At 58.4% G+C, this 113,370-nt stretch carries 110 protein-coding genes and 4 pseudogenes (2 of these 114 cut by a window edge); 35 read left to right on the forward strand and 79 right to left on the reverse strand.

Going from position 1 to position 113,370, the window contains the following annotated elements; all coding sequences use genetic code 11:
* The 7 genes in view from paaG to paaA are tightly spaced (at most 15 nt apart) and all read right to left on the reverse strand, a layout consistent with a single transcriptional unit that may run on beyond the window.
* On the reverse strand, positions 1-213 hold the start of the coding sequence (gene paaG, locus FO014_RS18775; RefSeq protein ID WP_105231739.1) for a 2-(1,2-epoxy-1,2-dihydrophenyl)acetyl-CoA isomerase PaaG. Its footprint begins 579 nt before the window's first position; only the first 213 of its 792 coding nucleotides appear in the window; its start codon is at positions 211-213; the stop codon falls past the left edge of the window.
* Between the two features lie 3 nt (positions 214-216).
* Positions 217-990 (reverse strand): 2,3-dehydroadipyl-CoA hydratase PaaF, encoded by a 774-nt coding sequence (gene paaF / locus FO014_RS18780; protein WP_160030614.1) that lies wholly within the window; start codon positions 988-990, stop codon positions 217-219.
* A gap of 9 nt (positions 991-999) precedes the next feature.
* A complete protein-coding gene (gene paaE, locus FO014_RS18785) occupies positions 1,000-2,058 on the reverse strand; it encodes a 1,2-phenylacetyl-CoA epoxidase subunit PaaE (RefSeq protein WP_105231737.1) in 1,059 nt (352 codons plus the stop codon).
* 14 nt (positions 2,059-2,072) lie between these two features.
* Positions 2,073-2,570, reverse strand: a complete 498-nt coding sequence (gene paaD, locus FO014_RS18790) for a 1,2-phenylacetyl-CoA epoxidase subunit PaaD (RefSeq protein ID WP_105231736.1) — start codon at positions 2,568-2,570, stop codon at positions 2,073-2,075.
* A gap of 11 nt (positions 2,571-2,581) precedes the next feature.
* Positions 2,582-3,340 carry a 1,2-phenylacetyl-CoA epoxidase subunit PaaC gene (paaC, locus tag FO014_RS18795; RefSeq protein ID WP_105231735.1) on the reverse strand — a complete coding sequence of 253 codons (759 nt, stop codon included), beginning with the start codon at positions 3,338-3,340 and terminating at the stop codon, positions 2,582-2,584.
* Between the two features lie 7 nt (positions 3,341-3,347).
* Positions 3,348-3,635: a 1,2-phenylacetyl-CoA epoxidase subunit PaaB gene (gene paaB, locus FO014_RS18800; protein ID WP_160030615.1), complete on the reverse strand. Its 288-nt coding sequence runs from the start codon at positions 3,633-3,635 to the stop codon at positions 3,348-3,350.
* 15 nt (positions 3,636-3,650) lie between these two features.
* Positions 3,651-4,589, reverse strand: coding sequence for a 1,2-phenylacetyl-CoA epoxidase subunit PaaA (gene paaA, locus FO014_RS18805; protein WP_160030616.1), 939 nt, complete (start codon positions 4,587-4,589; stop codon positions 3,651-3,653).
* Between the two features lie 320 nt (positions 4,590-4,909).
* Between paaA and paaZ the strand changes: the two genes are divergently transcribed.
* Positions 4,910-6,988, forward strand: coding sequence for a phenylacetic acid degradation bifunctional protein PaaZ (gene paaZ, locus FO014_RS18810; protein WP_160030617.1), 2,079 nt, complete (start codon positions 4,910-4,912; stop codon positions 6,986-6,988).
* A 53-nt stretch (positions 6,989-7,041) separates the two neighbouring features.
* On the opposite strand, the gene FO014_RS18815 is transcribed toward paaZ, so the two are convergent.
* Positions 7,042-8,580 (reverse strand): sensor domain-containing diguanylate cyclase, encoded by a 1,539-nt coding sequence (locus tag FO014_RS18815; protein ID WP_160030618.1) that lies wholly within the window; start codon positions 8,578-8,580, stop codon positions 7,042-7,044.
* A gap of 133 nt (positions 8,581-8,713) precedes the next feature.
* Here FO014_RS18815 and FO014_RS18820 point away from each other — a divergent pair, with 133 nt between their 5' ends.
* The gene (locus FO014_RS18820; RefSeq protein ID WP_160030619.1) at positions 8,714-8,908 is read left to right on the forward strand and encodes a hypothetical protein; all 195 of its coding nucleotides are present in this window, start codon (positions 8,714-8,716) and stop codon (positions 8,906-8,908) included.
* Between the two features lie 22 nt (positions 8,909-8,930).
* Here FO014_RS18820 and FO014_RS18825 read toward each other — a convergent pair whose 3' ends face one another.
* A complete protein-coding gene (locus FO014_RS18825; protein WP_160030620.1) occupies positions 8,931-9,350 on the reverse strand; it encodes a VOC family protein in 420 nt (139 codons plus the stop codon).
* 260 nt (positions 9,351-9,610) lie between these two features.
* On the opposite strand from FO014_RS18825, the gene FO014_RS18830 reads away from it, so the two are divergent.
* Complete coding sequence (locus FO014_RS18830; RefSeq protein ID WP_160030621.1) at positions 9,611-10,384, forward strand: SDR family oxidoreductase; 774 nt, start codon at positions 9,611-9,613, stop codon at positions 10,382-10,384.
* A gap of 59 nt (positions 10,385-10,443) precedes the next feature.
* Entirely contained in the window at positions 10,444-11,361 is a 918-nt protein-coding gene (locus FO014_RS18835) for a LysR family transcriptional regulator (protein ID WP_160030622.1), read from the forward strand.
* On the opposite strand, the gene lpxL is transcribed toward FO014_RS18835, so the two are convergent.
* Positions 11,358-12,278, reverse strand: coding sequence for an LpxL/LpxP family Kdo(2)-lipid IV(A) lauroyl/palmitoleoyl acyltransferase (gene lpxL, locus FO014_RS18840; RefSeq protein WP_160030623.1), 921 nt, complete (start codon positions 12,276-12,278; stop codon positions 11,358-11,360). The two genes, FO014_RS18835 and lpxL, sit on opposite strands and share 4 nt — an antisense overlap.
* A 340-nt stretch (positions 12,279-12,618) precedes the next feature.
* On the opposite strand from lpxL, the gene FO014_RS18845 reads away from it, so the two are divergent.
* The 4 genes from FO014_RS18845 to FO014_RS18860 all read left to right on the forward strand — a co-directional run bounded on the left by FO014_RS18845 (position 12,619) and on the right by FO014_RS18860 (position 14,893).
* Positions 12,619-12,816: a glycine zipper domain-containing protein gene (locus FO014_RS18845; protein ID WP_105231726.1), complete on the forward strand. Its 198-nt coding sequence runs from the start codon at positions 12,619-12,621 to the stop codon at positions 12,814-12,816.
* Positions 12,817-12,831: 15 nt separating this feature from the next.
* Positions 12,832-13,080 carry a GlsB/YeaQ/YmgE family stress response membrane protein gene (locus tag FO014_RS18850; protein ID WP_054307869.1) on the forward strand — a complete coding sequence of 83 codons (249 nt, stop codon included), beginning with the start codon at positions 12,832-12,834 and terminating at the stop codon, positions 13,078-13,080.
* Positions 13,081-13,182: 102 nt separating this feature from the next.
* The gene (locus FO014_RS18855) at positions 13,183-13,587 is read left to right on the forward strand and encodes a YidB family protein (protein ID WP_160030624.1); all 405 of its coding nucleotides are present in this window, start codon (positions 13,183-13,185) and stop codon (positions 13,585-13,587) included.
* Positions 13,588-13,810: 223 nt separating this feature from the next.
* The gene (locus FO014_RS18860) at positions 13,811-14,893 is read left to right on the forward strand and encodes an endonuclease/exonuclease/phosphatase family protein (protein ID WP_160030625.1); all 1,083 of its coding nucleotides are present in this window, start codon (positions 13,811-13,813) and stop codon (positions 14,891-14,893) included.
* Between the two features lie 31 nt (positions 14,894-14,924).
* Here the strand turns inward: FO014_RS18860 and FO014_RS18865 are convergent, their stop codons facing one another.
* Together FO014_RS18865 and FO014_RS18870 are read right to left on the reverse strand one after the other, a co-directional pair.
* Positions 14,925-15,929, reverse strand: a complete 1,005-nt coding sequence (locus tag FO014_RS18865; protein WP_160030626.1) for an NAD(P)H-quinone oxidoreductase — start codon at positions 15,927-15,929, stop codon at positions 14,925-14,927.
* 159 nt (positions 15,930-16,088) lie between these two features.
* On the reverse strand, positions 16,089-16,298 hold the full coding sequence (locus FO014_RS18870; protein WP_105231722.1) for a hypothetical protein: 210 nt from the start codon (positions 16,296-16,298) through the stop codon (positions 16,089-16,091).
* A gap of 809 nt (positions 16,299-17,107) precedes the next feature.
* Here FO014_RS18870 and cspE point away from each other — a divergent pair.
* Positions 17,108-17,320 (forward strand): transcription antiterminator/RNA stability regulator CspE, encoded by a 213-nt coding sequence (gene cspE, locus FO014_RS18875; RefSeq protein ID WP_015672942.1) that lies wholly within the window; start codon positions 17,108-17,110, stop codon positions 17,318-17,320.
* 178 nt (positions 17,321-17,498) lie between these two features.
* Here the strand turns inward: cspE and FO014_RS18880 are convergent, their stop codons facing one another.
* Positions 17,499-17,930 (reverse strand): hypothetical protein, encoded by a 432-nt coding sequence (locus FO014_RS18880; protein ID WP_105231721.1) that lies wholly within the window; start codon positions 17,928-17,930, stop codon positions 17,499-17,501.
* The gene (locus tag FO014_RS18885) at positions 17,927-18,631 is read right to left on the reverse strand and encodes a hypothetical protein (RefSeq protein WP_105231720.1); all 705 of its coding nucleotides are present in this window, start codon (positions 18,629-18,631) and stop codon (positions 17,927-17,929) included. Before FO014_RS18885 ends, FO014_RS18880 begins: the two co-directional genes overlap by 4 nt.
* Positions 18,632-19,116: 485 nt before the next feature.
* Between FO014_RS18885 and dsrB the strand changes: the two genes are divergently transcribed.
* Entirely contained in the window at positions 19,117-19,317 is a 201-nt protein-coding gene (dsrB, locus tag FO014_RS18890; RefSeq protein ID WP_160030627.1) for a protein DsrB, read from the forward strand.
* A 236-nt stretch (positions 19,318-19,553) separates the two neighbouring features.
* Here dsrB and rcsA read toward each other — a convergent pair whose 3' ends face one another.
* Positions 19,554-20,186 carry a transcriptional regulator RcsA gene (gene rcsA, locus FO014_RS18895; RefSeq protein WP_015672938.1) on the reverse strand — a complete coding sequence of 211 codons (633 nt, stop codon included), beginning with the start codon at positions 20,184-20,186 and terminating at the stop codon, positions 19,554-19,556.
* 715 nt (positions 20,187-20,901) lie between these two features.
* On the opposite strand from rcsA, the gene FO014_RS18900 reads away from it, so the two are divergent.
* Entirely contained in the window at positions 20,902-21,639 is a 738-nt protein-coding gene (locus FO014_RS18900; protein WP_160030628.1) for a GNAT family N-acetyltransferase, read from the forward strand.
* Here FO014_RS18900 and FO014_RS18905 read toward each other — a convergent pair.
* Positions 21,626-23,041, reverse strand: a complete 1,416-nt coding sequence (locus FO014_RS18905) for a pyridoxal phosphate-dependent decarboxylase family protein (protein WP_160031443.1) — start codon at positions 23,039-23,041, stop codon at positions 21,626-21,628. The two genes, FO014_RS18900 and FO014_RS18905, sit on opposite strands and share 14 nt — an antisense overlap.
* A 104-nt stretch (positions 23,042-23,145) precedes the next feature.
* Here FO014_RS18905 and FO014_RS18910 point away from each other — a divergent pair, with 104 nt between their 5' ends.
* Positions 23,146-24,012, forward strand: a complete 867-nt coding sequence (locus FO014_RS18910; protein WP_160030629.1) for a LysR substrate-binding domain-containing protein — start codon at positions 23,146-23,148, stop codon at positions 24,010-24,012.
* A gap of 613 nt (positions 24,013-24,625) precedes the next feature.
* Complete coding sequence (gene mgtA, locus FO014_RS18915; RefSeq protein WP_160030630.1) at positions 24,626-27,325, forward strand: magnesium-translocating P-type ATPase; 2,700 nt, start codon at positions 24,626-24,628, stop codon at positions 27,323-27,325.
* 14 nt (positions 27,326-27,339) lie between these two features.
* On the opposite strand, the gene FO014_RS18920 is transcribed toward mgtA, so the two are convergent.
* The 3 genes from FO014_RS18920 to FO014_RS18930 form a co-directional block, all read right to left on the reverse strand.
* Complete coding sequence (locus tag FO014_RS18920) at positions 27,340-28,113, reverse strand: DUF3307 domain-containing protein (RefSeq protein WP_160030631.1); 774 nt, start codon at positions 28,111-28,113, stop codon at positions 27,340-27,342.
* A 2-nt stretch (positions 28,114-28,115) separates the two neighbouring features.
* A complete protein-coding gene (locus FO014_RS18925) occupies positions 28,116-28,715 on the reverse strand; it encodes a hypothetical protein (RefSeq protein WP_160030632.1) in 600 nt (199 codons plus the stop codon).
* A 153-nt stretch (positions 28,716-28,868) separates the two neighbouring features.
* Complete coding sequence (locus FO014_RS18930) at positions 28,869-29,048, reverse strand: hypothetical protein (RefSeq protein WP_160030633.1); 180 nt, start codon at positions 29,046-29,048, stop codon at positions 28,869-28,871.
* 213 nt (positions 29,049-29,261) lie between these two features.
* On the opposite strand from FO014_RS18930, the gene FO014_RS18935 reads away from it, so the two are divergent.
* The 3 genes from FO014_RS18935 (at position 29,262) to arsC (ending at position 31,390) form a co-directional block, all read left to right on the forward strand.
* A complete protein-coding gene (locus tag FO014_RS18935; RefSeq protein WP_160030634.1) occupies positions 29,262-29,597 on the forward strand; it encodes a metalloregulator ArsR/SmtB family transcription factor in 336 nt (111 codons plus the stop codon).
* A gap of 65 nt (positions 29,598-29,662) precedes the next feature.
* Positions 29,663-30,952: an arsenic transporter gene (locus tag FO014_RS18940; protein ID WP_160030635.1), complete on the forward strand. Its 1,290-nt coding sequence runs from the start codon at positions 29,663-29,665 to the stop codon at positions 30,950-30,952.
* 12 nt (positions 30,953-30,964) lie between these two features.
* Positions 30,965-31,390 (forward strand): glutaredoxin-dependent arsenate reductase, encoded by a 426-nt coding sequence (gene arsC, locus FO014_RS18945; RefSeq protein ID WP_111736836.1) that lies wholly within the window; start codon positions 30,965-30,967, stop codon positions 31,388-31,390.
* Positions 31,391-31,429: 39 nt separating this feature from the next.
* Here the strand turns inward: arsC and benD are convergent, their stop codons facing one another.
* The 11 genes from benD to FO014_RS19000 form a co-directional block, all read right to left on the reverse strand.
* Positions 31,430-32,212: a benzoate diol dehydrogenase BenD gene (benD, locus tag FO014_RS18950; RefSeq protein WP_160030636.1), complete on the reverse strand. Its 783-nt coding sequence runs from the start codon at positions 32,210-32,212 to the stop codon at positions 31,430-31,432.
* A 10-nt stretch (positions 32,213-32,222) separates the two neighbouring features.
* Positions 32,223-33,242, reverse strand: a complete 1,020-nt coding sequence (gene benC / locus FO014_RS18955; RefSeq protein ID WP_160031444.1) for a benzoate 1,2-dioxygenase electron transfer component BenC — start codon at positions 33,240-33,242, stop codon at positions 32,223-32,225.
* A 12-nt stretch (positions 33,243-33,254) separates the two neighbouring features.
* Complete coding sequence (gene benB, locus FO014_RS18960) at positions 33,255-33,740, reverse strand: benzoate 1,2-dioxygenase small subunit (RefSeq protein WP_160030637.1); 486 nt, start codon at positions 33,738-33,740, stop codon at positions 33,255-33,257.
* Positions 33,737-35,101 carry a Rieske 2Fe-2S domain-containing protein gene (locus tag FO014_RS18965; protein WP_160030638.1) on the reverse strand — a complete coding sequence of 455 codons (1,365 nt, stop codon included), beginning with the start codon at positions 35,099-35,101 and terminating at the stop codon, positions 33,737-33,739. Before FO014_RS18965 ends, benB begins: the two co-directional genes overlap by 4 nt.
* Positions 35,102-35,190: 89 nt before the next feature.
* Positions 35,191-36,120: a catechol 1,2-dioxygenase gene (gene catA, locus FO014_RS18970; protein ID WP_160030639.1), complete on the reverse strand. Its 930-nt coding sequence runs from the start codon at positions 36,118-36,120 to the stop codon at positions 35,191-35,193.
* A 135-nt stretch (positions 36,121-36,255) separates the two neighbouring features.
* Positions 36,256-36,546: a muconolactone Delta-isomerase gene (gene catC, locus FO014_RS18975; RefSeq protein ID WP_105231665.1), complete on the reverse strand. Its 291-nt coding sequence runs from the start codon at positions 36,544-36,546 to the stop codon at positions 36,256-36,258.
* Positions 36,547-36,559: 13 nt separating this feature from the next.
* On the reverse strand, positions 36,560-37,675 hold the full coding sequence (locus FO014_RS18980) for a muconate cycloisomerase family protein (protein WP_160030640.1): 1,116 nt from the start codon (positions 37,673-37,675) through the stop codon (positions 36,560-36,562).
* Positions 37,676-37,678: 3 nt separating this feature from the next.
* A complete protein-coding gene (pcaD, locus tag FO014_RS18985) occupies positions 37,679-38,437 on the reverse strand; it encodes a 3-oxoadipate enol-lactonase (protein WP_160030641.1) in 759 nt (252 codons plus the stop codon).
* Positions 38,437-39,639, reverse strand: a complete 1,203-nt coding sequence (gene pcaF / locus FO014_RS18990) for a 3-oxoadipyl-CoA thiolase (RefSeq protein ID WP_160030642.1) — start codon at positions 39,637-39,639, stop codon at positions 38,437-38,439. Before pcaF ends, pcaD begins: the two co-directional genes overlap by 1 nt.
* Positions 39,617-40,297, reverse strand: a complete 681-nt coding sequence (locus tag FO014_RS18995) for a 3-oxoacid CoA-transferase subunit B (RefSeq protein WP_111736841.1) — start codon at positions 40,295-40,297, stop codon at positions 39,617-39,619. The genes pcaF and FO014_RS18995 overlap by 23 nt, the downstream gene beginning before the upstream one ends.
* Before the next feature lie 9 nt (positions 40,298-40,306).
* Complete coding sequence (locus FO014_RS19000) at positions 40,307-40,993, reverse strand: 3-oxoacid CoA-transferase subunit A (RefSeq protein ID WP_160030643.1); 687 nt, start codon at positions 40,991-40,993, stop codon at positions 40,307-40,309.
* 241 nt (positions 40,994-41,234) lie between these two features.
* On the opposite strand from FO014_RS19000, the gene FO014_RS19005 reads away from it, so the two are divergent.
* Positions 41,235-42,068 carry an IclR family transcriptional regulator domain-containing protein gene (locus tag FO014_RS19005; RefSeq protein ID WP_160030644.1) on the forward strand — a complete coding sequence of 278 codons (834 nt, stop codon included), beginning with the start codon at positions 41,235-41,237 and terminating at the stop codon, positions 42,066-42,068.
* Positions 42,069-42,103: 35 nt separating this feature from the next.
* On the opposite strand, the gene FO014_RS19010 is transcribed toward FO014_RS19005, so the two are convergent.
* On the reverse strand, positions 42,104-43,069 hold the full coding sequence (locus FO014_RS19010; RefSeq protein ID WP_160030645.1) for a Dyp-type peroxidase: 966 nt from the start codon (positions 43,067-43,069) through the stop codon (positions 42,104-42,106).
* A 310-nt stretch (positions 43,070-43,379) separates the two neighbouring features.
* Between FO014_RS19010 and FO014_RS19015 the strand changes: the two genes are divergently transcribed.
* Positions 43,380-45,695, forward strand: a complete 2,316-nt coding sequence (locus FO014_RS19015; protein WP_160030646.1) for an FdhF/YdeP family oxidoreductase — start codon at positions 43,380-43,382, stop codon at positions 45,693-45,695.
* 69 nt (positions 45,696-45,764) lie between these two features.
* On the opposite strand, the gene FO014_RS19020 is transcribed toward FO014_RS19015, so the two are convergent.
* A complete protein-coding gene (locus tag FO014_RS19020) occupies positions 45,765-46,682 on the reverse strand; it encodes a bestrophin family protein (protein WP_160030647.1) in 918 nt (305 codons plus the stop codon).
* Between the two features lie 225 nt (positions 46,683-46,907).
* Positions 46,908-47,696: a formate dehydrogenase accessory sulfurtransferase FdhD gene (gene fdhD, locus FO014_RS19025; protein ID WP_246167995.1), complete on the reverse strand. Its 789-nt coding sequence runs from the start codon at positions 47,694-47,696 to the stop codon at positions 46,908-46,910.
* Positions 47,697-48,126: 430 nt separating this feature from the next.
* Between fdhD and FO014_RS19030 the strand changes: the two genes are divergently transcribed.
* The 3 genes from FO014_RS19030 to FO014_RS19040 are packed head-to-tail and all read left to right on the forward strand — an operon-like array spanning position 48,127 to position 51,439.
* The gene (locus FO014_RS19030; protein WP_160030648.1) at positions 48,127-49,398 is read left to right on the forward strand and encodes an MASE1 domain-containing protein; all 1,272 of its coding nucleotides are present in this window, start codon (positions 48,127-48,129) and stop codon (positions 49,396-49,398) included.
* A 2-nt stretch (positions 49,399-49,400) separates the two neighbouring features.
* The gene (locus FO014_RS19035) at positions 49,401-50,684 is read left to right on the forward strand and encodes an MFS transporter (RefSeq protein WP_105231653.1); all 1,284 of its coding nucleotides are present in this window, start codon (positions 49,401-49,403) and stop codon (positions 50,682-50,684) included.
* Positions 50,684-51,439: an Lnb N-terminal periplasmic domain-containing protein gene (locus FO014_RS19040; RefSeq protein WP_105231652.1), complete on the forward strand. Its 756-nt coding sequence runs from the start codon at positions 50,684-50,686 to the stop codon at positions 51,437-51,439. The genes FO014_RS19035 and FO014_RS19040 overlap by 1 nt, the downstream gene beginning before the upstream one ends.
* On the opposite strand, the gene FO014_RS19045 is transcribed toward FO014_RS19040, so the two are convergent.
* From FO014_RS19045 to FO014_RS19060, 4 genes are all read right to left on the reverse strand, one after another.
* Positions 51,431-52,561 (reverse strand): MFS transporter, encoded by a 1,131-nt coding sequence (locus tag FO014_RS19045; RefSeq protein ID WP_160030649.1) that lies wholly within the window; start codon positions 52,559-52,561, stop codon positions 51,431-51,433. The two genes, FO014_RS19040 and FO014_RS19045, sit on opposite strands and share 9 nt — an antisense overlap.
* A 110-nt stretch (positions 52,562-52,671) precedes the next feature.
* Positions 52,672-53,100 (reverse strand): universal stress protein, encoded by a 429-nt coding sequence (locus FO014_RS19050; protein ID WP_105231650.1) that lies wholly within the window; start codon positions 53,098-53,100, stop codon positions 52,672-52,674.
* Positions 53,097-53,540 (reverse strand): universal stress protein, encoded by a 444-nt coding sequence (locus FO014_RS19055; RefSeq protein WP_105231649.1) that lies wholly within the window; start codon positions 53,538-53,540, stop codon positions 53,097-53,099. Before FO014_RS19055 ends, FO014_RS19050 begins: the two co-directional genes overlap by 4 nt.
* A gap of 126 nt (positions 53,541-53,666) precedes the next feature.
* Positions 53,667-54,581: a LysR family transcriptional regulator gene (locus tag FO014_RS19060; protein WP_160030650.1), complete on the reverse strand. Its 915-nt coding sequence runs from the start codon at positions 54,579-54,581 to the stop codon at positions 53,667-53,669.
* Positions 54,582-54,706: 125 nt separating this feature from the next.
* Here FO014_RS19060 and FO014_RS19065 point away from each other — a divergent pair, with 125 nt between their 5' ends.
* The 3 genes from FO014_RS19065 (at position 54,707) to kynA (ending at position 57,548) form a co-directional block, all read left to right on the forward strand.
* Complete coding sequence (locus tag FO014_RS19065; RefSeq protein WP_160030651.1) at positions 54,707-56,086, forward strand: MFS transporter; 1,380 nt, start codon at positions 54,707-54,709, stop codon at positions 56,084-56,086.
* Positions 56,086-56,478: a DUF4440 domain-containing protein gene (locus FO014_RS19070; protein ID WP_160031446.1), complete on the forward strand. Its 393-nt coding sequence runs from the start codon at positions 56,086-56,088 to the stop codon at positions 56,476-56,478. The genes FO014_RS19065 and FO014_RS19070 overlap by 1 nt, the downstream gene beginning before the upstream one ends.
* A 227-nt stretch (positions 56,479-56,705) precedes the next feature.
* Positions 56,706-57,548: a tryptophan 2,3-dioxygenase gene (gene kynA / locus FO014_RS19075; RefSeq protein WP_105231645.1), complete on the forward strand. Its 843-nt coding sequence runs from the start codon at positions 56,706-56,708 to the stop codon at positions 57,546-57,548.
* 20 nt (positions 57,549-57,568) lie between these two features.
* On the opposite strand, the gene FO014_RS19080 is transcribed toward kynA, so the two are convergent.
* Positions 57,569-57,946 carry a DUF6508 domain-containing protein gene (locus FO014_RS19080; RefSeq protein WP_160030652.1) on the reverse strand — a complete coding sequence of 126 codons (378 nt, stop codon included), beginning with the start codon at positions 57,944-57,946 and terminating at the stop codon, positions 57,569-57,571.
* A gap of 269 nt (positions 57,947-58,215) precedes the next feature.
* Here FO014_RS19080 and FO014_RS19085 point away from each other — a divergent pair.
* Positions 58,216-59,285, forward strand: a pseudogene (locus FO014_RS19085) (IS3 family transposase); the annotation flags it as partial.
* Between the two features lie 58 nt (positions 59,286-59,343).
* Here FO014_RS19085 and FO014_RS24020 read toward each other — a convergent pair.
* From FO014_RS24020 to FO014_RS19125, 11 genes and pseudogenes are all read right to left on the reverse strand, one after another.
* Positions 59,344-59,489, reverse strand: a pseudogene (locus FO014_RS24020) (integrase); the annotation flags it as partial.
* Between the two features lie 467 nt (positions 59,490-59,956).
* Positions 59,957-60,319: pseudogene (locus FO014_RS24025) on the reverse strand (class I SAM-dependent methyltransferase); the annotation flags it as partial.
* Positions 60,320-60,373: 54 nt separating this feature from the next.
* A complete protein-coding gene (locus tag FO014_RS19095) occupies positions 60,374-60,547 on the reverse strand; it encodes a hypothetical protein (protein ID WP_160030655.1) in 174 nt (57 codons plus the stop codon).
* 228 nt (positions 60,548-60,775) lie between these two features.
* Positions 60,776-61,384, reverse strand: a complete 609-nt coding sequence (locus FO014_RS19100; RefSeq protein WP_160030656.1) for a DUF6707 family protein — start codon at positions 61,382-61,384, stop codon at positions 60,776-60,778.
* A 14-nt stretch (positions 61,385-61,398) separates the two neighbouring features.
* Entirely contained in the window at positions 61,399-61,734 is a 336-nt protein-coding gene (locus FO014_RS24180; protein ID WP_160030657.1) for a NucA/NucB deoxyribonuclease domain-containing protein, read from the reverse strand.
* A 182-nt stretch (positions 61,735-61,916) separates the two neighbouring features.
* Positions 61,917-62,315, reverse strand: coding sequence for a hypothetical protein (locus FO014_RS19110; RefSeq protein ID WP_160030658.1), 399 nt, complete (start codon positions 62,313-62,315; stop codon positions 61,917-61,919).
* 14 nt (positions 62,316-62,329) lie between these two features.
* On the reverse strand, positions 62,330-62,782 hold the full coding sequence (locus FO014_RS24035; RefSeq protein WP_246167998.1) for an RHS repeat-associated core domain-containing protein: 453 nt from the start codon (positions 62,780-62,782) through the stop codon (positions 62,330-62,332).
* A 3-nt stretch (positions 62,783-62,785) separates the two neighbouring features.
* A pseudogene (locus FO014_RS24040) lies at positions 62,786-62,851 on the reverse strand (hypothetical protein); the annotation flags it as partial.
* A gap of 77 nt (positions 62,852-62,928) precedes the next feature.
* Positions 62,929-63,711, reverse strand: coding sequence for an RHS repeat domain-containing protein (locus tag FO014_RS24045; protein WP_246167999.1), 783 nt, complete (start codon positions 63,709-63,711; stop codon positions 62,929-62,931).
* Positions 63,712-63,768: 57 nt separating this feature from the next.
* A complete protein-coding gene (locus tag FO014_RS19120) occupies positions 63,769-64,095 on the reverse strand; it encodes a YacL family protein (RefSeq protein ID WP_160030659.1) in 327 nt (108 codons plus the stop codon).
* 13 nt (positions 64,096-64,108) lie between these two features.
* Positions 64,109-65,644: an RHS repeat-associated core domain-containing protein gene (locus FO014_RS19125; RefSeq protein WP_160030660.1), complete on the reverse strand. Its 1,536-nt coding sequence runs from the start codon at positions 65,642-65,644 to the stop codon at positions 64,109-64,111.
* 30 nt (positions 65,645-65,674) lie between these two features.
* On the opposite strand from FO014_RS19125, the gene FO014_RS24050 reads away from it, so the two are divergent.
* Positions 65,675-66,148: a hypothetical protein gene (locus FO014_RS24050; RefSeq protein ID WP_246168001.1), complete on the forward strand. Its 474-nt coding sequence runs from the start codon at positions 65,675-65,677 to the stop codon at positions 66,146-66,148.
* 154 nt (positions 66,149-66,302) lie between these two features.
* Here the strand turns inward: FO014_RS24050 and FO014_RS19135 are convergent, their stop codons facing one another.
* The 30 genes from FO014_RS19135 to ydgT form a co-directional block, all read right to left on the reverse strand.
* Positions 66,303-66,803: a hypothetical protein gene (locus FO014_RS19135; protein WP_158684817.1), complete on the reverse strand. Its 501-nt coding sequence runs from the start codon at positions 66,801-66,803 to the stop codon at positions 66,303-66,305.
* Between the two features lie 14 nt (positions 66,804-66,817).
* On the reverse strand, positions 66,818-71,422 hold the full coding sequence (locus FO014_RS19140; RefSeq protein ID WP_160030661.1) for an RHS repeat-associated core domain-containing protein: 4,605 nt from the start codon (positions 71,420-71,422) through the stop codon (positions 66,818-66,820).
* Between the two features lie 3 nt (positions 71,423-71,425).
* Positions 71,426-71,863 (reverse strand): DcrB-related protein, encoded by a 438-nt coding sequence (locus FO014_RS19145; protein ID WP_105231637.1) that lies wholly within the window; start codon positions 71,861-71,863, stop codon positions 71,426-71,428.
* On the reverse strand, positions 71,860-73,797 hold the full coding sequence (locus FO014_RS19150) for a type VI secretion system Vgr family protein (protein WP_160030662.1): 1,938 nt from the start codon (positions 73,795-73,797) through the stop codon (positions 71,860-71,862). Before FO014_RS19150 ends, FO014_RS19145 begins: the two co-directional genes overlap by 4 nt.
* Before the next feature lie 119 nt (positions 73,798-73,916).
* Positions 73,917-75,353 (reverse strand): serine/threonine protein kinase, encoded by a 1,437-nt coding sequence (locus tag FO014_RS19155; protein ID WP_160030663.1) that lies wholly within the window; start codon positions 75,351-75,353, stop codon positions 73,917-73,919.
* 46 nt (positions 75,354-75,399) lie between these two features.
* On the reverse strand, positions 75,400-78,108 hold the full coding sequence (gene tssH, locus FO014_RS19160) for a type VI secretion system ATPase TssH (RefSeq protein ID WP_160030664.1): 2,709 nt from the start codon (positions 78,106-78,108) through the stop codon (positions 75,400-75,402).
* Between the two features lie 84 nt (positions 78,109-78,192).
* The gene (gene tssG, locus FO014_RS19165; RefSeq protein ID WP_160030665.1) at positions 78,193-79,263 is read right to left on the reverse strand and encodes a type VI secretion system baseplate subunit TssG; all 1,071 of its coding nucleotides are present in this window, start codon (positions 79,261-79,263) and stop codon (positions 78,193-78,195) included.
* Positions 79,260-81,146 carry a type VI secretion system baseplate subunit TssF gene (gene tssF / locus FO014_RS19170; RefSeq protein ID WP_105231632.1) on the reverse strand — a complete coding sequence of 629 codons (1,887 nt, stop codon included), beginning with the start codon at positions 81,144-81,146 and terminating at the stop codon, positions 79,260-79,262. The genes tssG and tssF overlap by 4 nt, the downstream gene beginning before the upstream one ends.
* Before the next feature lie 4 nt (positions 81,147-81,150).
* Positions 81,151-81,729, reverse strand: coding sequence for a type VI secretion system baseplate subunit TssE (locus FO014_RS19175; protein ID WP_160030666.1), 579 nt, complete (start codon positions 81,727-81,729; stop codon positions 81,151-81,153).
* A 1-nt stretch (position 81,730) separates the two neighbouring features.
* Entirely contained in the window at positions 81,731-82,552 is an 822-nt protein-coding gene (locus FO014_RS19180) for a type VI secretion system accessory protein TagJ (RefSeq protein WP_160030667.1), read from the reverse strand.
* A gap of 17 nt (positions 82,553-82,569) precedes the next feature.
* Complete coding sequence (locus FO014_RS19185; protein ID WP_160030668.1) at positions 82,570-83,571, reverse strand: type VI secretion system-associated protein; 1,002 nt, start codon at positions 83,569-83,571, stop codon at positions 82,570-82,572.
* Between the two features lie 26 nt (positions 83,572-83,597).
* The gene (locus FO014_RS19190) at positions 83,598-84,371 is read right to left on the reverse strand and encodes a PP2C family protein-serine/threonine phosphatase (protein ID WP_105231628.1); all 774 of its coding nucleotides are present in this window, start codon (positions 84,369-84,371) and stop codon (positions 83,598-83,600) included.
* Positions 84,371-86,212 carry a type VI secretion system-associated FHA domain protein TagH gene (gene tagH, locus FO014_RS19195; RefSeq protein WP_160030669.1) on the reverse strand — a complete coding sequence of 614 codons (1,842 nt, stop codon included), beginning with the start codon at positions 86,210-86,212 and terminating at the stop codon, positions 84,371-84,373. The genes FO014_RS19190 and tagH overlap by 1 nt, the downstream gene beginning before the upstream one ends.
* A gap of 78 nt (positions 86,213-86,290) precedes the next feature.
* Positions 86,291-86,644: a hypothetical protein gene (locus FO014_RS19200; protein WP_160030670.1), complete on the reverse strand. Its 354-nt coding sequence runs from the start codon at positions 86,642-86,644 to the stop codon at positions 86,291-86,293.
* A 390-nt stretch (positions 86,645-87,034) separates the two neighbouring features.
* A complete protein-coding gene (locus tag FO014_RS19205; RefSeq protein ID WP_160030671.1) occupies positions 87,035-87,415 on the reverse strand; it encodes a T6SS amidase immunity protein Tai4 family protein in 381 nt (126 codons plus the stop codon).
* Between the two features lie 63 nt (positions 87,416-87,478).
* Positions 87,479-87,859 carry a T6SS amidase immunity protein Tai4 family protein gene (locus FO014_RS19210; protein WP_160030672.1) on the reverse strand — a complete coding sequence of 127 codons (381 nt, stop codon included), beginning with the start codon at positions 87,857-87,859 and terminating at the stop codon, positions 87,479-87,481.
* On the reverse strand, positions 87,844-88,329 hold the full coding sequence (locus FO014_RS19215) for a type VI secretion system amidase effector protein Tae4 (protein WP_072186146.1): 486 nt from the start codon (positions 88,327-88,329) through the stop codon (positions 87,844-87,846). The genes FO014_RS19210 and FO014_RS19215 overlap by 16 nt, the downstream gene beginning before the upstream one ends.
* A 55-nt stretch (positions 88,330-88,384) precedes the next feature.
* Positions 88,385-88,867 carry an Hcp family type VI secretion system effector gene (locus FO014_RS19220; RefSeq protein WP_015672867.1) on the reverse strand — a complete coding sequence of 161 codons (483 nt, stop codon included), beginning with the start codon at positions 88,865-88,867 and terminating at the stop codon, positions 88,385-88,387.
* A 509-nt stretch (positions 88,868-89,376) separates the two neighbouring features.
* Positions 89,377-90,882 carry a type VI secretion system contractile sheath large subunit gene (gene tssC, locus FO014_RS19225; protein WP_015672864.1) on the reverse strand — a complete coding sequence of 502 codons (1,506 nt, stop codon included), beginning with the start codon at positions 90,880-90,882 and terminating at the stop codon, positions 89,377-89,379.
* Between the two features lie 3 nt (positions 90,883-90,885).
* Complete coding sequence (tssB, locus tag FO014_RS19230; protein WP_160030673.1) at positions 90,886-91,425, reverse strand: type VI secretion system contractile sheath small subunit; 540 nt, start codon at positions 91,423-91,425, stop codon at positions 90,886-90,888.
* 130 nt (positions 91,426-91,555) lie between these two features.
* A complete protein-coding gene (gene tssA / locus FO014_RS19235) occupies positions 91,556-92,581 on the reverse strand; it encodes a type VI secretion system protein TssA (protein WP_160030674.1) in 1,026 nt (341 codons plus the stop codon).
* A 29-nt stretch (positions 92,582-92,610) separates the two neighbouring features.
* The gene (tagF, locus tag FO014_RS19240; RefSeq protein ID WP_160030675.1) at positions 92,611-93,330 is read right to left on the reverse strand and encodes a type VI secretion system-associated protein TagF; all 720 of its coding nucleotides are present in this window, start codon (positions 93,328-93,330) and stop codon (positions 92,611-92,613) included.
* A gap of 22 nt (positions 93,331-93,352) precedes the next feature.
* A complete protein-coding gene (gene tssM, locus FO014_RS19245) occupies positions 93,353-96,997 on the reverse strand; it encodes a type VI secretion system membrane subunit TssM (RefSeq protein WP_160030676.1) in 3,645 nt (1,214 codons plus the stop codon).
* A complete protein-coding gene (locus tag FO014_RS19250; RefSeq protein ID WP_015672859.1) occupies positions 96,997-98,220 on the reverse strand; it encodes a DotU family type VI secretion system protein in 1,224 nt (407 codons plus the stop codon). Before FO014_RS19250 ends, tssM begins: the two co-directional genes overlap by 1 nt.
* A gap of 3 nt (positions 98,221-98,223) precedes the next feature.
* The gene (tssK, locus tag FO014_RS19255) at positions 98,224-99,570 is read right to left on the reverse strand and encodes a type VI secretion system baseplate subunit TssK (RefSeq protein ID WP_160031447.1); all 1,347 of its coding nucleotides are present in this window, start codon (positions 99,568-99,570) and stop codon (positions 98,224-98,226) included.
* A gap of 42 nt (positions 99,571-99,612) precedes the next feature.
* Complete coding sequence (gene tssJ, locus FO014_RS19260; RefSeq protein ID WP_160030677.1) at positions 99,613-100,140, reverse strand: type VI secretion system lipoprotein TssJ; 528 nt, start codon at positions 100,138-100,140, stop codon at positions 99,613-99,615.
* A 26-nt stretch (positions 100,141-100,166) separates the two neighbouring features.
* Positions 100,167-100,670, reverse strand: coding sequence for a type VI secretion system accessory protein TagV (gene tagV, locus FO014_RS19265; RefSeq protein ID WP_160030678.1), 504 nt, complete (start codon positions 100,668-100,670; stop codon positions 100,167-100,169).
* A gap of 1,406 nt (positions 100,671-102,076) precedes the next feature.
* The gene (locus FO014_RS19270) at positions 102,077-103,111 is read right to left on the reverse strand and encodes an NADP-dependent oxidoreductase (RefSeq protein ID WP_160030679.1); all 1,035 of its coding nucleotides are present in this window, start codon (positions 103,109-103,111) and stop codon (positions 102,077-102,079) included.
* Between the two features lie 90 nt (positions 103,112-103,201).
* Positions 103,202-103,621 (reverse strand): universal stress protein UspC, encoded by a 420-nt coding sequence (gene uspC, locus FO014_RS19275; RefSeq protein ID WP_160030680.1) that lies wholly within the window; start codon positions 103,619-103,621, stop codon positions 103,202-103,204.
* Between the two features lie 157 nt (positions 103,622-103,778).
* On the reverse strand, positions 103,779-103,994 hold the full coding sequence (gene ydgT, locus FO014_RS19280) for a transcription modulator YdgT (RefSeq protein ID WP_160030681.1): 216 nt from the start codon (positions 103,992-103,994) through the stop codon (positions 103,779-103,781).
* Between the two features lie 513 nt (positions 103,995-104,507).
* Between ydgT and FO014_RS19285 the strand changes: the two genes are divergently transcribed.
* The 9 genes from FO014_RS19285 to FO014_RS19325 form a co-directional block, all read left to right on the forward strand.
* Positions 104,508-104,756 carry a hypothetical protein gene (locus tag FO014_RS19285; RefSeq protein WP_160030682.1) on the forward strand — a complete coding sequence of 83 codons (249 nt, stop codon included), beginning with the start codon at positions 104,508-104,510 and terminating at the stop codon, positions 104,754-104,756.
* A 649-nt stretch (positions 104,757-105,405) separates the two neighbouring features.
* Positions 105,406-105,756, forward strand: a complete 351-nt coding sequence (gene flhD / locus FO014_RS19290) for a flagellar transcriptional regulator FlhD (protein WP_201282883.1) — start codon at positions 105,406-105,408, stop codon at positions 105,754-105,756.
* Positions 105,757-105,758: 2 nt separating this feature from the next.
* On the forward strand, positions 105,759-106,340 hold the full coding sequence (gene flhC / locus FO014_RS19295; RefSeq protein ID WP_015672850.1) for a flagellar transcriptional regulator FlhC: 582 nt from the start codon (positions 105,759-105,761) through the stop codon (positions 106,338-106,340).
* A gap of 149 nt (positions 106,341-106,489) precedes the next feature.
* The gene (motA, locus tag FO014_RS19300; protein ID WP_160030684.1) at positions 106,490-107,380 is read left to right on the forward strand and encodes a flagellar motor stator protein MotA; all 891 of its coding nucleotides are present in this window, start codon (positions 106,490-106,492) and stop codon (positions 107,378-107,380) included.
* Positions 107,377-108,435: a flagellar motor protein MotB gene (motB, locus tag FO014_RS19305; RefSeq protein ID WP_160030685.1), complete on the forward strand. Its 1,059-nt coding sequence runs from the start codon at positions 107,377-107,379 to the stop codon at positions 108,433-108,435. The genes motA and motB overlap by 4 nt, the downstream gene beginning before the upstream one ends.
* Entirely contained in the window at positions 108,432-110,396 is a 1,965-nt protein-coding gene (gene cheA / locus FO014_RS19310) for a chemotaxis protein CheA (protein ID WP_160030686.1), read from the forward strand. Before motB ends, cheA begins: the two co-directional genes overlap by 4 nt.
* 31 nt (positions 110,397-110,427) lie before the next feature.
* Positions 110,428-110,928 carry a chemotaxis protein CheW gene (cheW, locus tag FO014_RS19315; RefSeq protein ID WP_041412142.1) on the forward strand — a complete coding sequence of 167 codons (501 nt, stop codon included), beginning with the start codon at positions 110,428-110,430 and terminating at the stop codon, positions 110,926-110,928.
* A gap of 169 nt (positions 110,929-111,097) precedes the next feature.
* Complete coding sequence (locus FO014_RS19320; RefSeq protein WP_160030687.1) at positions 111,098-112,765, forward strand: methyl-accepting chemotaxis protein; 1,668 nt, start codon at positions 111,098-111,100, stop codon at positions 112,763-112,765.
* Between the two features lie 93 nt (positions 112,766-112,858).
* On the forward strand, positions 112,859-113,370 hold the 5' portion of the coding sequence (locus tag FO014_RS19325; protein WP_160030688.1) for a methyl-accepting chemotaxis protein. Its footprint extends 1,093 nt past the window's final position; the window shows 512 of its 1,605 coding nt (coding positions 1-512); its start codon is at positions 112,859-112,861; the stop codon falls past the right edge of the window.

Raw genomic sequence — 113,370 nt, forward strand, 5'->3', positions numbered from 1 at the left:
GGTGCGATCGTTCAGATCCTGCCCGGCGCAGAAGCCGCGTCCGGCGCCGGTCAGCAGGACGCAGCGCACCGCCTCGTCGCGTTCGGCGAGGGTCAGCGCTTCCGCCAACTGGTGGTGCATCTCATCGTTAAAGCTGTTCAACCGGTCGGGGCGGTTCAGCGTGATGGTCAGTACGCCGGCGTCGAGGTGAGTGAGAATCAGGTTGTTGTCCATGGATCAGCGCCCTTTATAGTGTGGGGTACGTTTTTCGAAGAAGGCGGCAATGCCTTCACGGCGGTCTTCGGTGGCGGCCAGCGCGGCAAACTGCTGGCGCTCCATGGCCAGCCCCTGCGTCAGCCCGGTTTCCTCCGCCTGGCGCAGCGCCTGTTTGGCGGCGCGCAACGCCAGCGGCGCCTGTTGCGCGATACGCGCGGCCACCTGCTGCGTGCGCTCCAGCGTCAGCGCGTCGACGCATACCTCGCTCGCCAGTCCGCTCTGCAGCGCCAGGCGGGCGTCAATGGCCTCGCCGCTCAGCACCATCTGGCTGGCGCGGGATTTGCCGACGCAGCGAATCAGCCGCTGAGTGCCGCCGGCGCCCGGCATCAGGCCGAGGGTGATTTCCGGCAGGCCGAAGCGGGCGCTTTCGCCGCAGATGACGATGTCGCAGGCCAGCGCCAGCTCGCAGCCGGCGCCGAGCGCATAGCCGTTGACCGCCGCCAGCAGCGGCTTGCTGAACTGGCCCAGCCGCTGCCACAGCAGCGGGCGCGGGTCACGCAGGGTGGCGGGCAGATCTTGCTGCTGCAGTTCACGCAGGTCGGCGCCGGCGGCAAAAAAACGCGCGCCGCCGGCGATCACCACCGCGCCGGTGTCGTCGTCGGCCTCGGCCTGTTCCAGCCGTTCGATCAGCTGTTGCAGGCAGGGGGTGCTGAGCGCGTTACGCGCCTGCGGTCGGTGCAGCGTCAGGGTAAGAACGCGGCCCTGCCGCTCGTGCAATATCCAGGGGGTAGTCATCGGCGGCTCCTAAACGTCGAAATCCAGCGTCACGCCGTCGCCTTTCGGCCACGACTGACAGCTGAGGATGTAACCGGCGGCCAGCTGGTCCGGCTCGAGGCTGTAGTTGACGCCCATCTCGACTTCGCCGGCGGTAAGCTTGCATTTGCAGGTGGCGCAGACCCCGCCTTTACAGGCGTAGGGCAGGTCCGCCCCCTGACGCAGCGCGGCGTCGAGAATGCTGTCGTCCTGCGCCGTGACGTCGATCTCCTGCCGGCGACCGTCGAGCTGAATCGCCACCCGGGTGGCGTTGCGGCTGGCGGCATCGGCCGGTCTGGCGCTGACGCCGCTGGTGTTGAAGCGTTCGCTGTGGATGCGCCCGGCCGGCATGCCGGCCTGTTCCAGTACGCTGTGGGCATCGTCCATCATCGCTTCCGGGCCGCAGATAAACGCATGTTGATAGTCGCGGTAGTCGAGCAGCGTGGCGCCGATGGCCTGCAGGCGTTCGCGGTCAATGCGGCCGCTGAGCAGCGGGCTGTCCAGACTCTCCTGGCTGAACAGGTACAGCGGCTGGAAGCGTTGCGGGTAGCGGTTTTTCAGATCGGACAGCGCTTCTTTGAACATCACCGAGCGACTGCTGCGGTTGCCGTAGATCAGCGTGAACTGGCTGTCCGGTTCCAGCAGCAGCGTGGCTTTGATAATCGACAGCATCGGCGTGATGCCGGAGCCGGCGGCGATGGCCAGATAGTTGCCGTGGCGCTCCGCCTGCGGCTGGTAGCCGAAGCGCCCCTGCGGCACCATCACCTCCAGCGCGTCGCCGACCTTGAGCCGTTGATTGACAAATGAGGAAAAACGCCCCTGATGAATGGCCTTGACGCCGATTTGCAGCAGCCCGTCCTGCGGCGCGCTGCAGATCGAGTAGCAGCGGCGCAGCTCTTCGCCGTCGAGGCTGGCTTTCAGCGTCAGGTGCTGGCCGGGGGTATAGCGGTAGGCGCTTTTCAGTTCGTCGGGCACGCGCAGGGTAATGGCGACGGCGTCCGGCGTTTCGCGTTCAATAGCGGCGACATTCAGGCGATGAAAAACCGTCATGATGTTCTGCGCTCCTAGATGCATTTGAAATAATCGAACGGCTCGCGGCAGGCACAGCAGCGGTAGAGCGCTTTGCAGGCGGTGGAGCCGAACTCGCTGATTTTCTCGGTATTGTCACTGCCGCAGCGCGGGCACTGCACCGGGCCGTGGCTGTCCGGCCTATCGCAGGTATGGCCCTGCGGCGGCGCGACGCCGTAGGCGCGCAGCCTGGCGCGCGCGTCGGCGTTCATCCAGTCGGTGGTCCAGGCGGGATCGAGCCGGATAGCGACCGTCACCGGGCTGAAACCGGCGGCGGCCAGCCGCTGTTTGATCGCGTCCTGCAAAAATTCGCTGGCGGGGCAGCCGGAATAGGTTGGCGTAAAGATAATGCGCCAGCCGTCGCCGTCACGTTCCACCTTGCGCACCATGCCCAGATCGGTAATCGACAGCGCCGGCAGTTCCGGGTCGCTGATCTGCTGTAGGCAGTGCCAGATCTGCGGGATCTCGGCGGGTTCCAAGTGGGGGAGGATCATCAGTCACCTCGCTACCAGTTGCAGTTGGGGTAGGCGCGCTGCAGGAACTGCATCTCGGCGAGGATAAAACCGAGGTGCTCGCTGTGCTGGCCCTGTTTGCCGCCGAGGCGGAACGCCGGCTGCTCCGGCAGCGTCAGCGTCGCCTGGCGCAGCGTATCGTTCACCAGTTCCTGCCACGGCGCCTGCAGCTGACGCGGGTCGGCGGCGATGCCCTGTTCGGCCAGCATCAGCTCGGTGTCATCGGCGTGGAACAGTTCGGCGGTAAAGCGCCACAGCGCATCCAGCGACTGCTGAATTTTTTGATGGCTGGTTTCGCTGCCGTCGCCGAGGCGGATCATCCAGCCCTGGCTGAAGCGCAGATGGTATTCCGCTTCTTTCAGCGATTTGGCGGCGATGGCCGCCAGCTGCGGATCGCGGCTGCGGCTGAGTTCGCGCTGCAGCAGCAGGTGGTAGGCATCCAGCAGGAACTGGCGCACCAGCGTATCGTTGAAGCCGCCGTTTGGCTGTTCGGCCAGCAGCAGGTTATGGAATTCGCGCTCGTCGCGGCCGAAGGCCAGCTGGTCTTCACTGCATTCGGGGCCGATCAGCGTCGCGGCGTAGCTGAGAATATTGCGCGCCTGGCCGAGCAGATCGAGGCCGATATTCGCCAGCGCCAGATCGATCTCCAGCTCCGGCGCGTGGCCGCACCAGGCGCACAGGCGCTGCGCCAGAATCAGCGGCGTATCGCCCTGACGCAAAAGATAGGTAATACGGGGATCGCGTTGCGTCATGGCCGCCTCACATGTTCTTGATGCCGTCGGGAATGGTGTAAAACGTCGGGTGACGGTAGATTTTGTCCTCCGACGGATCGAAAAAGGCGTCGCGATCTTCGGCCTGCGAGGCGATCAGGTGGCAGGACTGCACCACCCAGATGGAACAGCCTTCGTTACGCCGGGTGTAGGCGTCGCGGGCATTTTCCAGCGCCATCCGGTCGTCGGCGGCGTGCAGGCTGCCGACGTGACGATGCGCCAGTCCTTGTTTGCTGCGGATAAATACTTCATACAGCGGCCATTCGACGTGAGTCATGGAAGAATCCTCTTGTTAAGCCGCTCGCGTGCGGTTTTTTTCGGCGTGCGCCATGGCGCCTTCGCGCACCCAGGCGCCGTTTTCCCAGGCCTGACGTTTGGCCTGCAGGCGTTCGTGGTTGCACTGGCCCTGGCCCTTGATCACCTGGTACAGCTCGCTCCAGTCGATGTCGCCGAAGCGGTAGTGGCCGCTGGCTTCATCCCAGGTCAGATCCGCATCGGGGGCGGTCATGCCCAGCGCTTCCAGCTGTGGAACGGTGTTGTCGACAAACTTCTGCCGCAGCTCGTCGTTGCTGTGGCGTTTGATTTTCCACGCCATGCTCTGCGCGCTGTGCGGTGAGTCGTTGTCGCTGGGGCCGAACATCATCAGCACCGGCCACCAGAAGCGGTTAATGGCGTCTTGCAGCATGGCCTTTTGCTGTTCGCTGCCGTGCGCCAGCGCCATCACCGCCTCATAGCCCTGACGCTGGTGGAAGCTCTCCTCTTTACAGATTTTCACCATTGAACGGGCATACGGGCCGTAAGAGGCGCGGCACAGCGCCACCTGATTGACGATGGCCGCGCCGTCGACCAGCCAGCCGATCACGCCGACGTCGGCCCAGTTCAGCGTCGGGTAGTTAAAAATGGAGGAGTATTTCATCTTGCCGTCGAGCATCTTTTGGTAGATGTCCTGACGCGAACAGCCCAGCGTTTCGGCGGCGCTGTACAGGTAGAGGCCGTGGCCGGCTTCGTCTTGCACCTTGGCCAGCAGCACCGCTTTGCGCCGCAGGGTCGGGGCGCGGGTCAGCCAGTTGGCTTCCGGCAGCATGCCGATCACTTCCGAATGCGCGTGCTGGCCGATCTGACGGATCAGGTTTTGCCGGTAGGCGTCCGGCATCCAGTCTTTGGCCTCGATGGAGATATCGGCGGCCAGCTTGGCGTCGAAATGCTGCTGATGTTGTGCGTCGGTGGTCATGGTTACCTCATTGATGATTCGTATTTTTAAAGTGAATAATAAAAATGTGAATCACTTTAATAACCATAAAGCTACAAGTTGATAACCTAAAGATCAAACAAGGTTCTTAGGGTTTTGCGACGGCCCTCACAACTAACTTTCTTATTTTATTGATTTGTATTTACTTTTTTGTGCCTTAAATTCGCACGGCTGCTGACGTACGGCCAGCTTTACACTCCCGTTGTTTGTTTTTTGTTAAATTTTAACTTGGCGATGACTGGAAAATATGTGATACGTAATTACGCTTTATGACGTCACTTTATGAATTCAGGAGAAGCCGCATGCAGCAGTTGAACAGTTACCTCTCGGGGCGTTGGCTATACGGCCAGGGGCCGGCTCGCGAGATCCGTCACGCGCTCACCGGCGAGCCGTTGTATCAGGTTTGCTCTGAGGGGCTGCCGCTGGCTGACAGCCTGAACTATGCGCGGGAGCAGGGCGGCCGCGCGCTGGCGGCGATGACCTTCCAGCAGCGCGCGCAGATGATGAAGGCGGTGGCGAAGTATCTGCTGGCGCATAAAGAGACGCTGTATGAGATCTCCTACCAGACCGGCGCGACGCGCAGCGACGGCTGGGTGGATATTGAAGGCGGCATCGCCACGCTGTTTGCCTACGCCGGCCTGGCCGGGCGCGAGCTGCCGGACGACACGTTGTGGCCGGAAGACGAGCCGATTCCGTTATCGAAACAGGGCCAGTTTATGGCGCGTCACGTGTTGACCTCGCGCCCCGGCGTGGCGCTGCATATTAACGCCTTCAACTTCCCCTGCTGGGGCATGCTGGAAAAACTGGCGCCGACCTGGCTGGCCGGTATGCCGGCGGTTGTGAAGCCCGCCACCGCCAGCGCGCAGCTGACGCAGGCGATGGTGCAGCTGATTATCGACAGCGGTCTGGTGCCGGACGGGGCGCTGCAGCTGATTTGCGGCGGCGTCGGCGATCTGTTTGACCATCTGGACTATCAGGATGCGGTGACCTTTACCGGCTCGGCGCAGACCGGCCGGCAGCTGCGCGCCCACCCGCGGCTGCTGGAAAAATCGATTTCGTTCACCATGGAGGCCGACTCGCTGAACTGCTGCGTGCTGGGAGAGGATGTGACGCCGGAGATGCCGGAGTTTGCGCTGTTTATTAAAGAAGTCTGCCGTGAGATGACCAGCAAGGCGGGGCAGAAATGTACCGCCATCCGCCGGGTGATGGTGCCGGCGACGCAGGTTGAGGCGGTGAAACAGGCGCTGTTGCAGCGCCTGGCCGCGGTGAAGGTCGGCGACCCGCGGCTGGAGCAGGTCAGGATGGGGGCGCTGGTCAGCCTGGAGCAGCGGGATGATGTGCAGCAGAAAGTTGAACTGCTGCTGCACAACGGTTGTGAACCGCTATGCGGCGCCAGCCTGCAGTCATTCAGCGCGCAGGGCGATGACGATCGCCAGGGCGCGTTCTACCCGCCAACTCTGTTGTACTGCGCCGAGCCGCTGCGTAACGGCGCGGTGCACGATATTGAGGCCTTTGGCCCGGTCGCTACGCTGATGCCGTACGACAGCGGCGAGCAGGCGATTGAGCTGGCGCTGCTGGGGCAAGGCAGCCTGGCCGGCTCGCTGGTCACCGCCGATGCCGCCGTGGCGACGCGCTTTATCCGCGCCGCCGCCTGCGCCCATGGCCGGATGCTGGTGCTGGACCGTGCGGCGGCGGAAGAGTCCACCGGCCACGGTTCGCCGTTGCCGATGCTGATGCACGGCGGGCCGGGACGCGCCGGCGGCGGCGAGGAGCTGGGCGGCCTGCGGGCGGTGAAACACTATATGCAGCGTACCGCGCTGCAGGGCAGCCCGAGCATGCTGGCGGCGATTGGCAAGGAGTGGGTGCGCGGCGCCGAGGCGCTGGAATCGCCGGTTCATCCGTTCCGCAAGTATTTTGAACAGCTGCCGATCGGCGAAAGCCTGCTGACCGCGCGCCGCACGGTCACCGAGGCGGATATTGTCAACTTCGCCTGCCTGAGCGGCGACCATTTCTATGCCCATATGGATAAGCTCGGCGCGGCGGAGTCGCTGTTCGGCGAGCGCGTGGCCCATGGCTACTTTGTGGTTTCCGCCGCGGCGGGGCTGTTTGTCGACCCGGGCGTCGGGCCGGTGATCGCCAACTACGGCATGGAAAATCTGCGTTTCATCGAACCGGTGAAGATCGGCGACACCATTCAGGTGCGGCTGACCTGCAAGAAAAAGATCCGCAAGCCACAGAAAAATGCGGAGGATAGGCCGCACGGCGTGGTGGTGTGGGATGTGCAGGTGCTGAACCAGCATCAGCAGGCGGTGGCGCTGTACAGTATTTTAACGCTGGTGGCGCGGCAGCAGGGAGATTTTCCGTCAGCCGAGGCGCAATAAGCCGTTTCTCTTTATCCGGGGCCGTTGCGGCCCCGTTTTTATTGGCGTTGTCGTCAGGCGTGGCAGACCTGGTTCTTACCGTTTTTCTTGGCCTGATAGAGCGCCGCATCCGCCTGTTTAATCAGTGCGACCGGCGTGCTGCCGGCATCGCCAGGCGTTTGAACGGCAACGCCGATGCTGACGGTAATCAGGCCCAGCGGGCTGCCTTCGTGGGGGACCTGCAGCTGTCGTACGTGCTCCAGCACCCGCTTGGCGCAGCCCATCGCGCCCGCCAGGTCGGTATCCGGCAGGATGATTGTCAGCTCTTCACCGCCATAGCGTGCGACCAGGTCGCCGACGCGATTGGGCATGGCGTTCAGCAGCCGGCCGATCTGCTGCAGGCAGCGGTCGCCGGCGACGTGGCCGTAGATATCGTTGTACTGTTTGAAATAGTCGATATCCAGGATCAGCAGCGCCAGATTGCGCGCATAGCGTGCGGCATGGTTGCTGTGATTGGCCAGCGCCATATCGAAGCGGCGGCGATTGGCCAGCCCGGTCAGGCCGTCCAGCAGCGCCAGCTCTTCCAGCGTCTGATTCATCTGCGTCAGTTGATCGCGGGTGCGCACCAGTTCTGCTTCCGTCTGCAGGCTGTGATTGATTTGCCGGATCAGCGTAATACCCAGCGCCAGCAAGATCGCCAGCAGTATACCGCCGCCGAGGGCGAACAGGCCGGTGTCCTTGCGCCAGCTGCTCAGCACATCGTGCTTCGACAGCCCGGCGGCGATCACCAGCGGGTAATGCGGTACGCGGGAGTAGCCGTAAATACGCTCCACGCCGTCGAACTGCGACACCAGCGTGGCGTTGCCGAATGCCGAATACGGCAGAATCTGCCGGAACAGTACGCCGAGGGCCACGTTTTTGCCGATACTTTCCGGCGCGTAAGGGCGGCGGTATAAAATGGTGCCGTCCGCCAGCAGCAGGCTGAGCGTATCCTGGCTCTGAAGGGTGAAATCATCGTAAAAGTTGCGGAAATAATCGACATACAGCGTGGCCAGCACCACGCCGGCGAAACTGCCGTCCGGGTTATTGAGCCGGCGTGAGATGGGGATCACCAGATCGTCGGTGGAGCGGCTGCGGATCACTTTACCGATATAGAAATTATTATCATTGTGGTGTTTATGATATTGGAAATAGGCGCGGTCGCCGTTATTGGCGTGGGCGCCGGTCCGGCCGAACGAGGTCACCACCCAGCGCCCCTGTGCGTCAAAGATAAAGCTGCCGTGCAGCTGCGGCGAATTATTGACCTGATCGCGCATCACTTTTTGCAGGCGCCGTTGCTGCGCGGCGCTGAGGCCGTCATGTTCGGCGCGCTCTTTCAGTTCCAGCAGGCCGTTATCCACCTGTTTGAAAGTGTCGTAGGCATGCTGCGCCAGCGAGCGCGCCAGGTTGGAGGCGCCGTTATCCGCGCTTTGCAGGTCGAGCTTGCGGGCATGCCAGCCTTGCCAGATGTTAAATACCAGCAGCGTAACGACGACGATAACTACGAACACGGCGGCCTGAAACAGTAACGGCGAGGTGCTGGATTTCGCTGACTCTGAAGGCGGTTGCGTCATATCATCCTGATTATCGGGTAGTGATTAATACGAGTAAGGCGTTGGGTGACGCTGCGTAGGCACCCACCGGCCAGGCGGGCGCGGAAGAGATAAATTTAGTACAAGTTAACTGATTAATACAGGAAGGGGAGCGGTGTCGGACTACATTATCATTACGCTGTTGACGCTGACGGTTTATTATCCGCTGACGCTGGGGGGACTGGCCGTGATAATGGCAATCGCCGTGCGGCGTCGGCGGTCACCCTATTGGCGGCTGGCGCTGCTGCTGCTGACGCTGCTGTTTGTGCTGTTCGCCATGGCGGCCTACAGCTGGCATCACTCGCGCTGACGCCCGCTGCAGGCCTATGGGCTTATTCCACGTTAATCATCCAGTTGACGCCGAACTGGTCGGTCAGCATGCCGAAACCTTTGGCCCAGAACGTAGGCTGAAAAGGCATGGTGACCGTGCCGCCCTGCGCCAGTTTGTTAAAAATTTCTTTACCTTGCTCCACGCTGCTGGGGTTTAGCGACAGCGAGTAGCCCCGGTGGGCGCTGTTGTCGCCGTCTTCCTGCGGGCAGCCGTCGGAGGCCATCAGCGCGCCGTCGCCGATCAACAGGTGCGCGTGCATCACCGCTTCCGGATTGACCTCCGGCATGTCGTCCTGTTTCGCTTCGGCGGGCAGATCTTTATAGCGCATCAGCATTTCCAGTTTGGCGCCCAGTTGCTCGACGTAAAAATTAATCGCCTGTTCGCAGTTACCGTTAAAGAACAGATAGGGTTGAATCTGCATGGTATGCCCCTCGGATTAGTTCCAGCGTCCACCGCCTGAGGGCGCTGAAAAATGGTTACGCCCGGCAACTGTTGCCGGACGTGATTGATCAGTGTAGCGCCTGGCGACAGGAAGACCGCGCGGGGGATCACGCTCTGCGTATGTGACGTGATTAAACGAAAAAGCGGGACAGTGCATCCCGGTTTTTGCCGATTATCTGCACGAAAAGCCTTCCTATACTCAACGACTCAACAGCACCTTCATTCAAGGAGTTTATGGTTATGGGAAGTCAATCTCTTGATGGCAAAGTAGTACTGATCGCCGGCGGCGCGAAAAACCTGGGCGGGCTGGTGGCGCGCGATCTGGCGCAAAACGGCGCGGCGGCGGTCGTGGTGCATTATAACAGCGACGGCAGCCGCCCGGCGGCGGAAGAGACGCTGGCGGCGGTTAAGGCCGCAGGCGCGCAGGCGATCGCCGTACAGGGCGACCTTTCACGGCCGGCCAACGTCGCCCGGCTGTTTGAAGAGGCGGTCAACGCTTTCGGCAAGGTGGATATTGCGATCAACACCGCCGGGCTGGTGATTAAAAAGCCGATCGCCGAGGTGACCGAGGCGGATTACGACACCAGCTTTGACGTGAATGCCAAAGCGGCGTTCTTCTTTATTCAGCAGGCGGGGAAACACCTGGCGGACAACGGTCGGATTGTCACCATTGTCAGTTCGCTGCTGGCGGCCTATACGCCGTTTTATGCGGTTTATCCCGGCAGTAAGGCGCCGGTAGAGCACTTCACCCGCGCCGCGTCGAAAGAGTTTGGCGAACGGGGAATCAGCGTCAATGCCATCGGGCCGGGTCCTATGGATACGCCGTTCTTCTACGGGCAGGAAAGTGAGGAAGCGGTAGCCTATCACCGCAGCGCGGCGGCATTGAGCAAGTTCTCTAAAACCGGCCTGACCGATATTGAAGATATTGCGCCGATTGTGAAATTCCTGGTGACTGACGGCTGGTGGATCACCGGGCAAACGCTGTTTGCCAACGGCGGCTATACTACCCGGTAATTGACAATATCGTTCAACCTGGTCGCGGCGTCACGCTGCGGCCACAGCATGAGGCGCCGGTGGATAAAATAGGGAGACTGCGGGTATTTATCCAGGTCGCCGAAGTGGGCAGTTTTGTGCGTGCCTCGGAAATAATGCTGATGCCGAAAACCACGGCGTCATCGGCGATCCAGCAGCTGGAACACGAGATGGGCGCCCGGCTGTTCCACCGCACGACGCGGCGGGTGCAGCTGACCAGCGACGGCGAGCGCCTGTTGGAGCGCGCGCGCATCCTGCTCGATGAGATGGCGGCGCTGGATCGGTTGTTCTTGCCGTCGGATGCCTCGATCGGCGGCCGTCTGACGGTGGATGTGCCCAGCCGCATTGCGCGGCGCATTATCGTGCCGGCGCTGCCGGATTTCTTTACCCGCTACCCCGATATCCAACTGTTCCTCAGCGCCAGCGATCGCCATATCGATCTGGTGCAGGAAGGGGTGGACTGCGTGGTGCGGGTGGGGGAACTGCATGACAGCAGTCTGGTCAGCCAGAGCCTGGGGCGGTTGGGCATGATCAACTGTGCCAGCCCGGCATACCTGCAGCAGCAGGGCGTACCGCTGCATACCGATCAGCTGACGGCGCATTGGGCGGTGGGCTATGCCCAGCCGAGCCTGATGACGGCTAGCGTCTGGCAGTGGTGGCAGCATGGGGAACGGATGGAAAAGGCGATCCCCAGCCGGGTGACGGTGAATAATGCGGAGAACTATATCGGCTGCTGTCTGGCAGGGATGGGGCTGATTCAAATCCCGCGTTTTGACGTACAGCACTATCTGGATGACGGACAGTTGGTGGAAGTCTTGCCGCAGGCGCGTGCGCCGGCGATGAACCTTGCGCTGCTGTATCCGCACCGTCGCCAGCGCACGGCGCGTTTCAGCGCCTTTGCCGACTGGTTCGGCCGGCTGATTGCGCCGTTTTGCGAAACGGCGCAATCGGACAACTAGTAGAGGGACGCTTCGCCTGCGGGACGCGTCTTGAAACGGCGATGCAGCCACATATACTGGTCAGGGGCGAGTAAAACCTGCTCCTCTACCACTTTATTCATGTAGGCGGCCGCTTTGGTGTCGTCATCCAGCGGAAAATCGTCCAGCGGCCGCTGAATGATCAGTTCGTAGCCTTTGGCGTGCGGCAGACGGCGCGGCACGAAAGGTACGATGGCCGGCCGGCCCATGCGCGCCAGCAGATAGGTGCCGGTGGTGGTGGCGGCGTTCGGCACCGCGAAAAACGGCACAAACACGCTGCTCTTCCGGCCGTAGTCATGGTCCGGCGCGTACCAGATGATTTCGCCCTGTTTCAGACAGCGAATCATGCCTTTTACGTCCTTGCGGTCGATCATGTATTTGTTGGCGCGCAGGCGGCCCCAGGTCTGTACATACTCCATCAGCTTGTTGTTATGCGGGCGATGCACGCCGATGCCCGGGTTCTGCATGCCGAAAATGCGCGCCCCCAGCTCCAGCGTCAGGAAATGCATGCCGATCAGCAGGACGCCTCTGCCGCCTTCGCGCGCTTTTTGCATATTTTCCATGCCGCTGACGGTAAACCAGCGGGAAATCCGCCAGTCGGGCCAGAACCAGGCCATGCCGACCTCAAACAGGCCCATGCCGACCGACTCAAAGTTGCGGGTCACCAAGGCTTCGCGTTCCGCGGCGGGCATATCGGGGAAACACAGTTCCAGATTACGTCGGGCTATTTTTACCCGGCACGGCATAAAGCGTTTGGCGACTCTGCCGAGCAGATGGCCGAGGCGATAAATAAGCGGGTAGGGGAGAAGAACTAACAGATAGAGTATGCCGAGACCGATCCAAAGCAGCCAGTATCGAGGGCGCAAGAAAGAGCGCTCAAAAGTTGGGCTTAATAACATTTGCTTTCAACTTCCTGCTGTTACGTTTTTTTCTCAAAGATGGATTTGGTGAATGATAATAATATAATTTGAATCAACCGATCGACTTTTTCCCTTTAATGCCATTTCACACCCGGTGTCGGCGTATGTGAAAGTGGCCTGATGATTCAGACGACGTGAAATAGGTAACGCGCTGATTTTTGACTATAGTAATAGAGTGCAAACGCGTCGTTTCGTTGGGCACCCTGTCGCTGCCGGCGGCGTATGCGGGCGGCGGAGCAGGTGAAACATAAGGCGGAAAGACGCGCTCACACGCGGTGTGATGCGGGGCTTCCAGATTATGTTATGCTAAGGAATTGAAATGTTTGTTAAAAATGACAGTAAAGATCGTGTAGAATCGGCATGCGGCAGCGCCAGAGGGTGCGCATGTGAAGTGCGCGCCTGTGTGAAGGACGCTGTCGATTGTTCTTGTCGTTATGTCAAAGACAACCCGTGGGCTGGGGTTGGCGCCGGCGCCGTTGTTGGACTGGTCGTCGGTTTCCTTTTAGGCAAAAAGTAAATAGGGAGAGTACAAATGGGCATCATTTCTTGGATTATTTTTGGTTTAATCGCCGGTATTCTGGCTAAGTGGATTATGCCGGGCAAAGATGGCGGCGGCTTTATCATGACCATCATCCTGGGTATTATCGGTGCAGTTGTCGGCGGTTGGATCAGTACCTTCTTCGGTATGGGCCGCGTCGATGGCTTTAACCTGGGCAGCTTTGTGGTTGCCGTGATCGGTGCCCTGGTGGTGCTTTTTGTCTACAGAAAGATCAGAAGCTAATCCGGTGCTGATCAATGAGGGTCGCCCACGGCGGCCCTTTTTCGTTTTATTACAGGTGACGATCGCCCGGCGCATGGCCGGCGATCTGAGAAGGGGAATACTATGGGTTTGTTAGATGGCGCATTAGGCAATGTTTTAGGCAACGTGCTGGGTAATGCATTGGGTAATGGCGGTAAAGGCGGGATTGATATCGCGGCCATTCTGCAGTGGGTTGAGCAGCAGGGTGGTTTGCAGGCAATCCTGAACAAACTGCAGCAGGGACAGCTGGGCGATATCGTCGGCTCCTGGCTGGGCAACGGTGAAAACCAGTCCATCAGCGGCGATCACGTTCAGCAGGCGTTGGGCAGTGACGCCATTGCGCAACTGGCCGCCAAACTGGGCGTTGACAGCCACCAGGCGTCTGAAACCGTGGCGCAGCTGTTGCCGACGCTGGCGGATAAAGCCTCGCCAAACGGTGAAGTGAAACAGGACGAACTGGCCAACTACGTCGGTAAACTGTTCAGCTAAGCCTCGATGCCCCGGCTTGCCGGGGCATGTTTATCTCCTGCCATCTGCGTCTGCGCCGCAGACGACTTACAGAATTTCCTCGCTTTATACGCAAAATATTCCTTTCACCGCCGCTGGCGGAACCCTGGTGGTTTGTGGCAACCTTTTGGCTGCCGCATAGATGTGTGCGGCAGGTCGGCGCGTAAACCCGCCGACGATTAACTAAAAAGAAGAGGAACGTAGCGTGACAGGGATTATCTCAATACTGACGTGTTTATTGGCCTTGGTGACCATTGCGCCGATTTCAACGCATCCGGCCTGGTGGGTTCGCGTATGGGATTTCCCCCGTTTGCAGATACTGGCGCTGGCGTTATTGACGCTGTTGCTGAATGTGACGCTGCTGCCCTGGTCATCGCCGTGGGTCTGGGGCCTGGCGGTAGTCAATCTGGCCTGTGTGATTTATCAGGCGCGCTGGATTTATCCTTATACGGCGCTGAGCAAGCCGCAGGTGCTGGATTTTACCGGTTATGAGAAAAAGCCGCGCGTGCGCATACTGGTCGCCAATGTGCTGACGCCGAACCGCCATGCGGAAAAGCTGCTGGCGCTGGCGGCGGCGGAGCGGCCGGACGTGCTGGTGGCGGTGGAAACCGACGGCTGGTGGGAGCAACAGCTGGCGCCGCTGGAACAGGATTACCCCTATACGCTGAAATGCCCGCAGGACAACCTGTACGGCATGCACGTCTATTCGCGTCTGCCGCTGAGCGACGCGGAGATTCAGTATCTGGTGGATAAGGAGATTCCGTCGATGCATATGCTGGTGCAGTTGGACAACGGGCCGCAGGTGCGCTTGCACTGCGTACACCCGATGCCGCCCAGCCCGACGGAGAATGATGAATCGGAAGACCGCGATGCAGAACTGGTGCTGGTGGGAAAAAGCGTGGTCGATGCCAAAACGCCGGTGATCGTCACCGGCGATCTGAACGATGTCGCCTGGTCCACCACCACGCGGTTATTCCTGAAAATCAGCGGGCTGCTTGATCCGCGCCGCGGTCGCGGCATGTACAGCACCTTCCATGCCGGCTATCCGTTTTTACGCTGGCCGCTGGACCACGTTTTTCACAGCGATGATTTTGTGCTGGGCAGCCTGCGCCGCCTGCCCTCGATTGGCTCTGACCACTTCCCGATCATGGCCGAACTGGTGTACTCGCCGAAGAAGGGCGCACAGCAAGAGAGCCTGCAGCGGGAGAGCGAGGATGAGGCGCTGGCTCAGGAGAAACTGGCCAGCACCGACGCCACGCCGGCGGACGTCCACGCCCCCGGCGCCTGATGCCTTGCCCCACCGCAGGGTGGGGCAAGGGTTATAGGGTGAGCATAATCTTGCCGATGTGCGCGCTGGATTCCATCAGCCGGTGCGCTTCGTCCGCCTGCGCCAGCGGGAAGGTCTGAAAGATTTGCGGTTTGATGGCGCCGCGCTCCAGCAGCGGCCAGACTTTTTGCTGCAGGTCGGCGGCGATTTGTGCTTTATCCTGCACGCTGCGCGCGCGTAAGGTGGAGCCGGTATGCGTCAGGCGCTTCAGCAGCAGCGGCATCAGGTTGAGCTCTTTCACCACGCCGTTTTGGGTGCCGATTTGCACAATGCGCCCCTCCATCGCCGCTGCCTGATAGTTTTTCGCCAGGTACTCTCCGGCGATCAGATCGACAATCACATTGGCGCCCTTACCGTTGGTCGCTTTCATCGTCTGTTCGACGAAGTCTTCCGTGCGGTAGTTGATCGCCGCATCGGCGCCGAGCGCCAGGCTGGCGGCGCGTTTTTCTTCTGAACCGACGGTGGTGATCACATGGGCGCAAAACGCCTTGGCCAGCAGGGTGGCGACCGTGCCGATCCCGGAAGTGCCGCCGTGGATCAGAACGGTTTCACCGGCCTGCAGGTGACCGCGCTGAAAGACGTTCACCCAGACGGTGAAGAAGGTTTCCGGAATGGCGGCGGCTTCTGTCATGCTGAAGCCTTTGGGAACCGGCAGTGTGTTGCTTTCATGCACCTTGCAGTATTCGGCGTAGCCGCCGCCGGCGATCAGGGCACAAACGCTGTCACCGACGTGATAGTGCTGGACGCCTGTGCCGACGGCGACCACCTCCCCGGCGATCTCCAGCCCCGGGATATCGGATGCGCCCGGCGGTGGCGCATAGTGTCCGCGCCGCTGCAGTACGTCCGGACGGTTAACCCCTGCGGCGGCGACCTTGACCAAAATTTCTCCCTGCGCCAGTTCTGGCAGCGGGCGCACGGCGGGCTGCAGCATTTCCGGGCCGCCGGCGGCGGTAATCTCAATAACGCGCATCTGCTCGGGCAGGTGTGTGACGGTCATGCGGTTCTCCTTATTGAATGAGGCGATGCTACTCTCAGTGTAGATAAGCGTTGCGGGACAGCATGATGAGAATGTTACAGCAAGCCGATGCGGAGGATGTAGAAGAAAGGGCGCTTGACGGTCAGAAAGCAGTAAAGCGCCGCCGGAAGCGGCGTAGGATTAATCATTAGGAGGAATGCGAAATCCTTTCAATGAAACAACGAAGTGCTCTTTTCCCTTGGTAATTTTGGCGCCGCGATCGCACCATAAACTGGCGAGCTGAAAGAAATCATCGCTGCCGATATCGTACGCCAGCTCAATTTTTTTCGCCGTGCCGGAACGGATAAGTGTTTCCGCCTGCTGATGGTTAACTGCTTTTATTGTAGCCATAGACGATCCCTGGAATAAACCGATAAGGATAGGGCGCTTATTATCATATGGCTTTATTGTGACGGCAGTGTGACGTTAATGTTACGGCATGGCGGAAGGACAAGCCGGGCCTTTCCCCGGCAAGGTATCGCTTAGCGGTCGTTTGGACGCACCAAACTGCTTTTTTTGACGCCTTTGAAGTGTTTATACATCGCAAAACCTGCGATGCCGGCCAAACCGGCCAAAAGTAATAAGTATTCAGTCGCCATAACATGACCTCGGTAAAATGCCCTGGAAGGGGCATATTTGTGACGGAAGTCACGTTGAACGGCAATGAGAAGATTCCTGAAGCGCGGATCCGGAACGCAGAGATAAAAAAAGCGCCTATAGGGAGGCGCATAAAAATTTACAACACAGCTTGTAGTGTCCATCACCAGGAGGCGTGGTGAACATACCGGTATCTTATGGCCTTGGACAGTAAGAGGATATAGGGATAACTCCGAAAGCCGTCGCGGGGAGGAGATAGGTAAAAATAACGCGCTGTGAGCTAAAAACACGCATAAGGCGTAAAAACTGAACAAATGACGGACTTTAACGCCGCCGATGACGAAAAGGGTTGCTATTAAACGCCCGTCGTGCGTTAATGCAGGCGGCCTGTTGGTACAGACCTATTTATGCACGACATTTTGAGTAAAGTAGTTCAAATCTAGAGCGTTATCCCTGATAACCTTCTTTGACGAATTTCCTTTCCGGTGCCTCCATAAGTAACTGATAACCGGCTATTTAACGCTGCCGATGGCGGCTAACATATTTTATTAAAGGAAATCGACATGTCCAACATGATCAAAGGTCAAGTGAAGTGGTTCAACGAGTCTAAAGGTTTTGGTTTCATCACTCCTGCAGACGGCAGCAAAGACGTGTTCGTACACTTCTCTGCAATCCAGGGTAACGGCTTCAAAACTCTGGCTGAAGGCCAGGACGTTCAGTTCTCTATCGAGAACGGCGCTAAAGGTCCATCTGCGGCTAACGTTACCGCTATCTAATCGGCATCCACGCTGATTAACTAAAAACCCGCCAAGGCGGGTTTTTTTGTGTCTGGTGGAAAAGATTTTTTGTTGGATGAAGAGCACTTCTCTAGTGGCGCTTCGCATAACCAATCGATCGCCTACAGGCCAGGCCTGTAAACCAGGGAAGGCGAATCCAACCCCTGTTTCACCGTGGTTACTCGGTATACTCACTGCGATAAATTTCGACACTCACTAAATTTAATTCCGTTGATTGATAAAAAGATACGACATCTTTGCTGTGTGGAGAGCGCCAGCATTCAGCTTCTGTCTGGCATTGCTTCTGTGGTTCATAACCTTCAGAAGTCAGGTAGTCGCGAATCTTGCTGGTATCGGTTGTGCCGTTGAACTGTATACCGAATACAAACGCCTGCGGACCACTGATATTGCTATAATTAAACTCATAATCTTTTGAAATTTTTGGTATTTTTTTTAACAGGTCCGGTGTGTAATATTCATACTCCCGCGTATCTTGTTCGGTATAGTGGGCGCTGCTGGCAAATTCCATCTTCACGTATGGCAAGACCGCTGTCAGTACCATACCGGCGGCTAATATTACGCCCATCGCTACAGCTACACTTTTTCTCACAGACCACTCCTGTTGTTGTCGGCACCTAAAACTATAAAGGTTTTATCATGCTGGGGAAGCATCACGTTCCCAGACTGAAAATCGCTATAAGGAACGACCGTACGCATAAACGAGGGAAGAACGCTTTTATACGGTTTAGCGTTAGGGAATTTTTCTGGATCGGGGAACAGGAGGGGCAGAAACGTCTTGTTTTTCCAATTGCCGATTTTGCCATAATGATCCCAGCGCCTTAGGGCTTTTGCTTTACTGACTGGACGTAACAGGTGGAAAGGGTTATGGACAGATACTACGCGATAAAACCCTAACAGGTCAGAGACCAGATCTTCACCACTGAATCCGCTGTCGGTCACCAGATTATTAGGAAATGAGCTTTGGAACGACTCAAATCTTAATGCCATCGACATCATCATCGCCAGAGCGATGCTTTTCTGTTCATAATCGTGGCGGCCATGTTTGACCTGCCACGTCATTACCTTCCCTGAGCGAACAAGGCCCCATCGTGATGTCATGCCCTGAGAATACGTGACATCGTAAAACTCTTTCCCCGATGCTTCTCCTTGCGCAATTTTATTCAGGAGATAACGAATATCTGTACCTTGTGCATGTCCAAGATCCACCCATCCAAGTACTTCCGTATAAACTAAGCCTCTATTTTGGAAAGGGGCTTGCGAACCATCAATGATGTCTGACCTTTTGCTCATCCTTGGCATCCTTTTATTCCATTGTACGTTCAATGTAACCGGATGGAATGGTGCTTATCAATTCCCTCACATCTCAATTTTATACGACGACATCACAATTTTTTGACTGCACCGTAGCAACATATCTGCTGCCTGTATATCTGCACCAGTATGTATCCGTTGCGCTACGATAATCATTTAAGGTGTTGTGGAACTATTTGTTTTTATTATGATTAATGTGGGCGTTGCCGGGTTTGAAAATGAGATTTGCCGATGAAAAAAAGCCCGCCGATTCTGGCGGGCAAAAGTTCCTTGTTACTTCTTCATTTGCAGGCACCTCTCTGGGGGGAGACACCGTGATACAGACTACCCGTAGGCGGTGTAAGATTCTGCCGGCAGAGTGTTAAGAATGCGAAAAGTCGCGGCGGCAGATAAAATAGTAGCCGGATGCCAGTCAGTGGCGCACGGTGTTATACACTGAGAGCAACGAATGAGGAGAGGTAGCGATGAAAGTCAACGATCCGGTAACGGTGAAGACCGACGGCGGTCCGCGGCGTCAGGGGACTATTCTGGCGGTGGAAGTCTTTAATGAGGGCACGATGTATCTGGTGGCCCTGGAGGATTATCCGGCCGGCGTATGGTTCTTCAATGAGATAGACAGCCGCGACGGCACCTTTGTCGAACCGCGCAATGCGCGGAAAGATTAGCTGAGCTGACCAGTTTCTGCGTTCAGAAAGTAGTTTTTCCGGTTATTTTCACCCTACGTAATGATAACGTCATGCCGGTATACTGGCGCTGGTCATCATTAATATGAATAACCCGCTGCGGCAAAAAAATGTCGCAGTCAGGCGCTTCATGTTTAATGACAAAATACGTAGTCATACGTAATTTTGTGGTTATTCGAACCAGGCTATAGCCGATTATTGCGGTGATATTCCCGTCATTAACGACTATTGACAAATATTCCGCTGGTCAGCGTATCGGTTAACCGCACCACGTGATAGATGATCTGTTTATTATGCGTTTTAATCTTGCGTTTGATATTCCCTTTATGGGAGGAGACCGTCTTTGCTTTAATTTGCATCTGGTCGGAGATCTGGATGGTGCCCTGTCCGGACATCCACATACGCAGCATATTTGATTCGGTTTGGCTTAGCGTGACGGGCGTTTGGTCCAGAGTGGTCTTCTCTGAGCGGGTGGCCGGCTTGCGTTCCAGGTAGTGGCTCAGCAGCTGGTTCATCGTCTCCGGCTTGATCGATTTCGACGAGATGATGACATTTTTACGTACATATAAGTAATCGTCAAAATGCACATTGGTGATGGCCATAAAGATGAAGAACAGCGTATCCGGATGCAGCGAGATCACCCGTTTAATGCGTTCCGTTGCGTTGCTTTCATGGATGAAGCAGTCTTCGTTAATAAATACCAGACTGGGTTTCAAACGCGTGCACTTCTCGTGCAGATTATCAATGTCGGTCGCGGCGTTTATTTGCCGTTTTTTCACACCGTTTGATGTCAGGTAATCCGTTAGACCCAATCGCGTATAGCTGCATGAGTCCATAATGATCGTTGGCATATTGCACCCCCACTTAAATCCGTTTTACCGCGGTAATAATGAGAAAAAGCCTGAAAGCCAAAAGGCAAAAAAATCAAAATATCACTAATTAAGAATGTTCTACCAACAAACGCGAAGCGGCTCAATGATATTTTCTGACTAACCTTATCAAACCGATGAATTCATAAGTTTGACTTAAGTTAGCATAACGCTTCGTCAGCGTCCCCAGATCACAACATCCGTCCTGTAGCCTAAGACAGCTAAGCCTCGCTCGCCTGTTCATCGAGTCTGTTTATCATGTCACGATTTTAAATTTTAGATTGCTAGGAAAATTCTTAAAAAAAATTCATGTGTTGTTTTTTTGATTGTTATCGGCCTGTTTTTTGTACGTATTTTTTCTTTCCAGACGCCATTGGTAGCAGAAAATTCCTATAATTCACTGGGTTAGGTGCGTTATCGATTTTGTTGAGAATAGTAATCTTTTCATTTTGTATCATTATAGCCCTTTGATTGTCACATTCCCTTAATATTTCCGGCGTATTTTTTGCCCATCAAAACAATACGGAACAAACAATTAGCTTTTTGTTGATGATTCGTTAATGAAAATGTGACAGAGGAGCACCTACCCATTGGTTTTCCTGAACTATTGCCGCCGAAATTTTCTGTGTGACGCTTGCGTCCTGCGAACGTTCCGCTTAATTTGCTTGGGCTAACCCATTCTATGAAGAGGTCGACGGTGAGGAATAATCCGTTTGGTCAATGTATCGGCGATGCGTTGCCTGAGTGGCAAACCGCAGATGAGCCGGGGCTACAGGCGTTATGCGGGCGATTCTGTCGCCTGGAGCCGCTGGATGTCCAGCGTGATGCCGCGGCGCTGTTTCACGCCTACCAGTTGGCTAATAACGACCGCGACTGGACTTACCTTCCTAATGAACGTCCGCAAACGCCGGATGAATTTACCCGTTATCTGCAGGGCCAGGCTCAGGCCGTCGACCGGAAAACCATGACGGTGATCGATCAGCGCAGCGGCAGAGCGATTGGCCACTGTGCTTTTTGGCGTATTGACCGGGCCAATGGCGTCGTTGAGCTGGGCATGATCAACTGGTCGCCGCTGATGCAGCGCCAGGCAAGCGGTAGCGAAGCGATTTTTCTGATGCTGCGTCATGTTTTTGACGATCTGGGCTATCGGCGCTGCGAGTGGAAATGCGACCACCTTAACGCGCCGTCGCGTGCGGCGGCGCTGCGCTTTGGCTTCAGTTTTGAAGGCACCTTCCGTCAGGCCGTGGTGGTCAAAGGGCGCAACCGGGATACCGACTGGCTGTCAATGCTGGACCATGAGTGGCCGCAGCGCCGTGCGGCATTCACTGCCTGGCTTGCTGTCGACAACATTGACGACGATGGCCGGCAAAGGCAGCGGCTGCAGGCGTTTGCCACGTGGCATGCAGACCATTCTGCCGCAGTTAGTTCGCTGTAAACCGGCAGACCCGTAACGAATCCAGCGCCAGCGCGATATCGCTTTCTTCAGTCATCCAGTTAACCAGCGCGGCGCGGATCGCCGGCTGGCCCTGATAGTAGGTGGCGGTACAGCGTATGATGCCGTGCCGGTCGAGCCGTGCTAAAAAGTTATCGCGCTCTGCCTCAGCATCGTCGGTGATGTCCGTCAGTGCGAAACACACCACGTTAAGATTGACCGGCGCCAGCAGGTAGAATCCCTCACTGGCCGTCAGGCCATCGCCCAACTGTTTAGCCAGCAGGATATTGCGTTCAACCATATCGCGTATACCGTCACGGCCATAGGCTTTCAGCGCCATCCACAGCGGCAGCGCGCGAAAGCGCCTTGAATTTTCGGGCGTCAGGTGCAGGTAATGATCCGGGCGCAGAGCCGGCGCTTCCATATAGGCTGACACATTCTGGAACACCTGCATCTGCAACGCCAAATGGCGGGTAAACTGGATGGCGCTGTCATAGGGCACGTTCAGCCATTTATGTGCATCGACGGTGATGGAGTCTGCCTGCTGCCAGCCTTCCAGCAATGGGGCGCAAGCGGGCGAGCAGGCGGCGACGCCGCCGAATGCCGCATCGACGTGCAACCAGAATCCATAGCGTTCGCGCAGCGCCAGCAGGCGGGAAATATTGTCGAACGCCGTGGTATTCACCGTTCCGGCGCTGGCCAGTACGATGGTCGGCGTGGCGGGGTGTGCGGCCAGATGGCGCTCCAGCGCATCGGGGTCGATGGCTTCCGAATCCGGCAGGGTGGCAATAGGCGTCAGAGCATCGCGGCCGATGCCCAGCATGCCGAGCGCTTTCTCACTGCTGGAGTGCGGGCAGGCGGCGAGTACGTGCACCATGCCCAGCGCCGCCACGCCCTGCTGCGCCACGTTGACGCCGCGCTGGGCGCCCAGCCATTGGCGGCCAATCGCCAGTCCGCAAAAATTGGCCATCGTTGCGCCGCTGACCAGGCTGCCGCTGAATGCCGCCGGCAGACCAAGCAAACTTTTTAGCTGTTCAATCGTTGCCAGTTCGATGGCGGCGGCGATGGTGTCATGACTGAGCAGGCTGTTTTGGTCAAAAACGCTGACCAGCCAGTCGCCGGCCAGTGAGGCGGGCGTGGCGCCGCCGGTGACAAAACCAAAGTAACGTGGGCCGGCGCTGGCGGAAAGCCCGTCGGCGTAATGTTGCCAAAAGTGGTCCAGCGCAGCCTGTGCGCCCACACCCTCTGCAGATAAGCGATCGTCGCCGGGCCTGAGCTGTTGCGCCGCTGCCGGTGGGCAGACCGGGCGTTCATTCAGGCCGGCCAGAAAGGTTTCGGCCAGACGGCGGGTATGATCAAGGATCAGCGGAAAGCGGGTTAAATCCTGTTGCAGGGTTGGATGCATCATCGGCTCCGGGTCAGAGTAGGGAGTGTTAAGCGTAGAGTAAACGGGTTGTCAGCCGGTGAAAATCGAGAAAGAATGACGCTTTTGGATAGAAAGGCTAACCAGTGAAATTTGACCGTTTGCCTCTGCAGTGTTTACCGACCTTTATTATTGCCGCGCGGTTGGAAAATTTGCGCGCTGCGGCGCTACAGGTTCATTTGACGCATGGGGCCGTCAGCCAGCAGATTCGGCAGCTGGAGCAGGCTCTGGGATACCGGCTATTTGAACGGCGCGGCCGCGGTGTGCGTTTAAACAGCGCCGGACGCGAACTGCTGGCGGCCGCAGAGCCGGCGATGCAAGCGCTGGAGCAAGGGGTGCTGCGGGCTCGCGCTGTCGCCGCCGGCCGGGGGCTGCGCATCAGCGTATTGCCGTCATTTGCCCATTATTGGCTGTTGCCGCGTCTGCCCGCGTTTCAGGCGGCGCATCCGGATATTGTGTTGGATATTGACGCCTCCCTGACGGTGCAGGATTTGGCCCACCAAGGATTTGACGCAGCGGTTCGCATCGGCGCTGGCGAATGGCGCGGCGTGCAGGCGCAGCGGATTGCTGACGGTGACGTTATCCCGGTTGCGGCACCTGACCTGGCGCAGCGCTGGCAAGCGGCGCTGTTGCAAGGTGACGAGGAACTGCCGTTACTGGAGCATGATGTGACGCCGTGGCGCACATGGTTTCAGGCGCGGGGAATAGGGGAGTGCGGACAAACGCTGGCGTTGTTCAATGATGCGGGGCTGCTGCTGCGCGCCGCAGAACAGGGGTTTGGTATTGCGTTGGTGAAGACCCTGCTGGCCAAAGATATGCTTGCCGCCGGCAGGCTGGTTGCGCTGGCCGATGCCTGGCGGCCGGAAGGCGTCGATTACTACCTGGTCTGGCCGCAGGCCAATGATCACCCTGCCGTGCAACGGCTGCTGACGTGGCTGCAACAGCAGCTGTGATGGTCGCTTCCGGCAGATTACCGGCGGCGGTAATTATTTTGCCGCCAGGTTGACGCTTCGTTTAATAAAAGCTGCTTTACTTAATAATCCCGCATTATTATACTTCGTGAAAAATCTATCAGGAGAAATTAATTGGACAGTTTTAGTTGCGATGAAATAAATAAGGCAAGCTGAACTATCTCCTTCTGATATGTTGCTTGCCGATTCTGGCGGGCAGCACCTTCCCAGTATTTCTGTGTTGTGCATCCCCGAATAATAACGCCGTATCCACCGCCTGTGCGTTGTGGATGATTAAATTCGGATATCGATATGGCACTTTTCCGCTTTAGCCTGTTCCCTCCAGGCCTCCCTTTGCACGCGCGCTGAGCCAGGCTCGGCGCGCGTTCGACCATGCTCTGCGCAGCCTGGTCAACTGATTCTGATTAACGTGCTTCACCCGCTGGGTGATAAGGAGGCGTCATGGACGATCATCCCGGATTTTTATTGTCTGCGTTACCGGCGGAATAATATTCCCTGTCGGTAGGTGTGATTAAATAAATGACTTCTGCGCGACGCCATTATTTTATCGGCGGGGGTGCCCTTGTGCGCAGAATAAATATAAGAGTATAGCGTTATGACTTTCTTCAACAATAAATCTCATCGCCCTTCACAGGGCCATGAGACGTATGCCATCGCGCAAGAGGCAAAAAACAGCATTGACCAGACGCTGGCGCAGCTAAACTGCAACCGTCTTGGCCTGACACAGGATGATGCGCAGGAACGGCTTGCCTATTACGGTGAGAATCAGGTCGCCCATGAAAAAGCGCCCCATGCGCTGTTGCAGCTGTTCGGCGCTTTCAACAATCCGTTTATTTTCGTTCTGATAGTGCTGGCGGCGATCAGTTTCTTTACCGACTACTGGTTGCCGGCGCAGCACGGTGAAGAAACCGATCTCACCGGCGTTATCATTATCTTGATTATGGTGGCGCTGAGCGGTTTGCTGCGCTTCTGGCAGGAATACCGCACCAATAAAGCGGCGGAAGCGCTGAAAAGCATGGTGCGCACCACCGCAACGGTTTTGCGCCGCAGCAGCTTCAGTGAGCAGTCGCTGGTGGTGGAAATCCCACTGCGTGAGCTGGTGCCGGGGGATATTATTCAGCTGTCGGCCGGCGATATGGTGCCGGCCGACGTGCGGCTGCTCAGCTCGCGCGATCTGTTTATCAGCCAGGCCATTCTGACCGGCGAAGCCATCCCGATTGAAAAATATGACACGTTGGGGAGTGTCAGTCAGAAGTCCTGTGACGCCGAGGCTGCCAGCGAAAGCGAGCTGCTTGAGATGGCCAATATTTGCCTGATGGGCACCAACGTCGCCAGCGGCTCCGCCAGCGCGGTGGTGGTGGCCACCGGCGGGCAGACCTATTTTGGTTCGCTGGCGAAATCGATCGTCGGTAACCGGGCGCAAACGGCATTTGACCGTGGGGTCAACAGCGTCAGCTGGCTGTTGATTCGCTTTATGCTGGTGATGGTGCCGGTGGTGCTGCTGATTAACGGCTTTACCAAAGGCGACTGGGGCGAAGCGGCGCTGTTTGCGCTGGCGGTCGCCGTCGGCCTGACGCCGGAAATGTTGCCGCTGATTGTCAGTTCCAATCTGGCGAAGGGCGCAATCGCCATGTCGCGGCGCAAAGTGGTGGTGAAACGGCTGAACGCCATCCAGAACTTTGGCGCGATGGACGTGCTGTGTACCGATAAAACCGGCACTTTGACGCAGGACCGCATCATTCTGGAGCACCATCTGGACGCCAGCGGAGCTTCGGATCGCCAGGTGCTGCATCTGGCCTGGCTGAACAGCTTTCACCAGAGCGGTATGAAGAATCTGATGGATCAGGCGATCGTGCGTTTCGGTCGCGGCAAGCCGGAGATAGAGGCGCTGGGGCGTTACAGTAAGGTGGACGAACTGCCGTTTGATTTTATCCGCCGTCGCCTGTCGATCGTGGTGCAGGACGAGCGGCAGCAACAGCTGTTGATCTGTAAAGGCGCGGTGGAGGAGATGCTCGCCATCGCCAGCCATGTGCAAGAGGGGGATTGCCGGGTGGCGCTGGATGAGACACGTCGCGCGGCGCTGATGGCGCTGGCCAATCAATATAATGAGGACGGCTTCCGCGTGCTGCTGCTGGCGACGCGCGAACTGGGCGTACAGGGCTGCACGCTGCCGCTCAGCGTGGAGGATGAGCGCGATCTGGTGATCCGGGGGCTGCTGACATTCCTGGATCCGCCGAAAGAAAGCGCGCAAGCGGCGATCGGTGCGCTGCAGGAACATGGCGTGGCGGTGAAGGTGCTGACCGGCGACAACCCGGTGATTACCTGCAAAATTTGTCGCGATGTCGGGCTGGAGCCGGGGGTGCCGCTGTCCGGGCCGCAAATTGAGCTGATGGACGATCGTCAGCTGGCGCAGGAGGTGGAGCTGCGCACCGTGTTCACCAAGCTGACGCCGCTGCAAAAGTCCCGAGTACTGAAAATGCTGCAGACGAATGGTCATACCGTCGGTTTTCTCGGCGACGGCATCAATGACGCCCCGGCGCTGCGCGATGCCGACGTGGGTATTTCGGTGGACAGCGGCACCGATATTGCCAAGGAATCGGCGGATATCATCCTATTGGAAAAAGACCTGATGGTGTTGGAGGAAGGGGTAATCAAGGGGCGTGAGACTTTTGGCAATATCATCAAGTATCTGAATATGACCGCCAGTTCCAACTTCGGCAATGTGTTCTCGGTGCTGGTTGCCAGCGCATTTATCCCGTTCCTGCCGATGCTGGCGATTCACCTGCTGATTCAGAACCTGATGTATGACATCTCACAGCTGTCGCTGCCGTGGGACAAAATGGATAAGGAGTTTCTGCGTAAGCCGCGCAAATGGGACGCCAAAAATATCGGGCGCTTTATGATCTGGATTGGCCCGACGTCGTCGATTTTTGATATTACCACCTATGCGCTGATGTGGTTTGTGTTTGCCGCCAACAGCGTTGAGCACCAGGCGCTGTTCCAGTCGGGCTGGTTTATTGAAGGGCTGCTGTCGCAAACGCTGGTGGTGCATATGCTGCGTACCCAGAAGATTCCGTTTATCCAAAGCACGGCGGCGCTGCCGGTGCTGTTGATGACCGGGCTGATCATGGCGATTGGCATTTATATTCCGTTTTCACCGCTCGGCACCTGGGTGGGGTTGCAGCCGTTACCGTGGGAGTACTTCCCGTGGCTGGCCGCGACGCTGGTCAGCTACTGCGTGGTCGCGCAGCTGATGAAGCGCTTCTATATCCGCCGCTTCGGCGCCTGGCTGTAAGCGGCGACTGCCGGTTACCATAACAGGGTAATCAGCAGCCCCAGCATAATCGTCAGGGTGAAAGAAAACAGCGTACCGAGCATCACATACTCGGTACGCATTTTATCGTCGCTCTGTCGCAGGTCGCCAAAGCGGAAAATTGACTTGGCCGCCAGCAGAAAGCCAATGGCCGGAATATGCCCCAGCAGCACAAAGGTCAGGATCAGCGTTCTTTCCAGATAGCCGATCTGTTTGCCGGCGCGCAGCAGTGAATCGGTGTCCGTCTTGGCGTTCGGCTGCATCTGCGGCGTCCAGCTGGCCAGCAACTGCCCGATCAGCAGCCCCATCGGCATATAAATCAGTCCGTATCCCAGCGCCGTCAGGCCGACGCGCCAGCCGTCGAAACGCTGCCATAACGCCTCGAGCAGCGTCGTTACGTGCGGCACGATTGCCAGCCACAGCAGAATAATCACCAGCAGATGCAGGCCCTGATCCAGCAGGAAGCTTGCCGCCGGTTTCATCGGCGCCATCAGCGTCACCTTGGCCAAATCAATCACGTAGTGGCTGATGCCGACCACCAGCAGCGCCAGCAGCACATCCGCCGACGAGACGCCGCCGTGCAGCAGACCGAAGCCGGCGACGGCCCAGGCCGCCACGACGCCGTGCAGCAGGGCGTGCAACAGTAAAAAACGCGACCGGTGGCGGTATTGGGCCTTATCCTGCACCCAGGCGCGCGGTTGCAGAGGGAAATCCGCCAGCAGATGGAGCACCAGCAGCCAGATCAACAGTGGCGCATAGGTTAAAGCCATACTTAAATGATCCTGTTAATTGCATCAATGAACCGGATAATTTCATCATAGGCCGCGCGTTTGAGCGTTGCGGAGACGGTTGATGCTGCCTTGCGCACCGCGGCGGCCGCCTGCGCGTTGGTTGTTGTCAGCATACGCGCCTGGACGACCTGCGCTTCTGCCTGTGACAAACGGCTAAGGGTATGATCTAGCATCGGCAGCAGATCGCTGACAATGGCATTGGCGCGTTCATTGTCAATTTTCAGAGCCAGCCTGCAATTTTTTGTCATCAGGTCCAGCGCGTTGCCGGAATTGAGGAAGGCGCTGCCGTAACCGTCGCCCCGGCCCCGGCGTTTGCCCAGGCCGACGGCGATGCGCGCGTCCCAGAGCGCGGCATGATGTTGCGCTTTTAAGGCGGTACGCAGGTAGACGGCCAGCCACAGGCCGTGCTCGGGCTGTCCCACGGCCTGAAAGGCGTCGCCGCGAAAAATTTCAAACTGCGTCAGCAGGCCGGCCTGTTGAAGCGCCGTGAGTTCGGTGTGTAACTGTGCGATGTAACGTGGGGTGTCAACACGTCGTGAGTTGACGAGGTCGCCGGTGATAACGCTGATTTGCGCTTTCATAGTAGGCTGTCCAGAAAACGAATGGACATTTAAATTCGCATCTGAAGACGAATTTGTCAATTATTCGTACTCAGATACGAATTGTGATGATATTCGTATCCAGAGACGAATTTTATGTATGGAGAATATGAGTAAAACCAGGCGTACCAAGGTTCAGAAGCTTTTCATCATCACTTCACGCGGCTGTTCTGCGCCATACTTGATCAGATGTTCGAATGACTTTTCCGTCTGCTTAAGTTGCTGCAGGAATGCCTGCGGCGAGAGATCGTGCTGTTTGCCGCTCATATAGGCTAATGCCAATTCTTTGGCCTGATAACGTGAAAAATTGTACATGGCGCCCCCCTTGGCGATGTCTGGTTGTCAGTGCGGCGATTGTAGAGTGCTGCTTAGAGCATGAACAGTGGCTTTACCGTATCGATTCGATAGCTGAAACTTTAACGATGTGCGGCGCGGCCGCTCAATAACATATGAATTTCCATATGTGTTATTGACAGCGCGTCGTGCAGGGTTAAGATTGGCCGGGCAATAGGATAAGGAGCCTGCAGAATGATGCTGACGCCGTTACAACTGTTTAAAAACCTGTCGGACGAAACCCGACTGACTATGGTGCTGCTGTTGCGGCAGGCTGAAGAGCTGTGCGTGTGTGAACTGGCGGCGATTTTAACGCTGCCGCAGCCTAAAATCTCCCGTCATCTGGCGATGCTGCGCGCAAGCGGCCTGCTGCTGGACCGCCGTGAGGGCAAGTGGGTCTATTACCGGCTTTCGCCGCATATGCCGGCCTGGGCGGCGGGCATTATCGAGCAGGCTTACCTTAGTCAGCGGGAGCAGGTGAGCAATCTGGCAAAACGCGCCGCCGCGGACGGGCGGACGGTGTGCCGCTAACGTAAAAATTTTAACTTTTCATATTTGAAATTTCGAATGTGAAACCAAAAAGACAAGGAGCACGTATGTGGCTGGCGGGCGCGATTTTTATCCTGACCATCGTATTGGTTATCTGGCAGCCGCGGGGGCTGGGCATCGGCTGGAGCGCTTCGTTGGGCGCCGTTCTGGCGCTGCTGAGCGGGGTGGTGCAGCTTGGCGATATTCCGGTGGTGTGGCACATCGTCTGGAATGCTACCGCCACCTTTATCGCGGTGATTATCATCAGCCTGCTGCTGGATGAGTCCGGCTTTTTTGAGTGGGCGGCGCTGCACGTTGCGCGTTGGGGTAAAGGACAAGGGCGGCGGCTGTTCAGCTATATCGTGCTGCTGGGGGCCACGGTGGCGGCGCTGTTCGCCAATGACGGCGCGGCGCTGATCCTGACGCCGATAGTGATTGCCATGCTGCTGGCGCTGGGGTTTGGTCCGGCGGCGACACTGGCGTTTGTCATGGCCGCCGGTTTTATTGCCGACACGGCCAGCCTGCCGCTGGTGGTTTCCAATCTGGTGAACATCGTCTCGGCAGACTTCTTCCAGCTTGGCTTTAATGACTATGCGGCGGTGATGGTGCCGGTGAATATCGCCGCCATTATCGCCACGCTGGCGATGCTGCACCTGTTTTTCCGCAAGGATATTCCGGCCCGTTACGATGTGGCGCTGCTGAAGGCGCCGCATGAGGCTATTCGCGATGTGTCGACCTTCCGAGCCGGCTGGGGCGTATTGCTGCTGTTGCTGGTCGGCTTTTTTGTGCTGGAGCCGCTGGGCGTGCCGGTCAGTCTGGTGGCGGCGGTGAGCGCGCTGGTGCTGTTGCTGGTGGCGAAAAGCGGCCGGACGATCGCTATCGGCAAGGTGCTGCGTGGCGCGCCGTGGCAGATTGTGATTTTCTCGCTGGGGATGTATCTGGTGGTATACGGCTTGCGCAACGCCGGGCTGACCGATCTGCTGTCGGTAGTGCTGAACCGCCTGGCGGAGCAGGGGCTGTGGGCGGCGACGTTGGGCACCGGTTTTATCACCGCTTTCCTGTCTTCGGTGATGAACAATATGCCGACGGTGCTGATCGGCGCGCTGTCGATTGACGGCAGCAGCGCTGGCGGCGTGATTAAAGAGGCGATGATCTACGCCAACGTGATCGGCAGCGATCTGGGGCCGAAGATTACGCCGATTGGCAGCCTGGCGACGCTGCTCTGGCTGCATGTGCTGGCGCGCAAGAATATCAATATCACCTGGGGTTACTATTTCCGTGTAGGTATTGTCATGACGCTGCCGGTGTTGTTCGTGACGTTAGCCGCCCTGGCGCTGCGTTTGTCAGTCTCACCGTAAAAAGGGGCAACCATGAAAACGATCACCATCTACCATAATCCGGCCTGCGGCACGTCGCGCAATACGCTGGCGCTGATCCGCAACAGCGGCGTCGAACCGACGATCGTACTGTATCTGGAAACGCCGCCGAGCCGTGACGAACTGTGCCGGCTGATTGCCGATATGGGCATCCCGGTGCGGGCATTGCTGCGCAAGAACGTCGAGCCGTATGAACGGCTGCAACTGGCGCAGACGCACTGGCGTGATGAACAGCTGATCGATGTTATGCTGCAGCAGCCGATACTGATTAACCGGCCGATCGTGGTGACGCCGCTCGGCACCCGGCTGTGCCGGCCGTCGGAGGTGGTGCTGGATATCTTACCGGACGCGCAGCAAGGCGAGTTTATCAAGGAAGACGGAGAAAGGGTGGTTGATGAGCACGGGCGGCGGCGGCGTTAGGACTGGACGGCAGAGCTGAGGCCCGCTCTGCCGGGTCTGTCAGCCTAAATCGCCGCCGGCCACCGGCAGCACGGTGCCGTTAATATAGCTGGCCGCGTCGCTGGCAAGGAATAAAATGGCGTCGGCCTGTTCGTTTACCGTGCCGTAGCGGTGCATCAGGCTGCTGTTTAAGGTCTGATCGACCACCTGCTGATACCACGCCTCCTCCTGCGGTGTCGGCGTTTCCCGGTTGCGCGGCGTCAGACGCGGCGGCGCTTCGGTGCCGCCCGGCGCGGTGGCGTTGATGCGGATGCCGGCGTCGGCGTACTCAAACGCCAGCGACCGGGTGAGCGCGTTCACCCCGCCTTTGGCGGCCGAATAGGGCGCGCGGTTGACGCCGCGGGTGGCGACCGAAGAGACATTGACGATCGCGCCGCCGCCCTGCGCCAGCATGTGCGGCAGCACGGCGCGGCAGCCCCACAGCGTCGGGAACAGCGAACGCCGGATCTCCGCCTCAATCTGCGCCGGCGCATACTCGGCGAACGGCCGCGCCCAGATGGTGCCGCCGACGTTGTTCACCAGTATATCCAGCCGGCCGAAGCGTCGCTGCGCCTCATCGATGGCCGCCTGCGTCTCCTCCCAGCGTTCCAGATCGGCATGAATCGCCAGCGCGTCGCAGCCCAGCTCCCGCAGCGCCGCAGCCGCCTCCTGCAGATAGGGCGCGCGGTCGATCAGCGCCAACTTCGCGCCTTCCCGCGCGGCCTGTTCAGCGACCGCTTTGCCGATCCCCTGTGCCGCGCCGGTGATGACCATTACCTTGTTGCTAAAACGTTGCTGTTGCATCAGCGACTCCTTACGCCGTCTGGCTGGGGGCGAATTTTTCATAGTGGAAACTGGCCGGCGTGAAGGCGCGTCGGCGGAAATCGTGCAGCACCGCCTCGACCATCGGCGGCGGGCCGCACAGGTAGACGTCCACGTCGCCGTCGTGCAGCTGGCTGTCATCGAGATGCTGGGTCACGTAGCCTTTGCGCACCGCCTGTGAAGCGTCGCTGGCGACGCAGGTCAGATAGCTGAAATCGCTCAGCCGTGCGCGGTAACTGTCCAGCTGTTCCAGCTTCACCAGATCGCAGTCGTGGGTGACGCCGTAGATCAGCCGCACCGGCAGCCGGACGTCGTCCTGCGCCAGCTGCTCCAGCATCGACAAAAAGGGCGCCAGCCCGGTGCCGCCGGCGAGAAACAGCAGCGGCCGCGTCACGCTGCGCAGATAAAAACTGCCCTGCGGGCCGTGCAGACGCACGCTATCACCGGGGCGTGCCCGGTCGCTCAGGTAGCTGCTCATCATGCCGCCCGGCACATTGCGCAGCAGGAACGACAGCCGGCGCGCATTGGGCAGAGAACTGAACGAATAGGCACGGCGGGCGTCGCGGCCCGGCACCTCGATATTGACGTACTGGCCGGGCAGAAAGGCGACGCCGCCGTGGGCGTTATCCAACTGCAGAGTCAACTCAAGCGCGCTGTCCGACAGCGCGGCGACGCTCTCCACGCTGGCGGCGAAGGTTTCGCAGCCGGTTTTACACTGCGTGGAGGCCATCGGCACGTCGATCACGCAGTCGGACTGCGGCACCATCTGGCAGGTCAGCACCTGGCGTTGTGCGGCTTCCTCTGCGGAGAGGGCGTCATCCAGATAGTCATCGCCCAACTGGTAGTCGCCCTGTTCGCAATGGCATTTACAGCTGCCGCAGACGCCGTCAGCGCAGTCCATCGGCAGATTGACCTGCTGGCGATAGGCGGCGTCTAGCACGGTTTCATCGGGATTGCATTGAATAAAGCGGCTGACGCCGTCTTCAAAGTTAAGCGCAACGGTATAGCTCATCATCGCCTCCCATTAAATATGATAAATATCAATCACATGACTGATATAGTCGTTATTGAGACGGATCGTTTTGCTCAGGATCTGCGGCTGTTCGCCGCCAAGCGCGATGCGGCAGCGGCAACTGCCGAAAAACAGATCGGTTTTCTGATAGCGGTGGCTGTAGGTGCTCCAGTTGTAGCGCACGTCCACTGCGTCCGCCGTTTCGCCGATCAACTCCACGTTGCTGATATGGTGGGTGGTGCGCGGTTCCGGCGTGCTGGCCGCTGAACGCTCGGTCTTGATGCGGTAGACGCGGTCTTCCAGCCCTTCGCGGTTCGGGTAGTAAATCAGCGATACTTCGCGCTGCGGATCGCGGGTGAGCCGGTCATCCTCGCCCCAGGAGGGCATCCAGTACTCGACCTGCGGGCTGTAGCACGCCAGCCACTCATCCCACTGGCGGTCATCCAGCAGCCGCGCCTCGCGGTATAAAAACTGCTCAATACGTTGTTGCTGGCTCATGACTGCACCTCGGTGTCGTTCAGGCTGCGCAGCAGGGTCTGCTGCCAGTGATGGTGGTGGGGGACATACAGCGCTTCATCCTCGGCGCGCACGCCGCTCATCAGCGGCCGGATCGCCATCGCCTGCGCGTTGTCGTCGGGGCCTTCCAGCCAGCGCGTGGCCCCGCGGCTGATATCGCTCCAGGGCATGTTGCCGGCGAGATAGCCCTGCTGGCAGGCGCGGAACTCTTCCAGATCGTCCGGCGTGCCCATGCCGCTGACGTTAAAGAAGTCCTCATACTGGCGGATGCGCAGGGCGCGGTCCTCGGCGCTTTCTCCCTTCGGCGCGAAGCAGAAGGTGGTGACCTCGGTTTTATCCACCGCGATGGGGCGCATCACGCGAAGCTGGGTGGAGAACTGATCCATCAGGTAGAGGTTGGGGTAGATGCACAGGTTGCGGGTATGGTTGACCATAAAATCGGCGCGCGTCTCGCCGAAGCGGTCGCTCAGGCGGCGGAAGTGTTTGAATACCGGCCGCACCTCCGGGTTCAGCGCCCGGGTCCACAGCAGCATATGGCCATGTTCGAAGCCGTAGACGCCGCCGGTGCTTTTCGACCAGCAGGTGGCGTCCAGCGTCTGGGTACTGCTGGCGTCGTGGCTGCGGCGCGACATGGTCGAGACATAGTTCCAGTGCACCACGCTGACGTGATAGCCGTCGACGCCGTTTTCCATCTGCAGCTTCCAGTTGCCGTCATAGGTATACGAGGAGGCGCCGGTCAGCAGTTCGATGCCGTCTTCCGCCTGATCGACAATCAGGTCCAACACCTGCCGGGTATCGCCCAGGTATTCCTCCAGCGGCAGCACCTTGTCGCTCAGGCTGCCGAATAGAAACCCGCGGTAAGAGGCAAAGCGCGGCAGGTGTTTGAGATCGTGAGAGCCGGCCTGTTTGAAGCACGGGGGATAGCCGCCGCTCTTTTCGTCTTTGGCCTTGAGCAGATTGCCGGCGTTGTTAAACGTCCAGCCGTGAAACGGACAGGTAAAGGTGGCTTTGTTGCCCTTTTTGCGGCTGGCCAGCATCGCACCACGGTGCGAGCAGCTGTTGATCATCGCATGCAGTTCTCCCTGCTTGTCGCGGGTAATGATCACCGGCTGGCGGCCCATCGTCAGGGTATAATAGTCGCCCGGCTCGGCGACCTGGCTTTCGTGCGCCATATATACCCAGTTGCCTTCAAAAATTGCCTTCATTTCCAGTTCAAATATCGCCGGGTCGGTAAATATGCCGCGGTGACACTGGTAGACGCCTTGCTCTTTATCTACCCGCAATGCATTTTTTATTTTCTGTTCCAGCGTGGAATAAATAGCAGCAGTTGTTGATGAGTTCATACTAATGACCTCGTTAATCACGTTGCGTAGGGTGCCCTGGGGAAATTTATTCCCCATGGCGCAGGTATTATTGTTGTTCTTTTTCCGGTTTAACTTTCCAGCGCGCGCGGGCGTTTAATTCGCTGTTCCTCTGCGCTGTCGCCGGCGGCGTAAATCATGAAATCAAAGCGGATTTCGGTATGTTCGCCGGGCAGATCGCGCTGTGCGGCCAGCGCCGGATCACTGATTTTGATCGGATCGGCGATCAGTTCATCGCGGGTAGCGAAGGCAAAATCGTCCCACAGGTAGCGGTCGCCGTTCAGGTTGATCTGAGTGGTGAGGTGCTTGTGGCCGGGAGCGGAAACAAAAAAGTGGATATGCGCCGGCCGGTTGCCGTGGCGGCCAAGGCGATCGAGCCAGGCCTGCGTCGGGCCGTCCGGCGGGCAGCCGTAACCGGAGGGCAAAATACTGCGCACCGCGTAGCGGCCGTCGGCGTCGGTTTTCACCCGGCGACGCAGGTTGTAATTGCTCTGCGACTTATCGAAGAACGAATAGTTGCCCAGCGTATTGGCGTGCCAGATATCGACGATGGCGCCGGCCAGCGGGCGGCCGTGCTGGTCGCTGACCTGGCCGTGCAGCCACATGACTTCGCCGCTGTCCGTACCGTCGTCCATCCGTGCGTAGCCGTCGCTCAGCGGCGCATTGGCGACATACAGCGGCCCTTCGATGGTGCGCGGCGTGCCGCCGTTCAGACCCTGCTGGCGTTCTCGCGCGTCCTCACGCATATCCAGATAGTGCTCCAGCCCCAGGCCGGCCGCCAGCAGCGCCGCTTCCTGACGGCCGCCGAGCTGATGCAGATAGTTAATCGCCCGCCAAAACTCTTCGGCGCTAATATCAAAGTCGTCGATCAACTGACAGATATTACCCAGCAGCTGGCGGGTGATGGCTTTAAAACGCGGATCGCCGTCGTTTCCGGTTAAACCGCTGCTGATATCCAGCAGCTTGCTGACGTCTTCAGACTGATTGAAGGATACGGACATTGCAGACTCCTCATTATAATAGAGCCGTAAATAACGGCGATGGCCGGCAGCGGCGCATCGCAATTATTCGGGCTGAGCTCGGGTTTACGGCGCCGAAAATAACCGGCTAACCCGTGGAGATGAATTATTTCTGCTTTATTTATCGTCGTCGTAAATGGATGACGGATGTCGGCACAAGGCCTCAATATGCATTTCCATATACGGGAACAGCGGCAGCGCCGATAAGATATCGTGCAGTTCGCTATTACTTTCCACGTCAAAGATACTGACGTTGGCGTATTTTCCCGCCACGCGCCAAAGGTGGCGCCATTTTCCCTGCGTCTGCAGCTCTTGCGCATAGCGCTTTTCACGCAGTTTGATCTCATCGGCGACGGCGGCCGGCATATCGGACGGCAGTTGCACGGACATTTCAACTTTGAACAACATCAGGCAGGCTCCTCTAGGTGCGCTGATAAAAACGCAGTTTGTCTTCATCGACCTCAATGCCGAGGCCCGGGCCGTCCGGCAGCGTGACCTGTCCGTCGGCGAAACTCAGCGGTTCGGCGATGATGTCGTCTTTTAGCAGCAGCGGACCGAACATTTCCGTTCCCCAGGCCAGCTTCAGCGTTGACCAGGCGTGCAGCGACGCCACGCTGCCGATGCTGCCTTCCAGCATGGTGCCGCCGTACAGCGCGATGCCGGCCGCATCGGCGACGTGCGCCAGTTTCAGCGCCTGCGCCGGGCCGCCGGCCTTGGCGATTTTCAGCGCATAGGCGCCGCGGAAACCGCCGGCGGCCAGCGCGTAGCCGTCATGGGCGTCGGCTACCGCTTCATCGGCCAGAATCGGCAGGGTGAACCGTTGACTCAGCTGCGTCAGCGCGGCGCGGTCCCACAGCGCCACCGGCTGCTCCACCAGATCGATGCCGATCTCCTGCAGCGCAGCCATGCCGCGCACCGCGCTGGCGGCGTCCCAGGCCTGATTGACGTCAACCCGGATACTGGCGTCGGCCCCCAGCGCCCGGACGATCGCCGCGGTGTGGCGCAGGTCGTCGGCCAGCGGTCTGGCGCCGATCTTGAGTTTAAAGGCGTTATGGCGGCCTTCCGCCAGCAGGCGCTGCCCCTCGGCGATATCGCGCTCGGTGTCGCCGCTGGCCAGCGTCCACAACACCGGCAGTTGCCGGCTCTGCGCGCCGCCGAGCAGGGTGCTGAGCGGCTGACGCAGCGCTTTGCCCTGCGCGTCGAGAAACGCGGTCTCCAGCGCCGATTTGGCAAAGGTATTGCCTTTGACGCTGGCGTTCATCAGATTGACCAGCGGCGTCAGGCCGTCAAACTGCTGGCCGGTCAGCAGCGGCGCCAGATAGGTATCGATGGCGGACTTGATCCCTTCCGGGCTTTCCGGGCCGTAGCTCAGGCCGCCGATGGTGGTGGCTTCGCCCCAGCCGACCAGGCCGCCCGCACAGGTGAGACGAACGATGGTCAGCGTCTGGCAGCCCATGGTCGCCATCGACAGTTTGTGCGGCCGGATGGTGGGAATATCCAGCAGCCAGCTTTCAATGCGTTCAATACACAGCGTCATGGGTTATACCTCTGTCAGAAAGTCGAGTACGCGGTGGGCGAACAGTGCCGGACACGCAATATTGCTGATGTGCGAGGCGGGCAGGGTCGCCAGTTCCGCCTGCGGCGCGTTCGCCAACAGGAAGCGTGCGTCGTCCGGCGTGGTGACCGGATCCAGCTCGCCGGCGATCGCCAGCATCGGCTGCGGCATGTGGCGGACTTCGGCCCGCAGATCCGCCTGCGCCAGCGCGTCGCAGCAGGCGGCATAACCGGCGGCGTTGCCCTGTGCCAGCTGCGCGGCCAGTGCCGCCACCTGCTGCGGTTCGCGGCGTTGGAATTCCTCGCTGAACCAGCGCGCCGGCGACGCGGCGGCAATCTCCGCCAGGCCGTCACGGCGCACCGTCTGCGCGCGCTGATGCCAGCCTTCGGCGCTGCCGATGCGCGCGGCGCTGTTGGCCACCACCAGCCGCTGCAGGCGCTGCGGCTGATAGCGGTTGAGCCACAGGCCGGTCAGTCCGCCCATCGAAATGCCGCAGAAATGGGCGCGTTCAACGTCCAGGCTGTCGAGCAGGGCGACGACATCGCGGCCAAGGATCTCCAGCGTCAGCGGGGCGGCGGGCAGCGGCGTTCCGCCGTGGCCGCGCTGGTTATAGCGCAGCACGCGGAAATGGGCGGTAAAGAGCGCCATCTGCGACTGCCACAAATCCAATGTAGTACCCAGCGAATTGGACAGCACCAGCAGCGGCGCGCCGGCCGGGCCGTCAAGGCGGTATTCAATCTCCATCACACCCTCTCGATAATCATGGCGATACCCTGACCGACGCCGATGCACATGGTGCACAATCCGTAGCGTCCGCCGCTTTGCTGCAACTGATAGGCGGCATTCATCACCAGCCGGCCGCCGGAGGCACCCAGCGGGTGGCCGAGTGCGATAGCGCCGCCGTGCGGGTTAACCTGCGGCGCATCGTCCGGCAGCGACAGGGCGCGGGTCACCGCCAGCGCCTGCGCGGCGAAGGCCTCATTCAGCTCAATCACGTCCATCTGTTTGAGGCGCAGGCCGGCGCTTGCCAGCACTTTACGCACCGCCTGCGCCGGGCCGAAACCCATAATCGACGGCTCGATGCCGGTGACCGCGCTGGCGACGATGCGCGCCAGCGGCTGCAGGCCGTGCCGGCGCATACCGCGTTCGCTGGCCAGCAGCAGGGCGCAGGCGCCGTCGTTCAGCCCGGAGGCGTTACCGGCGGTGACGCTGCCTTGCGGATGCACCACCGGCTTGAGTTTTTCCAGCGCCGCACGGCTGGTGGCGCGCGGGTGTTCATCGCGGCTGAAGCTCAGCGCCTCGCCTTTTTTCTGCGGAATGGTTACCGCGATCAACTGGCTGGCGAAGAAGCCGCTTTCCTGCGCGGCGGCGGCGCGCTGCTGGCTGCGCAGGGCGAAGGCGTCCTGATCCTGCCGGCTGATGCGGAACTGCTCCGCCACGTTTTCGGCGGTTTGCGGCATGGAGTCGACGCCGTACAGCGCTTTCATCTGCGGGTTGATAAAGCGCCAGCCCATGGTGGTGTCTTCCAGCCGCATGGTGCGGCTGAAGGCGCTTTCCGCTTTGCCCATGACGAACGGCGCGCGCGACATGCTCTCGACGCCGCCGGCGATCAGCAGGTCGCCTTCACCGCTTTTAATCACGCGCGCCGCCATTGCCGTCGCATCCAGGCTGGAGCCGCACAGACGGTTGACGGTGCAGCCGGGTACGGAAACCGGCAGCCCGGCCAGCAGCAGCGCCATGCGCGCCACGTTGCGGTTGTCCTCGCCGGCCTGATTGGCGCAGCCGAGCAGCACATCGTCCAGCGCGCTCCAGTCCAGCTGCGGGTGGCGTTGCTGCAGCGCCTGCAGCGGCAGCGCCGCCAGATCGTCGGCGCGGATCCCGGCCAGGCTGCCGTTCAGCTTGCCGAACGGGGTGCGCACCGCGTCACACAGATAAGCGTGAGTCATCGTGTTGTTCTCCGTGTTGCAGGGCAAAAGTCAGCTCAACCGGGGTGACCTCCTGGAGCTGGCGCGGCGTCAGGCCGGCAAAAATCTCGCGCACCACCAGCCCGTGGTCGGTGACGTCGATCACCGCCAGGTCGCTGTAGATGCGGGTAATGCAGCCGACGCCGGTCAGCGGATAGCTGCACTCTCTGACGATTTTGCACTCGCCTTTTTTGGTCAGGTGCTCGGTCATCACATACACCTGACGCGCACCGATCGCCAAATCCATCGCGCCGCCGACCGCCGGGATTGCCCCCGGCGCGCCGGTGCTCCAGTTGGCCAGATCGCCCCGTTCCGACACCTGATAGGCCCCCAGCACGCAGATATCCAGATGGCCGCCGCGCATCATGGCGAAGGAGTCGCCGTGGTGGAAAAAACAGCCGCCCGGCAGCAGCGTCACCGGCTGCTTGCCGGCGTTAATCAGTTCGGGGTCTTCTTCTCCGGCCGCCGGCGCCGGCCCCATGCCGAGGATGCCGTTTTCACTGTGTAAAAAGATCTCTTTATCGGCGGGCAGATAGTTGGCGATCTGGGTCGGCATGCCGATGCCCAGATTGACGTAGGCCCCTTCCGGAATATCACGCGCGATACGTTCGGCCAGCTGTTGATGCGTCAGTTTTGACATGATGGATCCTCAGGCCGAAAGCCGTTGTGGGGTGGACGGTGCGCTGACCACGCGCTGCACGAAAATCCCCGGCGTGATCACCGCTTCGGCATCCAGTTCACCCAGGGGCACCAGATGATTGACCTCGGCAATGGTGCAGCCGGCGGCCATCGCCATGATCGGGCCGAAGTTGCGGCCGGTCTGGTTATAGACCAGATTGCCCCAGCGGTCGGCGCGCTCGGCCCGGATCAGGGCAAAATCGGCCTTCAGCGGCAGTTCGAACACATAGTGCCGGCCGTCTATTTCGCGCACCTCTTTATCTGCCGCCAGCTGGGTGCCGTAGCCGGTCGGGGTATAGATACCGCCGAGGCCGGCGCCGCCTGCCTGAATGCGCGCCGCCAGGTTGCCCTGCGGGATCAGCTCCAGCTCCAGCTCCCCGCGCCGGTAGAGGTCGTCAAACACCCAGGAGTCGGACTGGCGCGGGAATGAGCAGACGATTTTGCGTACGCAGCCGGCTTTCAGCAGCGCCGCCAGCCCGAAATCGCCGTTGCCGGCATTGTTGCTGATCACCGTCAGGTTGCGCGGGCGGCGGCGGATCAGGGCGTCCAGCAGGGCATAAGGCTGGCCTGCCGGACCGAAGCCGCCCACCATCACGCTGGCGCCGTCGGGAATATCGGCAACGGCGGCGTCGGTGGACTGCACGCTTTTATTAATCATTTCTTCTCCTTGGTAGGCTGATTCTTTAACGCCATATGGCCTGGCTTGAATTCAACTTAGGGGAGGAAAAAATCACCAGCAAGTGCGAATATCAGATCTTTGTGCGATTATCGGACGGTTTGTTATTTTGATGTTAATTTTGTGATGCAGCTAACTAATTCACCCATTTGCTGTAGCAGACGGTTGCACTCGCCGGCGTAAGACGCTATTTGCATGATTATTAACGGAAAGGAGAGGCGGAATGAGCGATATGCCGGAATTAGGCGACGGCGAACTGCAGCGGCTGCAGGAGATCGGCGAGCTGAGCAATGATAAATATAAGGGCGACCCCAACTTTATGGCGTCGCTGGCGCGCGGGCTGGAAGTGCTGCAGGCTTTCAAGCCGCAGTATTCGCAGATGTCGGTGTCGGAAATCAGCCAGATTACCGGCATTCCGCGCGCGGCGGTGCGGCGCTGCCTGTACACGCTGAAGGCGCTGGGGTTTGTGCACTGCCCCGACGGCCGCCACTACCGGCTGCTGCCGCGGGTGTTGACCCTGGGGCACGCCTATCTGTCCTCTTCGGAGCTGGCGAAGGCGGCGCAGAATTCACTGGATTACCTGAGCAAGCAGCTTAATCAGTCCTGTTCGGTGGCGACGCTGGACGGCGACAATATCCTGTATATCGCCCGCGCCTCGGTAAAGCGCATTATGACCATCGATCTCGGGCGCGGCAGCCGCCCGCCGGCCTATGCCACGTCGATGGGGCTGGTGCTGCTCAGCGCGCTGGATGAAGCGCAGCTGGAGGCGTATTTGTCGCGGGTGACGCTGGAGCCGCTGACGCCGCATACCGTCGTCAGCGAGGCGCAGCTGCGCGAACAGCTGGCCCGGGTGCGGCGCCAGGGCTATGCGATTAACGACCAGCAGCTGGAGATTGGCCTGCGTTCCATCGCGGTGCCGATGCACTCGCGCAAAGGCGGCGTGGTGGCGGCGATGAACGTCGGCGTCAATGCCTCGCAGGTGTCGGCGCAGGAACTGCGCGAACGGGTGTTGCCGCTGCTGCAGCGCACGGCGATGGAGCTGGCGCTGCTGCTGTAGAGGTTAACTTTTTATGGCGTACGCCGTTACCGGAATCAGTGCAGGTTGACGGGGAGCGTGCGCGTTGATAACTGCTCCAACAGCGTCGCCGACGGAATAAAGAACAGGCTGCCGGTCACCGCGTGGCTGAAGTCGAGCAGCCGGTCGTAATTGCCCTCCGGCCGGCCGATAAACATGTTTTCCAGCATCTGTTCAATCGGTTCCGGCGAGCGCGCATAGCCGATAAAATAGGTGCCGAACTCACGCATGCCCGGGCGGCCGAACGGCATGTTATCACGCAGGATCTTTACCTCATTGCCGTACTCGTCTTCAAGGGTGGTGAGTGAGCTGTGGGAGGAGGAGGGCTTCACATCGTCGTCCAGTTCAATATTGGACTGCTTATGGCGGCCGATAATACCTTCCTGCTGCTCCACGCTCAGGGCGTTCCAGCCCGTCATATCGTGCAGATACTTTTGCACCAGCGCGTAACTGCCGCCGCTAAACTCGGCGTCTTCTTCGCCAATCACCGTAAAATCAACGGCTTCTCGGCCTTCCGGGTTTTCCGTACCGTCGACGAAGCCGATCATCGCGCGCTGGTCGAAATAGCGGAAGCCGTGCACTTCATCAATCACGCTGACGGCGTCGCCCAGTTTGTCCAGCAGCTGGGTCGCCAGTTCAAAACAGAGATCCATATCATCGGCGCGAATATGCAGCAGAATATCCCCCGGCGTGGCGACGGCGACGCGTCCGCCGGCGCCTATTTCGCGAAACGGGTGCAGCTGCGCGGGGCGCGGCTGGCCGAACAGCGTATTCCAGGCGCCGGAGCCGAAGCCGCAGACGCAGGATAATTTTCCGGCCGGCGCTCTTTTCCCGACCGAGCGAACCAGCGCGGCGACGTCGGCGCACCAGTCGCGTACCGTGTCGTAGTGTTCAGGGGCGGGGTTAAGGGTGGCGACAATAAAAATGGCGCTGCGCGTTATCGGGCTAAAAACTGCTTGTGAATCATAATTATGGTTGTTCATGAGTCCTTTGCCGTAAAAGTGAGAATGCCACTGATATTTTAGAAGTAAAAAGTAGCGAGCGCCAAAATCGTCACGATATCGATTGGATATTTCCTCCACATCATGAATGTCATGTTATTTCATTTAAATACAGTGAGATAGGTCGATATCGTGAGTGATAGACCGTATCTATTGCGCCATAAAGTTAACCAATTTGACGGTATGTTATCCGAAGGTAAAATGATTTTACATCGCAGAAAATAGCCGGGCGCAAATAAAAACATTGATGAGTCAGTGTCCGGTTGTTGATTAAAAAGACATCGAGACAATTATGAAATTCAAGTCAAAAATAAAGCCGTATAAAGCGGCCGCGGGCGGTTGGGGCTCATTGGAAGCCACCACGCGGTTTGTTTTTGATAGCAAACAAGCGTTGAAGAACATGGTCAATCTGATGCGGATGAATAAATCCAAAGGGTTTGACTGCCCGGGCTGCGCCTGGGGTGACGATAATAAAAGCACCTTCAGCTTCTGTGAGAACGGCGCCAAGGCGGTGACCTGGGAAGCGACGCGGCGTCACGTCGATCGCGAATTTTTCGCCGCGCACCGCGTCAGCCGCCTTTATCTGGAAAGCGATTATTTTCTGGAGTATCAGGGCCGGGTGACCGAGCCGATGCGCTATAACGTCGCCACCGATCATTATGAACCCATCAGCTGGGATGACGCCTTTGCCCTGATTGGCAAACACATCAAGGGGATGGAGAATCCGAACCAGCTGGAGCTGTACACCTCCGGACGCGCCAGCAATGAAGCCTCGTGGCTGTATCAACTGTTCGGCCGGGTGCTGGGCACCAATAATTTCCCCGACTGCTCCAACATGTGCCACGAAGCCAGCGGCTTCGGCATGCGGCAAAGCCTGGGCGTTGGCAAGGGCACCATCCGCCTGGAGGATTTCGACCAGGCGGACGGCATCTTTGTCTTCGGCCAAAACCCCGGCACAAACCACCCGCGCATGCTGCACAGCCTGCGCCATGCCGCAGAACACGGCGCGCGCATCGTCACCTTCAATACGCTGCGCGAGCGTGGGCTGGAACGCTTTGCCGACCCGCAAAAACCGTTGGAAGTGGTGACGCCGATGGCCGGCGAAATCAGCCATCGCTATTACCAGCCGAACCTGGGTGGCGATATGGCGGTGGTGCGCGGCATGGTGAAAGCGCTGGCGGAAACCCACCACGCGCGCATCGCCGCCGGGCAATCCGGTCTGTTCGACACGCAGTTTATCGCCGACCATACCGAGGGCGTGGAGCGCTATCTGCAGGAAGTGGCGGCCACCAGCTGGGCGTTTATCGAGCGGCAGTCCGGCCTGAGCGAGGCGCAAATCCGCGAAGCGGCAGAGATTTATCAGCACGCCGAACGGGTGATTTGCACCTGGGCGATGGGCATCACTCAGCATAAACATTCGCTGGCGACGGTGCGTGAGATCGTCAACATGCAGCTGCTGTTCGGCCAGCTGGGCAAACCGGGCGCCGGTCTGTGTCCGGTGCGAGGCCACAGCAACGTGCAGGGCAACCGCACCATGGGCATCGATGAGCAGCCGCCGGCCGCCTTTCTGAACAGCCTGGGCGCGCACTTTGGCTTCGAGCCGCCGCGCGCCCACGGCCACAATACGGTGGATGCGCTGAGCGCCATGCTGCGCGGCGAGGTTAAGGTATTGATCGCGCTGGGCGGCAACCTGGCAGCGGCGGCGCCGGATAGCCGGCGCACGGAAGAGGCGCTGCGCAACTGCGATTTGACCGTGCATATCAGCACTAAACTTAACCGCAGCCACCTGGTGACCGGCAAAAAAGACGCGCTGATTCTGCCGGCGCTGGGGCGCACCGAGCAGGATGTTCAGGCCGGTGGCAAACAGTTTATCACTGTGGAGGACTCCTTCAGCATGGTGCACGCCTCCGAAGGTATTGGTAAACCGCTGTCTGACAGCCAGCGCTCTGAAACGGCGATCGTCGCCGGCATCGCCAACGCGGCGTTCGGCAATACGCCGACCATCAACTGGCTGGAACTGGCCGGGGATTACAACAAGATCCGCGACCATATTGCCGCCACCATTCCGGGCTTTAGCGACTTTAACCGCAAGTGCGAGCAGCCGGGGGGCTTTTACCTGGGCAATGCGGCCGCCGAGCTGCGCTTCCCGACGGCGTCTGGCAAGGCGCAGTTCAGCCATGCGCCGCTGCCGGCCACGCTGTTCCCGCAGTTGGCGACGCAGCAGGACGTGCCGTTCGTACTGCAGACGTTACGCTCCCATGACCAGTACAACACCACCATTTACGGCCTGGATGACCGTTACCGCGGCGTTTACGGCCAGCGCGAAGTGCTGTTTATGAACCCGGAGGATATCGCTGCGGCCGGCTATCAGGCCGGCGATCTGGTGGATATTGAAACCATCTGGAACGACGGCGTGCAGCGAGCGGTCAGCGGCTTCAAACTGGTGAGCTACGCCATTCCCCGTGGCAACCTGGCCGCCTATTACCCGGAAACCAACCCGCTGGTGCCGATGAACAGCATCGGCGACGGTACCGGTACGCCCACCTCAAAATCCGTCCCGGTAAAAATTACCCGCACCACGAGCAGATCAACTCAGCGGATTGCATAACCTGTTTCCCGCGCCGTCGGTGGATGATCAAAAAAGCCTGTTTCGACAGGCTTTTTTATCGTTGGCGGCTCAGGTCAGGTTGAAGTGGCGATCCGGTTTATGCAACGCCGGCAGCGGCTGCTGATCGTTCATTTCCATCAGACTGCGTTCAATACCGTTACAGATGGCGCTGAGCGGCAGATCGTTGGCGGTGGTGCCGAACGGGTCTTCCAGCTCTTCGGCCAGCGAGTCCCAGGACAGGAAGGTGTAGGAAATAAATACCGAGACGAACGGCGTCATGTAGTGCAGATCGGCCACCAGCGCGAAGGGCAGCAGGGAGCAAAACAGGTACACGGTACGCTGCAGGATCAGGGTATAGGCAAAAGGCACCGGCGTATTGGCGATGCGTTCGCAGCCGCCGAGTACGTGGGCGAGTTCGTCGAGTTTATTATCCAGCATCTTGTAGGTGATGTCGCTGAGCCGGCCGGCCTGACGCAGCCGGCCGATTTCATGGCCGAGCAGCAGCAGGATACGGTTGGTCGGCATCGGGCTGGCGTTCACTTCTGCAAACGCCGGCTTCGGCAGAATGCGGTACAAATCGGCGGTCGCATCGGTGTGGCGCAGCTGGTGCTTCAGGCTCCAGGCGAAGGCTATCAGATACCGGGCGATATGGCGGTGCAGCGCTTTCTCTTCCGGCAGCAGGTTTTGCAACTGGCGCAGCAGGGTGCGTTCGGCGATCAGCAGCGTGCCCCATAACATACGCGCCTCGACAAAGCGGCTGTAGCCGGCGTTGTTGCGGAAGCCGAGAAAAATGGCGATGGCGATCCCAAGCAAACTGAAAGGGGCAACGGTTAAATGGATGCCGAATTGCTCATACCATTGATAAAAGACAATGGCGATAATCGACATCAGGACATTTAAGCCCAGACGAAAGGTTATTTTTGACAGCACCGAGCCGCGCCAGTCAAACAGGCGCAAAAACCAGTGCTGGTTTGGACGAATGATCATAAGGTCAATATTTCCTGATTTTTACTGAAATATTTTATGGGATTAATAATAGGTTATATTTTAACGGATAGTGGCGTCATTGAGAATAAGCTATTTAATCAATGACGGATTTTTATTATCCATCCGGATGACGGACAGCTTCCTGATTAATTTATTACGCCAGAGGTAATGTTTTTCTCCGAAAAAAAATAAAACCGGCCCTGCCGGGGGCCGGAAACAGCGAGCTTATGCGCTGCCGGAGCGCCACAGACGCTGCGGATGCGTATAGACGGTGGCGCGCCCCGGCTTGCTGAAGCCGACCAGGGTCAGATTGCAGCGCTCGGCCACCTCAACCGCCAGGCTGGTGGCGGCGGAGACGGCGAACAGAATTTCAATGCCGCACGCTGCGGTTTTTTGCACCATTTCATAGCTGGCGCGGCTGGAGACCAGCACCGCGCCGGCCTGCCAACCCTGCTGGCTGCGGTATCCCAGCAGCTTATCCAGCGCCACGTGACGGCCGACGTCTTCATAGCCGCCGCTCAGGTTGCCGTCCGGCTGCAGCCAGGCGGCGGCGTGGGTGCAGCCGGTCAGCTGCCCGACGGTCTGATAGCTTTTCAGCTGCGCCAGCCCGGCATCAAGCTGTGTTAAATCAAAACGTTGGCTGAACGGCAGCGGGGCGATGGGGCGGGTGACGTCCTGCAGCTGCTCCACGCCGCAAACGCCGCAGCCGGTGCGTCCGGTCATGCTGCGGCGGCGCTCTTTCAGCTGCATAAAGCGCCGGCTGGAGAGTTCGATATGCACTTCGATGCCGTTGCAGGCAGGGTGCTGCTGAATATCATAGATCTCGTCGGCGGAGGCGATAATGCCTTCCGACAGGGAAAAACCGACGGCGAAGGCTGCCAGATCCTTCGGTGTCGCCATCATCACCACGTGGGAAATGCCGTTATACACCAGCGCGACCGGCACCTCTTCCGCCAGCCAGTCGTCTTCCGCCTGTTGCAGGTTATCGCGCTGCCAGACCGGGCGTTTAACCATGCACGCATCGGTGTTATTCTCGGGGGCATTAGTTATTAAATGTTTATTCATCATCTCTTCTTGCCGGCTGTGATTCAGATAACGACGCGGCTAAACGGTCGAGGGTTTATTATACATGGATGACGGTGGATATTCCCAAAAAATATTGGCGAATTTTTATTGCGGATTGTTTTTATAGGGGAGGCTAATACTATTTTTTAATGGCTGGCTATAATTGGAGCGCCGGAAAAAAAAGAGGCGATAAAAGTCATTGGCGGCTCAAAGATATGGCATAAAGCATACTGCTCCGGAAAACGATAATCGCCACCCTAAGTGTTTGCCGTCAACCCACGTAACGCCGCTTTGACGCTGAAATTTCGCTCCTGCCATTCCATTTACTTCACGCTGCACTATTCTTAAGTCACGCTGATTTTGCTCTTGGAGGCACGACGTGTCTTACCTGTCCGGGCGCTCGTTGCTGGCTTTACTGTTCTGGTGCGCGCTCTATTTTCTTACCGGCTATATCTCTTTGTATATGGATGCGCCCGTCAGCCGGGTCGCCGTCGTCTGGTTCCCTGCCGGGGTAGCGGTCAGCGCATTCCTGATTTTTGGCCGGGGCTATTGGCCGATGCTGTTTCTGGCGCTGTTCCTTACCCGGGTGCTGCTGGATGTAGCGCTGCGGCATACGCTGGAAACCTCGCTGGCCCTCTCCGCGATTTCCCTGGCTAACGACCTGGCGGTGGCATGGTGCGTCAGGTATTTCGCCGCCGCGCGCGATCAGCTGCGCCGCGTGGGCGTCTGGCTGCTGGCGACGCTGGGCACCAGCGTGATCTCCGGCGTACTGGGCGGCGGCTGGCTGGCGTTAAGACACGAGATTGATTTTGTGCAGACTGTCTGGATGTGGTGGGCGTCCAATGTGGTCGGCACCATTTTGCTGACCACCATTCTTATGGGGTTGCTCTGGCGTTCCGGGCCGTTCAACGTGCGCCGGCTGCTATCCGGCGGTGTGCTGTGGCTGCTGTTGTGCCTGAGCGCCTGGTACGTTTTTCATCAGCCTGTCGGCGGAACGCACGGAACGGCGCTCCAGTTTGCCCTGGCCTGCCTGCCGGTGATGCTGATGATTGCGATTCCGGTAATGAGCGGCAACCGGTTCGGCGCGTTCGCTTTCCTGTGTTTCAGCATCATCGTGATTTACTACTCCTGGCAGCGCTATGGCCCATTTTTTATCCCCGGGCTGCGCGACGGTGAACCGTTGCTGTTGGCGCAGTGTTACCTTTCCGCCACGGCGCTGCTGCTGAGTTTTGTCTACGTGCAAAAGCGTGCGGCGGTAACCGCGTCAGAGGCGGAAGAACGCATGGCCGGCTTCGGACAGGGGAAGGCGGCCTACCATCTGGAGCCGCAGAGCGGGCGGCTGACGTGGGATGAAAACATCCATACCCCGCTGAGCCAACAACTGGCCGCGATAAGCAATGTTGAACAATTGTTTGCGCTGCTGTCGGCAGAGGACAGCAGCGCCATGCAGCAGCGTTGGCAGCAGGTGTTGCAGCAGGGGGGCAACAGTGAAACCTTCCGCTTCCATCTGGCGCTGCCGCCGTCAAACCGGATTGCGGTCAGCGAAAACCGTTTGCTCGGCCTGCGCGGCCCTGCTGGCGTGGTGATTGTCGGCTACTGGAGCGAAGAGCCGCACAGCAAAGTCTCTATTCACTCACCGCAGGGGGCGTAAATATGTTACAGCTTGCCTTGTTGCTATCCGGTGCTGATTTCGTAAGAAGGAATGCCCCGCTGCTGGCGGTAATCGGGCTGTTGTGGGGCGGGTTGGGCGTCTCCATATTTATTGACGGTTTGCAGGGCATTCGCTATTTCCCTCTGCATATCTTTGGCATTCTGCTGCTGATTGAGAGCCTGGCGACGCTGATGCTGGCCCCTGGCGGCGTCGGTGCGCAAAAGGCGGTGCTCTATTTTAAAGGCGGCATTTTTTGTTTTGTTGCGCTGCTGATTTTATCCGGGCGTAACAGCAGTAATCTGTTACTGGCGGTCATTTTTGGTTTTGCCTTCTTTATTACCGGGCTGTTTGTGATGGCCTCGGCCTGGGTGGTGCGCTATCACGGCTGGCGGCGGGCGTTTGCCGCCGGCGTTGCGCAACTGCTGTTCGCGCTGTTTCTTTTCTTCCCGTACCCGACGCACCATCATGGCACAGTTTCGCAGTTTCTTGGCGCGATTATGATGGCCGGCGGCCTGCAGTGCCTGCGGCTGGCCTGGCGTGCATTCCGCCTGCGCGACGGCGCGGCGGTGTTTAATTTGCTGGCGCCGGGCGGGCTGCTGCCGGAAACGGCAGCGCCGCCGCAGGAACCCGATCCGTTGCCCTATGACGGCTCGCTGGTGGTGCATATCTGGACGCCGGAAGGCTCGGCAGCCAGTAAACCGATCCGCCGGCCGGTGTTTAACCGCTATATTGCTGCGGTTGACGCCAACGGCGTGATTTCTACCGGCCATGCGGCGCTGGAAATGCCGCCGGAACTGTATATCAGCCTCTATCCGGCGGTGGATATCGACCGCTCGCCGTCGGAATTTTTCAACACCCTGAAGGCAATTCAGGAGAACAACGTCGCCGGGCAGTACCAGCAGAGCTACGCCAGCGAGTCGGCGGCGTGGTGTGAGTCCGACCGCAAGATTGTCTTCCACGACTTTAATCCCGAAGGGCTGCGGCGCTACTGGGCCAGCTATCGCCAGGCGGAGGTGTACAACCTGACCTGGCGTAACTGTTCCAGCAGCGTGGCCTACGGGCTGGAGGCGGCGTTGGACGGCGTTTTTGCCCGCGGCGGCTGGCTGACGTTTTTACGCCTGTTTTTTATTCCCGAACTGTGGATTGCCGCCCAGTTGCGCAAGCGCGCCACCACCATGGCCTGGACGCCCGGCCTGGCGCTGGACTATGCCCGGGCGCTGCACGCCATTGTGCATCCGGCGCGCCTGTCATGGCGACGCCGGCGGCGTCAGGATGACGCTTCCTGATGCTTCGCCCGGTGGAGAACGGTGCGCCCTGGCTGGCGGAATACGCCCGGCTGGCCGGCGTGGTCTGGCTGGATAATGACCGCTTTCAGATTCGCAACGTACGCAATTTTCGCTACCGCAGCGTTGCTGAACCGCTGCCGGCGTGGGACGATCGCAGCTTTCGCCTGAGTGAACTGAACGCCACCGATCTGGTGCTTTCTTACTGGGGCGGCAACGCCATTGCCCACGTATTCCTCAGTTTTGGCTTTAGTAACGGGGAGTGGCTGGCGATCTCGATTGAGACCCGTCGCAGGGAGGATCAGCCGTGGTCGGCCATGGGGGGATTTTGGCGCAACTACCCGGTGATCTATGTCGTGGCCGACGAGCGCGATCTGATCGGCGTGCGCAGCGATGTGCGCCACGAACGGGTCTGGCTGTATGGATTAACGCTGACGGCCGAGCAACGTCGGCTGCTGCTGCGTGATTACCTGCTGCGTATTGAGCAGGTGAATGCACAGCCGGAGTGGTATCACACACTGTGCAATAACTGCACCACCAATATTCTGCGTCACGGCCGGGCGGTATCGCCGGCGGTCAAGTATGACTGGCGGCTGCTGCTCAGCGGCTTTGCCGACCGTTACTGTTACCGCATGGGGCTGCTGGACAGCCGGCTGCCGTTTGCCGATCTAAGGCGTCGCAGCCGGTTGCAGCGTCCGCCCGGCGCGCTGATTGACGGCGAGTTTTCCCGGGCGATCCGCCGCGGGCGCTCAACGTGATGCCGTCCGGCGGCTGAGCGACAGCACGGTAAACAGCGCGCACAGCAGCGCGGTCATATACGGCAAACCATGGGTAGCGGCTTCCATCGCTGCGCCTCCCAGCAGCGGGCCGAGCAGGGCGCCGGCGCCCCAGGCGACCGACATGGCGGCATAGATGCCCGCCAGCTGCGCGCCGCGAAACCGTGAACCTACCCAGGTGATGGCGACGGTATAGATGCCGACAAAGACCCCGCCCCAGACAAACAGCAGGCAGTAGGCCAGCAGCGGCGTGGTCAGCAGCAGCGGCCACACCAGCGCACCGAGGGCTGAAATTGCCGCCAGCAGCGTCATCAGGCGGCGGCGATCCACCTTGTCCGCCAGCCAGCCCAGCGGCAGCTGCAGTACGATGGCGCCAAACATCAGCACCGAGATCAGCAGCGTCGCCCGTGATTCACTCCACCCCAGGCTGATGGCGTACAGTGACAGAAAATTCATTCCCGCCACTTCAATCGCGGCGTTGAGCGCGGTGGCGACGATCGCCAGCAGGGCCAGCTGCAGGCTCTGCCGCAGCCCGATCGGCGTCAGCTCCTCGCCTGGCTGCCGCACCATACCGGCTCTGGCGATCAATGGCACGGCGGCCAGGGCGATCAGCGCGCCAACCACAAACGGCCCGGCACTGTCGCTGCCCATCATCGTCAGGATCAGCGGACCGGAAGCGAACCCCAGCGACATCCCGGCGGTATACAGCGCCATGGTTTTCCCTCTGGCCTGCTCGACGGTGGCGTCATTCAGCCAGGTTTCGGTCAGCACCATAATGATTTCGGTAAATATGCCCAGCCCGAAGCGCAACACAAACCATGCCGGCAGCGGCAGCCAGGGAAACAGCAGAAACAGCAGCGCGATGGCGCTGAGCGAGGCGCACATCAGCGCCAGCGGGCTGAAGCGGCGGAACAGCCGCGGCAGGAACGGGGCGACGGCGAATACCCCAAGGGCGTGCATGGCGGCGTTAAGCCCGATAGTGGTCTCGCCATAGGCGTTATCCGCCAGCTGCAGCGCGATAAGCGGTGCGCTGAGCCCGTAGGTCAGGCTGAAGACCGACACGGAAAAAATGACGGACAGAATGTTACGGTGCGCCTGTTGCATGGACGATCGATCCTTTCTGCAGAGAGCGGCCAGGGGTGACGGTGTGAGGTGTGAGAAGTATAGCAAGTGCGGAGAAAGGCGCGCCGGCGATGCACCGGCGCGGCGCGCGGTTATTTCCTGATGGGAACCACCAGAATATCCGTATGCAGGGTATTAATGGCGTTTCTGGCGGAAGAGAACAGGTTGCCCCAGAGATCCTGATGGTGGCCGAAGATAAACAGATCGATGCCTTTTTCTGCGGCGGCGTATTTCAGCTCATAAGCCAGCTCGCCGCGTCTGATAATAACTTCCGCGATCGGATAGGAGGCGGCCTGCAGCAGCGGCTGCATCTCCGTTCTGATCTTCTCCTCAAACTGGGTTTCGGAGAAGTTCGCCACCGGGCGGCCCAGTTCCGAATAGTAAGAGGCGTGATGCTCATCGACATAAATCAGCGACAGCTTCGCCCCGAGCGCCGAGGCGAGGGCGATGCCTTTGTCGATAAGCAGGCGTTCCTCATCCAGCAGTGAGGTGGCGACGGCGATATGCTGGTAGCTGCTCATAAGGCCTCCTGATTGGTCACTAACGGTACAACGAGGACATCGACGTCGAGATGATTAATCGCCTGCCGCGTAGTGGAGAACAGGTTGCTCCACACGTCGTGATGGTGGCCGAAAATAATCAGATCGATACCGCGCGCGTCGATTTCTTTTCTCAGTTCCGGCAGCAGTTCGCCCGACACGACGATCGAATCAGGTATCGGATAAGACGATTGCTGGGCAATGGCGGCTAGCTGCTTGCTGGCGGTGACTTCGGCGGGCACCTCGCCGCTGTAGTGGTAGGTCTGCAGGCCCAACGCCGAGTAGTAGGGCGCGTGGTGAATATCGACGTGAATTAATGACAGCTTGGCATCACAGGCGTCGGCCAGCGCCGCACCTCTTGCTAACAGTTGCCGGTTGTCGCCGTTAAGGTCGACGGCAATCACGATATGTTGGTAGCTCATGGCGCCTCCTTGGGGTTCTGACCCAATGCAGAGAGCGGTCCCACGCATCCATCCGCTGTTGGCGGGGTATGTAATTAGTTTAGTACAGAAATTACCTGCGGCCCGGCGACCGTTGCAAACGCAGCGCTAAAGGGGGGCATCGGGAGCGTCAATACGGCGTTGCAGAAAATCGATAAACGCCCGCACCTTCTCGGAGACATGGCGGGTATTGGGATAGAGGGCGTAGATGCCCTGTCTGGGAAAACGGTGGTCGGGCAGCAGCCGGATTAAGGCGCCGCTGGCGATGTCCTCCCGCACCAGCCAGGCGGGCAGTAACGCTACGCCCGCGCCGCTGCGGGCAAACGCCAGCAGTGCCGCCGCGCTGTCTGCCATGATTGTGGCAGGGGGGCTGGCCCGGAACAGCACGCTGTCGCCGGCCGGCGTCACCACCTGCCAGCTCAGCGGCGCGGCCAGACGGCTATGGGCGATCCAGCGCGCGTTTTGCAATTGCTGCAGGTCCGCGATTGTCCCGTCATGATGCGTCGTCAAGTAATCCGTTGAGGCTACAGGGAAAATATCAAACCACTCCAACAGTTTTGCATGGTGCGTCGAGTCCGCCAGCTGGCCAAGGCGTATCGCCACGTCAAAACGCCCGGCGATCAGATCGTCGTTTTTTGACGAGGAGACGTGTTGAATGCGCAGCTGCGGATGCAGAGCGGCAAACGCCGAGAGCGCGGGCACCACGACGTTGGCGCCATATTCCGGCGTGGTGGTGATGCGCAGTATGCCGTGCAGGCCGCAATGGTCGCTGCGCACATCGTCCAGAATTTTTTCCGCATCCTGCAGCAGCTGCAGACAGCGCAGATAAAAACGCTCGCCGGCATCCGTGACGGCAACTTTCCGGGTGCTGCGGGTGAGCAGGGAGACGCCCAGCTTTTCCTCCAGCTGCTTGATATTAAAACTCACCACCGCCTTGGTCAGCCCCAGCGTCTGCGCCGCGCCGGTAAAGCTGCCGGCTTCCACCACCGCCACAAATATCTCCAGGCGCTGCATATTCAACATGGGTTTTCCTCGCGTGGGTGAATAATTGTCAAAATAATTTTGACAGTGTAACCGCCAGGCGCCGATTTATCTTTTTTTTTATGATTTTATACTACGCGCACTGTGCTGTTTTTTATGGAAAACCTATGAATTACCGGGTGCGTGTCGCCAGCGTCTATCTGCTGGGATTTTTTATCGATCTGGTCAACATGTTTATCGCCAACGTTGCCTATCCGGATATCGGTCGGCAGCTTGATGCGCCGGTCAGTCAGCTGGCGTGGGTGAGCAACGGCTATATTCTGGGACTGACGCTGGTTATTCCCCTGAGCAGCTGGCTGGCAAAACGGATGGGATCAAAGCGCCTGTTGATGCTCTCGCTGGGGGTTTTCATTATCGGCACCTGCGGCGTAGCCGCCGCCGGCAATATTGGACAGCTGATAGCCTGGCGCGTGCTGCAGGGGCTGGGCGGGGGGCTGCTGATCCCGGTCGGCCAGACCATGACCTACGCCCTGTACCGCAGCCATGAGCGGGCCAGGCTCTCTGCCGTCGTGATGCTGGTGGCGCTGATGGCGCCGGCGCTCTCTCCGGCTATCGGCGGGGCGCTGGTCGACAACGTTAGCTGGCGCTGGGTATTTTTGGCCAGCCTGCCCCTGGCGTTCGCCGCATTGATCCTCGCCGCCTGCTGGCTGAAGCCCGACGCCGAGGCCGGCGCGGCCGAACGGCTGGACTTCAGCGGCCTTATCTCGGGTTGCCTGGCGCTGAGCCTGATCCTGTTAGGGCTGACCAACATGGGGGAGTCTGGCCGTCTGGGCGTGGGGGCGATGCTACTGCTTGCCGGTCTGGCGCTGATGGGCGGTTATGTGCGCGCTTCATTACGCAAAACGCAGCCGCTGCTTAACCTGCGCCTGATGCAGGAGCCGATGCTGCGAACCGCGATGCTGATTTATCAGCTGATTCCCGGCATTTTTACCGGCGTCAGCCTGGTTGCGATGCTGTATCTGCAAAATCAGCTGGGTATGCACGCCACGCTGGTGGGGGTGATGATGCTCCCGTGGGCGATCGCCGCGTTTGCCGCTATCTCCCTTACGGGCAAAACGTTTAATCAGCTTGGGCCGCGTCCGCTGTTTATCATCGGCTGTCTGGTGCAGGGGAGCGGTATCGGCTTACTGTCGCTGATTGGCAGCGGCGATGACGTGGTGCTGGCGGCCTCCGCCTACGCGTTGATGGGGTTTGGCGGCAGCCTGTGCAGCAGCACCGCGCAGAGTTCGGCGTTTATTCAGGTAGACGATACTGAACTGGCGGATGCCAGCGCGCTGTGGAACATTAACCGCCAGCTCAGCTTCTGTTTCGGCGTCACGCTAATCAGCTTATTGCTTAACGTATTACTCAATATGACCGGTATGCCGGCAGCGCGGGCTTACCACCTATGTTTTGTCCTGGCGGCGGTCAGCACCGTCATCCCCGTTCTGCTCTGCCTGCGGATCGCCAATCGCAGCGTTATTCTTATGCTTAATCAGGAGAAATGATGAACCGTTATTTTCAGGAAGTTTTAGATGCCCATACGCTGATTCGCCGCTGGCTTGGCGATGGCGACAGTCCGGTGGCCATGTGTGACGATTTATTGGCGCGTTTCAGCCTGGATTATTCGATGGTGACGCCGGGCGGCGCACTGCTTGATTTCCCCTCGCTGACTACATTTTTCCGCGCCCAGTGCGGCGCGCGGCCGGGGCTGGAGATTGAAATTGACAACATGCAGCTGATTGCAGAGAGCGCCGCCGGGGCGACCGTGACCTATCAGGAGCGGCAGCAACTGCCGGGCCAGGAGGCGACGCTGCGCTTTTCGACCGTGGTGTTTGAATTGGGGGCGGATAATCGGGTGGTATGGCGCCATCTGCATGAAACCATGCTTCCCCTGTAAGCGCGCTGCCCGCGTAACGCCGATGGTTTGAGCCACGGCGGGTATGGAGCGGGCGGCGTAGCCGAAAGCGTCAAGAAAAGTGAACACCGGACGCCGGTAGCTGGCGTACATTCTGCGAGGTAACTCTCGTTTATTGTTAAGCAGTTGTTGCACGTATGGGCTATTGTTTTCTCTCAGTTTAGTAATCGGAACCCTGTTTCATATTTGAAACTGCGCGGAGAGAACAGATGAATCAACGGGAAATAGAGAGCACGGTTGTTACCGATTTTTCCAAGCGTATGAGCTACGGCGACTATCTGTGCCTGGACCAGCTGCTGGACTGCCAGCACCCGCTGTCCAACCCGCAGCACCATGATGAAATGCTGTTTGTGGTGCAGCATCAGACCTCCGAACTGTGGATGAAGCTGATGCTGCACGAGCTGCAGGGCGCGCGCCAGCTGGTACAACAGGATAAACTCAGCCACTGCTTCAAGATCCTGGCGCGGGTGAAGCAGATCCAGCGTCTGCTGTTCGAACAGTGGGCGGTGCTGGAAACCTTAACCCCGTCGGAGTACGTCGAGTTTCGCAATGTGCTGGGCAATTCGTCCGGTTTTCAGTCGCATCAGTACCGTTCGATTGAGTTTTTGCTGGGGAATAAGAATGCGGCGATGCTGGAGGTGTTCCGCAACGACGAGGGGAAATACGCCGCGTTGAAAGCGATTTTGGACGCGCCGAGCCTGTACGATGAGTTTCTGCTGTACCTGGCGCGCAAAGGGCTGCCGGTGCCGCAGGCCTGCGTGGAGCGGGACTGGACGCAGCCTTACCAGCGCAACCCCGATTTATTGCCGGTGTTTAAAATCATTTATGACAATCCGCAGACTTACTGGGAAGCCTATGAAATGGCGGAGAAGCTGGTGGATATTGAGGAGAGTTTCCACCTGTGGCGCTTCCGGCATATGAAAACGGTGGAGAGGATTATCGGCTTTAAGAGCGGCACCGGCGGCTCCAGCGGCGTCAGTTTCCTCAAAAGGGCGCTGGAGCTGACCTTCTTCCCGGAGTTGCTGGATGTGCGCACCGAGATCGGCAACTGATGGGGCAGGGCGCCGGCGGGTTACATTGCCCGGCGCAATTCCTGCAGGCGATCCAGACAGGCCTGCCAGTATCCGCAGATGATAAGGCTGGCAAGGTGATTTTCGCAGAAGCGATCCATGCGGAGATGGGCGGTCATCAGTTTGCGCAGCAGCGTCAGGTCGGCCTGCGCCAGCGTGCGCCGGCAGGTGAAACGCGGATCGCCCCCGCGGGAAAACTCATTCGTCCAGTCGTAGACAAAGATAAACCGGCTGTGGCTCAGGGCCTGAATATGGCGCAGCAGAGGCTCATGAGGTACATCGTCAAATCGCCATTGGGCGCCCGGCGGCGGCGTAACGCCCGCAGCGCTGTCCAGCACGGCGTCGATGTCTTCTTTACTCAGTGGGGGGATGGAGGTCATAGGGGAGAGGGCCGTGTTTCTATTGTGGGGTTATAGGAGTTTAACCATTTTTCCCAGTATAGGTACTGTTTTGCAGGATAGACGGCAATGTCATCTTCTTCGTAAGCAGTTCGGACCGTAGTAGCGGAACAGATTGTAGTGAAGCCCTGAATACTCGCCTCATCAATGAGTCTCGCCCCTTCGGGGCCAGCGCTGAAGCGCTGTGATCTTACTCAGCAATAGTGGACACGCGACTAAGTGAGTAAACTCTCAAGCAAGAGGTGACTCACATGACAAAACCAGCATCAACCACCAAAAAGCCACGCAAGCAACATACACCTGAATTCCGCGACGAAGCCCTGAAACTGGCTGAACGCATTGGTGTGGCCGCAGCCGCCCGCGAACTCAGCCTTTATGAGTCGCAAATTTACACCTGGCGTAGCAAGCGGCAGCAACAGGCAACGTCCTCTGAACGTGAGAGCGAACTCGCCGCTGAGAATGCCCGCCTCAAACGCCAACTGGCTGAACGGGACGAGGAGCTGGCCATTCTCCAAAAGGCCGCGACATACTTCGCCAGGCGCCTGAAATGAAGTATGTCTTTATCGAAAAGCATCAGGCTGAGTTCAGTATCAAAACCATGTGCCGGGTACTGCACGTCGCCCGCAGTGGCTGGTATGCCTGGCGTCAGCGTCGTCACCAGATAAACCGGCGTCAACAGTTCCGACTTGTCTGCGATGCTGCGGTTCGACAGACCTTTGCCAAGGCAAAACAGCGTTATGGAGCGCCTCGTCTTGCTGATGAACTGCCGGAGTACAACATCAAGACTATTGCCGCCAGTCTGCGTCGTCAGGGGCTGCGGGCGAAAGCCTCGCGCCGGTTCAGCCCGGTCAGTTACCGTGAGCATGGTCTGCCACTATCCGAGAATCTGTTGAAGCAGGACTTTTACGCCAGCGGCCCGAATCAGAAGTGGGTGGGTGACATCACGTATCTGCGCACCGGTGAAGGCTGGCTGTATCTGGCGGTGGTGATTGACCTGTGGTCGCGGTCAGTCATTGGCTGGTCGATGTCCTCACGGATGACGGCACAGCTTGCCTGCGATGCACTGCAGATGGCGTTATGGCGGCGTAAACGCCCGGAAAATGTCATCGTGCACACAGACCGAGGTGGTCAGTACTGTTCAACGGATTACCAGAGCTTACTGAAACGGCATAATCTGCAGGGCAGTATGAGCGCTAAAGGCTGTTGTTACGACAATGCCTGTGCGGAAAGCTTCTTTCACTCACTGAAGGTGGAATGTATCCACGGGGAGGACTTTGCCAGCCGGGAAACAATGCGAACATATTTTAAAGATAATATTGAGTGAGTAGTGTAAAACGGTCGCAGCTCACACAAGGCTGCGACCTTACAAATTTAAATTTTTATAGTGAAAACTTGTTCCACTCAAGGCCGCGGTCGTTATTATACTTACTCGTCATTGCAGGTTTTCGATGGCCGAGCAATCTCTGGGTATCGATATTCATTTCCGGTAAATCCTTTCAGATAGCGATCGTTGCTCATGAAAGCTACCATGTTACCCCCTTTTATTTCATTCTGGCTTACGGGCGAGGTAAATTGCCGTGACAAAGTTCCGTTGCACAACCCCCCGAATTCCTCATCCGCAATGCGTCCGATCTCACTCAGGAACCGGGTTCGTTCTTCTTCAGGTAAAAGGGCTACCGGGGAGAACGTAGCTGTTAGCGCTACAATTTGCTTGGTTGTCAGTGTTGGGGACCACCTGATTTCTTCATATACAACATTCTTGAAACCTGCCGATCGCAACTCAGCCATCCGTAGGTCTTTATCGAGCGCGAATGGTTGACTTGATCCGGCCGCATGGGAGGGGCTCAGGCTCAATGGATGGAAAAGCGCCTGAGTATGGCGCTGGAATGGATCCATGTCGGCCGGATCACCAAAAACAGTCCACCACATAGCCCACCATCCTCCTGGCCGCAACAATCTGAACACTCTGGTAAGTGCTGTATCCGGCTGGAGCCAGTGAAAAGCCATGGCGGCAATGCCTAGATCAAACGAAGCAGAAGGCAGTAAACTGTCTTCGAATGGGTACTGCATGACGGTTAAAGACGAACCATAGTGATTCAACCGTTTCCCCAAGGTGGCAGCAAGCCGTGAGTCCGGCTCTATAGCGGTAATTTTGCAGCCCAAGGCAAGCAAAGGCTCTGTTGCCTGCCCTGTCCCCGCTCCAATTTCAAAAACTCTGGTCTCTTCCTGGACTGCACCATGTTCACGCAAGACCTCATAGACACGCTGCGGATAATCAGGACGTGCATTATTATACAATTCGCTGTTTGCCCCAAACGTGCGTCGACCTTCTGCAAGTGAAATTATATTGGACACTGTGCGTTTCTCATTATTGATTTCTTTCAAGTATCTCTTAAGCAATTATTATTTTCAATCAGGTGATCTTACCCTGCGCTCCGGCAGGCCGTTGAGTTCGCTGTGGTACCAGTACACCTCGCTGCTGTCGCCGTGGCGGTCGACGCGGGCCAGCGGCTCGTAGCTGTCTTCCTTGTACAGATACTGGGTGCTGCGCTGCGGCTGGTCGGGACTGTGCTCGCCCACCATCTACAGGCCGTTCCAGTGGAACAGGGTGGTCTGCGGCTCGCCGTGGTGCGGGTAGAGGGTTTTCCGGGTGCGGCGCCCGAGCGCGTCGTAACGGTATTCGGCGCGCTGGTAGCGGCTGTCGCCGTCGAAGGTGACGGCGGTCAGGCGGTGTTAGGTGTCATACCTGTGGGTGCCCATAAATGATATTAAAAAACCGGAAGACTCAATAAGAGTTCATCCGGTTATTTTTTATATCTTGAGTGAGGATTTCAGAATATCTTCATCATCTGTTAATAGCTCTCTCATTCTATCTAAGTTGTTTTTTACTTCAAGTGTTAGTTTTTCGGCTGTAAACAAAGAGGATCCGCCAAGTACTTTTATTTTAATTAGCTTCATTAAGTGAATTAGTCGATAACTAAGCTCAATAGGCGGGGTAATGTTTTTTTCTATTTCATCAAGCGTTACACCTTCACCGCTCATAAATCTGTCGTGAACATTTAATCTTATTTTCTTATGTAGACCCTCACCAGAGTTTAAAGCTTCTTTTATTTTTTTTATGGACTCTTGCTTTTTGCTTACTAATTGTTTTTTAATTGCTAGCTCAGCTCTTAACGCTAAAGAGTACTCTATCCAGGTCCAATACTCGTAATCATTATTGAATTTTATTTTTGATAGTTCATCACATATCTCCATGGAGGTATCTATATCGTCGTTTGTATATGCGAAAAAAGCCACTTTTGTCAGTGTTTCTAGCGTCTTTTTTTCTGTTTTAGTACTGTTTGTGGGGAGGTTAATTATCATTTTTTTTAGTTTTTCATTATGTGATGATAAACTTATTAGGATGTTTTTCACGTTCATCACAATTACCTTGATTATTCAAATGTTATTTTAACCTTGGAGCCATCAGGGAATGGCTTCAAGGCATTTGCTATAGAGGAACCTGCTCCGCGGTTATCGCTAGGGTCAGTATACCGTATGCTAGCACCTTTTCCTCCCTCTTCAAACATAGCCATAGGGAATTCATCCCTATCATATCCTTTTTTTGTTGGAAACCCTTTTAGTGACTCAGCCCTATTGGTGCTTGCTGAGGTTAGACTTATAGTATAGATATCTTGTTTTTTTAAATTAATGACATCGTTAATGTGACCAAAGGTTTGTTTATATTCTTTCCGAGGGTAACGTAAGCACAATATCGAGAGTAATGCCATCACCTTTGTGATGAGTTCAACGCACTATTAAAAAACCGGAAGACCTATCAAGAGTACCTCCGGTTATATTTAAATTTAGAGATGAAAGATTACACTGGTATCAGTGGTGTGTGGTTTGATTAATCTGATGCTATGTAATATTTTGAATGTTCAAGAGTTTGGTTATTCATCTCATTCCGTTATTATTTTGAATATAGCTCAGAGAAGTCTATTTCTTTGTATTCTGAGTCGTTTTCAATTAAGTAATCACTGTTGTTATATAAAGATTTCCATATGGTGATGTAAAACTCCTTAACACTAATGTTTGTGGGTAAGTCTATTTCTGGTATTGCTGATTCATATAAACGTGTTAGTTTTTTTTCATCGTAGACGTTAATTGCATATTTCAAGCTGTTTTTTATTCTATCTTTAATGAACTCCGGGAAGGAATTAACGCCAGGAAAGATTCTTTCATTCACAATTGTAGATATGACTTCCGGGTTATTCATATTTAAATTGAGAATTGAATTGCTAATGCTTGGATCCTCAGATAATGTTTGCCAGATCATGGAAACATATTTGTCGTTGATTTTTTTCTTCATATTAACCTCGGTATTTAATCGGCAATGCCAAATATACTATACATCTTTCCTGTGTGACGATTGAAACTAGCTCTAACCATAGAGGTCTTAAAGTATTCTTGGCCTCCAACTTTATATCCCTCAGCAACTATATTTTGCATTTGAAAATCGACTTTGCCATTTGTGTGAATTTTGGGATCGTAAACCTCAAGTGCTTTTTGAATGGCAAGATGGTGATCTTCATGGGTTAAGAACCTTGTTGAATCGACGGGACGTCCAGCTACGGCATCCGGTGTGTATCCAGTGGTAGCTCTATAATGTTGCTGCTCAAGCGTAGTTCCCGCACCATGACGCCGTAATCCATGGATACCTAAATCACCGTGCACTGCTTCAAAGTGTTGTATTTGACTTTTTGCGGAGCCACAAGGACTCAACCCCAACGGATCCACCCAGCTAATCGGATCTGGGGTATACGCATAGGTATTCACCCCGCCCGCCAGCCCGATCGGATCTGACTGGGTAAACCTGCCGCAGTTCGGATCGTAGTAGCGGAACAGATTGTAGTGAAGCCCGGAATACTCGCCTCATACATGAGGCTCGCCCCTTCGGGGCCAGCGCTGAAGCGCTGTTCAAATCAGCCGTTGGCTGATTTGTCTCTGTCCAGATACTGGCCCTGATAGCGCAGGTTTTGCGCCGTGGCGAGGGTGCCGCTCTCGGCGTCGGTGGCGCCCCAGACGGAGAAGCGGCCGTGCCAGACGACTTTACCCTGCGCGTCGGTCATGCGCTCCGGCAGGCCGTTGAGCTCGCTGTGGTACCAGTACACCTCGCTGCTGTCGCCGTGGCGGTCGACGCGGGCCAGTGGCTCGTAGCTGTCTTCCTTGTACAGATACTGGGTGCTGCGCTGCGGCTGGTCGGGACTGTGCTCGCCGACCATCTGCAGGCCGTTCCAGTGGAACAGGGTGGTCTGCGGCTCGCCGTGGTGCGGGTAAAGGGTTTTCCGGGTGCGGCGTCCCAGCGCATCGTAACGGTATTCGGCGCGCTGATGGCGGCTGTCGCCGTCGAAGGTGACGGCGGTCAGGCGGTGTTCGGCGTCGTACTGAAAACGCTGCTCGACGCCGGTGCTGCCGTCGCGACGCCAGCTGAGGCGGCCGAAGCCGTCATAGCCCCAGCGGTGGCCGTTCAGGCGCTGCAGCAGGTTGCGCCAGACGGTAGTAGCCGGGCCGTCACTGCGGTTGCCGGCGGGGTCGTAGTAAAAACGCTCCTCGCGCTGCGGCAGAATGCTGTGGGTCAGCTGTCCGCGAGCGTCATAGCCGAAGCGGCGCTGCTGGAACTGCGGCCCGTCGGTGAGGTTGTCATTCTCAATCAGCTTCTTAAATAACCACCAATTTTCACACCGCTTGGTGATACTCCCTCCCATCTACTACCAAAAAATAAAATAGCAGAAAAGTTCCAATGGGAACTTTTCTGCTGAAAGTTATTCTGTTGATCCATTGCTTATAAGCAATTTTTTCCAGTTTTCAAGATATTTTCTGAATTCCTCAATGGATTTTATATTTAACTCTTCTTCAGAATACTCATTGAAAATATTCACACCATCACTTTTTATAGTAACGGTATGAGCATTTCCTGTTCCTGACCATGTTTCCACTGCCCCTGAAGCAACTTTATTACAAGCTGCAATATACTCATTCACACCAAACAAACTACGTTGTATATCTCCAGATAAGAAATCAGCCAATACATGATGCTCATAATCTATATCTAAAGATGGATATCCTTGATTATCAATAAAAAATCTCATGATGCCTCCACTGTTAATATATTGGGTAAGCTGTATTTATATTTCCGGAGGGAGTCAGCCACCCCTCTATTTTTACACCACTTGGAGATAAGCCTGACCATTTTCCATTGGGTAATACTGTTCCGTTGTTATAAGCGCCTCGAATTTCATTCATTACCTGAGCTCTATTCCATGATTTTGGGAAGAACGACGATTGTGGCCCTTTTTGTATCCATTGCCCTGTAGCTGAATTAAATATTTCTACTTTTCCTTGATAAACACCCTGAGCATTAGGAGTGTTAGTAGTTTGCGTGATCCTTGCTTTACCCTGATGGCCTATACTTGCTTCATGGTGGAAACCTACGGCATTTCCTCTTCGGTTTATTTCACCATGAAAAACATGTTTAGCATTAATTTTGGGAGCACATCCTGCCAACCCCAACGGATCCACCCAGCTAATCGGATTCGGGGTATACGCGTAGGTATTCTCCCCGCCCGCCAGTCCGATCGGATCTGACTGGGTAAACCTACCGCAGTTCGGATCGTAGTAGCGGAACAGATTGTAGTGAAGCCCGGTTTCCCTGTCCAGGTACTGGCCCTGATAGCGCAGATTCTGCGCCGTGGCGAGGGTGCCGCTCTCGGCGTCGGTGGAGCCCCAGGCGGAGAAGCGGCCGTGCCAGACCACCTTGCCCTGTGCGTCGGTCATGCGCTCCGGCAGGCCGTTGAGTTCGCTGTGGTACCAGTAAATTTCACTGCTGTCGCCGTGGCGGTCGACGCGGGCCAGCGGCTCGTAGCTGTCTTCCTTGTACAGATACTGGGTGCTGCGCAGCGGCTGGTCGGGACTGTGCTCGCCGACCATCTGCAGGCCGTTCCAGTGGAACAGGGTGGTCTGCGGCTCGCCGTGGTGCGGGTAGAGGGTTTTCCGGGTACGGCGCCCCAGCGCGTCGTAACGGTATTCGGCGCGCTGATGGCGGCTGTCGCCGTCGAAAGTGACGGCGGTCAGGCGGTGCTCGGCGTCGTACTGAAAACGCTGCTCGACGCCGGTGTTGCCGTCGCGGCGCCAGCTGAGCCGGCCGAAGCCGTCATAGCCCCAGCGGTGGCCGTTCAGGCGCTGGAGCAGGTTGCGCCAGACGGTGACGGCCGGGCCGTCGCTGCGGTTGCCGGCGGGGTCGTAGTAAAAACGTTCCTCACGCTGCGGCAGGATACTGTGGGTCAGCTGCCCGCGGGCGTCATAGCCGAAGCGGCGCTGCTGGAACTGCGGCCCGTCGGTGAGGTTGTCGTTCTCAATCAGCTTCTGCTGCACCACCAGGTCCTGACGGTCCCACTGGTAGCGGCGTTCGAACACCAGCGGGTGGCTGCGTTCGCTGCTGGCGCGGCGCAGGGTGATGCGTCCGACGCTGTCGTAACGGGTCTCCTGGGTGACTTCGCCGAGGGTGCAGGTCACTTCCCGGTGCAGCTTGTCGCGCTGCCAGCCGGCGATATCGAGCCGCTGGCCGGCGGTCTGCAGTGCGGTCTGCAGCAGGTGGCCACTGCCGTAGCGCAGCTGGGAGAGGGTGCTGCCGTCGGGCATGTGGGTGGCGCTCAGGTTGCCGAGCGGGTCATGGCTGTGCTGCCAGCGGCCGCTGTGGTTCTCTTCGGCGCACAGGTTGCCGGCGGCGTCGCGGCTGAAGCGCAGGGTCTCCGGCCAGTCGGGCTGCTCGCCGCGCGCCTGCGCCTGCTGCCACAGCGCCAGCGGGGTACGCCGTACTTCCAGCGTTCGCGCCTGGTAGTGGTATTCGGTGCGGCTGTCGGCGGTCTCTTTGGCGGTCAGGCGGCCCAGCGCGTCATAGCTCAGACGGGTGTGGAGCGGCTGCGCCGCGTCGCCGTCCTGCGCCAGCGGGTACTCGGTTATGGCGCTGACCTGTCCCAGCGGGTTGTAACGGTACTGCCTGCGGCGGCCGGCAAAGTCGCTCTGGGCCAGCAGGCGGTGGCCGGCGTCGTAGTCAAACTGCCAGCGCTCGTTGTTGGGGTTGACCAGCGCGGTGAGACGGCCGAAGCGGTCGTACTTAACTTGAATTTTATTCGCTATTGGTGATGTACTAACTTTAGGTAAAGTAGGTGTGGTTGATTAATATAAGAGAGGGTGTAAAACTCCCACCGTTGTTATAAAAATAGCGCCCCCGCATTTTATTACTTATGCTATTTAATAGTAATATGGGAGCGTTATAAAAATTAATGATATCACCCTCCTATTTTAGTATGTCAGGATTAAATACTGCTAATTTTTTATTTTTCATGCCGCAAACCCATCCGCCCTTTTTATATATTTCAAAGATCCAGTCCATTAATTCGCTTTTTTCTCCTAAATATCTGCTGATTGATACCGTACCTAAAGCAAAAATAGCATCTTCTCGAGCATCTGAGAATATAAAGTCATCATATGCTGTGTTTGTTTTTTTTATTTTCATTTTCCTATAGGTTAATGTGTTTTTTTTATGTTTGTCATGATGTTCTTCTAAGAACTTTGACACGAACTCGTCTGCTTCAGAAAACTTACTGTCATTTCTCATTTCTTTCCTGTGGTTTTCTACCACATCCTTCCATATTTTAAATCCTGCAGGAGGGTTTTGGTCAAATGCTATTCTAAAGGCGTCGTTTAAATTACTGACTAAAATATAAGGTGCATTTATTCTCTCTGATATCCCACTGAAAATTTCATTGGAAAATAATAACTCCAATGGTTCTTCCACAAAATAACTCCCCATCACCAACCTCCAGTATTAAATATTTTCACCCATAATAAATTCACCTTTGCGTTGCCAAGGCTGCCACCGGAAACATCCATATCGAGAGGACGTATAGGGTATCCATTTTGTAGTCCTTTTCTAGCTATATTTTGGATCTCGGCCACTTGTTGACTAATAATATCTTTTGACTGATTTAAATCGATTTTATCAAGAGCGCCTTCTACAGATTTAGTGTAACCACTATGATTCCCTTGGTGCCTTGCCATTGCACTTGTCGCCTCATCTTTTTTTCTCAAGAATATACCGTTTTTAGCATCATCAATATAATAGCCTATTTTTTTTAATGCGGGGTGATTAGCCAGTTCCTTAGGAATAATGTGGTGCGCTTGATATCCTTTCCATGACGTAGATCGGGGTAATCCCATCTTTGCCATCATATTTTTGCCAAGGGTGGTTGAACATCCACTCAACCCCAACGGATCCACCCAGCTAATCGGATCCGGGGTATACGCGTAGGTATTCTCCCCGCCCGCCAGCCCGATCGGATCTGACTGGGTAAACCTGCCGCAGTTCGGATCGTAGTAGCGGAACAGATTGTAGTGAAGCCCGGTTTCCCTGTCCAGGTACTGGCCCTGATAGCGCAGGTTCTGCTGTGTGGCGAGGGTGCCGCTTTCGCTGTCGGTGGCGCCCCAGGCGGAGAAGCGGCCGTGCCAGACGACTTTACCCTGCACGTCGGTCATGCGCTCCGGCAGGCCGTTGAGCTCGCTGTGGTACCAGTACACCTCGCTGCTGTCGCCGTGGTGGTCGACGCGGGCCAGCGGCTCGTAGCTGTCTTCCTTGTACAGATACTGGGTGCTGCGCTGTGGCTGGTCGGGACTGTGCTCGCCCACCATCTGCAGGCCGTTCCAGTGGAACAGGGTGGTCTGCGGCTCGCCGTGGTGCGGGTAGAGGGTTTTCCGGGTACGGCGCCCGAGCGCGTCGTAACGGTATTCGGCACGCTGGTAGCGGCTGTCGCCGTCGAAGGTGACGGCGGTCAGGCGGTGCTCGGCGTCGTACTGAAAACGCTGCTCGACGCCGGTGTTGCCGTCGCGGCGCCAGCTGAGCCGGCCGAAGCCGTCATAGCCCCAGCGGTGGCCGTTCAGGCGCTGGAGCAGGTTGCGCCAGACGGTGACGGCCGGGCCGTCGCTGCGGTTGCCGGCGGGGTCGTAGTAAAAACGTTCCTCACGCTGCGGCAGGATACTGTGGGTCAGCTGCCCGCGGGCGTCATAGCCGAAGCGGCGCTGCTGGAACTGCGGCCCGTCGGTGAGGTTGTCGTTCTCAATCAGCTTCTGCTGCACCACCAGGTCCTGACGGTCCCACTGGTAGCGGCGTTCGAACACCAGCGGGTGGCTGCGTTCGCTGCTGGCGCGGCGCAGGGTGATGCGTCCGACGCTGTCGTAACGGGTCTCCTGGGTGACTTCGCCGAGGGTGCAGGTCACTTCCCGGTGCAGCTTGTCGCGCTGCCAGCCGGCGATATCGAGCCGCTGGCCGGCGGTCTGCAGTGCGGTCTGCAGCAGGTGGCCACTGCCGTAGCGCAGCTGGGAGAGGGTGCTGCCGTCGGGCATGTGGGTGGCGCTCAGGTTGCCGAGCGGGTCATGGCTGTGCTGCCAGCGGCCGCTGTGGTTCTCTTCGGCGCACAGGTTGCCGGCGGCGTCGCGGCTGAAGCGCAGGGTCTCCGGCCAGTCGGGCTGCTCGCCGCGCGCCTGCGCCTGCTGCCACAGCGCCAGCGGGGTACGCCGTACTTCCAGCGTTCGCGCCTGGTAGTGGTATTCGGTGCGGCTGTCGGCGGTCTCTTTGGCGGTCAGGCGGCCCAGCGCGTCATAGCTCAGACGGGTGTGGAGCGGCTGCGCCGCGTCGCCGTCCTGCGCCAGCGGGTACTCGGTTATGGCGCTGACCTGTCCCAGCGGGTTGTAACGGTACTGCCTGCGACGGCCGGCAAAGTCGCTCTGGGCCAGCAGGCGGTGGCCGGCGTCGTAGTCAAACTGCCAGCGCTCGTTGTTGGGGTTGACCAGCGCGGTAAGACGGCCGAAGCGGTCGTACTGATAGCGTGTCTCGATGCCGGCCGGGTCGACGGCGCAGGTTATCTGGCCGCGCACGTTGCGCTCGACGCGGCGTTCGGAGAAGGCGTCGATGTTCTCGCGGCAGGGCAGACCGGCGTGGTCGTAGTCGTAGCGGGTTTCCCGGCCGTCGGGACGCACCAGCGCCTGCAGACGTCCGGCGGCGCTCCAGCGATAGCGGGTGGCGTTGCCTTCGGCATCGCAGGTGCGGAGCAGATTGCCGGCGTCGTCATACTCGCGGCGGCTCTGGTGGCCGGAGCAGTCTTCGTCGCGGGTCAGCTGGCCGAGGGCGTTCCACCAGAACTGCTGGGTATTGCCGAGCGGGTCGGTGCGGGTCAGCAGGTCGCCCTGGTCGTTCCAGGTAAAGCGGCTGACGTTGCCGAGCGGGTCGGTCATCTCCACCACGTCGCCGAACGGGTTGTAGCGATATTGCCAGCAGGCGCCGTCGGGCAGCACCTCTTTTAACGGCAGCGCCCAGGCGGTGTGCCAGGTGGTCTGGGTGGTGTTGCCGAGCGGGTCGCGCACCAGTATCAGGTTGCCGCGCTCGTCATAGCCCAGCTCCCAGCGCTGGTCGTCGGGGGTGATGACGGCGCTGAGGTTCTCGCGCAGGGCGGCCCAGCGGAAGCGCCAGCGGGCGCCGTAGCTGTCGGTATAGTCGGTAATGCGCAGCAGGCTGTCCCAGCGGTGTTCGGTGGTGCCGCCGGACAGGCAGGTGACGCTGGCGCGGCGTGCGGCTTCGTCCGCCTCCAGCAGCCAGTGCTCCAGACACTGCAGCTGCGCGTCCAGCACCAGATACTCGCTGACGCGCCAGTGGTCGCCGTCCGCCGCGCGCTGCCAGCGGTAGCTGACGCGCAGATCGGTGGCGTAGCTGTGCCAGGCCAGCAGGCCGCTGGCGTCGTCCCAGCCGTAACGGCGGGTGACGATGGCGTCGGCGTCGCGCACCGCAATCAGCTGCCCCTGCGGGTTGTAGTCATACTGCACCAGCAGGCGTTTTTCCTGTCCGACGTGCTGATGCACCGCAAGCAGACGGCCGTGGCGCGCGTCGTAGCTGAGCTCGACGTCCAGCGCCTGGTTGTCGCTGGAGATGGTGACCAACTGGCCGGCGCTGTTCCAGGCGAAGTGGTGGCAGTTCTCGTGGCGGTCATAAATGCGCGCGATGCGCCATTCGCCGACGCGGGCCGGGTCCGGCTCGTACAGCTGGTGTTCGCCCTCGGCGGTCTGCAGCAGCATCACGCCCTGCAGCGAGCAGTAGAGGGTAAAGCCGTCCTCGGTAAAGCGAATGACGTCGCCGGGGGTGATGTTGCCGAGGCCGGTCTCGCGGCCGGAGGCGTCGCGCAGGATAAACTGCGGCTGGCCGTTGTCGTCCAGCATGCGCAGCAGGCGGGTTTCGAACGGCAGCATCCAGCCGACGCCGAGCAGGCCGGCGGCGCGGTTGCGGCTGTTGTACAGGCGCTGCCAGTAAAGCGGGATGCGGTCGGGGAGGGTGAAGTCAAGCTCTTCCTCGCCGGCGAGGATTTTGGCGCCGGTGGGGATATGCACCGGGTGGCCGGTCTGGGTGGCGGCCACCAGCGTTGTACCCACGGCAGCGCCGGCGGCGTTGCCCGCCAGATCGGCGGCGGCCACGGCGGCCAGAGCGCAGCCGGCATCCTTCAGCGCCAGACGGGGCATTACGCGGCGGAACAGCGACTGGCCGAGCGCCAGGCCCTGCTTGCCCAGGCCGCCGATCAGGCCGCCGGCAAAGTAGGCCAGCGCGTTTTTACCGCTGCGGATATCGCGCACCACGATGCCGTCGCCGCCAATGCGTACGCGCGGGTTGTCCGCCACCTCGATCTTGGCTTCACAGGTGCTGCGGTCGCCGTTGCGCGCGGCTGGGTGGCCGTTGATCAGCACCTTCTTCGAACCTTCGGCCAGGAAGTTGACGTTCTCCGCCATATGGCCCTTGGTGCAGGCGACGGTGTCTTTGTTGGCCGGGGTGGCGTACGGGCTGGCGCTCTCGACGGTGGGCTGGGTGATGTCGTCCCAGACGTCGCCGAGCCAGTTTTTCACCGATTCGCCGTCGATGCTGGCGATCTTGTCGATCAGCGGGCCGGGATGCATCACGCTGGAGATGATGCCGCCGGCCACCGCCAGGGCGCTGTCGATAAGATCCGGGCCTTCTTCAGCGCCAACGTCGGGACTGTTGAGAAAATCGTGGTCGACGGTGCCGGCGGCGCGGGCCGCCGGTTTGCCGTTCATATGGACGTTGTCGGAGCCGCTGGTGATAAAGGCGTCGGGCGGGCCGGTGCCGATCAGCGTATCCACCAGCGCGCCGGCGGCGGTGCCGATTTTCTCCGGAATGCCGGACACCATGGCGCCGGCGACTAGGGCGAAACCGACCGGCGCGCCGAGCCCGGAGGAGATCAGCGCGGTGGCGCCGGCGTAGATGCCGGCATAGATGGCGCCCTCAACTAGGCCGCTGACAAAGTCGGCCAGCAGCGAGCTGTGCACCAGCGGGTCGCCGAGACTCGCGGCGGTTAAATCAGACATCGCTTACGCCTCCGCTGCGTTGCCGGCCGGAATAAATCCCTGGCGGATCTGTTCCCAGGTGGCCTGCGCCTCGGCGGCGAAGGCGGCGCTGGTGCTGAAGGTCAGCACCATCAGGTGGCTTTCCAGGCGTACGACCAGCAGTTGCTGCTCGATGGCGATGCCCTGGTTTTCAAAACGCACGCTGACCGCCCGTGCCGGCAGCGGGCCGAAGCTGCTGTCCTCCACGGCGCGGGCGCTGAATTTCTTCATATCACGCTTCACCTTGGCCAACTGCTGTTGCAGGTAGGCTTCCTCCTGGCCCGGTTTGACATCATAGGCGCGGGTGACCACCAGCGTGGCGCGCGCCTGCGGCAGTTTGAGGATGGTGACGCTGGTATCCTGCGCCGCTTCCGGCAGCGTCAGGGTGCCTTCGGACAGGGCGTAACGGGTCTGCTGCGTCATGCGTTGCCCTCCGAAGAGCTGTTGAACACCTTGGCGACTTCCTGCGTGATCTCCGCCGGGGTTGGCGTCGGCGTTTTACCTTTGGCCGGTTTTTTGATGTTGAGATCCAGCGTGCCGCCGGTGTTGATTTCGCCCTGCGCGCTGGCGTTGATTTCAAACTGGGTGCACTGAATCGAGACGGTGCCGTTCGGATTGAGCGTAAGCTTGCTGTCGCCGCTTACCAGCGTGATGCCTTCGCCGGAGCTCAGCATGATCTGCTGCTGCGTCTTCATCGCATAGTCGCCGCCCACCAGTTCACTGCGGTTGTACTGGGTCGACTGGCGGTATTCGCCGTTAACCTGGCTTTCATGGTTTTTAGTGACGATAAAGTTGTGGTGGCCGCCGACGGAGTGGCTCTCGTCATTCTTGACGTTGGTATCCATATTGCGCTCGGCCTGGATCCACACCTGCTCGGAGCCGGCCTTGTCCTCAAAGCGCAGGGCGTTGGCGTTGTCCGGCGTGCCGTCTTTGGAGCGGCTCATAAAGCCCATCTGGGTGGCGGCGGCCGGCAGCGCCCACGGCGGCATGCTGGCTTCGTTGTACACGCGGCCGATGACGATTGGCCGGTCCGGGTCACCGTTGATAAAGTCGATCACCACCTCGTCGTTGACGCGCGGGATCTGCACGCCGCCGAAGCCCTGGCCGGCCCAGGCGCTGGAGACGCGCACCCAGCAGGAGCTGGTGTCGTCGCCTTTGGCCAACCGGTCCCAGTGGAACTTCACCTTGATGCGGCCGTATTTGTCGGTCCAGATCGACTCGCCCTGCGGGCCGACCACGCGGGCGGTCTGCGGGCCGTGGGTTTTCGGCCACGACGCGCTCTGCGCCGGGCGGAACTGCACATCGGCCGGGATGACGGTGAAGTCGATGCGGTGCAGGCTGCCCTGCGTATCGCCGCTGGCGTAGCTGTTTTCGCGCAGGGTATAGCGGGCGGAGAGCGTCAGGTATTCGCCGTTATCGGCAAGATAGGGCGCTTTGATCAGCGTAAAGGTGTTGCCGGGGGCGATGCCCAGCGCGGTAGCGGTGCCGGTCACCTGCTGATGCTCGGCCTGCCAGGATTCCTGACGCACGCGCGCGTAGAACTCGCCCTGCTGATGCTCGGTATAGCGGCCGGGCCAGTCGTAGACGTCAATCTGGCCGGGGGCCGGCGAGGCCGGGTTCTGCCGCGCCTGGAACAGCCAGGCGTTGGGCTTGCGGAAGTCGTAATCGTCCACGCTGTAGATGCCGGGGGTCACCTGATCGGCCAGCGTCCACTGGCTGATGCCTTCTTCACTGGTGACGCCGCCGGACGGCGTGACGTGGTACGGAATGGTTTCATAGCCGGGGAACGGCTGGTGATGGTGCGGGTTATCGGCCAGCACCATGGTGTGTTTGTCCTGCTCGTGCTTGAAGTAGTAGTAAATGCCTTCCAGCTCCATCAGGCGGCTGATGAAGTTAAAGGTGGATTCACTGTACTGCACGCAGTAGCCCCATTGGCGATACTCGCCGGTCAGCTGGTCTTCCAGCTGAATGTTCTGTTCGGCCAGCAGCGCTTTGACGATGTCCGGAACGGTCTGTTCCTGGAAGATGCGGAAGTTGCGATCCTTGAGCATCGGCCACAGGTCGGGCTGTACGCGCAGGGCGTACACCGAATAGCGGGTGCCGCTGATCTCTTCGCTGCTGACGGCGATGGCGGTGATCTTGCCGTTGAGATAGCGGGGCGGGCGCAGCAGGCCGGGGATCGGGATTTCCAGCGTCAGCGGCTGGCCGAGCAGCGCCTTGCGGTCCAGACGTGCGTCGGTGCTCAGCAGTTCGATGCGGAAATCAAACGGCGTGGACAGGGCTTCGGTGCCTTCCAGCGAACGAAACAGCAGTTGTTCAGGGCCAAGCGGCGTATAAGCTGTGATGCGGTCTAACATAGAAACATCCTTGGTGAATGACACTCCTCGTTACGGCGGCGTGGCCTTGGACCGGGGTAGTGATGTCAATCGCGTGGAGGTAAAACGGCGCCGTCTGACGGCGCCGGAATAGGGGACAATTAACCGGCGTCGGTCGGCGCTACCAGCCAGGTGCCGGCATGCTCGATCGTCAGCTGTTGGCGGCGCAATCTATCGTCGTTACGGTGGATTTCCAACTGATAGGTGCCCGGCGCCAGATCCAGGCTGGCGAAGCCGTTAGTGCTTGGCTGCAGCGACTGGACTTTGCCGTCTAGCGTCACTTTTTCACCCGGGCGCAGTTTGAAATAGACCATCGCCACCGGCGCAGGCGGCGGTGCGGCTTCCTGCGCAGCGCTGTCCAGCTGCGGCGCGCTTTGCTGCGGTGACAGCGTCTTGTCGGCCGGCGCGCCGTTTTCCGCCGCCGCGGTCGGCGCGGCGTCGTCCGGAGAGCTGCTGAGCCAGGAGATGATGCCAATCACCAGCAGCGCGGCAACGCCCGCCCCGATCATCATCGGCCGGGAGAACGTCATACCGCCGACGGTTATGCTGCCGGCGGCGGCAGTGCCGGTAGCCGGAGTGCTGGCCGGCAGCGGGGGTTCCGGCGCGGCGGCCGGCGTGCTGATGATTTCTGCTTCGTCGGCCACCGGCAGGTGCAGCAGCTCGGCCATTTCATCGATGGTTTGCGGCCGTTCTTCCGGTTTCAGCGCCAGCGTCTGGTCGATTACGCGCAGCAGCTCCGGCGAGTAGCCTTCGGGGCGGCGTTCGCTCAGCGGCTGGTAGCTGTCTTCAATGCTGCGCACCACGCTGACCGGCGGCGGGTTGCCGACGATCAGGGTATGCAGCACCGCGCCGAGCGCATAGATATCCGTCCACGGGCCCTGCTCGCCGTCGCTGTTTTCGGTGTATTGCTCGATGGGCGCGTAGCCCGGCTTCAGCATGATTTCCGTTTCGTCGGACAGGTTGCCGATCTCTTTACGGGCCGAGCCGAAGTCCAGCAGCACCGGCAGCTGATTCTCCTGGATTTGGATATTATCCAGCGAGATATCGCGGTGCAGGTAGCCTTCCTGATGGATGGTGTCGATCGCGCTGAACAGCGGCGGCAGCAGCCGGCGGATCCACGCCTCGTCAATCATCGCCGGCTGCTGCAGGCGGAAGTTTTTCAGCGTGGTGCCGCTGTAGAACTGGGTGCCCATATAGGCGGTGCCGTTCTCTTCCCAGAAGCGCAGCACGTGCAGCAGCCCCGGGTGGGAGAAACGGGCCAGCAGGCGCGCCTCCTGAATAAAGCTGTTCAGGCCGGCCTGAAAGGTTTTGCTGAAACGTTCGCCACGCAGGCTGAGGGTCAGGTCGTCATTGCGTTTGGCCAACTGGGTCGGCATGTATTCTTTAATGGCGATGGTGCGTTCAAGCTGGTGGTCGTAGGCGCGATAGACGATGCCGAAGCCGCCTTCGCCGATCACTTCCTTGATCTCGAACTCATTGAACCGATAGCCGATCGGCAGGCTGTTTGAGTTCGGTTTTTTGATCCCGTTTCCGGACATAGTGACTACTCTCTGTGATCAACTGGCCGCCGCGGCGGCCGGGGCGTTAAGCCTGAAATTGACAAATAAACTCGTTGTTTTGCAGCGCGATATGCAGCTGGCGGTAGCGCTGGTCGTTGGCTCTGGCCGACAGCAGGGTATGGCTGATCTGCGGCAGCAGGGTATTGGTCAGGATGGCGTCGACCATACGCCCGCCGGATTCCACCTCGGTGCAGCGGCTGACGATCTGTTCGATCACCGCGTCGTCGAAGGTGGTGGTAATGTCGTGGTTTTCCGCCATCCGGCGTTGGACGCGGCCCAGTTGCAGACGCACGATGTTGCCCAGCGTGGCGTCGGTCAGCGGGTAGTAAGGTACCACCAGCAGACGGCCGAGCAGCGCCGCCGGGAACACCTCCAGCAGCGGCTGACGCAGCGCGCCGCTCAGCGCTTCCGGCTCCGGCATCAGGTCAGGGTCGCTGCACAGGCCGGCGATTAAGTCGGTGCCGACGTTGGAGGTCAGAATAATAATGGTGTTGCGGAAATCGATATGGCGGCCCTCGCCGTCCTCCATCCAGCCTTTATCGAACACCTGGAAGAAGATTTCGTGCACGTCCGGGTGCGCTTTTTCAATTTCGTCCAGCAGCACCACGCTGTAAGGACGGCGACGCACCGCTTCGGTCAGCACGCCGCCTTCGCCGTAGCCGACGTAGCCCGGAGGCGCGCCTTTCAGCGTCGATACGGTGTGCGACTCCTGGAACTCGCTCATATTGATGGTGATAACGTTCTGCTCGCCGCCGTACAGCGTTTCCGCCAGCGCCAGCGCGGTTTCGGTCTTGCCGACGCCGGACGGGCCGGCCAGCAGGAAGACGCCCACCGGTTTGTTCGGGTCGTCCAGCCGGGCGCGCGAGGTGCGTACGCGGCGGGCGATCAGGTCCAGCGCGTGGCGCTGACCGATGACCCGCTCGTTCAGGGTGTCGGACAGCTGCAGCACCGCTTCGATTTCGTTTTTCACCATGCGGCCCAGCGGGATGCCGGTCCAGTCGGCGACCACGGCGGCGACGATATTGGCGTCCACCGCGGCGAAGATCAGCGGCGCTTCGCCCTGCAGCGTAGCCAGCTGCTGTTGCAGCACGGCCAGTTGGGCGCGCAGTTCATCTGCCGACGGCGCCGGTTCTGCGGCTTCAGCCGCCTCGGCGGTTTCCGCCGGCGTTTCCGCATCGCTGTCGGTTGTGGCGTCGTCGTCCGGTGCCGCTTCCTGCTGATGCAGTCGGGCGCGCAGATCGATGATTTGCGCAATCAGCCCCTGTTCTTCCTGCCAGCGTTCGGTCAGCTGCGTCAGCTGCTGCTGCAGCTCGCTCAGCTGCGCTTCGATCGCCGCCGGGCGCTGCGGATCGCCGATGCCGACCTTGGTTTCGCGGCGGGCGATATCCAGTTCAATCTGCAGCGCGTCGATGCGGTGGCGGCAATCTTCCACCTGAGCCGGCTCGGCGTGCTGGCTGACCGCGACGCGGGCGCAGGCGGTATCCAGCAGCGCCACGGCCTTATCCGGCAGTTGACGCGCCGGGATATAGCGGTGGGAGAGACGCACCGCGGCGTCGACCGCTTCGTCGAGCAGCAGCACGCGGTGGTGCTGTTCCAGCGGGCTGACGGTGCTGCGCAGCATCAGCAGCGCTTTCTCTTCGTCCGGCTCGTGCACCTGCACCACCTGGAAGCGGCGGGTCAGCGCCGGGTCCTTCTCGATGTATTTTTTGTATTCCGCCCAGGTGGTCGCGCCGATGGTGCGCAGCTGACCGCGCGCCAGCGCCGGCTTCAGCAGGTTGGCGGCGTCGCCGGTGCCCTGCGCGCCGCCGGCGCCGATCAGCGTATGAATTTCATCGATAAACAGAATAATCGGCGTCGGGCTGGACTGGACTTCGTCAATCACCGTCTGCAGGCGTTTTTCGAACTCGCCCTTCATGCCGGCGCCGGCCTGCAGCATGCCGATATCCAGCAGGTACAGCTGCACGTCGCGCAGCTGCGGCGGTACGTCGCCGGCGACGATGCGCAGCGCCAGGCCTTCCACCACGGCGGTTTTACCGACGCCGGCCTCGCCGGTCAGCAGCGGGTTGTTCTGCCGGCGGCGCATCAGGATATCGACGATCTGGCGGATCTCTTCGTCACGGCCGCTGACCGGATCGATTTCGCCGTTGCGTGCGCGCGCCGTCATATCCTGCGCATATTGCGCCAGCACGCTTCCGCCGGACTGGCCCGGTACGGACACGGCAGCCGGTTCGCCGGCGGCGCTTTGCGCCTGAGCGTTTTCCGACGAATTGCCGACAATGGCGGCAAACTGGTCCATCAGCAGATCGGCGTTGATGCGTTCGAACTGGCCGGAAATGGCTTTCAGCAGATGGCGCAGGCTGTAGGTTTTCAGGATCCCCAGCAGTAAATGGCCGCCACGTATGGCGTGCGCGCCGAACTTCAGCGAGCCGTAGACCCAGGCGCGCTCGACCGCGCTGTCGATATGTTCGGACAGATCGGAGATGGCGCTGGCGCCGCGCGGCAGGCGATCCAGGGCGTCGACGATATCGCGCGTCAGTTGGTCTTCGTCGAGGGCGAAGTGGCGGATAATCTGCTGCAGATCGCCATCCTGCGCCTGCATCAGCTGATGCAGCCAGTGCGCCAGTTCAACATAAGGGTTGCCACGCAGCTTACAAAAAGCCGTGGCGCTTTCCAGGGAGGTGAAAAGCAGGCTATCCAGTTTGCCAAAGAGTACCGAGCGGCTGATTTCTGACATGGTTTTCCTCGTAGGGGCAGGGCAAGTCCTGCCTGCGTTTTAAACATATCGATGTAATTGACGGACGCGGCAGTGCGCGCCCTGCTAAATATCTTCCAGCGGTTCCGGGCTGAAAATCAGATCGCCGGCGTCGTGCTGACGCCGTTCGGCGGCCATCCAGCTGCTGAGCCCCAGCCGCTGAGCGCCGCCGAGCTGGGTGCCGATCAGCTGTTCTTTTGCCAGAATCAGCCGGACTTCCCAGACAAATTCGATGCCCAGATACTGGCGCACCCAGTCGCGCAGCTGTTCGCACAGTTCGGCGCCGGGCAGGAAACGGTCGTATTCCTGCTGCGACATCGGGCCTAGCTCGATGCGGAACTTGTGCTGCACGTCGCGCACCGCCACGCCGAGAAACGCCGACTCGCCCAGCCGCGGTGCGCCGCGCCCGGCCTTAAGCCGCGCCTGTTCACGCGGGTCAACGCGCAGCCAGTGCGGCACGTTCTCCACGATGCGCACCGGCACCTGGAAATAGCCGCGTAAAATTTTGCTCAGGCCTTCCGGGTCGCGGCTGTGGCGAATCAGATGACCGGCCATAAAATGCTTGGCGTGCGCGTTGATGCTGTCGCGCTGGCGCTGCGCCGGCTGGCCGTTGCCGATCAGGCTCGACAGATAGTCGTTAAAGCTGCCGTTGTCGGGCCGGTCGAGCGACACCGTCGGCTGCGCATCGGCCCAGGCGCGGTAAAACAGCAGCGTCAGGCGGTGATGAAACAGGTCGGCGAAGGCCGTCAGGGTGGTGTCCTGATGGTGGTAAATCCGTTCGCGCGCGTATTCGGTCAGGTGCAGCGGCAGCGGGCCGTTGGGGCCGAACAGGCCGAAACTGAGGATCGACACGTCATGCAGCGGGCTGCCGCTGCGCGGCGTGACCTTGGCCAGCGTCGACGGTGCGAAAGAGAGCGACGGCTCCTGCCCCAGACGCAGCATTTCATGGCGCGGCAGCGGGGCGCGCCCCAGCAGATAAGCCTGGCCGCCCTGAGCGTCCAGCCGGCGCAGCAGCTGGAACAGATCGTAACGGTAAGGCGCGGCGCGCAGCCGCAGCCAGAAGTCGTCCGGCAGGCGGTGCAGCGCGTTGATCTGCGGCGCGTCGCTGGCCGGCAGTTCGGTTACGCTTTCACTCATATCAGCGTCCTTTTGCCCATGCGCGCCTGCCAGTGGGCGATTTCACCGCGCTGCTGACTGGACAGCGTCATTTCGGTAAAGGTATTCATCGCCACTAGCCGTGAGAACAGCCGTTCCAGCACGCTGCCGAGCAGATAAGGGCTGTTGCCGGAGAACGCCTGATCGTCAACGGTCAGGTCGATGGCGATGCCGCGGGCGAACACGATCGGCCCCGGCTCCGGCACCCGGCGGTACACCGGCCGCAGGTTGCAGCTGCGCACGCCCTGAATCTGTTTGGCGATTGCCGGCTCGCTCAGGTTGCCGTACAGGCCGAGCAGCTGACGCAGGCTGGCGGCGCCCTGTTCCGGATCGCCGTCCATCAGGCTCAGGTAGTTAAGCTGCAGTTGGCTGATCAGCCGCCAGGTGATCATGCCTTCCGCCAGCGCCGGCCGCGGCGGCGTCGGCCCTTTGCGCAGAAATACCCGCTTGATTGGGATAGAGTCCGGCATCACGAAGTTGCCCTGATCCTGCTGCATCAGCATCAACGGCAGATCGCGGCTGGTGCACAGCACGTCGGCCGTCAGGTATTTGAGATCGCTGTGCCAGGGCGACTGGCGCTCATCCACCAGCGAGACGAACACTTCGGAACCGACATAGCCGGTGCGGGTGCCGTAGCGCCGGGCGTGAGAGGAAAGGGTGCGCTGTTCGCGCCGCAGCGAGAAGTAGGCGCCGTAGTTGCCGTCGTCTTCGCTCAGCGTGCTGTAAAACGGCCGGAACTCCTGCTCATAGCGTTTCTCGCTGGCGCTGCCGCCCAACCTTTGCACCGAGAACACTTCATAATCCAGCGGACGGATATTATCGACCACCAGATGGTATTCGTGATTTTTTTCGTTGAGGGTGATGCGTTCGGCCACCTTCGGGAACAGGTTAATCACCGGCGTGCAGTGCAGCGCCAGATGGCTGACGTCAATCACCCGCTCCAGCGCGGCGTCGTGGCGGTCCAGCAGTACCACGATCTCAAACTGGCGCAGCGTTTTCTTGCCTTCGCGCACGCTGCGCAGCAGCGGCTGCAGCCCGCTGATGCTGAAGAACTGGAAGCGCGCCGGGAAGGCGAAGTATTCCTGCAGCAGACGGTAGCCGTCGAAGTTGCGCAGGTCGTTCGGCAGCAGCGCCTGTTCCGGGGCGAAGCCTTCCTGACGCAGCGCGTCATCCGCCAGCACGCGCCGCTGCGGCTGCGCCTCCACCGTCTGGCACAGCATGCCGACGCTGTGCTGCATCAGCAGCTCCAGCAGTTGCTGCGCCTGCATATCCGGCCCGGAGAGGTAGAACATCAGGTTGTCGAGATCCAGACTGTTCAGCGTGACGGTGTCATAGCACTCCAGCCGGATGCGCAGCGCGCTGACGCAGCCGCGGTTTTGCAACCCGAGGGAGGAAAACGGAATATCGGCCGGAATGCCGCCCAGTTCCACGCTGGCCAGCCGCACCGGCTGCAGCGTGACGTCGTGGGCGGTGGTATAGCTACAGGTGATGCCGTTCTTTTTCAGCGTCTGGCTGTCCATCATGGTGCCGCGCGGTACGGTAAAACCGTTGCTGATGTCGCCTTTGCTGCTGTCCGGCTGCAGTTCGGCAATCGCCATCGACGGCGTCGGCGACAGATAGTTCGGATAGATAATTTCCAGCAGCCGCTGCGAGAAACGCGGGAATTCCGCGTCCATTTTCAGCTGTACGCGCGAGGTCAGGAAGGCGAAGCCCTCCATCAGACGCTCGATATAAGGATCCGCCACGTCGATGCCGCGCATACCGAGACGCCCGGCGACCTTCGGGTACTGTTCGGCGAACTCCGCGCCCATCTCGCGCAGATAGGCCAGTTCGCGGTTGTAATACTCTAACAGTTTACTGTCCATCGCCTTACCCTATGTCTTTCAGATCGAAGTGACCGTTTTCCAGGTCGACGTCGGTTCTGAACAGAAACTCCAGCGGATAGGGCACGCACCATAGGCGGCCCTTGATTTCAATCGATAACACGTTGTGCAGCTCCAGTGAGCCGGTGTCGGAGATGCAGCGCACCTGCAGGCCCTCAGGCAGAATGCGCGGCTCGAAATTCAGGATCGATTCGGTCAGTGCGCGCTGGATATCCTGCCATTCAATGTCCGACATTCGTTTGCCCGCCAGCGAGGCGACGCCGTAATTCACCGTGGAGCGGCGCACCTGAGGAAAATCGCCGAGGTCGAGATTGGATTCGCTGTTGACGCAGTTAAACAGCCACTGCAAATCGCGCAGCACGCGCCGCCGCAGTTCACTGTGCGACACCAGATTGCGGATCTGCGCTTCCTGTTTTTTATGCGGTTCATCATCGGTCAGCAGGTCGAGCAGCACCGGCTGCATCTTGTCGCGTGACGTCAGGCGCTCACTGTCCTGCCGCTGGCGATACCCCTGCCGGCGCAGATCGTCGCCGTTATGAGCGCCCCACAGGCGCTTGTCGTTCATCTCAGGCGTCCTGATCGAAGCTCAGCTGGCGCAGGCTGTGCAGCGGAAACTCGTCGCTGTCGCTCAGCCAGGTTTTCAGGCCGTAACCGAGATAGTGCGGGCTGTCGCCGAGCGGCTGCCATTCGGTGCGCTTGCCGAGCAGCAGAGCGTCGTCGCTGTCTGCCGCCAGCGGATAGCGCGCCGGCAGCTGACATACCTGCTCGCGGCCGTCGGTCAGGCGCACCAGCGCGTGGCTCCAGACCAGATCGATGGCGCTTTGCGGCGCCTGGAACTGGATTTCGGCGATGGCGGAGAACGGCAGCCAGTAGTACACGCCGTTGAGCGCCAGTTCACACACCGGGCCGAGGCGGCCGTCGCCGTCGGTCAGCCAGTCGAAGGCGACGGTTTTTTCGTTATCGCCGTCCGCCAGCAGCAGGCTGCCGCCGCTGGCCGGCGCCTCTTCCAGCGCCTGGTCGCGCAGCGCCTGCGCCTGTGCGGCGTCGCCGGCGACGTCCAGCTGCAGGGCCTTGACCATCTGTCCGATCCAAGGCTGATCCTGCTTCAGCAGCGCCGGTGCGGCCTGGCCGGCAAACACCGCCTGGCGCTGCAGTTCGGCCTCGACCGACTGCAACAGCAGCAGGGTGGTCGACTGCGCCATCGGTTTCAGCGCCTGCCAGGATTTCAGCTGCGCTTTGGCGCGCTGCCAGTTGCCGCTCAGGCACAGCAGCTGCACCAGCGCGGCGCGCAGATCGGCGTCGGCCGGGCGCGCTTTGATATCGGCTTCCACCGCCTGGGTGGCTGCGCTGACGGAGCCGCCTTGCAATACGTCGGTTAATGATTTCACAACAAAATACCTCTTAATCAGTGGGCGGCGTTCTGGACGGTCAGATAACTGCCGCTGGCCGGGTCAACCCGGTCGGCGGCCAGTTGGTCCACCAGCCGTACGCTGAGCGGCTCGCGATAGGCGCTGAGCAGCGGCAGCCAGGTTTCACGCACTTTGGCGACGCGCTGTTTCACCCGATCGGCATCGGCGGCCTGCTGGCGGGGGAACTCGGCAATCAGCGTGCCGCTGAAGAACCAGGCGTGCTGAGCGGCGTCAAACGGCAGCACCAGATAGCTGCCGGCCACCTGCGGATTGGCCAGCACCATGCGCTGGCGGTTGGCGCTGACCACGGTCAGCGTCTGGCCGGCCACGTCAATATTCATCAACGGGTAGCCCTGCAGGAAGCTGATGGTCGGCGAACTGCTCTTGCCATTGCTCTGCAGTTGGACTTTATCGCTGCCGCTCAGCCAGCCGTCGCTTTGGCAGGTGAGGTTACCGCCGGCAGGTACGAACATCGCGCTGCCGGCGTTGCTGCCCTGCCAGTAGGTGCGGAACTTGCAGCCTTTCGGCAGCTCGAACACCTGCGCCGGCGCGGCATCGGCCTGCGGCGAACTGACGGCGACCGCTGCCGGCGGCATGGCGTTTTCCTGCTGTGCTTCCGGCGAGGCTTCCGGCTGCGCCTGCGGCGCCGTTTTAACCTGCGGTTTCCAGCGCTGGCTTTTCAGCGCATCGCCGGCTGCCAGCGTGTTGCCGGCCTTATCGGTCAGCGTCCACGGCAACTGGCCGACTTTGGGGCACTGCTTCGCCAGCAGGCTGCCGACCCGCGGCAGGAAGCCGTCCAGGATGGCGGCGTCCTTCGCGTTAGCGGAGACAATACGCAGCGGGATGCTTGGCGCACACCAGCTTTCCGGTTTGTTGTTTTTAACGTTGTCGATAAAGACTTCGAGTTTCTGGCTGGGAGAATACACCAGCCGGTAATTTGCCGCGTGAACGGCGGGTACCGCCATCAGGGCGATCACACCGGGCATCCAATATTTCATCGTTAACCTTAGCTGTGTTATGCGGTTCAGTCGCGCGTGAGGAAACGTTCTGCATCCGCCAGCGAATGCAGCAGCGTGGTCTCTTGCGGTGAACCAATCCATACGGCGATAGCGCTGTAGTTATCGCTGTTGTTGTCTTTCTTCCATGCTTGCTGCATCAGGGCGATCCACTCGCTGGGGGAGTTGACCATATGCAGCGATTGCTCCAGTTCGGCCTGGGTAAAGCTGTGCCAGAAGCCGTCGGTGCACAGCAGGAAAACGTCGCCGTCCTCTAACTGCAGTACGTCGCTGTAGGTAGCGTCGCGCTCTTCACTCAGCCCCAGCGCAAAGTACAGCAGGTTGCTGTTGATGCCGCTGGTCTGGTAACCGGCGTCCTGCATCTGCTGGATCAGGCTGTGGTCGGTGGTAACCGCGTGCAGGTAGCCGCGGCGGAACAGGTACAGGCGACTGTCGCCGGCGTGGGCCCAGTAGGCCAGCTGGTAATCCCGGTCGATAAACAGGCTGACCAGCGTGGTGCCCATCTTGCTGTACTCTTCGGACTGATTCTGCTGCTGGTGGATGGCCGCATTCGCCTGCGAGATATGCTGGCGGATGCTCTGCGCATCCAGATGTTTTTCGCCGTTAAAATTGTCCAGGATGGTGTCGCGCGCCAGTTTGGCAGCGACTTCGCCGCCGGGAAAACCGGCGATGCCGTCGCACACCACGAAACAGGCTGCACGGTTGCCAACCACTTCGCCGGTCTGATCCTGATTTGAGGCGCGGCCGCCCTGATTAGAGGTAGAGGCTATGGTGATATTCATTACACGTCCGGTTTGGTTTGGGAGTCTTTGTACTGATTCACTTCAACATCATAGGCATGCAGGAAGGCTTCACCAAACAGCGTATGGAAGTCATCTTCGATCTCGCCCGAGGTCTGCTGGTAATTTTTTACAAAATAGTCCCACAGCGCCGCTTTACGGTTGGAAGGCAGCGCCAGCCGCGGCGCGGAGCCTTCTTTACGCGCTTCTTCTTCCAGACGGTCCGGGTTAAAGGACTGCAGCATGGCGGCGATGATGGCGCGAATGCCGGCGATCATCCCCAACTGGTGCGCCTGCAGATCGATCAGCGCATCGCGCACCGCCTGCTCCGGTGGCATAAAGCCCGGCATCTGGCTGCCGAACATCTGCATCAGCACGGTTTTACCGGACGGCAGCAGTTTGAACGGGTTATTGGCCTCGTCGAGGATCATGGTCATCTCTGCCTTCACGCCGCGCTTGAGGATAGAGCGCGAAGAGAGCAGGGCGACGGTGCCTTGAGAGAACAGGCTCAGCAGGCGACCGACCTGACGCACCTGCTGCTCGTCAAAATGTGGCTGCGGCTGCAGGTCGTCCAGGCCGATGCCCTGCAGCAACGCTTTGAGCAGCGGGCCTTCCAGCACGTCGCCGTTAGACGCCGCCGAGCCTTGGGCGCGGGCGTTCTGATAGGCGATAGGATCGATACCCAGCCGGTTGCCCGGGCGAGAACGCTGCTGGGGTTCCACATGCGGCGCGGCTTCAGGCGGCACGAGCGGTTCCGGCTGCGCGCGCGGCGACTCCTGCGGTGCGGCGGCCTGCGGCTGTGGCTTCGGCGCTGGTGTTGGCTGAGCCTGTTGTTGCGGTTGCGGTTGCGGTTGCGGCTTGGCCTTTGGCGCTGCCTGCGGCTGCGGTGCAGGCTGAGGCTTTGCCGGTTCAACCGGGGCTGCCGGCGTTTGAGGTGCGGCCACGCTTGGTGCTGCTTCCGGCTGTGTCAGCGGTACGGCGCCGCCCATCAGCAGCCCCAGCGGATCGTTGCTGTTTGATGCGCCAGGCGTGCTGGGCGCGGAAGAACCGCCGAACAGCGCCAGCGGATCCAGCTCTTCATCTTTATTGCCGCTCTCCGTCACCGCCGGCTGTGGGCGTTTTGACGCTTCCGGTTTGGCCGGTTTCGGCTGGTTTTCCGTCAGCAGCGCGCTCGGCGTGGTATCGGTCAGGATATTGTCGCGCTCGAAGGTGCTGTCGGTTTTGAACAGTTCGGCCGGGTCAGTCTGTTTTTGCTGCAGCTGGTGCAGATCGACATCGCCGTCGAGTTGGCCCAGCGGGTCGCTGGGGTTCAGTTCGCGCTGTGGCCGGTCGAGCAGCGGGTTATGGTCGGGCTGCACTGCTGGCTCCGCTTTCGGCGGTACGGCCGCGGCGGCGCTTGCCGGTGTGAACTCTTCCACCAGGCTGTCCCAGATTTCGTTGGGGATCGGCGCGGCACCGTTTGCCTTGGCGGCCGGCGCCTGAGGCACCGGTTGCGCAGCGGCTGCCGGCTGCACCGGCGCGGCCTGCTGATTCAGATCGTTGACCTGGATCTGATAATCATCGATACCGAGGATATCGCCATCCTGCAGCTCCACCTGACGGCCGCGCTCCAGCGGAATGTCGTTCAGCAGGACGCGGGTGACGTTGCCACGGTTGGTGATGCGGCACTCGCCGTCAGCGGAAATATGCACAATGGCCTGCAGGCGGGAAATCGCGCGCTCTTCATCCGGCAGAACCAGGTTGTTGTCCACGCTGCGGCCGATGGTGCCGCCCGGCGGCAGGAAGTCGCAACTGCTTTGCGGCGGGTTTTGGCCATTTTTGTTTTTTACAATAGAAAATCGCATAAGGCATTCCTGCTGATTAGGTTTGATGCAAACTGTTTTCACGCCCATGGCTGCGGGTAGTGATGAATAAAGAGGTTATTACTGTTTTGGTTGCCGTGTTTCGGACGTGCCTTCAAAGTTAGTGACAGGGGGCAGTAACAGAAAATAGGCGACCATAAAGAATATGCTGCCGTACCAGACTTCAGGGTAATCGGGGAAGTCGATAGCCGGGTAAATGTGGTCAAAAATAGCTTCGCCATCAAGACAGATGGCGCTTTGCAACGCAATGCAGACGATTGTTACGCCAAAGTGCGCAATAAATAACGGAAACCAGTGCAGGCGTATGGTTTTTTTTCGTAGAAAGTAGAGTCCCAGCAGTACCGCAATGGAAATAAAAAAATAGCTAACAGGGAATCCGTAGGAGTAAGGGTAAGTTGATAATGGTGTTGTCATCGTTAGCCTTGTCTTTTGTTTTTATGTTGGTTTTTTTTACTATCACTCTTTAGCTTCTTGTAATACGTGTTTCGTGGTAGTAGAACAGAGTAGGCGATGGTAAAAAATAACCCACCGTACTGCACGACTTGGTATTTGATAAGTTCAACGGGGTAGAAAAGACTAAAGAAGTAATTGCCGTCACCAAAAACAATGAACTGCACGGCTCCGCAAATAACAACAATAACTGTCGATAAAATAAAAAGTGAATGGCTATGCTTTTTTGTGACGTATTTATTTAAATGGAAAAGTAAAACAAACAACGCTATGGAGATGGTAAAGTATGAAAATACAAATCCATATGAGTAGTTAAAGGTGGAGATAGTGACGTCATTGTTCATTACCAATCCATTAATTTTTGTATTTATATTTTTCGATGATGCTATCAAGTTCCCGGCTGTGATAGAGGTCAATGCACTTAGTTAGCGTCATCGATTCGCCGGACATACTGTCATAATGCCTGGCAAGAAACCGTTGAGCCAGACTGCGCACTGCGCTATGTGCCTCAAGTGAGTATTCGCCAAACTCACTATAGCCTCTTGCCGCTGCGGCCGCGTCGTTTTTAACCTCTGTTGCCGAATAGCCTTTGGCAATACAAACGCTGATAGCGTAATTCTTCAGATAGCTCACTGCATCACCGTGGTAAGATCGCGGTGCAGCATAGGCAGATAAAGAGGTGAAGAAACAGGCCAGGCTAAGGCAACTAAGAAACGATAATTTATTATTTTTCATAACTATCTTTCCATGTTTTACGTTGTCATTTCCCATGCTGACCGCCACCGTAAAGTGTTTGTTTTATTTACTGATGACTGCGTATTTCTTGAAAATACTTTTGGCTTGTTCTGATGTTGGTAATGAAAGACAGGCCAATGTGTTATAGCTTCCGGGCACTGAACCGCTACTCTTTTTTTGCAGGTACTGATGTATCAGCACTTCGCTGCTGTCAAAGGCCTCGATCGGTAGTTGACTAAATTCAAGATAAGCACTGGCAGAGCGGAATGCATCTTGCCGGGTGCTTTCTGAGTCAGTAAATTCACCGATGCAACGACTGATTAGCCAATTGTCATAGATTTTATTTTGTGGCAGGTTTTCTATTTTAATATTTTCAGCGAATAGTGATGTTGAGAATAATAAGGTGATTATTGCGATGGAGAGAGTATTTACTTTAATATCCATAGTGACGCCACCTCTGGAACAAAACTACCGTTTTCAGGATCGCCCATAAAATGGCAGGAGTCAGAACAAATATCACCATTCCATAATGTGACATGTCCTCTGGCATTGTTCCATCCATTACCAAGAATGACCATGATTCCTTTTTTACCTGAAAATTTTGCTGGGGTAGGGGATCTTTCAGTAATGTCGGGTTTACCAAAACGCTCTTCTAAAAAGCGAATCATATCATTGACTCTATAGATATACCACTTCTTATCTTTTCCAGAAACGGCTGCATATCCTGAATTTGCAGGGATGGATATTCCTGTATAATTAAGTACATAACTCATTCGGATGGGACAGGCATTTTGAAAAATTCCTTTTTCAATATTGCTTTTAACTTTTCCACCGATCAGTGCGCCGACCTGGCTTACACTGATATTAACTTCAGAAAATCGAATCCATGCTGGGCCAAATGTGGGTCTTTGCATGCTGCATTTCCTTTGCTTATATATAAACCCCCGGCTGCAGCCGGGGGGATACAGATTAAGCTTCGCGGTTTTCTTTGATGTTCCAACCTGCGCTGCTTTCTGCGCCTTTACCACCTTTATCGCTCTGCTCCCAGTACTGCTGTTTAACTTTAGCAGCCTGGAAGGAGTAGGTTACGCCGACGGTGTCTTCACCGCCTGAACCGGTGTACTGCACAGCGGTAACCAGTACATCGTCCAGGGTGATTTTTACATACTCAACCTGAGTACCGCCGGCTTTACAGACGGACAGTTCGATTTTGGTCAGGTGCTTACCGCTGGAGCAGTGCTTCAGCAGAGCCGGGGTGGATTTATCAACCAGCGCGTTAACGTGCAGGTCGTTAAAGCACACTTTACCGGCGCCGCCGCCGCCGCCCACGCTCATGTTGCCCGGTTGGGACGCGCCCCAGGAGAAAGAAGTGATGTCGGTCCAGCCTTTGTGGTTGGAATCTTTAGATTCACCGCTGGCGCCTTCAACTTTCAGGAACATATCAATAGCCATAGTTTATTCACTCTTTTTAAGGGTTAATAATATCAACGTTGCGTTGAAAAAATCAGGTAATAGCAGCAGGAATTGGAAAGTTGGCAATGCACTACCATTTAACGCTCCTTGTGCCATGCACCTTATGAAATACCGAAAACTATCGGTATTTTTTATCGAGATACTATTTTAAAGAATAATGCCTCAATAATTATTTATGCGGTTTATCGTTACTATTTTCAGAACGTTGATATAACCGCAAATAGTCAAAGGTTATACCTTGACTGTTTGTGTCAGCTTTATGACAAAATTTATGGTCCTTGGTTCTGAGCCAGCGAATAAATACGGTGGCTGTACCATCTTCGCATTTGATATCAAACGCTATGCATCACCTTATTAAGCAATGCCATGCGAAAAGTTTCTGTCTGAATAAAGATCTGTGACAGAATACCGGCGTCAATAGACCATAAATATAAATCGGACTTCCTACGGATGAGCGGGCCGCATTACCGCAGCCCGTCATCGTCGCATCAGGACGCGTCGTTTTTCTTCAGCGAAGGCAGTTTCGACACCAGACGCAGGGAAACGGTCAGGCCTTCCAGCTGGTAATGCGGACGCAGGAAGAACTTGGCGCTGTAGTAGCCCGGGTTGTCTTCGATCTCTTCCACCTGAACTTCCGCCGCGGCCAGCGGTTTGCGGGATTTGGTTTCCTGCGAGGAGTTGGCCGGGTCGCCGTCCACGTAGTTCATGATCCAGTCGTTCAGCCAGCGTTCCATATCGTCGCGTTCGCGGAAGGAACCGATTTTGTCGCGCACGATGCACTTCAGGTAGTGCGCGAAACGGCAGCAGGCGAACAGGTACGGCAGGCGTGCAGACAGCTGGGCGTTGGCTGAGGCGTCGGCGTCGTAATATTCCGCCGGCTTCTGCAGTGACTGTGCGCCGATAAAGGCGGCAAAGTCGGAGTTTTTGCGGTGCACCAGCGGCATAAAGCCGTTTTTCGCCAGTTCCGCCTCGCGACGGTCGCTGATGGCGATCTCGGTCGGGCACTTCATGTCCACGCCGCCGTCGTCGCTCGGGAAGGTGTGGCACGGCAGGTTCTCTACGGCACCGCCGGATTCCACCCCGCGGATCGCGGTGCACCAGCCGTACTCTTTGAAGGAGCGGTTGATGTTGGTCGCCATCGCGTAGGCGGCGTTGGTCCAGGTGTAGTTGCCGTGCGTTGCGCCGTCGGTGTCTTCTTCGAAGTCGAACTCATCAACCGGGTTGGTGCGGATGCCGTAAGGCAGGCGCGCCAGGAAACGCGGCATCACCAGGCCCAGATAGCGGGCGTCTTCCGACTCGCGCAGGCTGCGCCAGGCGGCATATTCGGTATTCTGGAATATTTTGGTCAGATCGCGCGGGTTGGACAGCTCCTGCCAGGATTCCATCTGCATCACGCTTGGCGCGGTGCCGGCGATGAACGGGCAGTGGGACGCGGCGCTGATCTTGGCCATTTCGCCCAGCAGTTCAACGTCCTGCGGACTATGGTCGAAGTAGTAGTCGCCCACCAGGCAGCCGAACGGTTCGCCGCCGAACTGGCCATACTCTTCTTCATAGATTTTCTTGAAGATTGGGCTTTGGTCCCAGCCCACGCCCTTGTGGCGCTTCAGCGTGCGGCCCAACTCTTTCTTCGAGATGCTCATAAAGCGAATTTTCAGCAGCTCATCGGTTTCCGAGTTGTTGACCAGATAATGCAGGCCGTGCCAGGCGCCTTCCAGTTTTTGGAAATCTTCATGGTGAATGATTTTGTTGATTTGCTGCGACAGCTTTTCGTCAATTTCCGCGATCAACGCCTGAATGGTGCGATAGGCGTCGGAGGAAACGGTCACGGTGTTTTCCAGCGCCTGCTGCGCCAGCGTTTTCACCGCGTTGGCGACGGCTTCTTTCGCCTGATCGGTCTTCGGACGAAACTCTTTGTTCAACAGTGCGCTGAACTCGTCGTTGGATAAGGTTTCGCTGGTCTGTAACGCTTGTTGTTGCTGAGGCGAGTTGCTCATCAATTAATCCTCACGCTCGTTAGTGTCGTCTTTTTTCTCCGCCGGTTTCGGCGCATTCGTCAGAGATTTCAACAGTTCCGGGTTTTGCAGGATCTGGGAGATCAGCTCTTCGGCGCCGTTTTTACCGTCCATGTAGGAAAGTAGGTTAGACAGCTGGGTGCGTGCTTCCAGCAGGCCGTCCAGCGAATCAACCTTGCGGGCGATGGCGGCAGGGGAGAAGTCGTCCATGCTTTCAAAGGACAGATCGATATTCAGCTTCCCTTCGCCGGTCAGGGTATTGTCGACCTGATAGGCCACGCGCGGCTTCAACGACTTCATGCGTTCGTCGAAGTTGTCGATGTCGATGTCGAGGAACTTGCGCTCATCAACGCTCGGCTGCGGGTCTACCGGCTTACCGACCAAATCCGCCATCACACCCATTACAAACGGCAGCTGAATTTTGCGTTCTGCGCCGTAGATTTCGACATCATATTCAATCTGGACGCGTGGCGCGCGGTTGCGGGCGATGAACTTCTGTCCGCTGCGGGATTTCGAGTTTGCCATGAGTTACTCCATCTAATGACGATTAGGAACGATTGCCATCGGTGACGGCGTCGTTCAAATTCTGGCCTGTGTCTGTGACTACAGGCAACGATAGTGGTCGAAACGAAAAACGACAAGCTGGGGTTCAGTTTCAGTGATTGTCGTCGTTATCAGTGCGCCCAAGAATGGTTTCCAGTTGGTTGAGACCATCGGGCGCCAGGTCGCGGACGATTTGCATAAAGTCCAGGGCGATCAGGCGCTGCACGCGGTCAATCATCAGCGGCGCCGGATGGCTGGGCTCATTCAGTTGAAAATAGTTTTTTACTTTTTCCAGCATCAGCTGGGCATCGTCGCGCGACTGAATCTGCGCGCTGCGCCAGTTGAGCACCGCCGTTGCGGCCGGTACGGTGCTGACGGGCTGCTCGGCGTGCTGTTCGTCGTGTGGTTCCGTCGTTACGACGTCCGGCACTGTGGTGCCGCCGGCCTGCGCAATGACGTTGAACATTTTCAGCAGGGAGTGCATCTCCGGCAGCGCGCTTTCGCCCAAGTGGCGCGTCACGATATCGCGAATGGCGGCCAGCTGCTGAAGGATAGTGCGCACCAGCGCCACCGCCGGCTGTTCCGGCTGGCCCAGCTCATCCTGCAGGCGGGCGCGGCCGCCGGGGAAGGTGGCGCACTCCTGTTTGCTGCCGTCGAGCAGCGAGCAGGCGTCGCGCAATGTAATCTCGCCGGCGGCGCTTTTCAGCAGCCAGGCGGATCGTACACAGCCGGCCAGGGCGGATTTGTCGCCTAGATCCGCCAGCACGTTAATGCGGAACAGCGGGTCGGCTTCGCCGTCAAATTCCAACTGCGGCAGCAACGGTTCCCAGTAGCGATCCAGTGCCTGATGAATCAGCGTCAGGCCGTCGGCATAGCCTTGCAGGCCGCGCAACTGTGTCCAGGCGCGCGTCAGCGGCAGCATCACCCGTAGATCCTTGGTGCGCGCCAGCAGTGCGGTCGCCAGGCGTTCCACCTGTACCCAGTCCGGCGCTTCGGCCGGAATAATGGTGTCGCCGAACTGTTGCTCAGCCTTGCCGGCACAGGCCTGCTCCATCGCTAAAAAGTCAGCGTCATATTCCAGATTGTCGCCGCAGGGAGAATCCGCGTTAATCGGGGTCAGCAGGGTTTCGATAGCCATATACAGTCTCTAGATAAATGAAAACGCTGTTAATCAAACATTTGCGGATATTGACCGCCGCGGCCGGGGCGGGCCCAGCCATTAGGCTCGAACAACAGCGAGAACAGCTGCACCGTCAAGTTGCCGCTGTGCACATGGGTGTAAAGCGGATGGCCATCGGCCTGATTGGTCCACCAGAAGCTGGTGTACTGCGCCGGGTCGAAACAGTCGGCGGCCTGCTGCCAGCCAAGCCCCGGCAGGTCCGGATGGCGAAAACCGATAATCGACAGGATTTCGGATTCGCTTTCTGCCGGCGGCGTCGGCAGCGCCGGTATCTTCAGCAGGCTCTGGTCGATCTGCTCGGCGGAAAAGCCGTTGCGCACGCCGTTGAGCAGGGTGTGCCCCAACTGCCGGTACCACTCCGCCGCCATATTCAACTGCTGGATATGCCACTCTTCCGGCGTAAACAGGCGGATGGCGCAGATCGGGTAGTGGCGTCCCACGCGGTCGCGCGCCGGCAGCAGGCAGCCCATTTGGATATATTGGCTGCCGAGCGTCGCGGGAATGACAAAATTCCACACCGGCGCATTGCTGAACGGATTGCTGGCATTCTCGGGCAAGTTTTGTTTCTGGCTGACTAAACCATTGTGAAACCACTGAGCCCAATTGCTGACCACTAAGTCGGGCAGGCGGCGCTGTAAAAAATCACCGGCGGTGGGAATCTTTCCATACCAGCCGATGCTCGCTGTCGGGCTTTGGTCGTTGCTCATGGTGATGAATGTCCTTTCGGGGCTACGGGCAAGAGAATGCCGGCAGCTGGAACGGATTGCGGATACTGTTGGCGGTGAATTCCAGCGTGACGCGGTGGCCGTCGAGGTTAAACGTCGCCTGACGGCTCAGGCTGCTGCCGCCGGCCGACAGGCTCGCCATATCGACCATGCGATTCAGCGCCCAGGGGCCGCTGGTCAGCAGGCTGGCGGTGGTGCCGTTCGCCAGCGCCAGCTGCAGGTGCACCTGATTGGTATTACGGGTGCCCGGCCAACTGACCACCAGCGGCACCAGCGGACCATGGCTGTATTTGAACAGCTGCCCGTCAATATCCAGCGTCATATTGAGAATATCGTTATCCATCCGCACCGGACGCACCGTCACGCGGTACGACGGCGTAGCGGTGCCGTTGGCAAAGAAGGCGTCGCGAATACGCTGCGCCTGCTGGAACGAACGCAAGATACCTTCGCCGCCCGGCAGCGTTTTACCATCAACACCCGGTGTGAAACGCCAGTTGGCGCGGGTGGTGTCGACTTTGCCCTGCAGGTTTTCACGGAAGAAGCTGTCCATCAGCCCGCTGTTGGGCGCGAACATGCGCGCCAGGTCATCCGGTGTGACGTCACGTTTTGAACGCGAGGAGAGGGGATAGCGGCCAGCTATCGCCTGTCGGCAGAAGCTGCCGACCTCAAAGCTGATGCGCTTTTTTACGTTCTCCATCTCCTTGCGTTGGGTATCGCTGCTGGCGCCGATCGCCAGCGATAACAGCATCTGTTTAAACGGCGTTGGTAAACGGCCGGACTCCGCCTGCAGGCGTGGGATCACGTCGCTCGGCGGCGCCGACATGCCGCTGTTGGCCGCACCCTGAACTGCCGTCAGATAGCTGTACAGCTCGTCGACCTGTTTCAGAACGCCGTCAAATACAATCGTTTTGCTGCCTTCGCCCTGGCCCTGCGCCAGTTCCAGCAGCGGCGCGAAGTGCGCCATCACCACCTGTTCCGGCTGGGCGGAGACGTCGCCGTCGGCGTTGTTCGGACGGTTGGTGAACAGGGCCTCCAGCGTACGGTTGGCGCTCTGGTTGATGGATTCGCCGGCTTTATTCGCCAGCGAACGTGCTTCCTCACCCTCTTTCTCTTCCCGCAGCGTGACGTTTTTACCGACGTTGACCAGCAGGTTGCGCATCGGCGACGGGTTGCCGGACAGCAGGCGTGCGCTGCTGATGCGCTGCGTCAGGTTGCCGATGTGGGCCAGTTGAATATCCCCCAGCAGTTCATCCCAGACGTCGATAAAATCCTGCATATAAAGCTGACGCACGGTTTTTGTCAGGTCGGCGCTTTTCTGCTCTGGCGTCTGGGTGTTCAGCACCCAGACATCTTCTTGGCGCAGCGTATCGGTCACTTTGTCGATATTGCTGTCGAACGCTTTCCAGTATCCCTGTGGCGTAAACAGGCCCGGGATGCCGTCGGTGATTGGCTTGCCGCTTTTACGCGAAAACGCCAGCTCGGTCTGCGGGCCGGCGAGATCCACCAGACGAACCGGCTTAATTTCGGTCTGATTCAGCAGCAGACGCTTCAGACGGCCATATACGCGCTGCGACAGCGGTGCGCGGTTGATGGCGGCCTGCGCCTGGCTAACCAGCGCCTCGTCCTTGGCGTAAGGCGAAGCCTGAATCTGGCCGTCAAGCAACTGGCTCAGGTGCCATTCCAACTGCTGCAGCTGTTTTTTGGTGCTGCCCTGCGGCAGGTTGCGCTGCAGGTTAAGCATCACCCAGGCGCGCAGGAATTTACCGTCGTACTGCTTCGGCAAATACAGCATCTGGTAAGCCTTCAGCGCTTCGTAGCTGAAATCGGCGTCGCTGTGGTTGTCGTTGCGCAGGGTGGTGGCGATCTGTTGCGCCACCTGCGGCAACAGCAGCTCTTTCAGCGTCTTCTGATACAGCGCGTTGCTGGCGTCGCTGACCTGATCGCCGCGATACAACCCCATACGGTAGGTAAACGGCGGATCGCCCAGCGAGAAGTTCTGGCTGTCCGGCAGATGCAGCACGCTGTTCAGGAACGGCAGCAGGGCGAACATATCGCCGGAGTCCAGCTGCGTCAGCCCCTGACCCTGACGCTCCACCGAAGGCGCCTTGGCGGAGACCTCGGCCAGATAGGCTTTGTTATTGCCGTAGCTGGTGAACCAGAAAATCCCCAGAATCACCAGCACCACCGCCAGAGCGATGTAGCCGGCCCAGTGCAGCGCGCGGTTGCGGTATTCCCACCAGCGGTTGCTGCCGGCCAGCCCGGACTCCTGGAAGATCACCGTCTCCAGCGTCTCTTTGAGGAAGAAGCTTTGCCCTTTGGCCGCCGGGATCGGCGCGTCGTCGTTGACGCTGTCCCAGGAGGTCTGTGCGCCGTTGCCCTGAGCGTTGTTGGACGGCAGTTGCAGATAGCGGTTCAGCTCACCCATTACCCGGTCGAATGGCAGGCCTTCCTGGGTGCCGCTGGTAAAATAAATACCGCGCGGCGTGAAGCGCGTTTCAAAGCTGGAGGTGGCGAACACCATGTCCAGGTACTGCGCCAGCAGCGGACGTAGTGCGGCGAACTCCTGTGGGAACAGGTAACTTTCCGAGCGCTGGCGCGCGTCGTGTTCCATCAGCAGCGTATCCGGCAGCGCGGCGTCGAGACGCTGCTGCAGCAGCGTATACTGCTGCTCAAATTCGCCGCTGAGGTTGAAGTCGGGCTGGCGCGAACGCTCATACGGGAAGGTGAACCCCCAGATCTGGTCGCGCAGCGCTTTGTCAAAGCTGCTGAAGTAGGCCATAAAACCGTTTAGCAGGTCGGTTTTGGTCACCATTACGTACACCGGAAAATGGATGCCCAGCTGTTCGTGCAGTTCAATCAGCCGCTTGCGTAGTGCGCTGGCCTGCGCGTTGCGTGCTTCAGCGCTTTCCGTCATCAGGTCGGCGACGCTGATGGTCACCATCACGCCGTTGATCGGCTGGCGGGTGCGGTACTTTTTCAGCAGGTTGACGAAGCTTTTCCATTCGCCGGCGTCTTCTTCCCGCTGGCTCTCCTGGGTGGTGTAACGGCCGGCGGTGTCCAGCAGCACGGCGTCGTTGGTGAACCACCAGTCGCAGTTGCGGGTGCCGCCGACGCCGCGCAGCGCCGACTTGCCGAAGCGGTCCGCCAGCGGGAAGTGCAGGCCGGAATTCACCAGCGCAGTGGTCTTCCCGGCGCCCGGCGCGCCGATAATCACATACCAGGGCAACTGATACAGATACTGGCGGCTGAAGCGGGTCATCCAGCGGTGTTTATCCCCCTGGCCGGGGGCAAAACGCGCTTTTTTCAGCAGTTGAGCGGCTTCGTCAAAGCGCTGCGCCAGCAGTTGATCCTGCTGCGGCTCCGCCTTGGCGTCGGCGTCGTCAGCCGGCGTCTGCTCGCTGGCGCGCAGGTTGCTGAGCAGCTTACGGTTGAACCAGGCGCTGTAGATGCGCGGCACAATGCGGCACAGCATCCAGATCAGGTAGATTACCGCGATGGTGATGATGCGGTTCAGTTCCGGCTCCAGCGGACGGTAATCGCCGATGGCCACCAGCGGGCCGATCATCCAGATGATGAACGCCAGGGCGCTGATGCCGGCAAACCCCCATAACAGGCGGCTGGTGATGATGGAGAATAACGTACTAAGCATTACTTTCCGTTTCCTTGCTGCAGTCCGTTGATTTCCGCCTGAGTATTTTCTGGCGCAACCAACAGCGTAATTTCAACCCGGCGGTTCAATGCACGGTTCTCTTTACTGTTATTCGGCGCGACCGGATTGCTTTCGCCGCGGCCTTCCGCTTTCACCCGCTGAGGGTTATCAAGATGTTTTTGCAGCCGTTCGCTGACGGCTTCGGCGCGCGCCAGCGACAGTTCCCAGTTAGAGGCGAAGCGGGCGCTGCGGATCGGCTGGCTGTCGCTGTAGCCGGTCACCAGAATCTTGCCGCTGACGCCGTTCATCGCCTTGGCGATGCGGTCGATGACCGGGACGTACGCCGGGCGCACGCTGGTGGCGGCGGAGTTGAACAGCCCATCGCCTTTGAGGATCACCACGCTCTGCTGCGCCTCATCACGCACCACCACCAGACCCTCGGCGATTTCCTTGCGCAGGAAGCTCTTCAGGCTCAGCACCGGCGGTGCGGCCGGCGCCGGGTTGCCGATCGTCACCTGCGGCAGGTTGGTCTGGTAGATAGAAGCCAGCACCGGGCTGGTGGCATCGCCCAGACGCCAGTTCAGTACGATAAACAGCAACGAGGCGAGGAAACCGGTCAGCGCCGCGCAGGCCCACAGCGGCACCAGCGGCCGCCACAGTTTTTGCTGCACCGGCAGGTCGACCGCGTTTGGCGACAGCGGCGGGGCATAGCCGCCGCGTACCGAGCGAATCAGCTGCAGCAGGCGCTGTTTCATGGTTTCCAGCTGCGAACGGCCGTTTTCCATCACCCGGTAGCGGCCTTCAAAGCCCAGCAGCAGGCAGTAGTTGACCAGCTCCAGCAGGTTGATGTGTTCGCGCGGGCTTTGTGACAACTTGGCCAGCAGTTGGAAAAACTTTTCGCCGCCCCAGGTCTCGTTATGGAAGGTGACCAGCAGGCCGCTGCCCGACCAGACGCTGTTGCTGCCCCAGGGGGTGAGGGCGGCGGCTTCATCCAGCGCGGTGCACAGGCAGTAGCGCGCGCCGATAATCACTTCATACGGCAGATTGGCGCGTTGGCCGCGGACTTCAAAACGGCGAACTTCATCGATCAATTGCTGACGCAGCTGCGCCGGATTGGCGTGCGTCGCCGACTGCCGGATTTGCGAGATCGCATTCAGCAGCGGATTGGCGGCGGCCACCAACGGGTTGTCCCACTGTGCGGCCTGGATGTTTTCCTGTGTCATAGCTTATCGGTCCGTATGGCTGCGAATAGCCCAGAATTCCATGTCCAGACCCGGGAACTCCCCAGCCAGATGCAGGGCGAAGGCGCTGGATTTTTCCATCTGCTTCCACAGATCGCCGCCTTTCTCCAGTTCGAAGTAGGTATAGCCGGCGTGGTAGGGAATTTGACGCGGCGCGGCGGGCATGGTGCGCAGGCCGATGCCCGGCAGCTGCAGCTGCACCAGATCGCGGATGCGCGTCACCGGGGCAATTTTCATCTGCGCCGGGAAGTGGGTCAGCAGCACGTCGGCGGCGACGTCGGCGCGCACCGCCAGCACGAAGCCGAAGTCGCGCATCATTTTGGTGTCCTGCACCGTCGCTACGTTCAGCCCGTGCGAGCGTTCGACCAGCGTCAGCTGGATCGCATTGTCCTCCAGCACCACCGACAGTCCCTGGCGCAGCAGCAGCATCAGCTTGCCGAAGCTCAGCGCCGGATTGTCGTGGTCATACACCGGCAGCCGGCCTTCCGGCGTGCGCTGCGGTGAAAAGCTGGACAGCTCGGTGGCGAACTGCAGCCACTCGGCAAACAGGCGTTCCGGGTGCAGATGTTCCAGGTGCCAGGCATGGCTGACTTGGCCGAGATAGCGGTTCACCAGCTGCAGCAGCATAAAATCGACCATTTCGGAACTGCCGCCGCGGCCCGGCTGCAGCAGGCGCTGGCTCATCTGTTGGCTGCGTTGTTGCAGCAGGCCCTGCAGATCGTTGATAAAGGTCTTCAGCACCGGGCTGCTCTGACAGTTGAGCGTCGGCGGAATCAGATCCGGCTCCAGGCGCAGGCTGTTGTCGCCGCGCTTTTCCAATACCCGGGTGACGGTCATCGCGGTCCATTCGGCGTTCAGATCGCTTTCCAGCATCAGGCGCAGGCGCAGGTTGCCGAACTGCAGCGCTGCGCTGCCGACGGAGACCGCATTGAGATCGTCCACCTCGTTTTCGTAAGCCAGATAGCGCGCCAGCGCGTCCGGCGCTTCCTGGAAGATAACGTCTTCACGGCCGGCGCGGTACGTCGGCAATGCCAGGACAACATTTTCGCCGGTTTTGTTTTCGGCAATGGCCAACGGAGCCGGCGCCTGTTGTGCGCCGTTGAAACGGAACGGGGTCCCGTCCGGCATAATGCCGCTGGCGGCGGTCAGGGCGACTTTCCCCTGACGCAGCAGGGTCTGATCCAGCTCAAGGGTCAAAAAGCCCCAGAAACACCCGTTATGCGCCTGTCCCCAGTTACGCACGTAACTCTCGAGGTAGTTTTCCGCCTGCTGGAAGTGGTGGGGACGCAGGAACATCCCTTCACTCCAGACCACTTTATGAGCATCTTTCATCATCACACCTATGTAGAGGACGGGCGCGCCCGCCCCAAATAATCAGTCTTCGTCTTTGACGATGCGCAGACCGTTAACATCGGCCACGACGTGCGCTTGCAGCTCATCCGGCGAAAATTGCCAGACCTTATAGAAATTGGTTTCGGTCGGGGCGGGCAGCGGCAGTGAAATGCGCCAGGCTTTGCCGTCCAGATTCTGGTATTCGGCGATGACGCCGATATAGCGCGTTTCCAGGGTGCTTTGGCCATTCAGTTTTTTACCGTTTTGGCCAGGCGTCAGGAAAAACTGGTCGCGGTCCAGCAGGCTGTTGCCCAGTACGCTTTTGGCGTCGTTTTGCAGGCTGAAGAAGTCGGCATCCATAAATTCCGCATCAGAGCGTAGCAGCAGCACGCGCACCTTGATTGGCGCGGGGCGCTGGCCGGCGCCGGCATTGACCTGCGGGGTGGCGTCAAACGTCAGGCTGTAGCGCGAAGGGACGCTTTTCGCCGAAGACATACAGCCGCTGAGCAGCAGCGTGCCCAGCATCAGCAGGCTAAAGCCCCACAGGCGCGGGGCGAATGATGATTTCATTATCAATGACTCCCAGCGGAAGGGGATTACTCCAGGATCCAGGTGGCCGATTTGGCGTCTTTACAGGCTTTTCCGTCGCTGCCGACCTGAACGCAGTTTTGCGGTTTGGCGGCGGCGCGTGCACGGCGCGGTCGGTCTTTTCGCAAGGTCGATTTGTATTTGTTTTCGGGCACGCCGGCGTTGTTCTGGATATAACCCATCAGGTCGCCGCCGCGTACGGCGGAGATGGCCAGCCATTCGTTTTCTACTTCGCCGAGCGCATAGAAGGAAGCGGCGTTGTCGAGGCGCGTAACGGCGGCGCCACCGTAACCCGGCTGGGTCATGACGCTGGCGGCATACAGGCTGCGATACTCTTCATTAATCGGTTTGAACTGTTTCGGTGCGGCGATCGCCATACGGTGCTGCAGCTTCACGCCGTTGACTTCGCTGGTGACCAGGGTATCTGAACTGATAACCGGCGGCGGCGGCGGCGTCGAACAACCGGCAAGGATCAGGGTGGAAAGCAGTGTCATCGTAATCCGTATTTTCACAATATCCTCTTTTATCTCTTGTTTTCGGCTAGAAGCGCTGTGGTGAATCAACGTTCATCGTCGCTGCGGCAGCGCATTGGCGATGTGGACGGCGGGGAACAACGCGCGTTGCCATAGGGAAATGGTTCTGGACTGATTCCGCAGCATGTTGATGCGGCACCGGGCGTGTACCCGCGGTGCGGCGCCAGTCCGGATGCATTTCAGTTGGGGTAAAGGGGTCAGGCGGCGGGATGACATGAAGCAGGCAGGAAAAACGGCCGCCAGCATCCCACCGTGAAACGGCAGCGCCTGGTTGTCGCGTTTTCCCTGCGGTGGAGTGGGGCGCAGGCGCGGGGAAGCCGCCGTTTTTACTTGGGTAAAAACGGCGGCTTCCCAGAAGATAAAAGCCCCGCTGGTGGCCCAGACAGGGAGAAACGCCGTAGCGTAACAACTTGGTAGCTTTCATTGTGTGTGTAAGGCTTCCTGTGGATATCAGCGCACTGTCACGCAGCACCGCTCAAAACAATCCCGTTTTAGGTATAGATATCAGGCTACGTCACAAGAAATACGTGCAAACGACAGGGAGGTTGAAAGGTAACGTTCCCTAAATCAAATAATTACGCGTATGCACAGCATTGCTCAGGCACCCGCTCTGGCGGAAAAACGCTCATGCTGTGGGTTACGCGTTATTTATCAGGCTGGAAAACAGCGAATAATGTGATGATTTTTGCTTAATGATTAGCGGGCAACCAAAAACGGCAGACATCGCGCTGACTGGCGCCTGTGGGGCGCTACGCACATGATCCCGCTCGCTGTTTAATGATAAGCGCCGCAGGTTGTTTTTACCGATTTAGGCATAGCTACCGCACGGGATTAACGCGCGATCCCGAGGGCGTACCTGTTACAAACAGCAGGATTATCTGTCCGAATATTTAACAAATTTTACACATCCACGGGTTTGGCTGCAGTTTACAATAGCTATAGGCATTTGCAAAATGACCGCGCTTAACCCATTTTGGTGAGGATAACTTACGCAATTTTTATTTTTTATGCAATATAAACAGCGAGTTAAAATACATCCCATTTTCCCCATGTATGTATTGGAAAATTGGTAATACCAAAAAATAATGTGTCATGCGCCTCTTAACCCTCTTAATTCAAACTATTTTTTAACGAAAATTAACTTTTCGCTGATTTTCTATCCTTACCATTCACATGATAAATCTAAAGAAATATATAAATTAATCGAATGTTATTTCGGATAAATCTCATTTATGGTGGATGTAATGGCGGGCGAGGCTGGTTATAAAACAAACATGCGCTAAGAGGGGAAGCAGTCGTTGTTGCGTTTTTTTCTTGTAAAAAAGCTAATGAGTTGAGTTAAGTCTGGGGGGCCGGGGAAAGCCTCCCCGGCGGTAACAGGTTGGTTATTCCGCTGCGACGCGAACGATCAGTTTACCGAAGTTCTTTCCTCTGAGCAGGCCGATGAAGGCCTGTGGGGCATTCTCCAGGCCGTCGATGATATCTTCGCGGAATTTGATGTGTCCCTGATCGACCCAGGTTTCCATCTGCTGAAGGAACTCACCGAAGCGCGGTGCATAGTCGTCAAAAATGATAAAGCCCTGCATGCGAATACGTTTACGCAGAATCAGCGCTTGCAACATTGGCAGGCGATCCGGGCCGCTGGGCAGGGCAGTGGCATTATATTGGGCGATAATACCGCAGACGGGGATGCGCGCTCTGGCGTTCAGCAACGGCATGACGGCGTCAAACACTGCACCGCCGACATTTTCAAAATAAACATCAATGCCGTTCGGGCAGGCCTGGGCGAGTAGCCTGGCAAAATCGTCGGCGCGGTGATCGATACACTCGTCAAACTTTAGTTCTTCCCGGACATAGCGACATTTCTCTGCGCCGCCGGCGATCCCGATCACGCGACAACCTTTCAGTTTTGCCACCTGGCCGACGACCGAGCCCACCGCACCGCTGGCGGCGGCGACCACCACGGTTTCGCCGGGCTGCGGTTGGCCGATATCCAAGAGTCCCATATAAGCGGTAAAGCCGGGCATGCCCAGCACCCCAAGCAGGCGCGAGGGATGTTTCAGGTGCGCGCCAAGATTACGCACGTTGCTGCCGTCAGTCAGCGAGTAATCCTGCCAGCCCGTACTCCCCAGCACCCAGTCGCCGGGGGTAAAATCCGGGTGTTGTGAGGCAACGACGCGCGATACGGCGCCGGCGACCATCACGCCGCCGACTTCCACTGGGGGGGCATAAGACGGGGCGTCGCTCATACGGCCACGCATATAAGGGTCGAGCGACAGATAGACGGTGCGCAATAATGCCTGGCCTGCGGCAGGCTGCGGCACTTCACCCGTTTCCAGGCGTAAATTTTCCGGCGTGGGTTCGCCGTGCGGTCGTGAAGCGAGCACGATCCGGCGATTATGGGGGGATTGTTGAGACATAAAGCACTCCTGAGCTGCGGGTATCAGCTCTCAGTCTAGTCAGAAGCCGCGGGAGACGAGCAACGGAAAGTGCTGCGCGGTACCGGCGAGCTAGAGCGGTACGATCAGCACATCGGCCTGGCTGGTATCGATAAACCGCGCGGCCGAACAGCTCAGTTTGTTCATAAGGTGATCGCTGTGATTACCGCAGATAACCAGATCAAAGCTGTATTGCTGGTTGGCGTAAATAAGGCCATCCCCCAGCTCTCCCTGCACCACCAGTAAATCGGCGATGGGATAGCCGGCCTGCTGACGGAGCTGCTCCAGGAACAGGCGGGTCTCTTCTTCCATCAGATTACGCAGATCGCCGAGCATCGGGCCGGCGAAACTATTATAAAGCTCAGGGTTTGCCACCATACTGAGCAGCGTGATTTGTCCGTTATAAGGGCGGACGATGGAGACCGCTTTTTGCACTAATAATTGGCTGTCGGCGGCAACGGCGACGGCTACCAGCACCTTTTGATATCCCATATTTCTTCTCCATCTATTGCCCTGATAAATAATCGTAGAAGCAGATGAGGGAAATATCCGTGTTTTGCATCACGCGCGACAATAAATTTTCTAAAAAGCCTTTATTTAGCAATAAAAGATAAATGTCGTTGCGCGCGTCATGAGGTATGGGAAGCAATTAAAGCACGCGCGCCCATAATGTTTTAGGAATGTGTCCTAGGTCAAACAGCTTACCTGAAACCAGTTCGGCGCGCCGATGGTCTGCCGCGCGGTACATGTTGCTCATTTCCGTATCATTATCAATTGAATAGTGCAGCTTGTCATAAACCTTTTCCAGGCTGTCCAGGCTGGAACATTTACGAAATGTCATCAGGTATTCTAAGGTCGTTGTCATGATTTAAATATAGCCTGTTAATAGTTGTGATTAGGAAAAATCACAGATGTAGAGTGATCGCACCGTTGCCGTGAATGGCCGACAGACTAAAAAGTCACAACTATGGCGAAAAACGAGCATCGGTGAAAAATAATGCGCCAGATACGTATAAACGCCAGAATAGTAATATGCCTGTGCGTTGTCAGCAATGCGGTAACGCGCGATTTTCTATCAATTCAGCCTAGTCTTATGCTGGCGGGCGTATTCGGGCCGCATTTTCAGATTTATGTCAGTCATGAACGGTAACTATTTCCGGATGGTACCGGCGGCGCGTTGTCACCTCTGCAAGCTATGACGAGCAACGGAGCCGGGCGTTCATGTGTAAAAAAGACCCCTTGTAGAATCCGGCGGTATCAGAACACGGCGTATTGCCTCCGCACAGAAAAATGATCGCTCAGGCGTCGGCTGATGTGAGACGAATAACGTACCAGCGGAGCATAAATGTGAAACATTCACAGAACGAAGGTCAGGAATATGGCGTCCGCTGCTGCGCTATTAATCCGGAGGTTGATCTGGCAAACAACGGTTATTGAAAATGATAAAAAAAGAATTAAAGGATTAAAGAATTTTGCCGATATTAGGATTAACGGATTTTATAACTTTAATTTTATGACGGTGCCGCAAGACAGCGAGATATGTTTTGTTACACCTCTTGGCTTTTGGTTGGCGTCTACCCTGCGTTTTTCTGGGATTATTCTCTATGGCCGAATATTGATGCACTGAAATCCGCACTTTTTGCGCTATCTTATATGCAGATAGCCTTATAGTTAACAAGGCTAACCCTTAGCGTGCTGATGGTTTGATTGTCGTTAACTAGCTATTTACTCTGCATTTATCCGAGATGTGCAGATTTTTGTTCTGTGATTTCGCTTTGGTGACGCTTTTGTTCGAATTGATCTAAAAAAGCTATTTTTTTGGCTGATAAATATCTCTTTTAAGACGTTTTTTTACTTGTGCTGTTTTTTTGTGCTCTGGGTTGTGTGAAAAAAGAACCATTCATCTAATATTTGAATTAAAAATGGCTCATTTTTGTGATCTTCGTCACATTGTATTTAAAATTGCCATACACTTGCGTTGTGTGTGCTAACGGTTCAGGGGTAGAGTTGCTGTTGTTTAGGAATAATCCTATTAACTTGTAAGAAAGCCTCACCGTGACTCAGCGATCTGATGAACAGGGTGTTGCATATCTATTCATATGTGTTTTGAGTGCAAATTATTTACTGAATGACGCTCCGCGAGCGTGAAGTCGGCAGTATTTTTTCACGGACGATAATCAGGGATTCATTTGCCAACGTCGAGAAAACCCAAGTCACGGGCGATAAAATTATCACCCAGCGTATGTTTTTAAACATAGTCTGTCGGGATGGGAAATATGGGTACGTCTGAATTACTTAAACATATATACGACATCAATTTGTCGTACTTACTTTTAGCACAGCGTTTGATTAATGATGAAAAAGCATCGGCAATGTTCCGCCTGGGGATTGATGAGCATATGGCCGACGCGCTGTCGCAATTAACCTTACCGCAAATGGTCAAGCTGGCGGAAACCAACCAACTGGTGTGCCATTTCCGCTTTAACGATCATCACACCATCACACAGCTAACGAAAGAGTCGCGAGTTGATGACCTGCAGCAGATCCATACCGGGATTTTGCTTTCAAGCCATTTGTTGCAAAAGCTCTCCGATAAACAGGACGGCGCGATGAAGAAAAGGGCCTGAAGATGGCGGATAAGAGTATTGTCAAGGAAGCCAAGGATATCCAGCTCGCCATGGAACTGATCGCCCTGGGGGCGCGTCTGCAGATGCTGGAAAGCGAGACGCAGCTCAGCCGCGGCAGATTAATCAAGTTGTACAAGGAACTGCGCGGCAGCCCGCCGCCGAAAGGCATGCTGCCGTTCTCTACCGACTGGTTTATGACCTGGGAACATAATATCCATTCGTCGATGTTCTATAACGCCTATTGCTTCTTGTTAAAAAGCGGACAATGTACGGGCGTCGAGGCGGTAATCAAGGCCTACCGTCTATATCTGGAGCAGTGTCCCCAGCAGCCGGGTGAGCCGCCGCTGCTGGCGCTGACCCGCGCCTGGACGCTGGTGCGCTTTGTCGACAGCGATATGCTGCAGCTCTCCGCCTGCAGCTGCTGTGGCGGCACGTTTATCACTCATGCGCATCAACCGCTGAACAATTTCGTCTGTAGTTTATGCCAACCTCCATCGCGCGCGGTAAAAAGACGTAAACTTTCGCCACAGCTGGCCGATATTATTCCACAACTGCTGGACGAGCCGGTTAAACGCGCAATGTGAGCCGGGGTTCCCCCGGCTTGCAGCATCAATTTATCACCCATTCGTAGGGGGAGTCCGGCGGCTCCCTTCGGCGTAGATCATTGCGCCGCTACGATGGCGTTTGGCGTTGCTCCCGTCCTCCATCCACCTCGTTTAATTAAGGAATGCGTGTGTTAGTTATTTTGGGTTACGTAGTGGTTCTGGCCACGGTATTTGGCGGCTATATGATCGTGGGGGGACACCTTGGCGCACTGTATCAGCCGGCGGAGTTCCTGATTATCGGTGGCGCCGGCGTTGGCGCGTTTATCGTCGGCAACAACGGCAAAGCGATCAAGGCCACGCTGCGCGCCATGCCGACACTGATGCGACGCTCAAAATACAACAAAGCGCTGTATATGGATCTGATGGCGTTGCTGTTTCGCCTGCTGTCCAAATCTCGCCAGCAGGGGATGCTGTCGCTGGAGTTTGATATCGATAACCCGCAGGAGAGTGAAATTTTCTCTAACTATCCGCGCATTCTTGCCGATAACCATTTGGTGGAATTTATTACCGACTATTTAAGGCTGATGGTGAGCGGCAATATGAACGCGTTTGAAATCGAAGCGCTGATGGATGAAGAGATTGAAACCTTCGAGCAGGAAAGCGAAGTGCCGGCCGGCAGCCTGGCTATGGTCGGCGACTCACTACCGGCATTCGGCATCGTCGCCGCGGTCATGGGCGTGGTGCACGCGCTGGCCTCGGCCGACCGGCCGGCGGCGGAGCTGGGGGCGCTGATCGCCAATGCGATGGTGGGGACTTTCCTCGGGATTTTGCTGGCCTACGGCTTTATTTCTCCGCTTGCCACCCTGTTGCGGCAAAAAAGCGCGGAGAACGTCAAAATGATGCAGTGCATCAAGGTGACGCTGCTCTCCAGCCTGAACGGCTATGCGCCGCAAATCGCCGTCGAATTCGGCCGTAAAACCCTCTATACCACGGAACGGCCGTCCTTCGTGGAGCTGGAGGAGCATGTGCGCCAGGTGCGGTCTCCGGCGCAGCAGGCAGCGGAAGAAGAGCAGGCATGAAGCAGAATCACCCGGTCGTTCTGGTTCGCAAACGTAAGGCGCACCATAGCGCACATCACGGCGGTTCCTGGAAGATCGCCTACGCCGATTTTATGACGGCGATGATGGCGTTCTTTCTGGTGATGTGGTTGTTGGCCATCGCCAGCCCGCAGGAGTTAACGCAAATTGCCGAATATTTCCGCACGCCGCTGAAAGTGGCGCTGACCGGCGGCAACAAGAGCAGCGCCGAAAGCAGCCCGATTCCCGGCGGCGGCGAAGATCCCACCCGGCAGGACGGGCTGGTGAAAAAACAGCCGGATGCCGAGCAGCAGGCGGAAACGCGGCGGTTCAACCAACTGCGTGAGCGGCTGGATCAACTGATTGAATCCGATCCGCGCCTCAGGGCATTGCGGCCGCATCTGCTGATCAATCTGATGGACGAGGGGCTGCGGATTCAGATTATTGACGGTAAGAACCGGCCAATGTTCAAAACCGGCAGCGCGCAGGTGGAGAATTATATGCGCGATATTCTGCGGGCAATTGCGCCGATTCTGAATGACTTACCCAATAAAATCAGCCTGTCTGGCCATACCGACGATCTGCCTTACGCCACCGGAGAGCGCTATTACAGCAACTGGGAACTGTCAGCCGATCGCGCCAACGCGTCACGGCGAGAGCTGATTGCCGGCGGGCTGGCGGAAGGCAAAGTGCTGCGCGTGGTGGGCATGGCCGCCACCATGAGTCTGAAGCAGCACGGGGCGGATGATTCGATGAATCGCCGCATCACGATTCTGGTGCTGAATAAACAAACGCAGCAGGGGATCGAGCATGAAAACGCCAAAAGCGAGGCGGCGGAAATCAGTCAGCCGCAGGCGCTGAAGCAACTGGCGCCACAGCCTGTTGCAGCGTCTTCCTCTGCCGCGTCGACACAAACGACGCCGGCTGGAGAAGCGACGGTTCAGCCGTCAGCGCCGGAGACTCCACAGCCGCAGGCGCCGACGACGGCCGTCTCACCGGCGCCGGCGGCAGGCCCATCGACTAACCCACAGCGTCTCACAGTAGAGGTGATCCCGTGAGTATGGATATTAGCGCTTTTTATCAGACTTTTTTTGATGAGGCAGACGAGCTGCTGGCCGATATGGAGCAGCACCTGCTGGAGCTGGATCCGCTGGCGCCGGATATTGAACCGTTGAACGCCATTTTCCGCGCGGCCCATTCGATCAAAGGCGGCGCGGCCACCTTCGGTTTTACCATCCTGCAGGAAACTACCCACCTGTTGGAAAACCTGCTGGACAGCGCGCGGCGCCAGGAAATGAGCCTGAGCACCGAGATTATCAACCTGTTTCTGGAAACCAAAGACATTATGCAGGAGCAACTGGACGCCTATAAAACGTCACAACAACCCGATGCCGACAGCTTTGCCTATATCTGTCAGGCGCTGCGGCAGTTGGCGCTGGAAACGCAACAGGACGCTCCCGCACTGCCGGCGGCCGAGGCCGTAGAGGCGGCTCCGCCGCCTCCCGCAGTGAGCGGGGGCGGCGGTCTGCATATATCACTGACCGATCTGAAACCGAGTGAAATTCCGCTGTTGCTGGAAGAGCTGGGCAACCTTGGCGAAGTGCGCGAGCCGCAGCAGAGCGAAAACAGCCTGTCGGTGACGCTGCTGACCTCGGTCAGTGAAGAGGATATCAGCGCGGTGCTCTGCTTTGTGCTGGAACCGGAACAGATTGCTTTTGCCGCCGCGGCAGCAGCCGCAACGGTCGTCACGACACCGCAGCCCGCTCAGCCGGCTCCGCAACCCGCCGCGCCGGCAGAGCAGGCGCCAAAGCCGCGCAGCAAAGCGGCGACGGAGTCCAGCAGCATCCGCGTGGCGGTCGAGAAGGTGGACCAGTTGATCAACCTGGTCGGCGAGCTGGTGATCACCCAGTCGATGCTGGCGCAGCGTTCCGGCACGCTGGATCCGGTCGCGCACGGCGACCTGCTCAACAGCATGAGCCAGTTGGAGCGCAATGCGCGTGACTTGCAGGAGTCGGTGATGTCGATCCGCATGATGCCGATGGAGTACGTTTTCAGCCGTTTCCCGCGGCTGGTGCGGGATCTGGCCGGCAAGTTGAATAAACGGGTTGAATTAACCCTGCAGGGTAGCTCCACCGAGCTGGATAAGAGTCTGATAGAACGTATTATCGACCCGCTGACCCACCTGGTGCGTAACAGCCTGGACCATGGGATTGAAGACCCGCAGGTGCGTCTGGCGGCGGGCAAGCCGGAGATTGGCAACCTGATCCTGTCGGCGGAGCATCAGGGCGGCAATATCTGTATTGAGGTGACCGACGACGGCGCCGGGCTGAACCGGGAAAAAATTCTGGCCAAGGCGGCCGCGCAGGGACTGGCGGCCAGCGACAGTATGAGCGACGAAGAGGTCGGCATGCTGATCTTCGCGCCGGGTTTTTCCACTGCGGAACAGGTGACCGACGTTTCCGGCCGCGGCGTCGGCATGGACGTGGTGAAAAGAAATATTCAGGAGATGGGCGGCCATGTAGAAGTTCATTCACAGGCGGCCAAGGGAACCTCGATCCGTATTTTGCTGCCGCTGACGCTGGCGATCCTGGACGGCATGTCGGTCAAGGTCAATGAAGACGTCTTTATCCTGCCGCTGAACGCGGTGATGGAATCGCTGCAGCCGCAGGCGGAAGACCTGCATCCGCTGGCCGGCGGCGAGCGGGTGCTACAGGTGCGCGGCGAATATCTGCCGCTGGTCGAACTGTACCGCATCTTCGACGTCGCCGGCGCGAAAACCGAGGCGACGCAGGGCATCGTGGTGATTCTGCAAAGCGCCGGGCGACGCTATGCGCTGCTGGTGGATCAGTTGATTGGCCAGCACCAGGTGGTGGTGAAGAACCTGGAAAGCAACTACCGCAAGGTGCCGGGCATTTCTGCGGCGACCATTCTGGGTGACGGCAGCGTGGCGCTGATCGTCGACGTATCGGCGCTGCAGACGCTGAACCGTGAAAAACTGCTGCCAGACGCGGCGGCGTAATTCGTTAACCGACTTTGGATAGGGCTTGAATATGGCTGGATTGGCAACCGTCAGCAAAATGGCTGGCGAAACCGTAGGACAGGAGTTCCTGATTTTTACGCTGGGTAATGAAGAGTACGGCATCGATATTCTGAAAGTGCAAGAGATCCGTGGTTACGACCAGGTGACGCGCATCGCCAATACGCCGGCGTTTATTAAAGGGGTGACCAACCTGCGCGGCGTGATCGTACCGATTATTGATCTGCGGGTGAAGTTTGCCCAGCAGGATGTCTCTTATGACGAAAACACCGTGGTGATTGTGCTTAACCTCAGCCAGCGGGTCGTGGGCATTGTGGTGGACGGCGTGTCCGACGTACTGTCGCTGACCGCCGAACAGATCCGGCCGGCGCCGGAGTTTGCCGTCACGCTGGCGACCGAATACCTCACCGGTCTGGGGGCGCTGGGGGAACGGATGCTGATCCTGGTGGATATCGAAAAACTGCTGAGCAGCGAAGAGATGTCGCTGGTCGACAGCGTGGTGAAAAGCGCCTGATTCATCGATGGCCGTCGCCGTTGTGCCGCCGTCTCCGGGCGGTGCGACGGCGGTAATCGGCTCACACAAAATAGTTACCCGCAACCATAAAGTTCTCTTCAGCGCCGCCGATAACCCAGACAGATAACGTTTTGGGATTTATCCGAGTGGCATTCCAAGAAGGGGACACATGTTTAATCGTATGAAAGTCGTGACCAGCCTGCTGTTGGTGCTGGTGTTGTTTGGTGCGTTGCAGTTGATTTCCGGCGGGCTGTTCTTCTCCTCGCTCAAGAGCGATAAAGAAAACTTCACCGTATTGCAGACCATCCGACAGCAGCAGTCCGAACTGAACGGCAGCTGGGTAAGCCTGCTGCAGGCCCGTAATACGCTGAACCGCGCGGGCATTCGCTACATGATGGACGCCAATAAAATCGGCAGCGGCGCCAGCGTGCAGGATCTGCTGGCATCGGCTCGCAGCGCGCTTGACGAGGCGCAGCAGCGCTACGCCGCTTACGAAAAAGTCCCGCTTGGCGAGCGTCAGGACCGGCAGGCTGCTGAAAAGCTGAAACAGCAGTACGGCATTTTATACGGCGCGCTGTCGGAACTGATCCAACTGCTGGATGCCGGCAAAATCAACGCCTTCTTCGACCAGCCGACCCAAAGCTATCAGGATGCCTTCGAACAGGTTTATGTCGCTTATCTGCTGAAAAACGGCGAGCTGTACCACGACGCGGTGGAAGCCAGTGAGCATTCCTATAGCTCGGCGATCTGGACGCTGGCGAGCGTGCTGATGGTGGTGCTGGCGGTGATTGTGCTGGTGTGGACCGGCATTCACCATATTCTGGTGCGTCCGCTCAATCGCATTATCGAGCATATCAAACACATTGCTGCCGGCGATCTGACCCGGTCGATCGATGTCAGCAGCCGGAATGAGATGGGCGTGCTGGCCGCCAGTCTGCAGCATATGCAGGCGGAGTTGACCAACACCGTCAGCGGCGTGCGTCAGGGGGCGGATGCTATTTACAGCGGCGCGTCGGAAATTGCCGCCGGCAATAACGATCTCTCCTCCCGCACCGAACAGCAGGCGGCATCGCTGGAGGAAACCGCAGCCAGCATGGAACAGTTGACCGCCACGGTGAAACAGAATGCGGAAAATGCGCGCCAGGCCAGCCAGCTGGCGCTGAGCGCCTCTGAAACCGCGCAGAAGGGCGGCAAGGTGGTGGCCGACGTGGTGCAGACCATGCACGATATCGCCGGCAGTTCGCAGAAAATCGCCGACATTACCGGCGTTATCGACGGTATTGCCTTCCAGACCAATATTTTGGCGCTTAACGCGGCGGTAGAGGCGGCGCGCGCCGGTGAGCAGGGGCGCGGTTTCGCCGTGGTGGCCGGCGAAGTGCGCAACCTGGCGCAGCGCAGCGCGCAGGCGGCGAAAGAGATTAAAGGGTTGATTGACGACTCGGTCAGCCGTGTCGATATGGGATCGGTACTGGTGGAAAGCGCCGGTGAAACCATGGGCGATATCGTCAATGCGGTGACGCGCGTCACCGACATCATGGGAGAAATCGCCTCCGCGTCCGATGAGCAGAGTCGCGGTATCGACCAGGTCGGCCAGGCGGTGGCGGAGATGGACCGCGTGACGCAGCAGAATGCCTCGCTGGTGGAGGAATCGGCCTCTGCGGCCGCGGCGCTGGAGGAGCAGGTCAGCCTGCTGACGCGATCCGTGGCGGTGTTCCGTCTGCAGGACAACGGTCAGAAGACCTTCAGCGCGCCGGCGGTCGGCAAATCGGCGGCTCCGATCATCACGCCGCAGAAAACCAGCGCCGGCGAGATGCAGGATAACTGGGAAACGTTCTGACTTCGGGAGCCATTGACCGCCGCGTGCTGCAGCGTGGCGGCAGCGGGGAGAGCGCTTCTGTTCCGCCGTCGGCCGGATGCAAGGAGATTCATCGTGTTTAACCGAATCCGTATTTCCATCAGCCTGTATCTGCTGATGTTCTGTTTTTGTCTGATGCAGCTGATCAGCACCGGCTTGTCGTTTAGCGCCTTCCGCGCCGACAGCCGCAGCTTTGAGGCGATCACGCAGGGGAGCCAGCAGCGCGACGTACTGACGATGAGCCGGATTGCGCTGCTGCAGGCGCGCAATAGCCTGAACCGCGCCGGCACCCGCACGGCGTTGCAGATACCACCGGAGCAGGTGACCCCTGTGATGGACGACGCCCGCCGTTCGCTGCAGAGCGCCGAGCGGGATTTCAGGCGGTTTCAGACGCTTGCGCCTGACGGCGAGCGGGAGCGCAACCTGGCGCTCCGCTACCAGCGGCTGCACGCAGCGCTGCTGGAGCTGAGCGGTTTTCTGGCAAGCGGTAACCTGCAGGCGTTTATGGATCAGCCCACGCAGCAAATACAGGCGCAGTTTGAACGGGAATTCACGCACTACCTGCAGCAGCTGAGCGGCGAGACAGC

The sequence above is a fragment of the Serratia rhizosphaerae genome, assembly GCF_009817885.1.
Classification (GTDB): Bacteria; Pseudomonadota; Gammaproteobacteria; order Enterobacterales; family Enterobacteriaceae; genus Serratia_B; species Serratia_B rhizosphaerae.

Excerpts from the sequence above, each read along its gene's own strand:
- paaF (WP_160030614.1), bottom strand. The coding sequence starts at position 990 with ATGACTACCCCCTGGATATTGCACGAGCGGCAGGGCCGCGTTCTTACC.
- paaE (WP_105231737.1), bottom strand. The coding sequence starts at position 2,058 with ATGACGGTTTTTCATCGCCTGAATGTCGCCGCTATTGAACGCGAAACG.
- paaD (WP_105231736.1), bottom strand. The coding sequence starts at position 2,570 with ATGATCCTCCCCCACTTGGAACCCGCCGAGATCCCGCAGATCTGGCAC.
- paaC (WP_105231735.1), bottom strand. The coding sequence starts at position 3,340 with ATGACGCAACGCGATCCCCGTATTACCTATCTTTTGCGTCAGGGCGAT.
- paaB (WP_160030615.1), bottom strand. The coding sequence starts at position 3,635 with ATGACTCACGTCGAATGGCCGCTGTATGAAGTATTTATCCGCAGCAAA.
- paaA (WP_160030616.1), bottom strand. The coding sequence starts at position 4,589 with ATGACCACCGACGCACAACATCAGCAGCATTTCGACGCCAAGCTGGCC.
- paaZ (WP_160030617.1), top strand. The coding sequence starts at position 4,910 with ATGCAGCAGTTGAACAGTTACCTCTCGGGGCGTTGGCTATACGGCCAG.
- FO014_RS18815 (WP_160030618.1), bottom strand. The coding sequence starts at position 8,580 with ATGACGCAACCGCCTTCAGAGTCAGCGAAATCCAGCACCTCGCCGTTA.
- FO014_RS18825 (WP_160030620.1), bottom strand. The coding sequence starts at position 9,350 with ATGCAGATTCAACCCTATCTGTTCTTTAACGGTAACTGCGAACAGGCG.
- FO014_RS18830 (WP_160030621.1), top strand. The coding sequence starts at position 9,611 with ATGGGAAGTCAATCTCTTGATGGCAAAGTAGTACTGATCGCCGGCGGC.
- lpxL (WP_160030623.1), bottom strand. The coding sequence starts at position 12,278 with ATGTTATTAAGCCCAACTTTTGAGCGCTCTTTCTTGCGCCCTCGATAC.
- FO014_RS18845 (WP_105231726.1), top strand. The coding sequence starts at position 12,619 with ATGTTTGTTAAAAATGACAGTAAAGATCGTGTAGAATCGGCATGCGGC.
- FO014_RS18850 (WP_054307869.1), top strand. The coding sequence starts at position 12,832 with ATGGGCATCATTTCTTGGATTATTTTTGGTTTAATCGCCGGTATTCTG.
- FO014_RS18855 (WP_160030624.1), top strand. The coding sequence starts at position 13,183 with ATGGGTTTGTTAGATGGCGCATTAGGCAATGTTTTAGGCAACGTGCTG.
- FO014_RS18865 (WP_160030626.1), bottom strand. The coding sequence starts at position 15,929 with ATGACCGTCACACACCTGCCCGAGCAGATGCGCGTTATTGAGATTACC.
- FO014_RS18870 (WP_105231722.1), bottom strand. The coding sequence starts at position 16,298 with ATGGCTACAATAAAAGCAGTTAACCATCAGCAGGCGGAAACACTTATC.
- cspE (WP_015672942.1), top strand. The coding sequence starts at position 17,108 with ATGTCCAACATGATCAAAGGTCAAGTGAAGTGGTTCAACGAGTCTAAA.
- FO014_RS18885 (WP_105231720.1), bottom strand. The coding sequence starts at position 18,631 with ATGAGCAAAAGGTCAGACATCATTGATGGTTCGCAAGCCCCTTTCCAA.
- dsrB (WP_160030627.1), top strand. The coding sequence starts at position 19,117 with ATGAAAGTCAACGATCCGGTAACGGTGAAGACCGACGGCGGTCCGCGG.
- rcsA (WP_015672938.1), bottom strand. The coding sequence starts at position 20,186 with ATGCCAACGATCATTATGGACTCATGCAGCTATACGCGATTGGGTCTA.
- FO014_RS18905 (WP_160031443.1), bottom strand. The coding sequence starts at position 23,041 with ATGCATCCAACCCTGCAACAGGATTTAACCCGCTTTCCGCTGATCCTT.
- mgtA (WP_160030630.1), top strand. The coding sequence starts at position 24,626 with ATGACTTTCTTCAACAATAAATCTCATCGCCCTTCACAGGGCCATGAG.
- FO014_RS18920 (WP_160030631.1), bottom strand. The coding sequence starts at position 28,113 with ATGGCTTTAACCTATGCGCCACTGTTGATCTGGCTGCTGGTGCTCCAT.
- FO014_RS18925 (WP_160030632.1), bottom strand. The coding sequence starts at position 28,715 with ATGAAAGCGCAAATCAGCGTTATCACCGGCGACCTCGTCAACTCACGA.
- FO014_RS18930 (WP_160030633.1), bottom strand. The coding sequence starts at position 29,048 with ATGTACAATTTTTCACGTTATCAGGCCAAAGAATTGGCATTAGCCTAT.
- FO014_RS18935 (WP_160030634.1), top strand. The coding sequence starts at position 29,262 with ATGATGCTGACGCCGTTACAACTGTTTAAAAACCTGTCGGACGAAACC.
- FO014_RS18940 (WP_160030635.1), top strand. The coding sequence starts at position 29,663 with ATGTGGCTGGCGGGCGCGATTTTTATCCTGACCATCGTATTGGTTATC.
- arsC (WP_111736836.1), top strand. The coding sequence starts at position 30,965 with ATGAAAACGATCACCATCTACCATAATCCGGCCTGCGGCACGTCGCGC.
- benD (WP_160030636.1), bottom strand. The coding sequence starts at position 32,212 with ATGCAACAGCAACGTTTTAGCAACAAGGTAATGGTCATCACCGGCGCG.
- benC (WP_160031444.1), bottom strand. The coding sequence starts at position 33,242 with ATGAGCTATACCGTTGCGCTTAACTTTGAAGACGGCGTCAGCCGCTTT.
- benB (WP_160030637.1), bottom strand. The coding sequence starts at position 33,740 with ATGAGCCAGCAACAACGTATTGAGCAGTTTTTATACCGCGAGGCGCGG.
- FO014_RS18965 (WP_160030638.1), bottom strand. The coding sequence starts at position 35,101 with ATGAACTCATCAACAACTGCTGCTATTTATTCCACGCTGGAACAGAAA.
- catA (WP_160030639.1), bottom strand. The coding sequence starts at position 36,120 with ATGTCCGTATCCTTCAATCAGTCTGAAGACGTCAGCAAGCTGCTGGAT.
- catC (WP_105231665.1), bottom strand. The coding sequence starts at position 36,546 with ATGTTGTTCAAAGTTGAAATGTCCGTGCAACTGCCGTCCGATATGCCG.
- FO014_RS18980 (WP_160030640.1), bottom strand. The coding sequence starts at position 37,675 with ATGACGCTGTGTATTGAACGCATTGAAAGCTGGCTGCTGGATATTCCC.
- pcaD (WP_160030641.1), bottom strand. The coding sequence starts at position 38,437 with ATGGAGATTGAATACCGCCTTGACGGCCCGGCCGGCGCGCCGCTGCTG.
- pcaF (WP_160030642.1), bottom strand. The coding sequence starts at position 39,639 with ATGACTCACGCTTATCTGTGTGACGCGGTGCGCACCCCGTTCGGCAAG.
- FO014_RS18995 (WP_111736841.1), bottom strand. The coding sequence starts at position 40,297 with ATGTCAAAACTGACGCATCAACAGCTGGCCGAACGTATCGCGCGTGAT.
- FO014_RS19000 (WP_160030643.1), bottom strand. The coding sequence starts at position 40,993 with ATGATTAATAAAAGCGTGCAGTCCACCGACGCCGCCGTTGCCGATATT.
- FO014_RS19005 (WP_160030644.1), top strand. The coding sequence starts at position 41,235 with ATGAGCGATATGCCGGAATTAGGCGACGGCGAACTGCAGCGGCTGCAG.
- FO014_RS19010 (WP_160030645.1), bottom strand. The coding sequence starts at position 43,069 with ATGAACAACCATAATTATGATTCACAAGCAGTTTTTAGCCCGATAACG.
- FO014_RS19015 (WP_160030646.1), top strand. The coding sequence starts at position 43,380 with ATGAAATTCAAGTCAAAAATAAAGCCGTATAAAGCGGCCGCGGGCGGT.
- FO014_RS19020 (WP_160030647.1), bottom strand. The coding sequence starts at position 46,682 with ATGATCATTCGTCCAAACCAGCACTGGTTTTTGCGCCTGTTTGACTGG.
- fdhD (WP_246167995.1), bottom strand. The coding sequence starts at position 47,696 with ATGGTTAAACGCCCGGTCTGGCAGCGCGATAACCTGCAACAGGCGGAA.
- FO014_RS19035 (WP_105231653.1), top strand. The coding sequence starts at position 49,401 with ATGTTACAGCTTGCCTTGTTGCTATCCGGTGCTGATTTCGTAAGAAGG.
- FO014_RS19040 (WP_105231652.1), top strand. The coding sequence starts at position 50,684 with ATGCTTCGCCCGGTGGAGAACGGTGCGCCCTGGCTGGCGGAATACGCC.
- FO014_RS19045 (WP_160030649.1), bottom strand. The coding sequence starts at position 52,561 with ATGCAACAGGCGCACCGTAACATTCTGTCCGTCATTTTTTCCGTGTCG.
- FO014_RS19050 (WP_105231650.1), bottom strand. The coding sequence starts at position 53,100 with ATGAGCAGCTACCAGCATATCGCCGTCGCCACCTCACTGCTGGATGAG.
- FO014_RS19055 (WP_105231649.1), bottom strand. The coding sequence starts at position 53,540 with ATGAGCTACCAACATATCGTGATTGCCGTCGACCTTAACGGCGACAAC.
- FO014_RS19060 (WP_160030650.1), bottom strand. The coding sequence starts at position 54,581 with ATGTTGAATATGCAGCGCCTGGAGATATTTGTGGCGGTGGTGGAAGCC.
- FO014_RS19065 (WP_160030651.1), top strand. The coding sequence starts at position 54,707 with ATGAATTACCGGGTGCGTGTCGCCAGCGTCTATCTGCTGGGATTTTTT.
- FO014_RS19070 (WP_160031446.1), top strand. The coding sequence starts at position 56,086 with ATGAACCGTTATTTTCAGGAAGTTTTAGATGCCCATACGCTGATTCGC.
- kynA (WP_105231645.1), top strand. The coding sequence starts at position 56,706 with ATGAATCAACGGGAAATAGAGAGCACGGTTGTTACCGATTTTTCCAAG.
- FO014_RS19080 (WP_160030652.1), bottom strand. The coding sequence starts at position 57,946 with ATGACCTCCATCCCCCCACTGAGTAAAGAAGACATCGACGCCGTGCTG.
- FO014_RS19095 (WP_160030655.1), bottom strand. The coding sequence starts at position 60,547 with ATGGTGGGCGAGCACAGTCCCGACCAGCCGCAGCGCAGCACCCAGTAT.
- FO014_RS19100 (WP_160030656.1), bottom strand. The coding sequence starts at position 61,384 with ATGAACGTGAAAAACATCCTAATAAGTTTATCATCACATAATGAAAAA.
- FO014_RS24180 (WP_160030657.1), bottom strand. The coding sequence starts at position 61,734 with ATGGCATTACTCTCGATATTGTGCTTACGTTACCCTCGGAAAGAATAT.
- FO014_RS19110 (WP_160030658.1), bottom strand. The coding sequence starts at position 62,315 with ATGAAGAAAAAAATCAACGACAAATATGTTTCCATGATCTGGCAAACA.
- FO014_RS24045 (WP_246167999.1), bottom strand. The coding sequence starts at position 63,711 with ATGGGAGGGAGTATCACCAAGCGGTGTGAAAATTGGTGGTTATTTAAG.
- FO014_RS19120 (WP_160030659.1), bottom strand. The coding sequence starts at position 64,095 with ATGAGATTTTTTATTGATAATCAAGGATATCCATCTTTAGATATAGAT.
- FO014_RS19125 (WP_160030660.1), bottom strand. The coding sequence starts at position 65,644 with ATGCCCGACGGCAGCACCCTCTCCCAGCTGCGCTACGGCAGTGGCCAC.
- FO014_RS24050 (WP_246168001.1), top strand. The coding sequence starts at position 65,675 with ATGGCTGTGCTGCCAGCGGCCGCTGTGGTTCTCTTCGGCGCACAGGTT.
- FO014_RS19140 (WP_160030661.1), bottom strand. The coding sequence starts at position 71,422 with ATGTCTGATTTAACCGCCGCGAGTCTCGGCGACCCGCTGGTGCACAGC.
- FO014_RS19145 (WP_105231637.1), bottom strand. The coding sequence starts at position 71,863 with ATGACGCAGCAGACCCGTTACGCCCTGTCCGAAGGCACCCTGACGCTG.
- FO014_RS19150 (WP_160030662.1), bottom strand. The coding sequence starts at position 73,797 with ATGTTAGACCGCATCACAGCTTATACGCCGCTTGGCCCTGAACAACTG.
- FO014_RS19155 (WP_160030663.1), bottom strand. The coding sequence starts at position 75,353 with ATGTCCGGAAACGGGATCAAAAAACCGAACTCAAACAGCCTGCCGATC.
- tssH (WP_160030664.1), bottom strand. The coding sequence starts at position 78,108 with ATGTCAGAAATCAGCCGCTCGGTACTCTTTGGCAAACTGGATAGCCTG.
- tssG (WP_160030665.1), bottom strand. The coding sequence starts at position 79,263 with ATGAGTGAAAGCGTAACCGAACTGCCGGCCAGCGACGCGCCGCAGATC.
- tssF (WP_105231632.1), bottom strand. The coding sequence starts at position 81,146 with ATGGACAGTAAACTGTTAGAGTATTACAACCGCGAACTGGCCTATCTG.
- FO014_RS19175 (WP_160030666.1), bottom strand. The coding sequence starts at position 81,729 with ATGAACGACAAGCGCCTGTGGGGCGCTCATAACGGCGACGATCTGCGC.
- FO014_RS19185 (WP_160030668.1), bottom strand. The coding sequence starts at position 83,571 with ATGAAATATTGGATGCCCGGTGTGATCGCCCTGATGGCGGTACCCGCC.
- FO014_RS19190 (WP_105231628.1), bottom strand. The coding sequence starts at position 84,371 with ATGAATATCACCATAGCCTCTACCTCTAATCAGGGCGGCCGCGCCTCA.
- tagH (WP_160030669.1), bottom strand. The coding sequence starts at position 86,212 with ATGCGATTTTCTATTGTAAAAAACAAAAATGGCCAAAACCCGCCGCAA.
- FO014_RS19200 (WP_160030670.1), bottom strand. The coding sequence starts at position 86,644 with ATGACAACACCATTATCAACTTACCCTTACTCCTACGGATTCCCTGTT.
- FO014_RS19205 (WP_160030671.1), bottom strand. The coding sequence starts at position 87,415 with ATGAAAAATAATAAATTATCGTTTCTTAGTTGCCTTAGCCTGGCCTGT.
- FO014_RS19210 (WP_160030672.1), bottom strand. The coding sequence starts at position 87,859 with ATGGATATTAAAGTAAATACTCTCTCCATCGCAATAATCACCTTATTA.
- FO014_RS19215 (WP_072186146.1), bottom strand. The coding sequence starts at position 88,329 with ATGCAAAGACCCACATTTGGCCCAGCATGGATTCGATTTTCTGAAGTT.
- FO014_RS19220 (WP_015672867.1), bottom strand. The coding sequence starts at position 88,867 with ATGGCTATTGATATGTTCCTGAAAGTTGAAGGCGCCAGCGGTGAATCT.
- tssC (WP_015672864.1), bottom strand. The coding sequence starts at position 90,882 with ATGAGCAACTCGCCTCAGCAACAACAAGCGTTACAGACCAGCGAAACC.
- tssB (WP_160030673.1), bottom strand. The coding sequence starts at position 91,425 with ATGGCAAACTCGAAATCCCGCAGCGGACAGAAGTTCATCGCCCGCAAC.
- tssA (WP_160030674.1), bottom strand. The coding sequence starts at position 92,581 with ATGGCTATCGAAACCCTGCTGACCCCGATTAACGCGGATTCTCCCTGC.
- tagF (WP_160030675.1), bottom strand. The coding sequence starts at position 93,330 with ATGAGCAACGACCAAAGCCCGACAGCGAGCATCGGCTGGTATGGAAAG.
- tssM (WP_160030676.1), bottom strand. The coding sequence starts at position 96,997 with ATGCTTAGTACGTTATTCTCCATCATCACCAGCCGCCTGTTATGGGGG.
- FO014_RS19250 (WP_015672859.1), bottom strand. The coding sequence starts at position 98,220 with ATGACACAGGAAAACATCCAGGCCGCACAGTGGGACAACCCGTTGGTG.
- tssK (WP_160031447.1), bottom strand. The coding sequence starts at position 99,570 with ATGAAAGATGCTCATAAAGTGGTCTGGAGTGAAGGGATGTTCCTGCGT.
- tssJ (WP_160030677.1), bottom strand. The coding sequence starts at position 100,140 with ATGAAATCATCATTCGCCCCGCGCCTGTGGGGCTTTAGCCTGCTGATG.
- FO014_RS19270 (WP_160030679.1), bottom strand. The coding sequence starts at position 103,111 with ATGTCTCAACAATCCCCCCATAATCGCCGGATCGTGCTCGCTTCACGA.
- uspC (WP_160030680.1), bottom strand. The coding sequence starts at position 103,621 with ATGGGATATCAAAAGGTGCTGGTAGCCGTCGCCGTTGCCGCCGACAGC.
- ydgT (WP_160030681.1), bottom strand. The coding sequence starts at position 103,994 with ATGACAACGACCTTAGAATACCTGATGACATTTCGTAAATGTTCCAGC.
- FO014_RS19285 (WP_160030682.1), top strand. The coding sequence starts at position 104,508 with ATGGCGTCCGCTGCTGCGCTATTAATCCGGAGGTTGATCTGGCAAACA.
- flhD (WP_201282883.1), top strand. The coding sequence starts at position 105,406 with ATGGGTACGTCTGAATTACTTAAACATATATACGACATCAATTTGTCG.
- flhC (WP_015672850.1), top strand. The coding sequence starts at position 105,759 with ATGGCGGATAAGAGTATTGTCAAGGAAGCCAAGGATATCCAGCTCGCC.
- motB (WP_160030685.1), top strand. The coding sequence starts at position 107,377 with ATGAAGCAGAATCACCCGGTCGTTCTGGTTCGCAAACGTAAGGCGCAC.
- cheW (WP_041412142.1), top strand. The coding sequence starts at position 110,428 with ATGGCTGGATTGGCAACCGTCAGCAAAATGGCTGGCGAAACCGTAGGA.
- FO014_RS19320 (WP_160030687.1), top strand. The coding sequence starts at position 111,098 with ATGTTTAATCGTATGAAAGTCGTGACCAGCCTGCTGTTGGTGCTGGTG.